The 115343-nt window shown below is 39.9% G+C and carries 118 protein-coding genes (1 of these 118 running past the window's edge); 50 read left to right on the top strand and 68 right to left on the bottom strand.

Going from position 1 to position 115343, the window contains the following annotated elements:
• The 5 genes from ureC to ABJK37_RS20225 all read left to right on the top strand — a co-directional run.
• Positions 1-1065, top strand: partial view of an urease subunit alpha gene (ureC, locus tag ABJK37_RS20245; protein ID WP_348357648.1) — the 3' portion only. 639 nt of this gene lie to the left of the window's left edge; 1065 of the gene's 1704 nt are visible here — the last part of the coding sequence; its start codon lies off the left edge, out of view; it ends in the stop codon at positions 1063-1065.
• 15 nt (positions 1066-1080) lie between these two features.
• Positions 1081-1542, top strand: coding sequence for an urease accessory protein UreE (gene ureE / locus ABJK37_RS20240; protein WP_348357646.1), 462 nt, complete (start codon positions 1081-1083; stop codon positions 1540-1542).
• On the top strand, positions 1496-2236 hold the full coding sequence (locus ABJK37_RS20235; RefSeq protein WP_348357644.1) for an urease accessory protein UreF: 741 nt from the start codon (positions 1496-1498) through the stop codon (positions 2234-2236). The genes ureE and ABJK37_RS20235 overlap by 47 nt, the downstream gene beginning before the upstream one ends.
• Before the next feature lie 62 nt (positions 2237-2298).
• Positions 2299-2916 (top strand): urease accessory protein UreG, encoded by a 618-nt coding sequence (gene ureG, locus ABJK37_RS20230; RefSeq protein WP_348357642.1) that lies wholly within the window; start codon positions 2299-2301, stop codon positions 2914-2916.
• Positions 2917-2966: 50 nt separating this feature from the next.
• Positions 2967-3149 carry a hypothetical protein gene (locus tag ABJK37_RS20225; RefSeq protein ID WP_348357640.1) on the top strand — a complete coding sequence of 61 codons (183 nt, stop codon included), beginning with the start codon at positions 2967-2969 and terminating at the stop codon, positions 3147-3149.
• Positions 3150-3285: 136 nt separating this feature from the next.
• Here the strand turns inward: ABJK37_RS20225 and ABJK37_RS20220 are convergent, their stop codons facing one another.
• The 3 genes from ABJK37_RS20220 to ABJK37_RS20210 all read right to left on the bottom strand — a co-directional run bounded on the left by ABJK37_RS20220 (position 3286) and on the right by ABJK37_RS20210 (position 5415).
• Complete coding sequence (locus ABJK37_RS20220; protein WP_348357638.1) at positions 3286-3873, bottom strand: hypothetical protein; 588 nt, start codon at positions 3871-3873, stop codon at positions 3286-3288.
• Between the two features lies 1 nt (position 3874).
• Positions 3875-4363 (bottom strand): sigma-70 family RNA polymerase sigma factor, encoded by a 489-nt coding sequence (locus ABJK37_RS20215; protein ID WP_348357637.1) that lies wholly within the window; start codon positions 4361-4363, stop codon positions 3875-3877.
• Positions 4364-4509: 146 nt separating this feature from the next.
• Positions 4510-5415, bottom strand: coding sequence for a DMT family transporter (locus tag ABJK37_RS20210; protein WP_348357635.1), 906 nt, complete (start codon positions 5413-5415; stop codon positions 4510-4512).
• A 73-nt stretch (positions 5416-5488) separates the two neighbouring features.
• Here ABJK37_RS20210 and ABJK37_RS20205 point away from each other — a divergent pair, with 73 nt between their 5' ends.
• The gene (locus tag ABJK37_RS20205; RefSeq protein WP_348357633.1) at positions 5489-6964 is read left to right on the top strand and encodes a M20 family peptidase; all 1476 of its coding nucleotides are present in this window, start codon (positions 5489-5491) and stop codon (positions 6962-6964) included.
• A gap of 7 nt (positions 6965-6971) precedes the next feature.
• On the opposite strand, the gene ABJK37_RS20200 is transcribed toward ABJK37_RS20205, so the two are convergent.
• The 3 genes from ABJK37_RS20200 to proB all read right to left on the bottom strand — a co-directional run bounded on the left by ABJK37_RS20200 (position 6972) and on the right by proB (position 10043).
• A complete protein-coding gene (locus ABJK37_RS20200; RefSeq protein ID WP_348357631.1) occupies positions 6972-7391 on the bottom strand; it encodes a GFA family protein in 420 nt (139 codons plus the stop codon).
• A gap of 263 nt (positions 7392-7654) precedes the next feature.
• Complete coding sequence (locus ABJK37_RS20195) at positions 7655-8905, bottom strand: glutamate-5-semialdehyde dehydrogenase (protein WP_348357629.1); 1251 nt, start codon at positions 8903-8905, stop codon at positions 7655-7657.
• 40 nt (positions 8906-8945) lie between these two features.
• A complete protein-coding gene (gene proB, locus ABJK37_RS20190) occupies positions 8946-10043 on the bottom strand; it encodes a glutamate 5-kinase (protein WP_348357627.1) in 1098 nt (365 codons plus the stop codon).
• A gap of 284 nt (positions 10044-10327) precedes the next feature.
• Between proB and ABJK37_RS20185 the strand changes: the two genes are divergently transcribed.
• The 4 genes from ABJK37_RS20185 to ABJK37_RS20170 all read left to right on the top strand — a co-directional run bounded on the left by ABJK37_RS20185 (position 10328) and on the right by ABJK37_RS20170 (position 14559).
• On the top strand, positions 10328-12787 hold the full coding sequence (locus ABJK37_RS20185; protein ID WP_348357625.1) for a M1 family metallopeptidase: 2460 nt from the start codon (positions 10328-10330) through the stop codon (positions 12785-12787).
• Positions 12780-13280 carry a DUF6702 family protein gene (locus ABJK37_RS20180; RefSeq protein ID WP_348358232.1) on the top strand — a complete coding sequence of 167 codons (501 nt, stop codon included), beginning with the start codon at positions 12780-12782 and terminating at the stop codon, positions 13278-13280. Before ABJK37_RS20185 ends, ABJK37_RS20180 begins: the two co-directional genes overlap by 8 nt.
• Positions 13281-13377: 97 nt before the next feature.
• On the top strand, positions 13378-13500 hold the full coding sequence (locus ABJK37_RS20175) for a DUF3149 domain-containing protein (protein WP_348357623.1): 123 nt from the start codon (positions 13378-13380) through the stop codon (positions 13498-13500).
• 327 nt (positions 13501-13827) lie between these two features.
• On the top strand, positions 13828-14559 hold the full coding sequence (locus ABJK37_RS20170) for a transporter substrate-binding domain-containing protein (protein ID WP_348357622.1): 732 nt from the start codon (positions 13828-13830) through the stop codon (positions 14557-14559).
• 47 nt (positions 14560-14606) lie between these two features.
• On the opposite strand, the gene ABJK37_RS20165 is transcribed toward ABJK37_RS20170, so the two are convergent.
• Positions 14607-15860, bottom strand: a complete 1254-nt coding sequence (locus ABJK37_RS20165) for a sterol desaturase family protein (protein WP_348357620.1) — start codon at positions 15858-15860, stop codon at positions 14607-14609.
• 178 nt (positions 15861-16038) lie between these two features.
• Here ABJK37_RS20165 and ABJK37_RS20160 point away from each other — a divergent pair, with 178 nt between their 5' ends.
• From ABJK37_RS20160 to ABJK37_RS20150, 3 genes are all read left to right on the top strand, one after another.
• On the top strand, positions 16039-16854 hold the full coding sequence (locus ABJK37_RS20160; protein ID WP_348357618.1) for a DUF3014 domain-containing protein: 816 nt from the start codon (positions 16039-16041) through the stop codon (positions 16852-16854).
• The gene (locus ABJK37_RS20155) at positions 16855-17400 is read left to right on the top strand and encodes a DUF1285 domain-containing protein (protein ID WP_348357616.1); all 546 of its coding nucleotides are present in this window, start codon (positions 16855-16857) and stop codon (positions 17398-17400) included.
• A 136-nt stretch (positions 17401-17536) separates the two neighbouring features.
• Positions 17537-18289, top strand: coding sequence for a methyltransferase (locus ABJK37_RS20150; RefSeq protein WP_348357614.1), 753 nt, complete (start codon positions 17537-17539; stop codon positions 18287-18289).
• Positions 18290-18335: 46 nt separating this feature from the next.
• Here ABJK37_RS20150 and tusA read toward each other — a convergent pair whose 3' ends face one another.
• From tusA to rph, 3 genes are read right to left on the bottom strand one after another with little or no spacing between them, the layout of a single operon-like run.
• The gene (gene tusA / locus ABJK37_RS20145; protein ID WP_348357612.1) at positions 18336-18599 is read right to left on the bottom strand and encodes a sulfurtransferase TusA; all 264 of its coding nucleotides are present in this window, start codon (positions 18597-18599) and stop codon (positions 18336-18338) included.
• Positions 18589-19230: an orotate phosphoribosyltransferase gene (gene pyrE, locus ABJK37_RS20140; protein WP_348357610.1), complete on the bottom strand. Its 642-nt coding sequence runs from the start codon at positions 19228-19230 to the stop codon at positions 18589-18591. The genes tusA and pyrE overlap by 11 nt, the downstream gene beginning before the upstream one ends.
• A gap of 9 nt (positions 19231-19239) precedes the next feature.
• The gene (rph, locus tag ABJK37_RS20135) at positions 19240-19953 is read right to left on the bottom strand and encodes a ribonuclease PH (RefSeq protein WP_348357608.1); all 714 of its coding nucleotides are present in this window, start codon (positions 19951-19953) and stop codon (positions 19240-19242) included.
• Positions 19954-20120: 167 nt separating this feature from the next.
• Between rph and ABJK37_RS20130 the strand changes: the two genes are divergently transcribed.
• Positions 20121-20984 (top strand): YicC/YloC family endoribonuclease, encoded by an 864-nt coding sequence (locus ABJK37_RS20130; RefSeq protein WP_348357606.1) that lies wholly within the window; start codon positions 20121-20123, stop codon positions 20982-20984.
• A 235-nt stretch (positions 20985-21219) separates the two neighbouring features.
• The gene (locus ABJK37_RS20125) at positions 21220-21402 is read left to right on the top strand and encodes a hypothetical protein (RefSeq protein WP_215929276.1); all 183 of its coding nucleotides are present in this window, start codon (positions 21220-21222) and stop codon (positions 21400-21402) included.
• Between the two features lie 24 nt (positions 21403-21426).
• On the opposite strand, the gene ABJK37_RS20120 is transcribed toward ABJK37_RS20125, so the two are convergent.
• The 3 genes from ABJK37_RS20120 to ABJK37_RS20110 all read right to left on the bottom strand — a co-directional run bounded on the left by ABJK37_RS20120 (position 21427) and on the right by ABJK37_RS20110 (position 25043).
• Positions 21427-22605 (bottom strand): HD-GYP domain-containing protein, encoded by a 1179-nt coding sequence (locus ABJK37_RS20120; protein WP_348357604.1) that lies wholly within the window; start codon positions 22603-22605, stop codon positions 21427-21429.
• Between the two features lie 92 nt (positions 22606-22697).
• Positions 22698-23042 (bottom strand): MGMT family protein, encoded by a 345-nt coding sequence (locus ABJK37_RS20115; protein WP_348357603.1) that lies wholly within the window; start codon positions 23040-23042, stop codon positions 22698-22700.
• A 9-nt stretch (positions 23043-23051) separates the two neighbouring features.
• Positions 23052-25043 carry a hypothetical protein gene (locus ABJK37_RS20110; RefSeq protein WP_348357601.1) on the bottom strand — a complete coding sequence of 664 codons (1992 nt, stop codon included), beginning with the start codon at positions 25041-25043 and terminating at the stop codon, positions 23052-23054.
• A 189-nt stretch (positions 25044-25232) separates the two neighbouring features.
• Between ABJK37_RS20110 and ABJK37_RS20105 the strand changes: the two genes are divergently transcribed.
• The 3 genes from ABJK37_RS20105 to ABJK37_RS20095 all read left to right on the top strand — a co-directional run bounded on the left by ABJK37_RS20105 (position 25233) and on the right by ABJK37_RS20095 (position 30565).
• The gene (locus ABJK37_RS20105) at positions 25233-25835 is read left to right on the top strand and encodes a tRNA-uridine aminocarboxypropyltransferase (protein WP_348357599.1); all 603 of its coding nucleotides are present in this window, start codon (positions 25233-25235) and stop codon (positions 25833-25835) included.
• A gap of 175 nt (positions 25836-26010) precedes the next feature.
• On the top strand, positions 26011-29064 hold the full coding sequence (locus ABJK37_RS20100) for a 7TM diverse intracellular signaling domain-containing protein (protein ID WP_348357598.1): 3054 nt from the start codon (positions 26011-26013) through the stop codon (positions 29062-29064).
• A gap of 178 nt (positions 29065-29242) precedes the next feature.
• A complete protein-coding gene (locus ABJK37_RS20095; protein ID WP_348357596.1) occupies positions 29243-30565 on the top strand; it encodes a dienelactone hydrolase in 1323 nt (440 codons plus the stop codon).
• Positions 30566-30604: 39 nt separating this feature from the next.
• Here the strand turns inward: ABJK37_RS20095 and msrA are convergent, their stop codons facing one another.
• The 24 genes from msrA to rpmH form a co-directional block, all read right to left on the bottom strand.
• Positions 30605-31165: a peptide-methionine (S)-S-oxide reductase MsrA gene (msrA, locus tag ABJK37_RS20090; RefSeq protein ID WP_348358229.1), complete on the bottom strand. Its 561-nt coding sequence runs from the start codon at positions 31163-31165 to the stop codon at positions 30605-30607.
• Positions 31166-31420: 255 nt separating this feature from the next.
• Positions 31421-31834: a F0F1 ATP synthase subunit epsilon gene (locus tag ABJK37_RS20085; RefSeq protein ID WP_215929283.1), complete on the bottom strand. Its 414-nt coding sequence runs from the start codon at positions 31832-31834 to the stop codon at positions 31421-31423.
• 75 nt (positions 31835-31909) lie between these two features.
• Complete coding sequence (gene atpD, locus ABJK37_RS20080; RefSeq protein WP_348357594.1) at positions 31910-33295, bottom strand: F0F1 ATP synthase subunit beta; 1386 nt, start codon at positions 33293-33295, stop codon at positions 31910-31912.
• Between the two features lie 31 nt (positions 33296-33326).
• Positions 33327-34187, bottom strand: a complete 861-nt coding sequence (gene atpG, locus ABJK37_RS20075) for a F0F1 ATP synthase subunit gamma (protein ID WP_215929285.1) — start codon at positions 34185-34187, stop codon at positions 33327-33329.
• 65 nt (positions 34188-34252) lie between these two features.
• The gene (gene atpA / locus ABJK37_RS20070; RefSeq protein ID WP_215929286.1) at positions 34253-35794 is read right to left on the bottom strand and encodes a F0F1 ATP synthase subunit alpha; all 1542 of its coding nucleotides are present in this window, start codon (positions 35792-35794) and stop codon (positions 34253-34255) included.
• A gap of 13 nt (positions 35795-35807) precedes the next feature.
• Positions 35808-36341, bottom strand: coding sequence for a F0F1 ATP synthase subunit delta (atpH, locus tag ABJK37_RS20065; RefSeq protein ID WP_348357592.1), 534 nt, complete (start codon positions 36339-36341; stop codon positions 35808-35810).
• Positions 36342-36354: 13 nt separating this feature from the next.
• A complete protein-coding gene (gene atpF, locus ABJK37_RS20060; RefSeq protein WP_348357590.1) occupies positions 36355-36825 on the bottom strand; it encodes a F0F1 ATP synthase subunit B in 471 nt (156 codons plus the stop codon).
• Between the two features lie 46 nt (positions 36826-36871).
• Entirely contained in the window at positions 36872-37111 is a 240-nt protein-coding gene (atpE, locus tag ABJK37_RS20055) for a F0F1 ATP synthase subunit C (RefSeq protein WP_215929289.1), read from the bottom strand.
• 159 nt (positions 37112-37270) lie between these two features.
• A complete protein-coding gene (gene atpB, locus ABJK37_RS20050) occupies positions 37271-38074 on the bottom strand; it encodes a F0F1 ATP synthase subunit A (protein WP_215929290.1) in 804 nt (267 codons plus the stop codon).
• A 51-nt stretch (positions 38075-38125) separates the two neighbouring features.
• Positions 38126-38515 carry an ATP synthase subunit I gene (locus tag ABJK37_RS20045; protein WP_348357588.1) on the bottom strand — a complete coding sequence of 130 codons (390 nt, stop codon included), beginning with the start codon at positions 38513-38515 and terminating at the stop codon, positions 38126-38128.
• 254 nt (positions 38516-38769) lie between these two features.
• On the bottom strand, positions 38770-39639 hold the full coding sequence (locus ABJK37_RS20040; protein WP_348357586.1) for a ParB/RepB/Spo0J family partition protein: 870 nt from the start codon (positions 39637-39639) through the stop codon (positions 38770-38772).
• Between the two features lie 43 nt (positions 39640-39682).
• Positions 39683-40465: a ParA family protein gene (locus ABJK37_RS20035; protein WP_348357584.1), complete on the bottom strand. Its 783-nt coding sequence runs from the start codon at positions 40463-40465 to the stop codon at positions 39683-39685.
• A gap of 77 nt (positions 40466-40542) precedes the next feature.
• The gene (gene rsmG / locus ABJK37_RS20030; protein ID WP_348357582.1) at positions 40543-41199 is read right to left on the bottom strand and encodes a 16S rRNA (guanine(527)-N(7))-methyltransferase RsmG; all 657 of its coding nucleotides are present in this window, start codon (positions 41197-41199) and stop codon (positions 40543-40545) included.
• The gene (mnmG, locus tag ABJK37_RS20025) at positions 41199-43112 is read right to left on the bottom strand and encodes a tRNA uridine-5-carboxymethylaminomethyl(34) synthesis enzyme MnmG (protein WP_348357580.1); all 1914 of its coding nucleotides are present in this window, start codon (positions 43110-43112) and stop codon (positions 41199-41201) included. Before mnmG ends, rsmG begins: the two co-directional genes overlap by 1 nt.
• Before the next feature lie 466 nt (positions 43113-43578).
• Entirely contained in the window at positions 43579-44367 is a 789-nt protein-coding gene (locus ABJK37_RS20020) for a DUF4097 family beta strand repeat-containing protein (RefSeq protein WP_348357578.1), read from the bottom strand.
• 103 nt (positions 44368-44470) lie between these two features.
• Positions 44471-45295: an ATP-binding protein gene (locus ABJK37_RS20015; protein ID WP_348357576.1), complete on the bottom strand. Its 825-nt coding sequence runs from the start codon at positions 45293-45295 to the stop codon at positions 44471-44473.
• Positions 45296-45332: 37 nt separating this feature from the next.
• A complete protein-coding gene (locus ABJK37_RS20010) occupies positions 45333-45986 on the bottom strand; it encodes a DnaT-like ssDNA-binding domain-containing protein (protein WP_348357573.1) in 654 nt (217 codons plus the stop codon).
• 17 nt (positions 45987-46003) lie between these two features.
• The gene (mioC, locus tag ABJK37_RS20005; protein WP_348357571.1) at positions 46004-46450 is read right to left on the bottom strand and encodes an FMN-binding protein MioC; all 447 of its coding nucleotides are present in this window, start codon (positions 46448-46450) and stop codon (positions 46004-46006) included.
• Positions 46451-46544: 94 nt separating this feature from the next.
• Positions 46545-47927 carry a tRNA uridine-5-carboxymethylaminomethyl(34) synthesis GTPase MnmE gene (gene mnmE, locus ABJK37_RS20000; protein ID WP_348357569.1) on the bottom strand — a complete coding sequence of 461 codons (1383 nt, stop codon included), beginning with the start codon at positions 47925-47927 and terminating at the stop codon, positions 46545-46547.
• Between the two features lie 8 nt (positions 47928-47935).
• Entirely contained in the window at positions 47936-48418 is a 483-nt protein-coding gene (locus tag ABJK37_RS19995; protein WP_348357567.1) for a YajQ family cyclic di-GMP-binding protein, read from the bottom strand.
• Positions 48419-48523: 105 nt separating this feature from the next.
• Positions 48524-50164: a membrane protein insertase YidC gene (gene yidC / locus ABJK37_RS19990; protein WP_348357565.1), complete on the bottom strand. Its 1641-nt coding sequence runs from the start codon at positions 50162-50164 to the stop codon at positions 48524-48526.
• 118 nt (positions 50165-50282) lie between these two features.
• Positions 50283-50534, bottom strand: a complete 252-nt coding sequence (gene yidD, locus ABJK37_RS19985; protein WP_348357563.1) for a membrane protein insertion efficiency factor YidD — start codon at positions 50532-50534, stop codon at positions 50283-50285.
• On the bottom strand, positions 50489-50857 hold the full coding sequence (rnpA, locus tag ABJK37_RS19980; RefSeq protein ID WP_348357561.1) for a ribonuclease P protein component: 369 nt from the start codon (positions 50855-50857) through the stop codon (positions 50489-50491). The genes yidD and rnpA overlap by 46 nt, the downstream gene beginning before the upstream one ends.
• Before the next feature lie 9 nt (positions 50858-50866).
• The gene (gene rpmH / locus ABJK37_RS19975) at positions 50867-51001 is read right to left on the bottom strand and encodes a 50S ribosomal protein L34 (protein ID WP_007615483.1); all 135 of its coding nucleotides are present in this window, start codon (positions 50999-51001) and stop codon (positions 50867-50869) included.
• 555 nt (positions 51002-51556) lie between these two features.
• Between rpmH and dnaA the strand changes: the two genes are divergently transcribed.
• Genes dnaA through gyrB form a run of 4 tightly spaced genes read left to right on the top strand, consistent with a single transcriptional unit; the run spans position 51557 to position 57657 of the window.
• Entirely contained in the window at positions 51557-52969 is a 1413-nt protein-coding gene (dnaA, locus tag ABJK37_RS19970; protein ID WP_348357559.1) for a chromosomal replication initiator protein DnaA, read from the top strand.
• An 18-nt stretch (positions 52970-52987) separates the two neighbouring features.
• Positions 52988-54091, top strand: a complete 1104-nt coding sequence (gene dnaN / locus ABJK37_RS19965; RefSeq protein ID WP_348357556.1) for a DNA polymerase III subunit beta — start codon at positions 52988-52990, stop codon at positions 54089-54091.
• Positions 54092-54119: 28 nt separating this feature from the next.
• The gene (gene recF / locus ABJK37_RS19960) at positions 54120-55208 is read left to right on the top strand and encodes a DNA replication/repair protein RecF (protein WP_348357554.1); all 1089 of its coding nucleotides are present in this window, start codon (positions 54120-54122) and stop codon (positions 55206-55208) included.
• A gap of 4 nt (positions 55209-55212) precedes the next feature.
• A complete protein-coding gene (gene gyrB, locus ABJK37_RS19955) occupies positions 55213-57657 on the top strand; it encodes a DNA topoisomerase (ATP-hydrolyzing) subunit B (protein ID WP_348357552.1) in 2445 nt (814 codons plus the stop codon).
• Between the two features lie 53 nt (positions 57658-57710).
• On the opposite strand, the gene ABJK37_RS19950 is transcribed toward gyrB, so the two are convergent.
• The 6 genes from ABJK37_RS19950 to ABJK37_RS19925 form a co-directional block, all read right to left on the bottom strand.
• Entirely contained in the window at positions 57711-58154 is a 444-nt protein-coding gene (locus tag ABJK37_RS19950; RefSeq protein ID WP_348357550.1) for a hypothetical protein, read from the bottom strand.
• A 38-nt stretch (positions 58155-58192) separates the two neighbouring features.
• The gene (gene glyS, locus ABJK37_RS19945; protein WP_348357548.1) at positions 58193-60259 is read right to left on the bottom strand and encodes a glycine--tRNA ligase subunit beta; all 2067 of its coding nucleotides are present in this window, start codon (positions 60257-60259) and stop codon (positions 58193-58195) included.
• Positions 60260-60261: 2 nt separating this feature from the next.
• Positions 60262-61167 (bottom strand): glycine--tRNA ligase subunit alpha, encoded by a 906-nt coding sequence (glyQ, locus tag ABJK37_RS19940; protein ID WP_348357546.1) that lies wholly within the window; start codon positions 61165-61167, stop codon positions 60262-60264.
• A gap of 716 nt (positions 61168-61883) precedes the next feature.
• Positions 61884-62342, bottom strand: coding sequence for a DUF2489 domain-containing protein (locus ABJK37_RS19935; protein WP_348357544.1), 459 nt, complete (start codon positions 62340-62342; stop codon positions 61884-61886).
• A gap of 16 nt (positions 62343-62358) precedes the next feature.
• Positions 62359-62868, bottom strand: a complete 510-nt coding sequence (yihI, locus tag ABJK37_RS19930; RefSeq protein ID WP_348357542.1) for a Der GTPase-activating protein YihI — start codon at positions 62866-62868, stop codon at positions 62359-62361.
• A gap of 477 nt (positions 62869-63345) precedes the next feature.
• Complete coding sequence (locus tag ABJK37_RS19925; RefSeq protein WP_348357540.1) at positions 63346-63969, bottom strand: c-type cytochrome; 624 nt, start codon at positions 63967-63969, stop codon at positions 63346-63348.
• A gap of 206 nt (positions 63970-64175) precedes the next feature.
• On the opposite strand from ABJK37_RS19925, the gene yihA reads away from it, so the two are divergent.
• Complete coding sequence (gene yihA, locus ABJK37_RS19920; RefSeq protein WP_348357538.1) at positions 64176-64784, top strand: ribosome biogenesis GTP-binding protein YihA/YsxC; 609 nt, start codon at positions 64176-64178, stop codon at positions 64782-64784.
• Positions 64785-65229: 445 nt separating this feature from the next.
• On the opposite strand, the gene polA is transcribed toward yihA, so the two are convergent.
• The gene (gene polA / locus ABJK37_RS19915) at positions 65230-67980 is read right to left on the bottom strand and encodes a DNA polymerase I (RefSeq protein WP_348357536.1); all 2751 of its coding nucleotides are present in this window, start codon (positions 67978-67980) and stop codon (positions 65230-65232) included.
• A 740-nt stretch (positions 67981-68720) separates the two neighbouring features.
• Between polA and ABJK37_RS19910 the strand changes: the two genes are divergently transcribed.
• On the top strand, positions 68721-70172 hold the full coding sequence (locus tag ABJK37_RS19910; RefSeq protein WP_348357534.1) for a TrkH family potassium uptake protein: 1452 nt from the start codon (positions 68721-68723) through the stop codon (positions 70170-70172).
• Between the two features lie 107 nt (positions 70173-70279).
• On the opposite strand, the gene ABJK37_RS19905 is transcribed toward ABJK37_RS19910, so the two are convergent.
• The 8 genes from ABJK37_RS19905 to ABJK37_RS19870 all read right to left on the bottom strand — a co-directional run bounded on the left by ABJK37_RS19905 (position 70280) and on the right by ABJK37_RS19870 (position 78128).
• The gene (locus ABJK37_RS19905; protein WP_348357532.1) at positions 70280-70714 is read right to left on the bottom strand and encodes an excinuclease ABC subunit A; all 435 of its coding nucleotides are present in this window, start codon (positions 70712-70714) and stop codon (positions 70280-70282) included.
• Between the two features lie 233 nt (positions 70715-70947).
• Positions 70948-71511 carry a DUF3261 domain-containing protein gene (locus ABJK37_RS19900; protein ID WP_348357530.1) on the bottom strand — a complete coding sequence of 188 codons (564 nt, stop codon included), beginning with the start codon at positions 71509-71511 and terminating at the stop codon, positions 70948-70950.
• Positions 71508-73781, bottom strand: a complete 2274-nt coding sequence (locus tag ABJK37_RS19895) for a hypothetical protein (protein WP_348357528.1) — start codon at positions 73779-73781, stop codon at positions 71508-71510. The genes ABJK37_RS19900 and ABJK37_RS19895 overlap by 4 nt, the downstream gene beginning before the upstream one ends.
• A gap of 10 nt (positions 73782-73791) precedes the next feature.
• Positions 73792-74337, bottom strand: a complete 546-nt coding sequence (locus ABJK37_RS19890; protein WP_348357526.1) for an outer membrane lipoprotein carrier protein LolA — start codon at positions 74335-74337, stop codon at positions 73792-73794.
• Positions 74338-74365: 28 nt separating this feature from the next.
• Positions 74366-74920 (bottom strand): hypothetical protein, encoded by a 555-nt coding sequence (locus ABJK37_RS19885; RefSeq protein WP_348357524.1) that lies wholly within the window; start codon positions 74918-74920, stop codon positions 74366-74368.
• A gap of 3 nt (positions 74921-74923) precedes the next feature.
• A complete protein-coding gene (locus ABJK37_RS19880) occupies positions 74924-75166 on the bottom strand; it encodes an acyl carrier protein (RefSeq protein WP_348357522.1) in 243 nt (80 codons plus the stop codon).
• Positions 75167-75254: 88 nt separating this feature from the next.
• The gene (locus ABJK37_RS19875) at positions 75255-76031 is read right to left on the bottom strand and encodes a lysophospholipid acyltransferase family protein (protein WP_348357520.1); all 777 of its coding nucleotides are present in this window, start codon (positions 76029-76031) and stop codon (positions 75255-75257) included.
• Between the two features lie 78 nt (positions 76032-76109).
• Positions 76110-78128 (bottom strand): NADPH-dependent 2,4-dienoyl-CoA reductase, encoded by a 2019-nt coding sequence (locus ABJK37_RS19870; RefSeq protein WP_348357518.1) that lies wholly within the window; start codon positions 78126-78128, stop codon positions 76110-76112.
• Here ABJK37_RS19870 and ABJK37_RS19865 point away from each other — a divergent pair.
• The 15 genes from ABJK37_RS19865 to ABJK37_RS19795 all read left to right on the top strand — a co-directional run bounded on the left by ABJK37_RS19865 (position 78064) and on the right by ABJK37_RS19795 (position 90917).
• Positions 78064-78906, top strand: coding sequence for a 4'-phosphopantetheinyl transferase superfamily protein (locus ABJK37_RS19865; protein WP_348357516.1), 843 nt, complete (start codon positions 78064-78066; stop codon positions 78904-78906). The genes ABJK37_RS19870 and ABJK37_RS19865 overlap by 65 nt on opposite strands.
• 76 nt (positions 78907-78982) lie before the next feature.
• Positions 78983-79714, top strand: coding sequence for a beta-ketoacyl synthase chain length factor (locus tag ABJK37_RS19860; RefSeq protein ID WP_348357515.1), 732 nt, complete (start codon positions 78983-78985; stop codon positions 79712-79714).
• A gap of 247 nt (positions 79715-79961) precedes the next feature.
• Positions 79962-80216: a phosphopantetheine-binding protein gene (locus ABJK37_RS19855; protein ID WP_348357513.1), complete on the top strand. Its 255-nt coding sequence runs from the start codon at positions 79962-79964 to the stop codon at positions 80214-80216.
• 17 nt (positions 80217-80233) lie between these two features.
• Complete coding sequence (locus ABJK37_RS19850; protein WP_348357511.1) at positions 80234-80479, top strand: acyl carrier protein; 246 nt, start codon at positions 80234-80236, stop codon at positions 80477-80479.
• Between the two features lie 96 nt (positions 80480-80575).
• Positions 80576-81916: an AMP-binding protein gene (locus tag ABJK37_RS19845; protein ID WP_348357510.1), complete on the top strand. Its 1341-nt coding sequence runs from the start codon at positions 80576-80578 to the stop codon at positions 81914-81916.
• Positions 81909-82259, top strand: a complete 351-nt coding sequence (locus ABJK37_RS19840; protein ID WP_348357508.1) for an acyl-CoA synthetase — start codon at positions 81909-81911, stop codon at positions 82257-82259. The genes ABJK37_RS19845 and ABJK37_RS19840 overlap by 8 nt, the downstream gene beginning before the upstream one ends.
• On the top strand, positions 82256-83002 hold the full coding sequence (locus ABJK37_RS19835; protein WP_348357506.1) for a glycosyltransferase family 2 protein: 747 nt from the start codon (positions 82256-82258) through the stop codon (positions 83000-83002). The genes ABJK37_RS19840 and ABJK37_RS19835 overlap by 4 nt, the downstream gene beginning before the upstream one ends.
• A complete protein-coding gene (locus tag ABJK37_RS19830; RefSeq protein ID WP_348357504.1) occupies positions 82999-83979 on the top strand; it encodes a family 2 glycosyl transferase in 981 nt (326 codons plus the stop codon). Before ABJK37_RS19835 ends, ABJK37_RS19830 begins: the two co-directional genes overlap by 4 nt.
• Before the next feature lie 109 nt (positions 83980-84088).
• Positions 84089-85639, top strand: coding sequence for an aromatic amino acid ammonia-lyase (locus tag ABJK37_RS19825; protein WP_348357502.1), 1551 nt, complete (start codon positions 84089-84091; stop codon positions 85637-85639).
• Positions 85629-86060, top strand: a complete 432-nt coding sequence (locus ABJK37_RS19820) for an acyl-CoA thioesterase (RefSeq protein WP_348357500.1) — start codon at positions 85629-85631, stop codon at positions 86058-86060. The genes ABJK37_RS19825 and ABJK37_RS19820 overlap by 11 nt, the downstream gene beginning before the upstream one ends.
• Before the next feature lie 2 nt (positions 86061-86062).
• Positions 86063-87307, top strand: a complete 1245-nt coding sequence (locus ABJK37_RS19815; RefSeq protein WP_348357498.1) for an NAD(P)/FAD-dependent oxidoreductase — start codon at positions 86063-86065, stop codon at positions 87305-87307.
• Positions 87308-87311: 4 nt separating this feature from the next.
• Positions 87312-88511: a beta-ketoacyl-[acyl-carrier-protein] synthase family protein gene (locus ABJK37_RS19810; protein ID WP_348357496.1), complete on the top strand. Its 1200-nt coding sequence runs from the start codon at positions 87312-87314 to the stop codon at positions 88509-88511.
• A complete protein-coding gene (locus ABJK37_RS19805) occupies positions 88508-88969 on the top strand; it encodes a 3-hydroxylacyl-ACP dehydratase (RefSeq protein ID WP_348357493.1) in 462 nt (153 codons plus the stop codon). The genes ABJK37_RS19810 and ABJK37_RS19805 overlap by 4 nt, the downstream gene beginning before the upstream one ends.
• The gene (locus tag ABJK37_RS19800; protein ID WP_348357491.1) at positions 88966-89691 is read left to right on the top strand and encodes a 3-ketoacyl-ACP reductase FabG2; all 726 of its coding nucleotides are present in this window, start codon (positions 88966-88968) and stop codon (positions 89689-89691) included. Before ABJK37_RS19805 ends, ABJK37_RS19800 begins: the two co-directional genes overlap by 4 nt.
• Complete coding sequence (locus ABJK37_RS19795) at positions 89691-90917, top strand: beta-ketoacyl-ACP synthase (protein WP_348357489.1); 1227 nt, start codon at positions 89691-89693, stop codon at positions 90915-90917. Before ABJK37_RS19800 ends, ABJK37_RS19795 begins: the two co-directional genes overlap by 1 nt.
• 67 nt (positions 90918-90984) lie before the next feature.
• On the opposite strand, the gene bamE is transcribed toward ABJK37_RS19795, so the two are convergent.
• From bamE to ABJK37_RS19770, 5 genes are read right to left on the bottom strand one after another with little or no spacing between them, the layout of a single operon-like run.
• Entirely contained in the window at positions 90985-91569 is a 585-nt protein-coding gene (bamE, locus tag ABJK37_RS19790) for an outer membrane protein assembly factor BamE (RefSeq protein WP_348357487.1), read from the bottom strand.
• Between the two features lie 46 nt (positions 91570-91615).
• Positions 91616-92635 carry a BtrH N-terminal domain-containing protein gene (locus tag ABJK37_RS19785; protein ID WP_348357485.1) on the bottom strand — a complete coding sequence of 340 codons (1020 nt, stop codon included), beginning with the start codon at positions 92633-92635 and terminating at the stop codon, positions 91616-91618.
• Positions 92632-93036 carry a hypothetical protein gene (locus tag ABJK37_RS19780; protein ID WP_348357483.1) on the bottom strand — a complete coding sequence of 135 codons (405 nt, stop codon included), beginning with the start codon at positions 93034-93036 and terminating at the stop codon, positions 92632-92634. Before ABJK37_RS19780 ends, ABJK37_RS19785 begins: the two co-directional genes overlap by 4 nt.
• Positions 93037-93040: 4 nt before the next feature.
• Positions 93041-94186: a beta-ketoacyl-ACP synthase III gene (locus ABJK37_RS19775; RefSeq protein ID WP_348357481.1), complete on the bottom strand. Its 1146-nt coding sequence runs from the start codon at positions 94184-94186 to the stop codon at positions 93041-93043.
• 7 nt (positions 94187-94193) lie between these two features.
• Complete coding sequence (locus tag ABJK37_RS19770) at positions 94194-95108, bottom strand: dialkylrecorsinol condensing enzyme (protein ID WP_348357479.1); 915 nt, start codon at positions 95106-95108, stop codon at positions 94194-94196.
• Positions 95109-95189: 81 nt separating this feature from the next.
• Here ABJK37_RS19770 and ABJK37_RS19765 point away from each other — a divergent pair, with 81 nt between their 5' ends.
• On the top strand, positions 95190-95666 hold the full coding sequence (locus tag ABJK37_RS19765; protein ID WP_348357478.1) for a DUF2141 domain-containing protein: 477 nt from the start codon (positions 95190-95192) through the stop codon (positions 95664-95666).
• Positions 95667-95685: 19 nt separating this feature from the next.
• Here the strand turns inward: ABJK37_RS19765 and ABJK37_RS19760 are convergent, their stop codons facing one another.
• The 5 genes from ABJK37_RS19760 to ABJK37_RS19740 form a co-directional block, all read right to left on the bottom strand.
• Entirely contained in the window at positions 95686-96282 is a 597-nt protein-coding gene (locus tag ABJK37_RS19760; protein ID WP_348357476.1) for a hypothetical protein, read from the bottom strand.
• 2 nt (positions 96283-96284) lie between these two features.
• Positions 96285-97304 (bottom strand): beta-ketoacyl synthase N-terminal-like domain-containing protein, encoded by a 1020-nt coding sequence (locus ABJK37_RS19755; protein ID WP_348357474.1) that lies wholly within the window; start codon positions 97302-97304, stop codon positions 96285-96287.
• Between the two features lie 103 nt (positions 97305-97407).
• Entirely contained in the window at positions 97408-97683 is a 276-nt protein-coding gene (locus ABJK37_RS19750) for a phosphopantetheine-binding protein (protein ID WP_215929350.1), read from the bottom strand.
• Positions 97674-98828 carry an ABC transporter permease gene (locus ABJK37_RS19745; RefSeq protein ID WP_348357471.1) on the bottom strand — a complete coding sequence of 385 codons (1155 nt, stop codon included), beginning with the start codon at positions 98826-98828 and terminating at the stop codon, positions 97674-97676. The genes ABJK37_RS19750 and ABJK37_RS19745 overlap by 10 nt, the downstream gene beginning before the upstream one ends.
• The gene (locus ABJK37_RS19740; RefSeq protein WP_348357468.1) at positions 98809-99729 is read right to left on the bottom strand and encodes an ABC transporter ATP-binding protein; all 921 of its coding nucleotides are present in this window, start codon (positions 99727-99729) and stop codon (positions 98809-98811) included. Before ABJK37_RS19740 ends, ABJK37_RS19745 begins: the two co-directional genes overlap by 20 nt.
• 232 nt (positions 99730-99961) lie before the next feature.
• Between ABJK37_RS19740 and ABJK37_RS19735 the strand changes: the two genes are divergently transcribed.
• Positions 99962-100801, top strand: a complete 840-nt coding sequence (locus ABJK37_RS19735) for a hypothetical protein (RefSeq protein WP_348357466.1) — start codon at positions 99962-99964, stop codon at positions 100799-100801.
• Between the two features lie 86 nt (positions 100802-100887).
• On the opposite strand, the gene ABJK37_RS19730 is transcribed toward ABJK37_RS19735, so the two are convergent.
• The 5 genes from ABJK37_RS19730 to def all read right to left on the bottom strand — a co-directional run bounded on the left by ABJK37_RS19730 (position 100888) and on the right by def (position 105952).
• Positions 100888-101607 (bottom strand): class I SAM-dependent methyltransferase, encoded by a 720-nt coding sequence (locus ABJK37_RS19730; RefSeq protein ID WP_348357464.1) that lies wholly within the window; start codon positions 101605-101607, stop codon positions 100888-100890.
• A gap of 166 nt (positions 101608-101773) precedes the next feature.
• Positions 101774-103153 (bottom strand): Trk system potassium transporter TrkA, encoded by a 1380-nt coding sequence (trkA, locus tag ABJK37_RS19725; RefSeq protein WP_348357462.1) that lies wholly within the window; start codon positions 103151-103153, stop codon positions 101774-101776.
• 22 nt (positions 103154-103175) lie between these two features.
• Complete coding sequence (rsmB, locus tag ABJK37_RS19720) at positions 103176-104480, bottom strand: 16S rRNA (cytosine(967)-C(5))-methyltransferase RsmB (protein ID WP_348357460.1); 1305 nt, start codon at positions 104478-104480, stop codon at positions 103176-103178.
• Between the two features lie 10 nt (positions 104481-104490).
• A complete protein-coding gene (gene fmt / locus ABJK37_RS19715; protein WP_348357458.1) occupies positions 104491-105435 on the bottom strand; it encodes a methionyl-tRNA formyltransferase in 945 nt (314 codons plus the stop codon).
• A gap of 7 nt (positions 105436-105442) precedes the next feature.
• Positions 105443-105952, bottom strand: coding sequence for a peptide deformylase (gene def / locus ABJK37_RS19710; protein ID WP_348357456.1), 510 nt, complete (start codon positions 105950-105952; stop codon positions 105443-105445).
• A gap of 207 nt (positions 105953-106159) precedes the next feature.
• Between def and ABJK37_RS19705 the strand changes: the two genes are divergently transcribed.
• The 9 genes from ABJK37_RS19705 to ABJK37_RS19665 are packed head-to-tail and all read left to right on the top strand — an operon-like array spanning position 106160 to position 114555.
• Positions 106160-107236 (top strand): LysM domain-containing protein, encoded by a 1077-nt coding sequence (locus ABJK37_RS19705; RefSeq protein ID WP_348357454.1) that lies wholly within the window; start codon positions 106160-106162, stop codon positions 107234-107236.
• Between the two features lie 37 nt (positions 107237-107273).
• A complete protein-coding gene (gene dprA / locus ABJK37_RS19700) occupies positions 107274-108410 on the top strand; it encodes a DNA-processing protein DprA (protein WP_348357452.1) in 1137 nt (378 codons plus the stop codon).
• 1 nt (position 108411) lies between these two features.
• The gene (locus ABJK37_RS19695; RefSeq protein ID WP_348357450.1) at positions 108412-108888 is read left to right on the top strand and encodes a DUF494 family protein; all 477 of its coding nucleotides are present in this window, start codon (positions 108412-108414) and stop codon (positions 108886-108888) included.
• A gap of 38 nt (positions 108889-108926) precedes the next feature.
• Positions 108927-109487, top strand: a complete 561-nt coding sequence (locus ABJK37_RS19690) for a topoisomerase DNA-binding C4 zinc finger domain-containing protein (RefSeq protein WP_348357448.1) — start codon at positions 108927-108929, stop codon at positions 109485-109487.
• A 60-nt stretch (positions 109488-109547) separates the two neighbouring features.
• Positions 109548-111989 carry a DUF748 domain-containing protein gene (locus ABJK37_RS19685; protein WP_348357446.1) on the top strand — a complete coding sequence of 814 codons (2442 nt, stop codon included), beginning with the start codon at positions 109548-109550 and terminating at the stop codon, positions 111987-111989.
• A 2-nt stretch (positions 111990-111991) separates the two neighbouring features.
• Positions 111992-112564 carry a Sua5/YciO/YrdC/YwlC family protein gene (locus tag ABJK37_RS19680; RefSeq protein WP_348357444.1) on the top strand — a complete coding sequence of 191 codons (573 nt, stop codon included), beginning with the start codon at positions 111992-111994 and terminating at the stop codon, positions 112562-112564.
• Positions 112565-112568: 4 nt separating this feature from the next.
• Positions 112569-113489, top strand: coding sequence for an oxygen-dependent coproporphyrinogen oxidase (hemF, locus tag ABJK37_RS19675; RefSeq protein WP_348357443.1), 921 nt, complete (start codon positions 112569-112571; stop codon positions 113487-113489).
• A complete protein-coding gene (gene aroE, locus ABJK37_RS19670) occupies positions 113486-114307 on the top strand; it encodes a shikimate dehydrogenase (protein WP_348357441.1) in 822 nt (273 codons plus the stop codon). The genes hemF and aroE overlap by 4 nt, the downstream gene beginning before the upstream one ends.
• Positions 114304-114555: a hypothetical protein gene (locus ABJK37_RS19665; RefSeq protein ID WP_348357439.1), complete on the top strand. Its 252-nt coding sequence runs from the start codon at positions 114304-114306 to the stop codon at positions 114553-114555. The genes aroE and ABJK37_RS19665 overlap by 4 nt, the downstream gene beginning before the upstream one ends.
• Positions 114556-114563: 8 nt before the next feature.
• Here ABJK37_RS19665 and ABJK37_RS19660 read toward each other — a convergent pair whose 3' ends face one another.
• Positions 114564-115100, bottom strand: coding sequence for a gamma carbonic anhydrase family protein (locus ABJK37_RS19660; protein WP_348357437.1), 537 nt, complete (start codon positions 115098-115100; stop codon positions 114564-114566).
• Positions 115101-115343: the final 243 nt, after the last annotated feature.

The raw sequence follows: 115343 nt of genomic DNA, 5'->3' as shown, positions 1-115343 counted from the left end.
TGTGGTCTAAAACTTCATGAAGACTGGGGCACCACACCCGCCGCCATAGACAACTGCTTATCGGTCGCTGAAAAGTACGATGTACAAATCGCGATTCACACCGACACCCTAAATGAATCAGGGTTTGTTGAAGACACTATAGGTGCATTTAAAGGCCGCACCATTCACACTTACCATACAGAAGGTGCTGGTGGGGGGCATTCGCCAGACATTATTCGCGCCTGTGGCGAGTCTAATGTATTACCATCGTCTACTAATCCAACTCGCCCATACACCATCAATACTATTGATGAACACTTAGATATGTTGATGGTATGCCACCATTTAGATCCATCTATTCCTGAAGACATTGCCTTTGCAGACTCACGTATTCGTAAAGAGAGTATTGCCGCCGAAGATATCATGCATGACTTAGGCGCCATTAGTATGATTGCTTCTGACTCACAAGCCATGGGCCGAGTAGGCGAAATGATTACTCGAACCTGGCAAACTGCTCACAAAATGAAGCAACAACGTGGGCCATTAGCACCCGATACTGAGCGAAATGATAACTTTAGGATAAAACGCTATATCGCCAAATACACTATCAACCCAGCTATCAGCCATGGTATTAGCCATGAAGTGGGTTCAATTGAAGTCGGTAAGTTAGCCGATTTGGTTTTATGGAAACCTGCGTTTTTTGGCATTAAGCCCTCGATGATCATTAAATCAGGTTTTATTGCAGCTGCGCCTATGGGTGATGCCAATGCCTCCATTCCTACACCACAACCGGTTTATTACCGCCCAATGTTCGGATCTTTTGGTTCGGCATCAGCCAAAACATCAATGACCTTTATGTCAAAGGCTTCAATTGAATTAGGTGTGCCTGAAAAAGTGGGTATGACACGTATGGTAGGTGAATGTAAAAATACCCGAAATATTGGCAAAGACGACATGATCCACAACAACTGGCAACCAGAGATTGAAGTCGATGCACAAACCTATGAAGTACGGGCCAACGGTGAACTACTCACCTGTGAGCCTGCCACCGAGTTACCCTTAGCACAGCGTTATTGTTTATTTTAGGAAACCCAATTAGATATGTTGCAAGCATTTGAACGCCTTTCCCATAGTCACGATCCCATTGACGATTCAGTGACTTTGGATCACGACACCCGGAAAAAGGCACGCATCAAAATCACCACTGATCAAGGGCAAGAGTTAGGCATTTTTATGCAACGTGGTCACCCTTTATTAGTGGGTGAAGTACTCGAAACCGAGTGTGGTTTACTCATTGAAGTTAAAGGCAAAGCAGAACCCGTTTCTACCGCTGTCACTAGCGATTGGATGGACTTTAGCCGCGTTTGTTATCATTTAGGTAATCGCCATACAACTCTGCAAATTGGCGAATTATGGGTGCGTTTTAAGCCTGACCATGTGTTGGAAGAGTTAGCAGAAAACTACGGCTTAACAATTGACCGAACTCCAGCAATATTTGAACCGGAGAACGGCGCATATGGAAACCAAGGTCATGGGCACAGTCATTCCCATTCACATGACTAAAAACCAAATGAGTCAAAATCCATTGGGGCTTAACAGATTGCTGCAACTGTGCAGTGCTAACCTACCTGTAGGCGGTTTTTCATTTTCTCAAGGTTTGGAGTATGCGGTGGAAATGGGTTGGGTTAACGACGCTGTATCAACCAAGGAATGGATCGGTTTTAATTTAGCGCATTCCATAACAAATACTGACTTAGCGCTGTTAAATCGCTTACAAAAAACGTTAACTGAGAATAACTTTGCTAGTTTCATTAAATGGAACCAACACGCCTTAGCTTGTCGTGAAAGTAACGAATTATACCTAGCCGATGTCGCAATGGGCAAAGCGTTAATGCGCTTACTCAACGATATTCAAGGTATAGATAGTCAGCACTACAGTACATTAATCAAAGAAAAACAAATCAGCTTTGTCAGCGCCTTTACTTTAGCAGGGTATTTATTTGGCCTTGAACTGACGAGCATACAAAGTGGGTTTTGTTGGGCTTTTATTGATAACCAAGTAGCAGCAGCAACAAAATTGGTGCCATTAGGGCAAACCCAAGGACAAAACTTACTGTTTGAACTAAGCGAACAAGTTGAACAGGCTATTGAACAGGCCAATCAGATAAATGATGATAATATTGGTTCTAGCTTACCGCGCCTAGCCATGGCTAGCGCTTGGCACGAAACCCAGTACACACGTTTATTTCGGTCCTAAACAACAAGCCAAGCATAACTAAGAGATTTAACGTAAAAATTTAATTAACAAAGAAGTGAGTAATGAGCAAAAATAAACAAATTTTACGCATAGGCGTTGGCGGTCCAGTAGGATCAGGAAAAACCGCGTTATTACGCATGTTATGCCTTGAATTACGTGAAAAATATGACATGGCAGTAGTCACCAACGACATATATACCCGCGAAGACGCGGAGTTTTTAACTCGCAATGATGCGTTATCAGCTGACCGAATTTTAGGGGTGGAAACCGGTGGCTGCCCGCACACTGCTATTCGCGAAGATGCCTCTATGAATTTAGCGGCCATCGATGATTTACAAGAACGTCACCCTAACTTGGATTTTGTATTGGTTGAAAGTGGAGGGGATAACCTCAGCGCTACTTTTAGCCCAGAATTATCGGACTTGACCCTATATGTAATAGATGTGTCTGCCGGTGATAAAATCCCTCGAAAAGGCGGCCCAGGTATTACCAAGTCTGATTTATTAATCATCAATAAAATCGATGTGGCAGACTTAGTCGGTGCTTCGTTAGAAGTCATGGACAGAGACACCAAAAAAATGCGCGGTGACAAACCTTTTGTTTTTAGTAATATGAAAACCAAGCAAGGTTTAGACGAGATTATTCAATTTATTGAAAAAGAAGGCATGTTACAGCTGTAACACTTGGCTTCATTAACCGAATTATCAATTAACTATTTTAAGGAATCACCATGAAATACCTACTCACACTGCTATGTTTATTGGTAACTAGTAGTGCCTTTGCACACCAAGATCATGCCCTTGGCGAAAGCCTTCACTTTGCCTATCACGTCGCTTTTTGGAGCTTATGTGCGTTAGTGGCTTATAAAGGTTTTGTGTGGTTTAAAGCAAGAAAGAACCGCAAACAACAATAAACCTAATCAAAACTAGCGAGTTTGAGAATAGAATTCGCTAGTTTAGAAGGGAGTAGAGCAAGGTCGATTATCAGCCCTATTCTTTGGATCTATTTTTTTCACTGACTCGAGCCACCTCGGAATTCCAGTATGGGGGTTAGCTCTTGGAATTTTCGCCATGGAGCAATTGATCAAGTTCTGCCAATTCTCTGCTAAATCTCGATTTACGTCTTGCCGCCCACACCCATAGACAAGGCAAAACAATGGCATCAAAAATGACCGTAAACACTATTTTGTCCTTTAACTTTTCAGGAGGATAAACCTGAAAATAATATAAACAGACATATAAAAGTACACTTAAGATCACCACAAGCCACACGGACTGCAAACTAAAATGAGCGATTTTAATGTTGTTTTGAATTTGCTTTTGTAGCTGTTGAATGTGCTGCTCTGTAGAGGAGTTTGACCAACCTAAAGAAAAACGTCGCAACCATGTGATATAAACCACCATTGCCACTCCAACAAGCGCCAAAACAATTAACATTGAGGTAGTAAAACTATCTAATTTTTCTGCCTTAAACCATATGATGCCAAAAGGAATCGCTAAACTTAAAAAATCCAACAATACATAAAAGCGCTGCTTTAATTTAACCTTGCGCCATTTTTTGGTGACCTTTAGCAAATCAGCTTGTTCAACCTTTTGCTTTTGCCACAATTGGCTCAATGCGTCTTGACCCTCAGACATACTAAATGCTCTCCATTAACACTTTTCTCGCACGGTTAAGTATTACCCCGGCGTTTGAGTTACTGATCCCGCAGGCATCAGCAATTTCATGGTAGCTAAGCCCTTCCATCGACATTGTAATGACTTGTCTGGTTTGAATTGGCATGTTGCGAATGATTTTCAGCATACTTTGTATTTGTTGCTGCTGCCCTAATTGTTCGTCTGTTGTAGTTTGAAGATTAGGCTCAGGAGCCTCCACCTCACAATAACTGTCGTTTCGCGGCAGCTTTGCGTGATAGGCAACATGAGTAATGGCTTTATTGTGTGCAACGCGCAGCACATAGGTTTTCACACTACTGTCACCTTTAAATTTTTGCAGCGCTTGCCACACCGCCAAGGTAATTTCTTGCAGTAATTCTTGACGTAAATGAAAGTTAGCTTCATAAGTCGCCGCCACCCGGCCCAATAAGGCACTATGCGCTTGTAAAATTTGACTAAAGTCTGTGCTCAAGTGGCTCAGTCTTCCTTAAAAAACGAATAAAATATTAGGTTTAATGACTTAGTCTTTAAATAAATAAAGTTATTACAACTATCCGAAAATAAATCCTAAATGCACTGAGGTTTAAACGCTGGACTATGAATTTAATCAAAATTCACTCAACGCTGATTGGATTCAGGTTTAAGAAATGGTACGGGCAATTTCCCCATAGCGATTGCGTTACCTATCAAGACAATACCCACCCCAATAAAAGCTTCTAAATGCCACTGGTAGCCTTCGAACCAAGTCGATAGTAGCAGCGCAATAATTGGATAAACCAATACCACATACGCAGCTTTGTCCGAGCCCATTTGTTTAACCAATTGCATATAACTACCAAAGGCTAAAACCGATCCAAATACAGACAAATAAAACATCGAATAGTAGTAGTTGGGATTAGTTGGCAAATTAAACTCAGCACCATTGAACATAGCGGCACTGAAAATAAATATCACCCCGTAACTCATCGCCCAAAAGTTCATTTGAATAACCGGTGTACCATGATCAAGGATACGTTCTGAAATCACGTTTCCAAGAGAGGCAAAAAAGAAGGAACTAAGAGCGAGACCAATACCTAACAACAAATATTGATTAGCGCTGACTTTGGCGAATTCAGGTAAAAAGATAAGTCCAATGCCAAACATACCGAGCGTCGCCCCAAACATAACTTCTTTACGGATTGGCTTTTTTAACAACACCCGTCGCAATAACACGTTGATATACACCATTCCGGAGCTCATTAAGGCCACAATCGCGCTGATAATATACTGTTGGCTTTGATACAAAAGTGTGTAATCAAGGGTATAAAGGCATAAACCCACACCGGCCATTTTGAAGTGGATATGCCTAGGTAGGCTCAGTGATAACTTTTTAACTTTACAGTAGCCAAACAGAATCGCCGCAGCGATAAAAAAACGATAAGCCACAGAAAGAGTAGGGTCGACTTCACCAAACTGATAAGTAATAGCCAGCCAAGTCGATCCCCAAATAAGTACGACGACCGAAAATAGAACAGGGTTAGACAATATTTTATTGCTCTTATTGAAAGGATATACTGGGGCTTAGTTTACCCAGTAAATAACAATAAGTGACTGTCTAATGAAAAAAATATTGCTGTCTGTTGTCATTCTCATACTAGTCTTAGTGGCTATTTTAGTTTATCGCGCCAATAGTGTGTTTGAAAATAACCAATACCAAGTCAGTGAATCGTTAACTCCTATCACGTTAAATGAAAGCGCTGCGCTAGACAGGTTTAGTAAAGCATTACAAATTCCTACTATATCTTATGATGATAAAAGCAGGTTGGACATAGCCGCTTTTGAGGCATTTCACCAACATTTAAAGCAATCTTTCCCTTTGGTGCATCAGAAAACTAAGCTTATTGAGTTTAAAGATTTCAGTATGGTTTTTCACCTGAAAGGCCAAAATTCACAACTTAAACCCGCACTATTTATGGGACATATGGATGTAGTGCCGGTTGATGAACAAACCAAAGACCAATGGCAACAACCGCCTTTTAGCGGAAATATAGTAGACGGGGTGATTTGGGGTAGAGGAGCAATTGACGACAAGGTCAGTGTGCTGGCATTGATGGAATCCCTTGAGTGGTACCTAAGACAAAACAATATTCCACAAAGAGATATCTATTTTTCCTTTGGACACGATGAAGAAACGGGAGGTGAAGGCGCAATCGCCATAGCAAAATATTTTGCAGAGCAAAACATCCAGTTTGAATTTATTTTGGATGAAGGTGGTGTCATTACCGATGGTGTTATTCCTGGACCCACTCAACCCGTAGCCCTTGTCGGGGTCGCAGAAAAAGGCTTTGTCAACTTTAGACTTACAGTTAAAGGTGAAGGTGGACATTCGTCTCAACCACCGGCCCATACTGCAGCAGGTATATTAGCCAGCGCCATAGTTAATGTTGAAAACAATCCTTTTGATGCTCGAACAGAATTTTTTAATTTGATGTTCGATAACATAGGTTATTCAATGCCGATTTCACAAAGATTACCTTTAGCTAACCTTTGGTTACTTGAACCCGTTGTTCTTAGCACATTGCTTGAAAGTCCTACTTCAGCAGCCAGTGTTCGTACCACAACAGCTGTGACCATGTTACAAGGCAGCACTAAATCCAACGTATTGCCGACTATTGCTAGTGCGGTAGTAAATTTCAGAATTTTACCCGGTGATACTATCGCTGGTGTTCAAACACATCTTGAACGAGTTATTGACGACCCCAGAGTCACGCTTTCTGCAGAGTTGGCTAATGAAGCCTCTGCAGTATCCCCTACAGATAACATTGGATTTAAGCTAATCGAGAGCTCAATCAGGCGTTTGGATGACAATGTACTAGTCACGCCCTATTTAGTTTTAGGTGCAACAGATTCACGACACTTTCAAGACTTATCTACGAATATTTATCGATTTATGATGGTTTCACTGAATCCAGAAACTTTAAAACAATTTCACGGACTCAACGAACAAATAGCAGTTAAGGACTATCTCAACGCAATACAATTCTATTATGCAATGTTAGAACAAACAGCCAGTGGTGAAAGCACCGTGAATTAACCGTGAATTAACCGGGAAAACCGGCACATTTATGCGCTTGTTTACCTGTATCATACCAAGTCGCTCGTTCAGCCCAAAAGATATTGTCGTTGGGTTGAATGTTCGGCTCCGCGTCTAAACTTCCTGCTGGTACAATTAAGGTTTTGCCATTCTTAGTCACAAATGGCAGCCCAGAGCCGCACTCAGTGCAAAACACTACGCTAAAATCACGCTCTGGATAACTAAATTGTTTTTTATGGCTTTCTCCACCGGTCCACTTTATAGCGTCGGGACAAGTAAATAAATTAGCTGCATGAGCGGATCCAGTAATTTTTCGACATTGTTCGCAATGACAAAAATAAAAGCGCTTAAAGTCATTGGTAACTTCATAGGTGACTGCGCCACACAAACAGCCCCCAGTTAGTTTTTGAGTACCTACACTAGCCATAAAAATACCTTTTGTAACCTGATGACATCAAGACACTATGTTAATACCAATCCGTATTGATAACTACCCACTCAGAATGCCGCAGCAGTGTGCGCAAAACCTATAAATTTGAATAACAAAACTTAGTCTCTATAAAAACCTGAAATGTGTCCTCAAGATTTTAACCTCACCAATTGGTGAGGTTTTTTTGGCTGATATATTTTTATTTAATGAGCTGTCGAACAACGGATTATCGGTCGATGTAACGTCTATCAAAAAGAAACTTAAATTCGCACTTCGCCGTCACCCATCACAATAAATTTTTCAGTTGTAAGTGATTCGGCTCCCATAGGGCCATAAGCGTGCAACTTACTAGTAGAAATACCAATTTCAGCACCTAAACCTAATTGGCCACCATCTGAAAAACGTGATGATGCGTTAGCCATCACTACCGCAGAATTAATACGGCGAATAAAAGCTTGGGTTTTAGAATAGTCTTGGCTAACAATCACTTCTGTATGCCCAGAACTGTATTCTTCGATATGTGCTATTGCTTGTTCGAAGTCATCAACAACTCTTACTGCAATTTCCATCGCCAAATATTCAGCATGCCAATCATCTTCAGTGGCAGGCTGCGCACCACTAAAATAACCGATACTATTTTCGCAAGCATGTACTAGTGTATTGTGCTCTGCCAACATTGCCGCCGCCTTGGGTAAAAACGATGCGGCAATGTCTTTATGTACCACTAAGGTTTCGAGTGAATTACACACACCAGTGCGTTGCGTTTTGCCGTTCTTGAGAATGTCTAAGCCTTTATCCTGATCTGCAGCACTGTCAACATACAAATGGCACACACCTTTATAATGTTGAATAACAGGAATACGGCTGTTTTGTGACACAAAACGAATTAAACCTTCGCCACCTCGCGGGATAATCAGGTCGATTGATTCATTAAGTGTCATTAACTCGTTCATCACGGCGCGGTCTGGATCAGGCACAACGACCACAGCTGCTGGATCTAATTGTTGTTTCGCCAAAGCGCTTTTTATACATTCGGCCAAGGCTAAATTCGAGTGAATCGCTTCCTTGCCGCCACGCAATACTACTGCATTTCCCGCCTTTAAACATAAGGCAGCAGCATCAATAGTCACATTAGGTCGAGACTCATAAATCATCGCAATCACGCCTAAAGGAATGCGCATTTTTCCTACTTGGATACCGCTAGGCATACGTTCAATTTTAGAAATTGACCCTACAGGGTCAGCCTGACCTGCAATTTCAATTACAGCCTTAGCAATATCTTGAATACGTTTAGGATCTAAACCTAAACGATCTAACATGGCAGCATCTAAGCCGTTTTCTTGGCCAGCCATTAGGTCTTTTTTGTTGGCGGCTAAAATAGCCGGGGTGTTATCCACCAATGCTTCAGCAATATTGCTTAATAATTGATTTTTTTGTCCAGCGGTTAAACTAGCAATTTGACGCGCTGCTTTTTTTGCTTGCTGGGCAGCACTGCTAATAGAGAAACTCATATTGGTATGTCCCTTGTCTAAAAAATTGATTCATTGCGGCTCAAAGCAACACTAAGTCATCACGATGTATCGCGACTTCGCCAAGAGTGTAACCTAAAGTGGTTTCGATCTTTTGGCTCTTCAAACCCTTTATTATGTTTAAATCTGTGCCGCTATACAGTGCAATACCTTTAGCGATGATGTGGGTTTTGTAGCTAATGTTAACCGCTTCACCAGACATGAATTGACCACTCACCTTAATAATACCAGAGGGCAACAATGACGCGCCGTTTTCTAATAAAGCCTGTTGCGCACCTAGGTCAATTTCAATGGAACCTTTGGTTTTTAGGGTGTGCCTTAACCAAGTATCACGGGCGTTATCCAGAGTTTGATTTGGCTTGAACAAGGTGCCGGGTGAATGTCCCTTTGCCAAGTCTTCAAATACGGCTGGATCGCGGCCATTGACAATCAATGTTTGAATACCAGAATCCACACATTTTTGCGCTGCTTGTAATTTGGTTTGCATGCCCCCGGTGCCCACATCGCTACCCGCTCCACCTGCTAACTGGTAGATACTTTCGTCAATAGTGTTCACTTCTGGGATTAACTTTGCGTCTGGATTTTTTCTTGGATCTGCATTGTATAAACCATTAATATCAGAGCATATTATTAGCGTATCGGCTTCTGCAACCAGTGCCGTGTATGCCGCCAAATTATCATTGTCTCCTACCTTTAGTTCATTGATGGCTACAGTGTCGTTTTCGTTTACTATAGGTAACGCATTATTTTTCAATAATTCTCGCAGGGTATTTTTGATATTGACGTAACGAGTACGATTATGTAAATCATCTGATGTAAGTAATATTTGCGCACAATCAAAATCAAATAGGCTAGCCCAATTGGCCATCATTTGTGTTTGTCCAATTGCTGCCATTGCTTGCTTTTCTACGATAGAAGGATGGTGTTTAAACGCAATTTTTCCCTTACCTGCCGCTACGCTGCCAGAAGAAACCAAAATCACTTCTTTACCTCGTTTGCGACTGTCATTAATAAATTCGGCGATCGGCCTAAGGTATTCCTGACTACACTGATTATTATTAGGTGCAATCAAACTACTACCGACTTTAATTACTGCTCGTTTCCAATTGACCTTGAACATATTTTACCTCGCGCACTTATGCGATTAGAGTACGATAAAAACCAGCAGAAACAAGCCATTGTAGTTATAAGCTATGATCTAAAAATTGTCGGCTCACGAACTAATTATTCTAAAAAAGGTCACAATAAATGCAAAAAATAAATGGATTGCAGCTGTTAGGGCTTACTTATAGAAAGAATTCTCTAAAAATTTGTAATAAAATGGGGAGCGGTAAAAAAATGCTCATATCAAAGAAAGCTAAAAATTGCCGCGCAGATCACCTTTAACGACCACCAGGGAATAAAATGTTTAATAAACTCATCACCATAGCAGTGCTGTCGTTTACGACTATTGGCGCTGCAAATGCATCAATTAACCAAACTAAAGGCGACTTTGAAGATAAATTTCGTCAATTAGAAGAGTCACTTCCTACCCCTAACGTCTACCGCAACGCAGCAGGTGAACCAGGGCATGAATATTGGCAACAACAAGTTGATTACAAAATAAAAGCGAAGTTAGACGAAAAGAAACGTCGAATTACTGCTAGCCAAGACATTACTTACCACAATAATTCTCCAGATACTCTTAAATATCTATGGGTACAGTTGGATCAGAATAAGTTTCGCAATGATTCAATGTCTGCAATGACAACCACCTTTGGTGGTATAGGTAACCGAGGCCCGGCAACATCAACAGCGTCTGCTAGCAAACCTGCACAACTTAGTTTAGGCGCGTTACGTCGCCAACAATTTACTGACGACAATGTTTTAGGTTATGACATTCAAGCAGTAAAAGACAGTAAAGGTAAGACGCTTAAACACACTATTGTGGGTACCAATATGCGTGTCGATTTGCCGGTACACCTTAAGCCAGGCAAAAAAGTTGAATTCTCAATCAACTTTGCTTTCAATATTGTGGAAGAAGATGCGGTTTCGGCTCGTTCGGGCTACGAACACTTCCCCGATGATGAGCGCGAAGGCGGTAATGATATATTTTTGCTTGCGCAGTGGTTCCCACGTTTACATGCCTACACAGATTATGAAGCTTGGACTAACAAAGAGTTTATTGGTCGTGGCGAGTTTACTTTGGAGTTCGGTAACTACGATGTTGAATTAACAGTACCTGCTGATCATATTGTTAGCTCCACAGGTGCATTGCAAAACCCTAAGAGTGTTTTGACATCTACACAACGTAAACGCCTAAAAGAAGCTGAAAAAGCCGATCGTACTGTGTTTATTGTGACTGAAGAAGAGGCACTTGAAAACGAAAAAGAAGGGACTAACAAGTCTAAAACGTGGAAATTTAGAGCTGAAAACGTGCGTGATTTCGCATGGGCTTCTTCACGTAAATTTATGTGGGATGCACGTGGTCATCAGCAAGGTGGTAACGACCAACCTTTGGTTATGGCCATGTCTTTTTACCCTAAAGAAGGTGGCGATTTATGGAAGAAATATTCCACTGAAGCTGTCATTCAAACTTTAGAAGTGTATAGCCGCTTTTCTTTTGATTACCCATATCCAGTAGCCCAGTCAGTCAATGGTCCTGTAGGTGGTATGGAATATCCGATGATCACTTTCAATGGTCCTCGTACAGAATTACAAGACGATGGCAGTCGTACTTATTCTCAAGCCGAAAAACGCTTTTTGATTGGCGTGGTGATTCACGAAGTTGGACATATTTATTTTCCAATGGTGGTTAACTCTGATGAGCGCCAATGGACCTGGATGGATGAAGGTCTCAATAGCTTCTTAGATGGAGTGGCTGGTCGCGAATGGGATCCAACTATTCCTTGGGGTGTCGAGCCTCGCGATATCGTGAGCTATATGAAGTCATCTACCCAAGTACCTATTATGACTCAATCTGATAGCGTTTTACGTTTAGGACCCAATGCCTACGGTAAACCTGCTGTAGCATTAAATATTCTTCGTGAGACAATTTTAGGCCGTGAGTTATTTGACTTTGCGTTCAAGGAATATGCTTTACGCTGGAAATATAAGCGTCCTACTCCAGCCGATTTTTTCCGTACTATGGAAGAAGCTTCAGGTGTGGATTTAGATTGGTTTTGGCGCGGCTGGTTCTACAGTACAGATCATGTAGATATCTCAATCGATAGAATTTCTAAGTTGCGCTTGGATACTAAAGATCCTGATATTGACTTTGACCGTTTACGCCAAGAAGAATTAGACAAACCACTGTCTTTAACCGACGAGCGTAATAAAGCCGAAGGCAAAAAATTATGGGTTGAACGTTTCCCTGATATCACTGATTTCTATGACGAAAACGATCGCTTTACTGTTACCAATAAAGAACGTAACGCATATAAGAAGTTTTTGGATAAATTAGAGCCGTGGGAAAAAACAGTCTTTGAACGCGCGGTAAAAGAAGACAAAAACTATTATGTATTGGAATTTTCTAATAAAGGCGGCTTAGTCATGCCAATCATTTTAGAACTTACCTTTGCTGACGGCACCACAGAAAATCAGTACATACCTGCAGAAATATGGCGTCGTACTCCTAAAGCAGTTAACAAGATGATCATCACAGACAAAGACAAAGAGCTAGTCAGCGTGACTGTTGATCCTCGCTGGGAAACTGCTGATGTAAACGTTGATAACAACCACTATCCTCGTAAAATTGTCCCTTCTCGTATCGAAGCATACAAGTCGAAAAAGAGCACCAGAAAAGTATCTAGAGACATTATGCAAGATATTAAAACTGAGCTAAAAACAGACAAAGAAGAAGATGACAAAGACAACGATGAATAAGGTTGTCATTTGGGCACTAGGGACGCTGCTTCTTGCAGCGTTCTCTATTTCAGCCCATCAGCAAAAAACCTCGTTTAGCACAGTATTGTTTAACCCTCGCACCGAAAATATTGAAATCATGCATCGATTTAGAGTACATGATGCTGAACACGCGGTAAAAGAAATTTTCGGAAAGGATGCGGATATTCTTGACTCAACAGAGACGCAAGAACAGTTTGGTGATTACGTTAACAAACGCTTTAGTTTGTATGATAGTAGTGAGCAATTACTACCGCTAAAAATGGTCGGGGTTGAAATAGACGGCAAGTTTTTGTGGGTATATCAAGAAACCACACAACCAACTAAAATGGAAAATATGTCGATACGCCATAACGCCTTACGGGACCTTTGGCCGAAACAAGTCAACACCATTAATATCGAAGGAAAAGGTAAATTACAAACTCTGACGTTTGCTGATTCAGTCGAGTTGCTTACGCTCTCTTTCGACCATTAATGCCCGCTACATCAAAGCTGATCTAGATCAATATGAAGTATTAATAACGACCTAAACTAACCTCTGTTACCAAACTATCTAACAGAGGTTAATTTTTATGTGGGATCTAATTTTGCACGACCCAGTAGCATGGGGCTCTTTACTTGGTATTGGCATAATAGTGGTAATGGGTGCTTTTTATACCTATCTGTTTATCCATAATACTAAGGAAAACCGCTAGGTTTTGCGGTTATTATTTGCTAGCAATCTAAACTTACAGTTAGTTCATTAAAGCTAACGAGCCCTCCTTTATGCTAGAAATGTATCCAGATATAGTCGTCTGGATAAATGGACCTTGCCGCTTCATACCAATATCAAATCAATAATAACCTTTTAAAAAACCTAGCTTTATGGAATGCTGTAAAAAACTTACCATGTTAGCTAGGTCAGTATGTCCCACTTTTATTTTCCAGAGTGGTACCGATAAAGGTGAATACAACTAACCTAACGACAACAAAAATAACACGAGCGTAATACCGTTGTGAGATATTTAGTTTTCGTATTATTAATGAGCCTGGCTAAGATCACTCAAGCAAAATCTAATGAAATTTTGTTTGTTGGGTCAAACTTTCCAGCTATTTTGCAACAAAGTAACCAAGGAGAAGTTTCTGGCTTAGCTGCAGATATTATTGACCACATCATGTCCTCATTGAATATGCCTTATAAAATTATCATCGTACCGTGGAAGCGTGCACAAACAATGATTGAACATGGCCAAGCTGATGTCATCATTGGCCCTTATAAAACCGCAAAAAGGGAAGCGTTATTTGATTTTAGTACCCATCCATTTTATAAGGACAAGATGGTGCTGTATGCCCATAGGTCCAATACTATTCAATGGACGGGCAACTTATCCACGTTGCAAGGTAAAACTTTAGGCGTACCACTAGGTTGGACTGGTGGTGAGAACTACGAATCTTCGAAACATTTAATCAATATATACCATGTACCTGGCCTCAAAAATGGCATTCAAATGCTTATCAAAAAGCGGGTTGATTTTGTTCTAGGCAATCTTAGAAACGCCGAGTTTATTATTTCACAACATAAAATAGGCGAGGATTTACGGTTATTACTGCCCGAAATCCAGTCGACTAACGGTTATTTCGGATTCTCAAAAAACGCCACTAACCCATCGTTTAAAACCCAATTTTCCGAAGAATTAAGCAAACTTTTAAGTCAGGGTGAAATTAAACGTATGAATCATAAATACGGATTGAGCTTTGATGAATCGAGCTTTTAGCGATGAGCTGAATAACTTTACCCAGCTCTCTAGTCTCTAGAAACATTCTAACCCGTTTTCTTTAGATGTCCGTTTTCAATCTCTCGCATAGGTTCTGCGAGTTTAAAAATCTCTGCTTTTTTATAGAATAGCAACATAGTATTGATTGCAACCCATACTCCAAGTGTCCATTCAAGCCATTGTGGCAAGATATACAATACTAAAGCGCCAATGACTAAGATATGTTTGAGACACTCCAAATATATTGCCTTAGTATTATTTTCCAGAACTAAGCCAGCCGAAACACTGCAATAAAAAACAAATAACACAACCAAAATTTGCTCAACAACACTGAAGCTTGAAATATTCATCATTAACAACAAACCAATAAACACAATCAATGAATATTGTAATAGGCTGTAAAATTTATTGAACAACGATAGCGAGATATCGAATTTTTTAAATTTAGTCAGATCAACCCGACTTAGTGGGTAATTTTGTTCAACATCAGCAGGACGCCACCCGGTGCGTTTAAACCAAATGAGTAGTTTGTCTTGCCAACGTTTTGCATGCCAACTGTCTTTAAATAGTTGGCTGTAAACGTGGACATTAGCCCAAAGCGGATTCCAACTTTTAAGCGCCTTTCGGATACCATAGATAGGAGGCTCTTCATCCAACTCATCTTGAAATGTGCCAAATATTCGATCCCACAGAATAAACACACCTCCATAATTTCGATCGATATAGATTTGGTTTTGTGCGTGATGCACTCTATGGTTGGAAGGAGTAACAAACACCCACTCATACCAACCTAGCTTTGGAATATGCCGAGTGTGCACCCAAAATTGGTAGATAAGATTTAAAGAGCCAACTGCGATAAGTACTGCAGGCTCAAAACCCAAGATCGCCATAGGAAGGTAAAAAATCCAGCTGAAAAAACTACTACTACTTTGCCGCAATGCCGTTGTTAAATTATATTCTTCACTGGAGTGATGGACTACATGGGCGGCCCACAATATATTCATCTCGTGACCCAGGCGATGATTCCAATAATAACAAAAATCATATATTACAAACGCACTTAGCCACACCCACCAGCTTGATGATAATTGAAACAATGCTATGTGCTCGTAAACCAGCACATAAATAGTCAAAGGCAATAATAACTTGATGATACCGGTCATTCTGCTTAACACACCTGCAGTTAAACTATTAATGCTGTCGTTAACACGGTAATAATCGGTACCTTTAATTTTTTCTAACAGCAATTCGATAAATATCAGCAGGAAAAAAAACGGCACTGCATATAAAATAATATTCAAAAGGCTTCCACTTGTCTTAAAATAAGTTGGCGACACAATCAGTGTAAATGTCAAACAATGGTCAGTCCAGTTAAGAATACAATTACAATATTTTACGGTATGCACGTATCATTTAGGCGGTTATTTAAGTAGGCTGAAGTGAACGTGTTAAGAAAGGCATTTAGTTAATAGGAAAATCATGAGCGAAGAATCTAAAAAATCGTTAATTCCACATTTCACTATAGGTGCAATTGTTTTGGCTGTAATTTTAGCGGTAGTGTTTTGGCCCAGCGAACCAGAGCCCAAGCCTGAACCGGTCGTTGTGGCACCTGTCTCTCCTGTGATTGAACCTCAAATTAAACCTGTTATCGAAGAGCAACCAACCGAAGTCATTCCAGAGCCAGTGATAGAGGAACCTGAACCCGAAGTGATCCCGGAGCCTGAACCTTTAGATACCAGCGATGGTACTGTTAAAACCAAATTATTAAGCTTATCTGACTATGATGCTTTTGCGCGTTTACTGATTGACGACGCACTACTGCAGCGCTTTGTAATCATGACCAATACTTTAGCCGATGAAGGATTAGCTACTAACAATAGGGTATTAGCTAAGCCAGACAAACCATTTCGCACCTACAGACAAGCCGATAAAGAATGGATTGACCCTGCTAGTTTCAAACGTTATGCACCTTATGTAGAAGTGCTTGAATCACTTGAGACTGCATCTTTATTGCAGCTGTATCAGGAATACAAACCAGCAATTGAACAAATATTTTCTGAAATTGCGAGCCCTTATGACAGCTTCGACGAAAAGCTTGAAGAAGCCATAGATGTATTGTTAGACACACCAGAGGTGCCTTTTCCACTCGAAGTCTACACCGACAGCGTAATGTACAAGTTTAAAGATAGCCGACTAGAATCTTTGACCGCTCCACAAAAGCAATTATTACGCACAGGACCTGAAAATATGCGGCGTATTAAAGCAAAATTACGCGAGATTAAAGAATCCCTTTAAATGGCAACTTTCGACTTAGGTGCCTTTCAAAATCAAATCAGCGCACAAAATGCAGCGTTGCCACCTGTTGATAAGTGGAACCCCGACTTTTGTGGTGACATTGATATACAAATAAAACACGATGGCACTTGGTTTTATATGGGTACCCCCATCGGCCGAAAGCCACTAGTTAAACTTTTTGCCAGTGTTTTAAAACGCGAAGACCAAAATTATTTTTTAGTTACACCAGTAGAAAAGGTAGGGATTCAAGTTGAAGACGTGCCTTTTATCATTACCCAGTGGCAAAAAGAAGAGGATAAATTGTTACTAACCACCAACACGGGTGATGATTTAATCGTTAGCTCCGAAAACCCCATAAAAATATTTGCGGACAAAAAAACGGCAGCCTTCCTACCTTATGCTTTGGTCCGCAGAAATTTATGGGCACGCCTACATCAAAATGTGTTCTATCAACTCGCAGAGTTAGGTACTGAACAACAGTTAAACGGTAAGAATCATTTAATGCTCAATAGTGGAGATTACAGCTTTAGTCTAGGTGAGCTGTAACCACAGCAAGTACAGGCATCGTTTGATTTACACGCATCAATAAAATAACGACTTGTTAGTTTATTTGAAACAAATGAGTCGATACAACGGTCTGTTTCGGCGTTGTAATAAATTTACTATTAATGGAGAAAAATCAGTGAAGAAACTTCTACCTATATTACTACTTGCAGTAAGCGCTAATTCAATAGCCGCTAACAACTTTGACACAACCGCCGAAAAAATCAAAACAGCATTAAAATCAGAGATTAGAACCCAAGCCGAAAGCGACCGTGACAGGAATCGCAAAGCGTTGCAAACCCTAGAATTTTTTGGTTTGCGAGACGATATGAAAATCCTTGAACTCATTCCCGGAGGCGGCTGGTACACAAAAATTTTGGCGCCTGTTGTCAGTGATGATGGAGAATATTATGCAGCAGTTGGTACCGGTAGAATTAGCGATTTAAGCGAACAGCCTGGATTCGAAAAAGTAAAAATTGTTGCCGAAGATGCCAAACTTTATCGAAAGCAAGGTGAACGTTTTTATTCTTTAGAAGCTAGCTCTTTTGGTGTTAAAGATCTTGATATGGTACTTACGTTTCGCAACTACCATAACTTCGGAGAAGAAGGCCGCCGTACTATGAATAGGTTAGCCTTTGAGGCACTCAAACCGGGTGGCGTTTATGCTGTTGTTGACCATACGGCTCGTCATATGGAGCAGCCAAATTCTGCCAATCGTCGCCGAGTTGACCCAGTTCTAGCAATTAAAGAAATTCAAGAAGCTGGCTTTGAATTTGTCGATTATTCCGACCTCCATTACCGCGCTGACGACGAGTTACGATACGAAGTAGGGGTTAAGTCGGTTACAGGCAATACCGACCGCTGGACCATGAAATTCCGTAAGCCTAAGTAACAAACATTGGGTAGATTGAAGTTCAGTTGAATAAAAGGTCGCTATTTTAGCGACCTTTTTTGATCAGGTATTGGTAAGGAGAAGTATTACTTTGAGATCCCAGTAACTCATGCTCCATAAAACGGCAAAAGCTAGGAACATCCCGAGTAGTCGAATGATCATCGGCTGTTACAGTTACAGTTTCACCCACTTGCATCTCGCGAATTTTTAATCGCACCATCATAACAGGCTCAGGGCAACGCAATCCAATTGCGTCCAATTGATAGTCCGCGGACTCGAAAGAAACAGGCACACTCACCTTAGATCCCATAGTCGCTTTGATATTGTTTAATATTAGTTAAGTGCTCAGCCATATCAGCTTTATCACTTAAGTATTCAACTAAATCGCTCAAACTCACAATCGAAACCACTTGAGTACCAAAGTCACGTTCCACTTCTTGAATAGCTGATAGTTCACCTTGACCTTTTTCTTGCCTATCTAAGGCAATCAACACCCCTGCAAGTAGCGCATTATTGGCAGCAATTAATTGCATTGATTCACGAATAGCCGTACCTGCGGTAATCACGTCGTCCACCAGCATGATCTTACCAGCTAAAGGACTACCTACCAGATTGCCACCTTCACCATGGGTTTTGGCTTCTTTGCGGTTAAAACAATAGGGCTTATCAACATTATGTTTATCAGCTAATGCTACAGCTGTAGTGGTGGCTATAGGAATGCCTTTATAGGCAGGACCAAATAACACATCGTATTCGATACCTGAAACCTGCAAAGTTTGTGCGTAAAACTGCCCAAGCTTGGCTAAATCACCACCGGTATTGAATAAACCCGCATTAAAAAAGTACGGGCTCACTCGACCAGATTTAAGCGTAAACTGACCAAATTTTAAGACATTACGAGCGAGTGCAAATTCGATAAAATCGCGTTGGTAATCTTGCATGATATTGCCCTAGTTCAAAGCCAATTTTTGCTCATCGAACAACTCACGAATGCCATTTTTAGCTAATTCCAACATTTCGTTTAGCTCGTCCATCTCAAAAGGTTCACCTTCTGCTGTACCTTGTACTTCAATGAATTTACCGGTGTCGGTCATGACAACATTCATATCGGTCTCGGCATCAGAATCTTCAAGATATTCTAGATCAGCAATAGCGACGCCTTTGTACACTCCAACAGATAAAGCAGCAATCATGTGTTTGATTGGATTAGCTTTTAAAATACCTTTAGCACGCATCCAAGTTAATGCGTCAGCCAATGCAACACAAGCCCCTGTAATAGACGCGGTACGTGTACCACCGTCAGCCTGAATCACATCACAATCAACTACTATAGTATTTTCACCCAGCAATTTTAAATCCACTGCAGCTCGTAACGAACGAGCAATTAGACGCTGAATCTCTAAAGTACGTCCACCTTGTTTACCGCGAGCGGCTTCGCGATCAGAACGAGTATGAGTTGCCCGTGGCAACATGCTATATTCTGCGGTGACCCAGCCTTTACCCTGACCTTTCATAAAACGCGGCACACCTTCGGTGACCGAGGCGTTGCATAACACCTTAGTATTGCCAAACTCGATCAAAACAGACCCTTCAGCATGACAGGTAAAATTACGGGTAATAGTAACGGGGCGAATTTGATTGGCAGTTCTTCCACTTGGACGCATGTTGCTCTCCTAAATATTCACATACTAATTAATGGGCGGAATTATAAAGGCTTCCAAGTAAATTTTCTTGAGTTTTAAGCCCTTCTAAAACAAATAATCACTTTAGCCACTCGCCCCAAGGCACAACAGGGGTATAATACCCACAACCAAGACATAGGAAGAACTCAATGATTTACAGTATGACTGCTTTTGCCCGCCGTGAACTTAAAGCCAATTGGGGCACAGCTGTGTGGGAAGTACGTTCCGTTAACCAACGATTTCTAGAAACCTATTTTCGCCTTCCTGAGCAATTTAAAAGTATGGAGCCCGTGTTGCGAGAACGTTTTCGCAAACAGCTACAACGGGGCAAAGTAGAATGTTCATTACGTTTTGTCGCCAACGATGCAGCAGTAGGTAAACTTAACCTAAACGAAGATCTCGCCAAACAAGTCATGCATGCCGCCGATTGGGTGCAATCACACGGTCAATCAGCCGGCGTTAATCCCTTAGACGTATTACGCTGGCCTGGCGTTATTTCGGCCGAAGAAGCTGACATGGACGGAATTCAAGCAGATATATTGGCTGAGTTTGACCTTACACTAAAAGACTTTATCGCCGCCCGAGCAACCGAAGGCAACAATCTCAAAGCGATGATTGAACAACGTTTAGACGGAATTGACGCAGAAGTCGAAAAAGTTACTGCACACATGCCAGACGTAATCAAATGGCAACGAGAAAAAATTCAAGCCCGCTTCGAAGAAGCCAAAATTGAACTCGATGCAACCCGCGTAGAACAAGAAATGGTGATGCTGGCACAAAAAGTAGACGTAGCCGAGGAACTAGATCGCCTAGTATCTCACATTGGCGAAACCCACAAAATTCTAAAAAAGGGTGGGGCAGTAGGCCGCAGACTCGATTTTATGATGCAAGAATTTAACCGCGAGTCCAACACCCTAGGCTCAAAATCAATCAACACCGACATCACCCAATCAGCGGTTGAGTTAAAAGTGCTAATTGAGCAAATGAGAGAGCAGATAGCGAATATTGAATAGAACAAGCCGTAAGGTGAATCAATTTTGTAATAACATTGACTGTCAGCTTTTTTTACAGAATCTATCATAGTCAAAATGCTAAATAATCTATCTTATTGAATTATATTGTTAAAATTATGTTGGCTTGGTTTTTGATTATATTTTAGAGTATGAAAATTAAGATGATTTATGTGAATGTCTTATCTCTATGGCTTTCTCGTAATTTTGATTCACTTTAACTGGTTAAGATGTACAGATGTCTTGTTTAACTCGAAAATTGCAGCAAAAATTAACGCGTTATGTCCAGAAAAACAGCGCTCGTTTTTCGTCTAATGACCCCGAATGTATTCATGAAGAATTGGTTAATAAGGGGGTATGCCCCTCTGATGTAACTACCGATCAGATCATCGTAATCTTAAAAGAAGCCAAAGTCACTTAGACGCTTTAACGCTAGAAAGAGCTTTTAGACAGCTATTGATTCATTAAAATACTTGTTGAAATCAAGCTTGAAATCGCTTGCGATGACAGCATCAACAATTTTAACGCCGTTACTAGCGGTGGCTAAATTTAGCTCTTTAGGTTCCACATAGTGGTTGCCTCGTATTGAATAGAATACCTTCACAACGGGTTTGGTGCCGTGAACGGGATGTTGCTTTAATACCATGGCAATTTTTTCGTTGTTGAGTTTAACCAAACTACCCACTGGAAAAATACCTATACATTGAACAAATTGTTTTACTAACTCACCATCGTATTTTTCTGGTGAATCGTGTATCAAAATTTGTAACGCTTTTTTAGACGACATCCCAACTTTATAACAACGGTCTGCGGTGATGGCATCGTAGGTGTCTACAATGGCAATCATACGACCAAACTGGGTAATTTCATCGCCGCGCAACCCATCAGGATACCCGTAACCATCAAGCCTCTCATGGTGCTGCCCAATAGTTTCAACAATTGAATCAGGGATCCCCATTTCAATCAGTACTTTTGTACCGTAATACACATGGTCTTTCATAATGGTCATTTCTTGATCATTTAGTCGCCCAGGCTTGTGTAAAATATGGTCAGGGATTTTAATTTTACCAATATCATGTAAAAAGCCAGACAGCGCTAACTCTTGCACTTGTTCTTCAGCTAAACCTACATGAGAGCCAAAATTGGCGAGTAAAATAGCTACATTCAGCGAATGCTCTAACAAGTATGTATCTTTCTCGCGAATTTTTGTCATGCACATCAAAGCATTGGGATTGCGATCAATAGAGGAGACAAGATTGTTGGTGAACGCTTCAGGTATCGCAATGTCTATCGGTAATTTTTTACCGATACTTTCTAACATTGTCTTTTGTATCTGTTTGCCTTTGGAATGAAGTTTGGTGGCTACTTCAAGTTCTTCTTCAAAAGAGATTTCGACGGGAATTTCAGGCTCTTGTTCAGGTGTTTCGGGTTCAACAACATCAGGCTGTAGTTGTTTGCTCATATCCACAACAACAGACAAAATCCCTTTCTTTTTGAGCTGATTGATCGCCTCTTTAGAATTGACCCTACCTCTACTGGTAATCTTAAAGGTACCCTGTTGCTTTGCTATAGAGTCGACGAACATCCCTTCTTCTAGCTCGTCTATATCAAAGGTTTTTAACACTGATAAAATCTCGAATAAATAAAGTCAAAATATAGTTTATAAAGTATCCGATTTACTTATTAAGAGCAACAATAACGATCATCTGAATAATGCTAATACTCTAATTTCCAAAGCATTTCTTCTAGGTTTGGATGCCATTGAAAAAGTCGTAGTTTGACGCGATTATTAAAAACGGCAACATCTTCTTGCTGTAATAATCCTGTTTGTTTTTGTGATTGCTCAGACCCTTTAGGGAAAGCGATTTGCCCATTAGAGCGCAGCACTCTATACCAAGGCACATTTAAATCCTTGGGCACGTATCCTAACGACTTACCCACTAACCGTGCACGCCCCGGTAACCCTGCTAAGTCAGCAATTTGACCGTAACTTGCCACTTTCCCTGCAGGAATAAGCTGCACGGTCCGCCAAATTTTGCTGTAGTGAGGGTGTCTAGACATAACCACTATTTAACTTGTTGCTACAAAAGGGTAGTGTGTTTGTAGCTGTTCTAAATCAAATAATTGACCTTGTTGGTTAACATTACGATAAAGCGCTAAGTCACTTGGTGAGGTATATCCAGCAAGCTGCTCAATATCATTGAGTCTTGCCCCTAAACTCGCCAAATAAGTCAAATAAGTATGTCGAAGCACATTCAGAGATAACTGCTGTGGAAAAGCGATTTGTGCATCGTGCCCTATATTTACTAACAATTGTGTTAATTCTTCTAAACTTTTTATATTTGACCAAATAGTTTGCTTATCTAAGAGGTTTTTACACAATGCTTGTAAGGCTTCGGACAATTCTTTTTGTAAGTTAATGGTTCGTGAAAACTGGTTATTTATTTGTAACTTTGAAAAATCTTGCTCGAAGTTAGATTTTTGAAGTACCAATAGTTCTTCAATATTTACACCACTTAAAATCAAACCTACCAAGGCTTTACCTTGGCTATTAGCAACAGAGTAAAGACGCTGGCACTCATCAATGCTCAATAATCGCAATACCTGTGGACTAGGTGCTAACTTAGCGGGTTGTTGTGCAATTTGCGGGTCGGGGGCAACAATCTGCCCTTGTTGTCCATAACCTAAGCTTGCGTAGTCAGCTGGCCCTGCCTGACCTGGAATCACCATAAAGTGATTAGAAGCACTCGGAGTTTTTTGTTTAAAAATAAAGCTAAATAAAAGTAACGCTAAAATCGCTACAATTGTCGCCACTATCAAACTGATTAAGCTATTCGTTGTATAGTTTGGCCCTATGGCATAGTCAGGATAAAACGCCTCTTCAAGTAATGATATTTTAGCATCAAAAGGTTTGGATACCTCTTGCGCAACTTGCTGACTTTTTAACTGTTGCGCTTGGTTTTGTAGTGCTTTTAGTTCATCGTCAATGCGTTTATATTGTTCTAGATTTTGGTTAAACTCTTGAGCTAATTTATTTTGTTCGGCAAGCTGTGTGCTCATCTGCTGCACTTTGCCTTTAGCAGCGCTTAAATCGCGCTCTACATCCGATAAGTATTCCGATTGACTGATTTTGATTTGTTGCTCTAACAAAGTTTGCAATTGCTGAGCTTTTTTCTGTTTAGCCACAATAGCGGGATCTCGCTCTAAATAGGCTTGAGTATACTTTTCTGACAACTCTGATAAGTTTGTACTAATTTCTCGCAGAGTTTTTCTTGTAGCGTCTATTTTGGCTTTGTCTGCTGGCTTAACAATAGTTTGCCCATTGCCAGTGGCTTCAAGCAAACTGTTTAATAAAGCTTGCGCTTGTGCCTCGTCAGCCAAGGCTTTATCAAGGTTTGCGCCTAAGTTTTTAGTCCTACTTAATACTCTGTTTTCATCTCGTTCTAGCGATGTAATGCTATTTTCATTCGCAAAATATTGAAGCCTCTGTTGTTGTTCAGCTATTTTTACTTGTAATATTTGTAAACGCTCGTCTGCAACCAATAAATCATCAGCGTTGTTCTCTTGAGTTTCGGACTCAACTAATTTCAGATACGCATTGACCCACGCATCCAACATAGGTTTAAGAATTTGTGGGTCGGTGCCACTAGCCTTTAGGGTAATAATTCGGCCTGTTAAACTGGCTTCTGCTGACAATGCTTCAAAAAGAGTCTGTTGATTAATAGCTAACATTTGAGTTCGTTCAAGCTCGTCAGAAACCAAACTCAAAACACTGTTACTTTTTAACCTTTGTTGATGCAAGGTAATTTGCCTATGGGCTAATTCAGAAAGCGCTGTTTCGGTTTGTGAAGTATATGAAAAATGCAAGATAGCTTGGCTTTGATAAACAGGCGCTTGGCTCCAAATAACTGCATTGGCAATAATCACAATCAATAAGAATGTGCCAATTAAAACTTGCCATTTGTGCTTTTGGAAATTTTTATGTTGAGTGTCTGATGAACCTAAAGTGGCATTAGAAAAGGACTGATTTGGTATATAGTCAACTTTGTTATTAAATGACATGAGAAAAACCTAAGATAGTTATACTGCTAACTAATCTGATAGCGCTGTTGTTGTAGAACATAATAAATCCATTTTGCTTTATATTATTGATTTACAATCAGTCCACAAAGAGCCGATATGAGCTTACCAAGTAAATTTAACAAGCCTAATCACAAACACCAAGATAAGTTTTAGAGAAATCAAAATAAAATGGCTGATTTGAAATGCACTAAGAGATCGATATGTACTGATTGTGGTTATCCGCAAGTTACCTGTCTATGTTCATGGGTAAAACCTATCGACTCTCCAATGAATATTGTTATTCTTCAACATCCTACAGAGGCTAAGCATGCTAAAAACACTGTCAGACTATTGGCCTTAGGTTTAAATAATGTAAAGATTTTACAAGGGGAATCAGCTGCTGATTTTAAAGAATTCTCCAAGTCGGTGCTGCGCTCTCAACAGCACTATCAGTTGTGTTATCCCCACGCCAAAAGCATGGCAATTGAAACATTCGAAACCCAAACTAAACCTCTTGAACTCGGACATACATTAATACTAATTGACGCGTCTTGGCGTAAAGCACTAAAAATGTGGCATCTTAACCCTTGGTTACACTCACTGAATAGTTGGCATTTTGCAAATCCCCCGAATAATCAGTATCAAATCAGGCACACCTCACAAAAAAATAGCTTATCTACTTTAGAGTCTGTCAGCTATGTGCTGGAATTTATTTATGGATTGGATTGTTCACCTTTGTATATGTTATTTAAACAAATGCAAATTCGATGTTTCATCAATCAAAAGAATTAGGTGGATTAGAGTTTAAGTTCCTAATTAAAACCAACAAATGAATGAATATTCCATCTAAAGTTTGACTTAATTAATCTATGTGGCATGTTGAAATACTTACGCGTAATACATCACAAGTTGTGATAACCGTAGATTACACATTTTAGTGTCCCGTATTTTAAAAAATGGTATTTGTTTGAAACAGATTAAGTTACTAGTTTGCTTTGTATTCTTTTGTTTATGTTTGACTGCAACTGCAAATGGAACAGCGGCTAAGAAAATTGTTAGTTTTGATTTAAGTAAGATTAGTAATAGTAATATTAGTAACCAAGTCAGCTATTTTTCTCTTAATAACAATACTAACCCTGCTCCCAATGAATTGCCTCAGTTAGCCGAGTGGTTAGGTACTTTACCGATACAACATGGCACTAACCTATTAGGTGATAAATACGCCGTGTCTTTTGAAATTTATAATGACACGCAGCAAACAGAATGGTTTATTTATCCTAACGGATCTCTCGTCCAGCATATCGAAATTCGCTATTATAGCGACATGCAACCAGCCATGTCTTTTGACACAGGGCATGGGTTAGACAACCAACAAGACTTCCACTACGGAAGTTCGATAGAAATATTACCAGGTCAACGAAAGACATTATTGTTGTTATTTGAAAGTGACTTTTTCTCGTCCCCAATTAGAATATTAGTCAAACCTCAGGCCGATGCTGAGCGGTTATTCCAAATAGAAAGTGTTATTTTATTGCTCTGCCTAGGAATATGTTTTGCGTTAGGTATATATAACTTATTTATATTTATAACGACCCGTGACCCAAAGTATATTTATTATGCTGTTGCCACTTCATGCTACGCGTTAGGTTGGGCCATTGGTTTTGGCGTTCCAGAATTTGTAGGCATAAACCATGCAGAATATTGGTTAATACCAACATTTTTAGTTGGTGGCTTTTTCTCCATTTTTTTCAACATTCGATTTTTACGACTCGAAGAGTTTTCGCCAAAAATATGCAAGGTTTTAAAGTTAACCGCTACTGCTAGCCTGATAGCATTGCCTATTGCGTTTTACAGCCCAGGTATCGGCCTATATTTGGCTTTTATAATTAGTTCAGTGATTCTTATTACAGGAGTTTATGCTGGTATTCACTGCTGGATTAAGGGATATTCTCCGGCCAAATATTTTGTGTTTGCATTATTATCGGTAGCATTACCCAATATAATAGGTAATTTGGTCAGTTTGGGAGTTTTGCCCGGATTTAATGCCAATATTTATTTGTTATCTTTAGTTGGAGTGAGTCTAGACAGCTTATTGTTAGCTTTTGCTTTAGCGGCCCAAGTTCGTTTATTGTCCATTCACAACAAAGAGCTCACTGCTACCCTTGAAAAAACCGTTGAAAAACGTACTGCTGAATTACGTCACGCAAATATCCAACTTGAGCAAAGTAATGCTGAATTGATCGAAGCCAGTAATGCAAAAGGTCGATTTTTGGCAACTATGAGTCATGAGATCCGTACTCCACTGACTTCTATTATTGGTTATGCAGACGGTATTTTGCACGGTGATATAGACAAATCTGAACAAGCTCGTGTAACAAAAATCATTGCAGAAAACGGCAACCATTTATTAAGTGTCATTAACGATATTTTGGATATCAGCAAAATAGAAGCCAACAAACTAGATTTTGAATCAATTGCGACGCCTTTATTTTCAGTGTTGGCTCAAATTGAGTCAATTGCGGGTAAACGAGTCAGAGACAAAGGTTTGGCGTTTCATTTGGAATACGAGTTTCCGTTGCCAGCACAAATTAATACCGACCCTACGCGTTTAAAGCAGATTTTATTTAACCTTACCAATAATGCAATTAAGTTTACTGAGCAGGGTTATATTGGATTATCTGTACGTATACTCAACAATCGCTTGCAAATCCAAGTAAAAGACTCTGGCGAAGGCATTTCTGCTCAGCAGCAAGAACAGCTATTCCAACCTTTCACTCAAGCTGACAGCTCTACTAACAGGCGTTTTGGAGGTACAGGTTTAGGCCTAAGCATTGCGCGTCGTTTAGCTAAAGGTTTAGGTGGCGATATTAACGTAATAAGTGCACCTCGAAAGGGCTCAACGTTTATATTGGATTTTAACTTAGATGTGGTTCAAGACTCACCTTGGATCAATAATGTGGCTGAAATATGGCAGTCAACCACTACAAAATCGGTACTATCGACTCCTTTGCCAAACTTTGTAGGTAATAAAGTATTACTTGCTGATGATCATCCTAATAATCGCGAATTGATAGCCATATTATTAAAACGTATGAATATCACTGTCACTGAAGTAGAAGATGGTAAGCAAGTGCTGGAAACCATTTTTTACCAAACATTTGACTTGATTTTGCTAGATATCCATATGCCACAAATGGATGGCACTGACGCACTTAAACAAATTAGAGCCGCTGGTAATTACACTCCTGTGATAGCGCTAACGGCGAATAATATGAAACATGAAGTCGATCATTATATGCGTCTGGGATTTTCTGATCATTTAGCCAAGCCCATTTCACGTGATAACTTTATTAGTAAACTGTCACTTTACTTGAATAAACAAGGTGATATAGATAGCCCTCTCCATCAAGGTGATATGTTGAAGCTGATAAAAGATTATCAACTGGATTTGCGTGAGCAAATAGCAAATCTACAAAAAGCGTTAGATCAAGGTGATTTGACTATCATCAGCGAAATAGCTCATAGAATTAGAGGCTCTGCTGGCTCTTTTGGGTTTGATATTATTGGTCAAAAGTTTGCTGATATTGAACATTGTGCCCTGCAAGATGACGAAATTGCTGTGACCTATGAATTACCTAAAGTCATTGCCTTAACAGAGCAATGTATTGACTTGCCAGGGGTAGATATCGCTACAGGCATAATTAAACATCACAATAGTGCTGAGAAGTTTCTATTGGCCATTTTTGAATTAATCGAGCACTCACAACAAACGCTTGAAGATTTACGTGCTGCGCTTGAAAATAATGAAATCGACGATGCCTTAGAACATTTCAGTAAGTTTTTTCCTAACTGCTACGAATGTGCATTGGTTCGTTCAGAAGTAGCATTTAAGACATTGGAAAATTTGCTCAAACAAGGTCAAGTGGAACCTCAGCAATATTCTACCCAGCTAGAGATTATTGCTGCACATTTAACAGAGCTGAGAGCGGCGACGCAGGGGAATTTAATGAAGGAAATTTAGTAGATAACCTGTTCATTTATTAGTATTAGACTAGGCCGCAATACCATCCTTTAACAATAGATCAGTCAATTTTGCATTCATTTTCAATTTACACAGGCGAGCTATTTCATCTAGTAAATTTTTAGCAAACATCATATCGTATGACCTAACATTTTTATTTGAATTTAAGTATTTTTATATGTTTTATAGTGAAATAAAGAAAGCTTTTTTGTTGGTGTTGTTTTGCGGACTAAGTTTCAGCGCTGTTGCAGCAAACCGAATTGATACTCAGCGACCCGATGCGCCAGAGTTAGCTGCGTATGGTCATTACCCGATAGGAGTGAGAACACTTCAGATAACTCACTCGAAGCAAGTTGATATCGCAAGCTTCGATCCTGCTACACCGGACAAGGTACCGCATTATGATCGCCCTTTAGTTCTGGAAGTGTGGTACCCAGCAGAGAAAGGTAGCAAAGGAAACACTTCTTTAGAAGTGTACTTACGAGACGGTAAGACGAAAGTCACTTTGCAAGGCAAAGCAATACGAGATGCGAATCCTAGTAATACGTCCCGGCACTTACCCCTTGTTATAATTTCACATGGTTATCCAGGCAATCGGTTTTTGATGTCTCATCTGGCTGAAAATATTGCCTCTAAAGGTTTTGTAGTTGTTTCAATCGACCACACCGATTCTACTTACCGAACTCAAGCTGCATTTGGATCCACTTTGGTTAATCGACCACTCGATCAATTATTTACCCTTGACCAAATTGAACTCATGGCGAAAGACAACGATTCATTTTTGTTTGAATTAGTTAACACCGAAAATACTGCATTGATTGGATATTCCATGGGTGGCTATGGTGCGGTAATTTCCGCAGGTGGGGGAGTGACTCAACAGGCAGTAGAGTACCCTTGGGGTTTACCAAATAGCGCTTTATCAATTCATCAAAACCTCGGCAAAGTAGTAAAATACCCTGATCCAAGACTCAGAACGGTTATTGCTTTTGCACCTTGGGGAATGAATTATGGTGTATGGAACCCAACAACGCTAAAAGGGGTGAAAGTACCCATGTTATTTGTTGCAGGTTCAGTTGATGATGTATCAGGCTACAAAAACGGGATCCGTAGTATCTGGCAGGCCACTACTAATGTTGATAGAGCATTATTGACCTTTGATAATGCTAATCATGGCGCAGGAGCGCCTATGCCAGCTCCAGAGGAATCTTTTGTCTATGACGAAGCTCTCGGTTTTTACATCAGCGATCACTACACAGATGCCGTTTGGGATACAGTACGCATGAATAACATATCCCAACACTTTGTTACTGCCTGGCTAGAAAAATATTTAAAAGGCAATACCAATATGGAGCCTTACTTCGATCTAACTCCTAATTCAAATCAAGGGCTTTGGAGCATGGATGAAAAAGGTCAAGCTAAAACCGATCACAATCACTGGAAAGGCTTTAAAAAAGGAACAGCTAAAGGTCTAAGGTTTGAAAAATTAAGTAAAGGTGAATAGCTAAAGATTACTGCATTATAACTGTAATCAGTGGCTTTCTTAATTTTCCCAAATTTCTTTTAGCCTTTGATCACGGCCGCAGTTCCAGCGGTATAACTTGTATCTAACGGGATTGTTTTTGTAGTAGTCCTGGTGGTAACTTTCGTCGCCTTTGATGGGGTAAAAAGTACTTTGGTCTAGAATAGGCGTCACTACCTTTTGGTTTGGAAATTGGGCTGTCACTTTTTGCTTGGATAATTGTGCTTTTTGCTTTTGTTCGTCATTTGCGACAAAGATAGCACTTAAGTAACTAAAACCCTTATCACAGAATTGCCCTCTGTTATCGAATGGATCTATATTCACCCAGAAATGTTCTAGCAAACCCTGATAAGTCACTTTGGTAGGATCGTAAGTGACTTCAACCGCTTCATAATGCCCAGTATGATTACCGTTATAGGTAGGATTTTTTAATTTACCTCCGGTAAATCCAGAAACGACATTGGTCACCCCTTCAAGTTTTTCAAAATCAGACTCCATACACCAGAAACACCCTCCGGCGAAAATAGCCTTATCGGCTGAAGCCTGGGGTAAATACAAACAAAGTAGCGATATAAATAGCAGTAAATATCTAGGTTTCACTTAGGTTTCCTCAATTATCCAACAAATTTAATACACGTTTACTTGAAGATAAGACCAAAGTTTTTCAACAAACTTTCAAATTTGGCTCTCTGAGCTAAACCACATATTTAGAATTTCCGACTATTTTCCGATTATTTAGTGTTAAGCAAATTTATTTATGCTGAAAAACAAAAAACCCAGGCAATACCTGGGTTTTTAAAAGGTTTCACATGAAACATGTTAATATTTTTATTTCAATTACTTACGCAGTTTTTGAATTAATCTTAACTGGGCAATCGCTTCAGCTAACTCTACTGCGGCTTCGGCATAATCAAAATCGGCACTTGGATTAGCGATATGCTCTTCAGCGCGTTTTTTCGCGTCTAAGGCAGCTTGTTCGTCTAGATCTTCTGCACGAATAGCGGTATCAGCCAATACAGTCACAGTACCAGGTTGTATTTCTAGTACGCCACCATTGATGTAGATATCTTCTGCTTCACCAAATTGTTTAACTAGATGTACCATGCCAGGTAACAAAGTAGTTAATAAAGGCGCGTGACCAGGTACGATACCTAGTTCACCTTCACTACCTGTTATCTGAATAGTTTCGACCAAACCAGAAAAGATGCTAGTTTCGGCGCTTACTACGTCTAGATGTACGGTCATAGCCATAAAAATCTCCAATTAAAAACAGTTTTTCGATTCCATTTAGTTCCGAATAATAAACGGAACTAAATGAGTCGAAAATTACATGTTTTTGGCTTTCTCGCTTGCTTCTTCGATAGAACCAACCATGTAGAAAGCTTGCTCAGGTAGGTGATCAAACTCACCTTCCAAGATACCTTTAAAGCCGCTAATGGTGTCTTTCAAAGATACATACTTACCAGGTGAACCGGTAAATACTTCTGCTACGAAGAAAGGCTGTGACAAGAAACGCTGTATTTTACGAGCACGAGATACTGATAACTTATCTTCTTCAGAAAGTTCGTCCATACCCAAAATAGCGATGATGTCTTTCAATTCTTTATAACGTTGCAATACTGATTGCACACCACGAGCTGTTTCGTAGTGCTCTTGACCAATTACAAGTGGGTCAAGTTGACGTGAAGTAGAATCAAGTGGATCAACCGCTGGGTAAATACCCAAAGACGCGATATCACGTGACAATACAACTGTTGCATCTAAGTGAGCAAAGGTTGTTGCAGGTGATGGATCGGTCAAATCATCCGCAGGTACGTATACCGCTTGGATTGAAGTGATTGAGCCTGTCTTAGTTGAAGCGATACGCTCTTGTAGTACACCCATTTCTTCAGCAAGTGTAGGCTGATAACCAACCGCTGATGGCATACGACCAAGAAGTGCCGATACTTCAGTACCAGCAAGTGTGTAACGATAGATATTATCAACGAAGAATAATACGTCACGACCTTCGTCACGGAATTTTTCTGCCATTGTCAAACCAGTCAAGGCAACTCGTAAACGGTTTCCTGGTGGCTCGTTCATCTGACCGTAAACTAGTGATACTTTATCTAGTACGTTAGATTCGTTCATTTCGTGATAGAAATCGTTACCCTCACGAGTACGCTCACCAACACCTGCGAATACTGAGTAGCCGCTGTGCTCGATCGCGATGTTACGAATTAATTCCATCATGTTTACGGTTTTACCAACACCGGCACCACCGAACAATCCAACTTTACCACCTTTAGCAAACGGACAAACTAAGTCGATAACTTTGATGCCGGTTTCTAGTAGTTCAACTGAACTTGATTGATCTTCGTAGCTAGGCGCTTCGCGGTGAATAGACATACGCTCTTCTTCACCAATAGGACCTGCTTCATCGATTGGGTTACCCAATACATCCATGATACGGCCTAGTGTAGCTGTACCGACTGGAACTTGGATTGCTGCACCCGTGTTTTCAACAGCTAGGCCACGACGTAAACCGTCAGTGGTACCCATAGCGATAGAGCGTACTACTCCGCCACCTAATTGCTGTTGTACTTCAAGGGTCAAACCTTGCAAATCACCTTCGGTAACTCGCAATGCGTCATATATTTTTGGAACCGAATCTTGTGGAAATTCAATATCCACTACGGCGCCAATGATTTGGACGACCTTACCTTGACTCATGTTAATTCCTCTTAAATTCTAAAACCATTGCCTACACCGCCGCTGCACCAGCTACTATCTCACTGATTTCTTGCGTAATCGCTGCTTGACGTGCTTTGTTATATATCAATTGCAAGTCATCAATGATGTCACCCGCATTATCGGTTGCCGCTTTCATGGCTACCATACGTGCTGCTTGCTCAGAGGCGCCATTTTCAACTACGCCTTGATATACTTGAGACTCAATAAAACGCACCAACAACATATCTAGGATAGGTTTTGGATCTGGTTCGTATATGTAGTCCCAACGGTGTTGTAATTCTTTTTCTTCAGATTTAGGCAAAGGCAACAATTGATCGATCTGCGGCTCTTGCGCCATGGTATTTACAAATTTATTAAATACCAGATACAAACGGTCTATTTTACCCTCGTTAAATGCATCCAACATGATACGCACTAAGCCAATGATTTCATTGACGGTAGGCGCATCACCTAAACCAGATTCAGCAGCGAGTACATTGCCACCAAAACGGTTAAAGAATGCTACAGACTTAGCACCTAACGCTGCAAAATCCGTTTCGACACCTTTTTCTTGCCATTGTTGTGCTTCTTTGGCGACCAATTTGAATTCGTTGGTGTTTAAACCACCACATAATCCACGGTCGGTAGAAATCACAATATAACCAACGCGTTTTACTTCGCGTTCTTCCAAATAAGGATGGCGATATTCAAGGTTAGCGTTTGCCAGGTGACCGATCACGTTTCGAATACTCTCAGCATATGGACGGCTAGAAGCCATACGGTCTTGCGCCTTTTTCATTTTAGACGCTGCAACCATTTCCATAGCGCTGGTGATCTTCTGCGTATTTTTAATACTGCCGATCTTACCTTTTATCTCTTTACCGCTAGCCATAAACTCTATCTCCGATTATTCAACATACTGACCACCTTGCGTGTAACGCTCGGTGGTCAAATTGATTACCACGTTTGTGTCGCTTTAAATTTATCTAAAGCTTCATTTAGTGTGGCTTCAATTTCTTTGTCAAAATTACCTGTTGCGTTGATAGAGCTCATTAGCTCGCTATATTCACTGTTCATGTAAGAGTGTAAAGAAGCTTCGAAATCTAGAATTTTATCTAGTTCAACACCTTCCAAGTGGCCCTTTTCTACAGCAAACAATGAAACACCCATATCTGCAACCGAAAGCGGTGCATACTGGTTTTGTTTCATCAATTCCATAACGCGTTCACCATGCTCTAATTGAGCACGAGTCGCATCATCAAGGTCAGAAGCAAACTGCGAAAACGCTGCTAATTCACGATACTGAGCTAGGGCTAGACGAATACCGCCACCTAGTTTCTTGATGATTTTAGTTTGAGCTGCACCACCAACACGAGATACCGAAATACCAGCGTTTACCGCTGGACGAATACCTGCGTTAAACAAATCTGTCTCAAGGAATATTTGACCATCTGTAATTGAAATTACGTTGGTAGGTACGAAAGCAGATACGTCACCAGCTTGAGTTTCGATAATAGGTAACGCAGTTAATGAACCTGTTTTACCCGTTACTTCTCCATTGGTGTACTTTTCAACATATTTATCATTTACGCGAGCAGCACGTTCTAGAAGACGTGAGTGAAGATAGAAAACATCTCCAGGATACGCTTCACGACCTGGCGGACGACGTAACAATAGTGAAATTTGACGATAGGCAACAGCTTGTTTAGACAAGTCATCATATACGATCAAAGCATCTTCACCGCGGTCACGGAAATACTCACCCATGGTACAGCCAGAGTAAGGAGCCAAATATTGTAATGCAGCAGATTCTGAAGCAGAAGCAGCAACAACAATAGTGTGACCCATCGCGCCATGCTCTTCTAGTTTGCGTACCACGTTAGCGATAGTAGAGGCTTTTTGCCCTACAGCCACGTATACACATTTAACACCAGAATCTTTTTGATTAATGATGGCATCAATTGCTAGCGCTGTTTTACCGGTTTGACGGTCACCGATTACCAATTCACGTTGACCACGACCTACTGGGATCATGGCATCCACTGATTTATAACCAGTTTGAATAGGTTGGTCTACCGATTGACGTTCGATAACGCCCGGTGCGATTTTTTCGACTGGTTCAAAACCATCCGCATCGATAGCGCCTTTGCCATCGATAGGTGCACCTAGTGTGTTAACAACACGACCAAGTAGGTTACGACCTACCGGTACTTCTAAAATGCGGCCAGAAGATTTTACTTTAACGCCTTCTTGTAAGTCAGCGTAAGGTCCCATTACAACCGCACCAACAGAGTCACGCTCTAGGTTCAATGCGATAGCGTAACGACTACCAGGAAGCTCGATCATTTCACCTTGCATTACATCAGCAAGGCCATGGATACGGATAATACCGTCGGTTACACCAACAATAGTCCCTTCATTACGAGCTTCACTTACTACTTCGAACTTCTCAATACGTTGTTTGATTAGTTCTGCAATTTCAGTGGAATTCAGTTGCATGCTCTTTTCCCCGTTATGCTTGTAACGCGTCTGATAGACGGTTTAATTTACTACGAAGTGAACCGTCAATAACTGTGTCGCCGGCTTTGATTAGTACGCCAGCTATTAAGTCAGGATCCACGCTACAATTTAGCTTAACTTTTCGTGCAAGACGTGTTTCAAGAGACTTGCTCAGACTAGTTTGTTGTTTTTTATTCAATTTGACTGCTGATGTAATATCAACATCAATTTCTTTTTCAAATTCAGCCTTAAGCTGATTAAACAACAAAGATATATCTGGAAGTGCTTGTAAACGTCTATTTTCAGCCAAAATCATCACTAGATTTTGACCCTCTTGGTCGAGTTGTTCGCCGCACACGCCATTAAATATTTCAGCAAGTTTTTCTGCTGCTAGCGAACCAGTGAGTAAAGCCTCAATGGTATCATTGCTTGCTACCTCAGCAGCAAACACCAGCATTTCTTGCCAATGTGCGACGGATTTATTTTCGACCGCGTAATCGAACGCAGCTTGAGCGTAAGGGCGAGCGATAGTAGTCCATTCAGACATAGCTCAATCTCCCTTAAAGTTCAGCGACAAGTTTTTCAACTATGTCACTTTGTGCCGCAGCATCAATTTCACGTGCAAGGATCTTTTCAGCACCAGCAATAGCAAGAGCAGCCACTTGTTGGCGTAACTCTTCTTTAGTGCGGTTTCGTTCTGCTTCGATCTCTGAGTATCCCTGCGCGATGATTTTTTCACGCTCGGAATGACCACGTTGCGTTTCTTCGTCAACAATAGTTGAACCACGCTTTTTGGCTTGCTCGATTATGTCTGCTGCTTGCGCTTTTGCTTCTTTCAGCTGATCTGTGACTTTAGCTTGAGCTAGTTCAAGGTCTTTTTCACCTCGTTCTGACGCAGCTAAACCATCAGCAATTTTTTGTTGGCGTTCTTCAATAGCACCGATAATAGGCGGCCATACAAACTTCATGCAGAACCACACAAAGAATATAAATGCTATTAATTCACCAAGTAGAGTGGCATTGATGTTCAAGACCGCTACTCCTCTTTAATAGTTCGTTGAAAGAAATGGATAACTACTATTGAGCACCAAGTACGAACAACATATAAAGAGCGATCGCAACACCGATCATCGCGATTGCATCGATAAGACCCGCTACAATAAACATTTTTACTTGAAGGGTGGGTGCAAGCTCAGGTTGGCGTGCAGCCGACTCAAGAAATTTACCACCTAAAAGACCGAAGCCAATCGCTGGCCCCAATGCACATAGACCAATCAAAATACCAACTGCGATATATAGATTACCTAAGATTTCCATAGATTTTCACCTTTGTGTTTAAGTTAAAATTAAAAAAAAAATTGTTCAAAATTGTATTTAAGGTTTTTGGTTTATCCATTGAGGATAACCAATAACTGTAAATGTGTTACATAACTAGGGCATCCTACCCTTGGTTTTTTAGCCGATTAAAGCTAATAACTAGTGCTCTTCACTCGCTAAACTTAGATATACAATAGTTAGCATCATAAATATGAAAGCTTGCAATGGGATAACCAATAAGTGGAAAGCAGCCCATAAGAAGTGAATAGGCAATTGCCATAACCCTATGGTACCTGCGATCAGAATAAAGATAAGCTCACCAGCGTATAAGTTACCGAATAAACGTAAAGACAGCGAAAGTGGCTTAGCCAACAATGCTACGACTTCAAGAATAAAGTTGAACCAGTACAACCAAGGTGTATTAAACGGGTGTGCATAGAGTTCTTTCATAAAACCGCCCACGCCTTTGATTTTTATTGAATAAAAAATCATTAATACAAATACACCAATAGACAAAGCAAAGGTCATATTTACGTCGGTTGTAGGAACAACTTTCATGTATACGTCGTGTGGATCTACACCAAAACCGTAGTAACCTATTTGACCTGCCAACCAAGGCAAGAAATCAACTGGGATAAGATCCATTAAGTTCATCAATAACACCCATACAAAGATGGTCAGTGCCAATGGTGCAATTAAAGGGCTTTTCCCATGGTAGGTACTTTTAACCGTATCATTTACAAATTCGACTATCAGTTCGACGCAAGCTTGCCATTTACCTGGCACACCTGTAGTTGCTTTTTTCGCAACCGCTCGAAAGCTTAATATAAAAACAAAACCCAACACTATAGACCAAGCTAATGTATCAATGTGGAAGGTCCAAAAACCTTCACCTACTGTAGCATTAGTTAAGTGGTGCTGAATGTAACTGCTAATGGTTTGTTCGCCACCAGTATCTGCCATTTTATCATCCACAATTTTAAAGTTAAAAAGCTGTATTCAGACTCGTTGTTTTTATGACTCAACGCGACTGCAAAAAATAATTATGGGCCATTGGGCCATTAAGGTTACGACATAGCTGACTAACAGCGGAAAAGGTTGTAAATTAGGCCACTTATAAACCAATACAAACAACACTATCGTAAACAAAAATTTTAATTTGCTTCCTTTGTTAAAACTCCGCACTACTAGCTTGTTTTGACTAGCACCGGTATATTTAAACGCTAAGAATGCAAATACCATTGCTGGTAACACGCTAGCTAAACCACCATAAAATGCTGATATACCTGCATATTTACCAGAAAAAAAAGTAAAAACTAAGGTTAAAACAACGGCTATTATGCTTTGATAAAAAAGCACTTTTTTAGCCAACTGTCGACCTTCTTGGGCCAAGCTAGATGCCAATTGAACCCTCGATATGTTTAAACCCTAACAAAAAGCGCCAAAAGTATACTTTAATGGCGCTGATTTACAATACTAAAGTCTAGTTTGGTGCATAAAAGCACTAATATGGACATTCCTACAAACCCTTTGTTTTTATAGGGATAATAGATTCAATGAGTCTTAAAATATGACTCATTGCACCTAAGTTCACCACAGAATGCAAAAATCACAAAATAGGAAGTCGTTATACTTAACATTTCTTACTGTTATTAATTCTATTTAATATGTCCTAGGATCCCATCTAGTTGATCCAGACTGGAAAAATTTATCACTAATTTTCCTTTTCCTTTAGCGTTATGGGCAATGCTAACTGGAGCACCAAGATTTTCCGATAATTCGGTTTGTAATCGTTGCACATCAGGGTCTTCTTTGGCCGCGGGTTTTTCTTTTTTAGGCTCTAAGAGTCGGCGCACAAGGTTTTCTGTATCTCGCACTGTTAAACCTTTTCCTGATACAGTTTGCGCAGCTTCATTTTGTACCTCTCCCTCGAGAGATAACAAAGCCCTTGCATGCCCCATTTCAATATCACCGTGTTCTAACAATAATTTCACATCGTCATTTAGATTATTAAGACGTAGCAAATTCGTCACTGTTGTTCGCGATTTACCTACCGCAGACGCGACTTCTTGATGGGTGAGTTCAAACTCAACCATTAGGCGATCAAGGGCCTGGGCTTCTTCCATAGCATTTAGATCTTCACGCTGAATATTCTCTATCAAAGCAATAGCTACAGCAGATTCATCAGGGACATCTTTAATTAGACAAGGGATCTCTTCTAACTGAGCTATTTGAGAAGCCCGCCAACGTCTTTCACCAGCGATTATTTCGTATTTATCATCAGATAATCGACGAACTACTATAGGTTGAATAATCCCTTGGGAGCGAATTGATGAGGCTAAATCTTCTAGGGCTTCAGAGGACATATCATTTCTAGGTTGATATTTGCCAGGCTGCAAAAACTCTACTGGTAGTTTCTGTAATTCACTCTCCTGCTCAGGTACTTGTGAACCAGTGCTTTTCCCTGTTTGGCTGGTTGCCAATAACGCATCTAGTCCTCTACCCAAACCTCTTTTTTTAGCCGACATGTTATCCTCAGTTTTTTCTTTTCAATTTTACTATTTACGCAAATTATTTAGGTGATTGGTTTACTTTAGCGCGTCTTAATATCTCACCTGCCAATGCTAAATAAGCTTTAGCTCCTGTAGACGATTTATCATAATACATGGCTGGTGTACCAAAACTAGGCGCCTCTGCCAGTCTAACATTTCGGGGAATTACGGTGCGATACACCTGATCACCAAAATGCCGTTTAAGCTGTTCTGATACGTCGTTAGCTAGCCTATTTCGAGGATCGTACATAGTACGTAACACACCTTCAATTTTTAATTGTGGATTCACGACTGAGGCAAGTTTTTTGATAGTGTCCATTAACGCGGTAAGTCCCTCAAGGGCATAATATTCACATTGCATCGGCACTAATACTGAATCAGCCGCGGCCATTGCATTTACTGTTAACTGATTTAATGAAGGCGGGCAGTCAATAAAAATAAAATCGTAATAGTTTTTCACTGGTGCCAATGCATTGCGTAAGCGGATTTCTCGAGCAAAAACTTCCATTAATTTTATTTCTGCAGCAGTAATATCACTATTGCCCGCTATCAAATCATATTTACCAGAAGTTTCTTTAATCAATACTTCATCAATAGGTTTTTCTTCTATCAACAATTCATAACAGGTATTGTCTACGTTGTATTTGTCAACGCCACTGCCCATAGTCGCATTGCCTTGAGGATCGAGATCAATCAACAAAACTTTACGCTTAGTGGCCGCCATTGACGCTGCTACATTAACAGCAGTTGTAGTTTTACCCACACCACCTTTTTGATTAGCAATTGCAATGATTTTGCCCAAAATAATCGTCCACTTAATTTATTTAGAAGACCAGTGTAGAAAAACATTTAATTTTCTAAATGTCAGGAAAATAACTTCTAACCAACTGATTTTTTTGTAATTTTGACAATATGACGTTCACCTTCAAGTCCTGGCACGTCTAACTTAACAGTTTCTTGCAGTTTAAATTCCAAAGGTAGCTGTTGCAATTCATCTATTGAAAGCTGCCCTTTTAATGCAAGAAAAACTCCGTGAGAATCTACCAGATGTTGGCACCAGTGCAACATATCTTTTAGTGAAGCAAAAGCCCTGCTCAATACTCCATCAATTTTTGCCTTGGGAACAAAATCTTCAACCCTTGATTGTACTGGTTGAATATTGTCTATTTTTAATTCGTATGCCACTTGCTTCATAAAGCGTACTCGTTTACCTAAGCTATCAAGTAAAATAAACTGTTTAGTTGGACACATAATAGCAAGTGGAATTCCAGGCAGTCCCGGCCCTGTGCCTACGTCAATATATTGAGTTTTATTTAAATAAGGAGCGACCACAATAGAATCAACAATATGTTTAAGCACCATTTGTTGAGGGTCTCGCACAGATGTCAAATTATATGCTTTATTCCATTTGTGCATCATCAGAACATAACGAATAAGTTGCAGCTGTTGTTGCTCTGTGACCACAAAATCACAGTTTTTCAGGCTATTTTTTAAGACTAATAGTAAGTCATTTTGTAAAGACTGCTGTTCAGACATTAAGCTGGCACTTTAGTTTGATTGCTATTGGTGCCTACAAGCAATCCATGTTTTTTCAAATAAACTAATAATAACGATACAGCAGCTGGAGTAATCCCAGATATTCTGCCAGCCTTACCAATAGTTTCTGGTCGAGCATCAGTTAATTTGGCAACCACCTCGTTACTCAACCCTGAAATTTGACTGAAATCAAAATCCATTGGTATTAAGGTATTTTCATTACGCAATGTTTTAGCGATTTCATCTTTTTGACGCTCGATATAACCCGCATACTTAATTTGTATTTCAACTTGTTCTGCAGCTTGTTGATTTTCCAGTTCTGGACCAAAGGCATCAATTTGCATCAGTGTTTTGTACGTCATTTCTGGACGACGGATAAGGTCTTCCAAGTTATTTTCTTTCGTTACTGGATTTTTCAACAGAACATTCAACGCTTCGGTAGACTCGTGACTCGGATAAACCCAAGTTGACTTGAGTCGTTGCCTTTCTAATTCAATAGCTTCGAGTTTTTGGTTGAATGCTTTCCATCTTTTTTCGTCCACCAGCCCAATTTCATAACCTTTTTCGGTTAAACGGATATCGGCATTATCTTCGCGTAGTAATAGTCGATACTCCGCTCGGCTAGTAAACATTCTATAGGGCTCTTTAGTACCCATAGTGGCTAGATCGTCAATTAATACACCCATATATGCTTGATCACGACGTAAAATAAATTCGTCTTTTTGCTGTACTTGAAGGGCTGCATTGGTTCCTGCGATTAAACCTTGAGCACCCGCTTCTTCATAACCAGTTGTGCCATTAATTTGTCCAGCGAAAAACAAACCGTCGATAAACTTAGTTTCTAAGGTTTGTTTAAGATCCCTAGGATCAAAGAAATCATATTCGATCGCATAACCTGGACGCACAATATGGGCATTTTCAAATCCAACAATAGAACGCACAAAATTCATTTGAACGTCAAAAGGTAGACTTGTAGATATTCCATTGGGATAAACTTCTATACTATTGAGTCCTTCAGGCTCAACAAAAATTTGATGAGAATTTTTACCTGCAAAACGATGGATTTTATCTTCAATTGAAGGACAGTATCTCGGGCCAATACCTTCAATTACACCAGTGTACATAGGTGATCTATCTAATCCACCACGAATAATTTCATGGGTTTTTTCATTGGTGTGAGTGATATAACAAGGGATCTGCTGTGGGTGATCGCTGGCTTGTCCCATAAATGAAAAAACCGGTACTGGTGTGTCACCTTGCTGTTTTTGCATGACATCAAAATTAAGTGAACGTGCATCAAGTCTCGCTGGTGTACCGGTTTTTAAACGATCTACTCTAAAAGGTAATGCGCGCAGTCTATCGGCTAAAGCGATCGAAGGAGGATCGCCAGCACGGCCTCCTTTATAGTTTTCCATACCAATGTGTATAGTGCCGCCTAAAAACGTGCCTACAGTGATAACAACGCTCTTAGCATGGAATTTCAGACCCATTTGTGTCACCACGCCCACCACGCGATCATGTTCAACGATCAGATCATCACAAGATTGTTGAAATAACGTAAGATTTTTTTGGTTTTCAATAAGTTTACGGATCTCATTTCGATACAGGGATCTGTCTGCTTGTGCTCGAGTAGCTCGAACTGCTGGACCTTTGCTTGAATTTAACGTTCTAAATTGAATTCCAGCTTTATCAGTAGCCATAGCCATGGCACCTCCTAAAGCGTCAATTTCTTTCACTAAATGACCTTTACCAATACCGCCAATAGCGGGGTTACAAGACATTTGGCCTAAGGTTTCGATATTGTGAGTCAATAAAAGCGTATTCACACCCATGCGAGCAGACGCTAAAGCTGCTTCTGTTCCTGCGTGGCCACCACCTACTATGATGACGTCAAAATGTTGCTGATAAAACATGGGTTTCCTCTAAAACGTATTGATCAATTTTACCCAAAGAAAATGGGCCGCATATTCTATATGGATCTGAGCGTAAGTAAAATGTTTAAAAACTATTCAATTAATGTTTTTTGATCGCCTTAATATTTATATGATCTTTTAGATCTTTGTTTATTACTACTACTATTAGTAAAGCCGATCTCTGTTAATAAGTATGTTTTTTCTTTTTATTTCAATTATTTAGAGGTTGATTGATCATGTGAATAAGGATTGATCAAACGGGTATAAGGTGGGCACAAGTCTGTGTTTTATCCACAAGGATATACTGTTGGAATTATATTAAGTGGGTATAAAGTAGTTTTACAGTAGTTATACATATATTTACCCACATGGAATAATATCTTTTGATCTAACTGTGTATAACTTGTGATCAAAAATTAGCAATTTCACAGTTAGATCCTGATCTATAAAGGAAAGATCTATTAATTTAGATTTTTTTGATCTTTATGCTTCCGCCACTGGTTTTTAAAGTTAAATTTGGGCCTCCACCATTTATAGATCCCCGTACATGCATTTTTTTGAGCATGCCATTAATTTTAAAGTCACTTTTTACTCGTCCACCACTGGTTTTTGCATCAATATTGACTTGTATATCAGAATCTAGATAGGCGGAAATTGAGCCGCCAGACGTAGTGAGTTTAGCGTCTTTAGTTAGTTGTTTATCGATACTTACATTGATACTTCCGCCGGAAGTATGTGCTTTGATATTACCGCTAATATTTCCGGTTTTTATAGAACCACCAGAGGTATGTAGCTTAACGTCGCCTTGAATATTTTGGACATTGATTGAGCCACCAGAGGTGTTAGCTTGTAATTGGCCAATGAGATCTTCGATAGATAACGATCCACCTGAAGTATCTAATTCGACATTATAGGTTTTTGGGATCACCAGAATAAACTTTACGTTATTATTTTTTAGCCAGTTTCGATTTTCATTAATTTCGCCGATGATAGTTAGGTCACCGCCTGACTGTTCGAAGCGGTAGCTAAATTCATCATCTTTGGTGTTTTTGGTTTTAATTTGCAGTTCTACTACGGGCTCGTCATGTGTTGCAATTTCGATTGAGCCTGTATCGGTACTTAGCCTTAATTGGCCGCCGAACTCTACATCAAAGGATTTGTTAAAAGTTGTGGCGAAAATAGACGTTGAGTAAAATAGAACAAAATATAGCAATATCGCGTTTAGATAAGTTGTTAGCTTGATTACGTTTTTCATGATAGTGGTCCTTTGCGGTTAGGACCTGAAGGTCCAGTTTAAGTTACAAAGGATGGGTCGCGTAAAACTAGTGAAAAGTTTAAAGTGTGTTTAGTAAGCGTTATTATTTAACCTGATTAGGACGATAACCTGATGTGTTTTGGGGTTGTTGTGGTTCTGGCTGCGTTGGGATGATTTCTTTACGCCTACTGGGACCCGAAAACTTCACTTTATATGTATCGTATTCTTTAATTGATTCAAAACAATATCGACCTAAAGCGTTTTCTAATTCTGCTAAGTTGTGGTTAGTTATCATGATGCAATTTTTGTTATTGGCTAGTCTCTGTCTTAACACATTACCCAACCAACTTTGAGCATTCTTCTTTAAGACACTTTCGTTCACGCACACTTCGTCGAGTATTAATAAATCTACATCAAGTAATTCTTGGTTTATTTCACGAAATTTTTGTCCGACGTTGTCCTGGGCGTTGTAATCATATGAAAAGAAACGCATCTCTAATATGGTAGATAATTGTCTGTATAAAACTGAAATTTCATATTTTTCTATCAATTCATGAGCAATGGCCCCGGCTGTATGAGATTTACCACGGCCATAGTCACCATAAAAAATCATCATATGCGCGCCGCTTTTTCTCCAGTTCATATCTTCATGAGCGGCAATAAAAGATTTGGCGATACTGACTGCTTCAATGACATCATGGCTATCTTCAATAAGATTAGTAAAGGTCCATTTGGGGTTTAATTCTGAACGACCTTGAATATCTTGGATCCGTTGTTTTTTACCTTCTCGTTGCAGCTGTTTGACGTCACGGTTAGCTAAGGTTTCATATTCAGAGCGTAAATCAGAATATTGGGTATATTTTTCAGGAACATATTGGCGACCTAGTGCTTTGCCTAGTCTTTGAATTTTATCTTTAATACTGTCCACGAGTTATTTTATTCCGATTGATAATGATGAAAATCTACTATGCGTCTTTTTTACTATATTTTGCCACTAAATTCTTAGCGTTGTCGTCAGCTTGTATACCTGCTTTGGTTTGCACAATTTGTTGACCCACTTTTTGCACACTTTTAAACCCATGTGCTAAACGTTTTTTCTTTAAACCAAATACAAACTTTTGGGTCCATTGATACTCGCTAAATTGTGACTCCGGTCTACCTAACCAATAAGCAATAAAATCGCCCAACTCACTTGAATTATAATCATAATCGATAATGCCGAGCAGTTTTGCTAAATCGGCAATCAATTTTTCGTTAGGTAACCAATCAATATGCATTTTATGCCAATTCAAGTGTAACCTTGAATAGTCATCAATTTGCATTGTAGTTAGTGGAAGAACAAGGGTTTTACCGTTAAAACTGTGATTAAGTTCAACTTCGTTTTGGAAAGTGACTAAGCCTACACTGAGGAGTTCTTTTATTAAGCTGTTTACTTGTCGACCTAAAGTGAATTTTTCATCCTTGGTATTTAAAATGGATAATAATGATTTGTAGTTTAACGGTGACGTTATACCAGTTGAGTCATTCGCTGTTGGCTTTATTCCAAGCATATACAATATTCGAGCATCATTACTCAAACTTTGTAATAGGGCGGTTTGTTCTGCTTTATTGAAGTGCATGAAGATACATTAAGAGGTTATACCAATTGTTGGTTGGTATTTAGCCAAGTTAAAATCCACTCAACAGCAATATCTTCAGGAATAGGATGATTAAGTACATCAATATGTAGGCTAGGGCAGATTAATTCAGCGTCAGCTTTTATCATCGTTTTTTCTAATTGTACTGAACCAAAGCAGAAAGTGTCGTAACTACTATCACCTAAACCAATAACCAAAAACTTTGTGTTGGCTAAATTTGCAGTTTGTAATTGCTCAGCAAAAGGTTGGATATTATCTGGTAATTCACCTGCACCATGGGTAGATGAACATATTAGCCATATAGCATTGTAATCTAAGTCGGATAACTGTGGCGTCAAATGCACTGCTGAACTATGAGAGTGAGCTATTAAGGTTTCTTGTAATGCATCTGCAACATATTCACTTGCACCTAAAACACTACCTACGATAATTTCAAACTTAGCCATTAATTTACTATTTTATTTGTTATTTATTGGTATTGTACATTGTGATCAATATATCACCATGCCTAATTCTAACGTTACATGCTATCTAGATTTATTATTTGCCAATACAAAAAGACGAGAATATTTTGGTAAGCAGGTCGTCCGAAGTAAATTCACCGGTGATTTCACTTAGGTGTTGTTGAGTTATCCGTAATTCCTCAGCCAGTAGTTCTCCAGCTAGATTATCTTCTAATTGGTACTTGCCTAAGTATAAATGTTCTGCTGCTCTATCTATGGCATCTAGGTGGCGTCTACGGGCAATGAATTGTCCCTCTGAGCTGGCATTAAAACCCATACAATCTTTTAAGTGTTCAGTTAAAAAATTTAGACCTAGTTGATTACTTGCAGACAATGAAATTACTGGATACTTGCCGCTTTCATCCATACCAATAGTTTCATTGGACAGGTCTATCTTATTGCGGATTACGCTAAGACCTATATTTTTGGGTAGTTGCTGATAAAATTCGGGCCAAATTTTTTCAGGTTGGGTTTCTTGTGATTCAGTACTGTCTAACATAAATAACACCCGATCGGCTTGGCGAATTTCTTGCCAAGCTCGTTCAATACCTATTTTTTCAACTTTATCTGGGCTGTCTCTTAAACCGGCTGTATCGATTATGTGTAGTGGCATACCGTCAATATGGATATGTTCTTTAAGCACATCCCGTGTAGTGCCGGCTATATCCGTCACTATCGCTGCATCTTTTCCTGCCAAGGCATTGAGTAAACTCGATTTCCCGGCATTGGGTTTGCCGGCTATCACGACTCTCATACCTTCTCTTAGAAGTGCACCTTGTTTGGTTTGTTGCCGCAAAGCTTCAAAAGATTGGATAATATTTTCGAGATCTCTTTGAATTTTACCATCGCTTAGAAAATCGATTTCTTCGTCAGGAAAATCGATGGCTGCTTCGACATACATTCGTAAGTGGATGACTTGCTCTACTAAAGCATGAATTTGTTGGGAAAAAACACCTTGTAAGGAGCGTAACGCGCCTTTTGCCGCTTGTTCAGAACTGGCGTCAATGAGATCTGCTATAGCTTCAGCTTGAGCTAAGTCCAATTTATCATTCAGGAAAGCGCGTTCACTAAATTCCCCTGGGCGTGCAATGCGAAGTTTAGGAATTTTTAGAATGGTATTAAGCAACATATCCAGTACTACTTGGCCACCATGCCCCTGTAATTCCAATACATCTTCACCGGTAAATGAATTTGGGGCCTTAAAAAATATTGCTATCCCTTGATCGATAAGGTTTCTGTTGTTATCAGAAAAAGCCAAGTATTCTGCCTTACGCACTTCAGGTATTTTACCTAATATCGATTCTGCCACCCTACTTGCTAGATTGCCAGATATACGGATTATCCCAACACCACCGCGACCTGGTGCTGTAGCTTGTGCCACAATAGTGTCTTGTTGTGATGATAAACCTGAATCGAGCATGTAGTTTATTAATCTCTAAAGTTAGTAAATTGTAGAGGTTGTTCTAAATCTGCGGCTTTAGCCAATGCCATAACTTGTTGTAAATCATCACGTTTTTTACCGGTAACTCGCACTTGTTCACCTTGAATTTGCGCTTGTACCTTTAATTTTTCATCTTTAATTAATTTAATCAGTTTTTTTGCAACTGGTTGCTCAATACCTTGCTTAAAGGCTATGGCTTGTTTGTAAATTTTACCTATGTGTTGTACGTCCTTTTCTTCAAAGGCCGCAGTATCAACGTTACGTTTTACGCAGGTACCTCTGAGAATATCCAGCATTTGCTTGAGTTGAAAATCGTTATCAGCAGTCATGGTAACTATTGTTTCTTTTAACTCGAAACTTGCTTCGACACCTCTAAAATCAAAACGCGTACTAAGTTCTCTATTGGCATTGTCGACAGCATTACGTAATTCGGGTAAGTCAATTTCTGAAACTATATCTAATGATGGCATTGGGATTCCTAAATTTTGCAGATGATGTTTATTAATTGTATGTACAAAAAAGCCCGTTTTATATGCTGATTAAGTATAAAACGGGCTTTATTTAAAATTAATTGTTTACTTGGTACTCAAGCCGCGTTTTTCCATTGATGCGTAGATTATCTTAGCTTGAATCAAAGTAATAATATTACTTATGAGCCAGTAAAGTACCAAACCAGCTGGGAATATAAAGAAGAATAGACTCATAGCAACAGGCATAAACTGCATTATTTTTTGCTGCATAGGATCTGTCATTGTCATAGGTTGTAATTTTTGTAGTAAATACATGCTTAGACCAGTTAGCACAGGTAATACAAAAAATGGGTCTTTTGCACTTAAATCTGTGATCCAGAATATAAAATCTGCGTGTCTCAATTCGACACTTTCTAGTAGGACCCAATATAATGCTAAGAAGATTGGCATTTGTAATAGTAGAGGGAAACAACCACCCATAGGGTTAACTTTGTCCTTCTTATACATTTCCATCATGGCTTTCTGCATTTTTTGTTTGTCTTCCCCATAACGCTCTTTCAGCGCATCCATTTTGGGTTTTAATGCTCGCATTTTCGCCATGGATTCGTATTGCTTTTTAGTAAGGGGATACATTGCACCTTTAACAACTATAGTGATCAATATTATCGAGAACCCCCAGTTTCCAACTAAACTATGAATAAACTGCAAAAAGAAAAATAAGTATTTCGATATCACCCATAGGAAGCCGTAATCAACAGTAAGATCTAATCCTCTGGCTATTTCAGCTAAAGTATCTTGGTCTTTAGGCCCAAGATATAAAGCACTACTTATTGTGGCGGTTTCTCCAGGTTGGATAATGATTGATTGACCTGTAAAACCAATTACGCCATTGGTGTTTTGTAATACTCGACTATATAAATTATTGGTTTCGTTTTGAGGTGGAACCCATGCCGATACAAAATAATGCTCTATCATGGCTGCCCAGCCAGCAGGAGTAGATTTTTTAAGATTTTTGTCGATCATGTCATCAAAATCAAACTTCTCATATTTATCTTCTTCTGTTGAATATGCTGCGCCTCTATATGTTGGCATAAACATACTGCCATCTTCTTTGAGCATACTTTGCTTAAGTTGACCAAATTGTTGTAGTTGTTTTGTATCACTAGTGTTGTTTTCTATAATATAACTAATGTCGATTTTGTGACTGTCTTTAGTAAATACAAAGTTCTTAGTAATTTTTACGCCTTCAGGAGTAACTAACGTAAGGGGAACTGTTAATGTTTCGCCAATAAGGGTATAGCTGTTTTCAGTTGCAGTATAAGTAGGGCGCCCTTTACTATCTGGACCATCTTTACCAACTAAACCACTTTGAGCAATAAACAGGTCTTCGCCGTTAGGTCTCAATAAGCTGTATGAATCTTTTGAATTTTGTTCGACAGGAAATTTAACTAGATTAGCTGATATAACGTCACCACCAACAGTATCTATTGTTAAATCAAGGGTATCGGTTTTAACCAAAATGGTTTTCCCAGATTGGACACTACTTGTTACGTAATTTTGTCCATTTGAAGACGCAACTGGAACATCTTCTGAGCCTGTAGGCATGTCGGAAGTGATATTTTGTTGTTGAGTAACAGTTTGAGCTGCTTCAACTGGTTGAGGTCCATAATCTAACTGCCATTGTTGCCATAATAAAAAGCCGACCATAGCAAGGCCAATCAATAAAAAACTGCGTTGGGATTCCATAAAATACTCTAATTAACTACTTATTATGTGTGTGACTTATTCATGTCAAAACATTAAACCACGGCGATGTTACTGTTTTACTTATGACCTGCTATTTATGAGGGCATAATTATAAAAATCATTGTTTATTTCGTTTTTTTTCTGGTACGGGATCATATCCACCATCATTGAGTGGATGGCATTTTAGTATGCGTTGCAAAGATAACCAACACCCTTTTACGATTCCGTGTTTAACAATAGCGTCAATTGCATAATGAGAACAACTTGGATGAAATCTACAAGTTGGTCCCAACATTGGTGATAGTACCATTTGATAGAGCTTAATTATCCCAATTGGGATTTTTCGCAGCGCGACGCTAATTTTTTCCATAATTTACTCAGCAAAGAAAATAATTCCTGATTCGAGAGTTTATCTAATCCACTTTTACCCACTACTACTATATCAATATTTGGAAACGAATGACGTTGTAGACGAAAGCTTTCACGTATGACACGTTTAAGTCTGTTTCTATCGTGTGCATATTTGACTCGTTTTTTAGCTAAAGTGATGCCTAAACGAGGATTATTTGAAGTATTAATTCTTGCTAATAAGGTAATTTGAGGTGAAACAGATGGAATTGCATTACTGAAGACATATTCAAAGTGGGTGGGAGTAAGTAGCCTTAGCTCCCGAGAAAAGTTATTTTCACCCACCTTGGATAATTAAGCTGATAAACGCGCACGGCCTTTAGCACGACGATTAGCAATAACCTTGCGGCCATTTTTAGTCGCCATACGGGCACGAAAACCGTGTGAACGCTTACGCTTTAAGTTGCTTGGTTGAAAAGTTCTTTTCATGACCTAGTCCCGCTATACATAAGGTTTAAACAAAATGAGCATTTATATGATAATCGCTTAGAGATAATCACCGTGCTCAAAAATGACGCTGAATAATAGAGATCAGTTGGCTAGTTGTCAATATAATACTCCAAGTAATAACATTCTATTTTGCATAGGGTATGAGGTGGGACCCTATGCAAATTATAATAACTATTTAAAATGTTCATTTTATCCACAGCCTATTCAAATATTTACAGCTTAATTTTTGATTAAACAGATATTTGGCATCAAAAATGCGTATAAACGGAAGATAATGTTGGCGAATACTATTATTCTAAATTATCAAAAAATATAATTAAAACAAAAAGATATAAGTGTTTTTGCTGTTATTTCAAATTAATTTAAAATGTATGTTGCGTTATCTAGGTGATTAGCGAGATAATTCACAATCAGTTTTAGATTTGATTTCTAGCTGCTTAATAATAACTCAACTATTACTTTTCGCTTTTGTTTTGTAATTCCTTTTTTTCTTGTTTTGGCCCTTTGTTTATAAGGATGGAGCGGTTTTTTTTGATGTCTATATGGAATCAGTGTCTTGATAGGTTACAACAGGATTTACCTATTCAGCAGTTTAGTATGTGGATAAGACCACTTCAGGCAGAACATGGCGATGCTTACTTAACGCTTTTTGCACCTAATCGCTTTGTATTAGATTGGGTTAGAGATAAGTACTTTTCGCAAATTAATAATTTATTGGCTGAGTTTTGTGGTGATAAAGCACCGCAATTGCGTTTCGAAGTAAAAGTAGCGAATATTGAAACTAATAAGAAGTTTGGAGCTACTAATTACTCGTCAATGGTCGTTGAGCAAGGTGGTCAACCTAAAGAGAGTCCACCACCAGTTTCGGCTAGTCCATCGGTTGCAACTTCAAATATTAGTAATGCAGTACCAATAGCGGCGACCCATAAAAGCAATATTAACTTAACCTACAAGTTCGATAACTTTGTCGAAGGTAAGTCAAACCAACTTGCACGGGCTGCTTCACAGCAAGTCGCTGATAACCCGGGTGGTGCTTATAATCCTTTATTTATATACGGTGGTACGGGTTTAGGTAAAACCCATTTATTACATGCTGTTGGTAACGGGATAATGGATAAGAAAAAGAATGCAACCGTCGTATATATGCATTCTGAGAGATTCGTGCAAGACATGGTAAAAGCATTACAAAATAATGCGATAGAGGAGTTTAAGCGATACTACCGCTCTGTTGACGCGCTACTCATAGATGACATTCAGTTTTTTGCCAATAAAGAACGTTCGCAAGAAGAGTTTTTCCATACATTTAATGCATTGTTAGAAGGTAATCAGCAAATCATCCTAACTTCTGACCGTTACCCAAAGGAGATAGTCGGAGTCGAGGACCGGTTAAAATCAAGATTTGGTTGGGGCCTAACTATTGCTATTGAACCCCCGGAATTAGAAACGCGGGTAGCTATTTTGATGAGAAAAGCTGTAGAAAACAAAATTTTCTTGCCAGATGAAGTGGCGTTTTTTATTGCTAAAAGGCTTAGGTCAAATGTTCGCGAACTTGAAGGGGCGCTTAATCGAGTTATCGCTAATGCCAATTTTACGGGACGCCCAATTACCATCGATTTTGTACGTGAGGCGCTTCGAGACCTATTGGCGTTGCAAGAGAAGTTAGTCACTATAGATAATATTCAAAAAACAGTGGCTGAGTATTATAAGATTAAGATGGCTGATATTTTGTCTAAACGTCGTAGTCGCAGTGTTGCTAGACCTAGGCAGATGGCTATGGCTTTGTCCAAGGAACTTACTAATCATAGTTTACCTGAGATTGGTGATGCGTTCGGTGGACGTGATCATACAACTGTATTACACGCTTGCAGAAAAATAGTGCAGCTAAGGGAAGAAAGTCATGATATAAAAGAAGACTATCAGAACTTAATTCGCACATTGTCTTCATAAAAATTCACGAGTAAAAAGATGAAATTTAGCATCAGTAGGGAAAATTTCTTACAACCTCTTCAGTTGGTTTCAGGCGCAGTCGAGCGTCGCCATACGCTGCCTATATTATCGAATGTTTTGATTAAAGTTAGTGATAACTCACTGTGGTTAACAGGTACAGATTTAGAGGTTGAGCTGATTTCAAATGTGACATTGAGTGGTGAGTTCATTGAAGGTGAAATTACTGTTCCAGCTAAAAAGTTGCTAGATATTTGTAGAGGGTTAAACGAAGGTAGCAACATAGATTTTAGTGTCGAATCCAATAAAGCACTACTTAAATCTGGTCGTAGTAAATACAGTTTGTCTACACTTGCAGCCGACGACTATCCAAATTTAGAAGACTGGCAAGGGGAGTTGGAGTTTGAGATACCGCAATCAGATCTTAAGCGACTTATTGACAGCACACATTTCTGCATGGCCCAACAGGATGTGCGTTACTACCTTAACGGTATGTCTCTTGAAACGGAAGATAATCTTATCCGTACAGTCGCCACAGATGGCCATAGGTTAGCATTATGTCGACTCAGTTATACTAATGCCACTTTACCTAACCGTCAGGTAATTATTCCACGTAAAGGTGTGCTGGAAATACTTAGGCTGATTGAAGATAACGATAAGTTAGTGAAGGTACAGGTCGGTTCCAATCATATTAGAATTTTTTCTACCGATTTTATTTTCACTAGTAAATTGGTGGATGGACGTTTTCCTGATTATAGACGAGTACTTCCAAAAGACGGCGATAAAAAAATTGAGTCGAGTAAAGATGTATTAAAGCATGCTTTTTCTAGGGCCTCTATATTATCAAATGAGAAGTTTAGAGGAGTGCGCTTAAATCTATCGAATAGTGAACTCAAGATTACGGCAAACAACCCTGAACAAGAAGAGGCCGAGGAAATAGTAGACGTCGATTATCAAGGCGACAGTTTGGAAATTGGTTTTAATGTAGCGTATTTGATAGATGTTATGAATGGACTCAGTTGTGATGAAGTTCGTATTACATTGGCTGATTCCAATAGCAGTGCATTAATCGAAGATGCTAAGGATGACTCCGCGCTTTACGTTATAATGCCCATGAGGTTGTAATTAGTTTTTATACGAAGTTGCAATTTTCATGAAACTGGAAAAGCTCCAGATTAAGCATTTTCGGAATATTGATGATTTGTCACTGGCAGTTCATGGAAATATGAATATATTTCTTGGCGAGAATGGAAGTGGTAAGTCGTCGATTTTAGAAGCTTTACACTATTTAGGGTATGCTCGGTCTTTCCGTACCCATAAACATAAAAATGTGATTAGTCATCACAAGTCCGGTTTTACGGTATTTTGCTCTACGATCGAAAACAAGGATAAATATCAAAAATTCGGTATTAGCAGGCAAACAGATGATAGTTGCGTTGTTAACATCAACGGCCAAAAGTCTAAACGTGCTACAGATTTAGCAAGTTATCTTCCTATTCAAATATTTACACCACAAAGTTCTGATTTGTTGTTGGGAGCGCCTAAGCTTAGAAGGCGCTACTTAGATTGGGTGTTGTTTCACGTGGAACAGTCTTTTAACGTTGATTATCAAGTTTTCAATAGAGCGCTACGACAACTAAATGCGCTTTATAAAAGTAAATCAAATAACCCTGATTTCGATTATTGGCAGGCATTACTTTGTGAAAGAGGCGAGTTAATAACTGATAATCGAGAAAAGTTGCTAAATGACCATCTTAAGCAGTTTATTTATGCCAATTTAGAGGTTTTTTTACCTGAGTTTTCCTTCGAAATTTCGTATTATAGGGGGTGGGATAAAGGCCATACATTGGCAGAATCAGTTACTAAACATCGCTCGCGTGATCTTAAATACGGTTTTCTTAGTGTTGGTCCACACAAGGCTGATTTAAGAATTAAAACCCAAGGTTTGAGTGCTCATGAGGTTTTGTCGAGAGGGCAGTTACGAATGTTAGTTGCAGGTATGCAACTTGCGCAAACACAATATTTGCATCAACAGACTTCAAAGAGTTCAATTTTTCTATTGGATGATGTTGGTGCTGAGTTAGATGAAGAAAAGAGAAAGGTGTTTATTACAAGCTTAAACACTATTGACACACAGTTGTTTGTTACTGCTATTGATATCAAACAACTCGATTTTTTAAAGCACTATAACGATAAGAAAGTGTTTCACGTGGAACATGGCCAGGTGAAAGAGGAGACTTAGTCAAATGTCAGAAGAAAATGTTTATGATTCGTCGAGTATCAAGGTTCTAAAAGGACTTGATGCTGTAAGAAAGAGACCGGGAATGTATATCGGTGATACAGATGACGGATCTGGATTACATCACATGGTTTTTGAAATTCTAGATAACTCTATTGATGAAGCATTGGCGGGACATTGTAGTGAGATTATTGTAAAAATTCACTTAGATGGCTCTGTGTCAGTAAGGGATAATGGTCGCGGAATACCAACGGCTATTCACCCTGAAGAAGGAGTATCCGCCGCAGAAGTTATCATGACTGTATTACATGCAGGTGGTAAATTCGGAGGTGAAGATTCTGGATATAAAGTTTCTGGTGGATTACATGGTGTTGGGGTATCAGTTGTAAATGCCTTGAGTGACAAATTAGTATTAACAGTGAGACGTGAAGGAAAACTACACGAACAGGAATACCATCTAGGTGAACCAACCGCTCCTTTAGCCGTAATAGGTGATGCAACAGAGACCGGAACAGAAGTTAGGTTTTGGCCAAGCTCTACTATTTTTTCTGATATTACCTTTCACTTCGACATATTGGTTAAGCGAATCAGAGAACTATCATTTCTGAATTCAGGTGTTTCAATCCGCATTCTTGACGAACGTGATGAAGATAAACAAGAGCACTTCTTTTTTGAAGGTGGCATTCGTGCTTTCGTTGATTACTTAAACTTAAATAAAACACCAGTTAATGCAGAAGTGTTCTATTTTTCACTAGAAAAAGATGATGGAATAATAGTAGAAGTCGCAATGCAATGGAACGACTCCTATAAAGAACAGATACTTTGTTTTACCAACAATATTCCTCAAAGAGATGGTGGCGCCCACTTAAGTGGTTTTAGAGGAGCACTAACTCGCACACTTAATAATTATATGAGCTCAGAAGGTCTAAACAAAGGAAAAGGCAAAAACGCTGTAGACGTCTCTGCGAGTGGAGATGATGCTCGAGAAGGTCTTACCGCCGTTATATCTGTAAAAGTTCCCGATCCAAAATTCTCTTCACAAACCAAAGATAAACTTGTTTCCTCAGAAGTTAAATCGGCTGTTGAACAAGCCATGGGCGAGAAATTAGCTGAATACCTCATCGAAAATCCAACCGTAGCTAAAAACATCATAATGAAAATTGTAGATGCGGCACGAGCAAGAGAAGCGGCGCGAAAAGCCCGAGAAATGACTCGTCGAAAAGGTGCACTAGACATCGCAGGGTTACCTGGTAAATTAGCAGACTGCCAAGAAAAAGATCCGGCACTTTCAGAATTGTATATAGTGGAAGGGGACTCAGCTGGCGGTTCTGCTAAGCAGGGAAGAAATCGTAAAAACCAAGCTATATTGCCGCTCAAAGGTAAAATTTTGAACGTTGAGAAAGCTCGATTCGACAAAATGCTTTCATCTCAGGAAGTAGCAACTTTAATTACCGCACTAGGCTGTGGAATTGGTAGGGACGAATACGACCCAGAAAAGCTGCGTTATCACAGTATCATTATCATGACTGATGCTGACGTCGATGGTTCACATATTCGAACCTTGCTACTTACGTTTTTCTATAGACAAATGCCTGAAATTATTGAGCGCGGCTATGTCTACATTGCGCAACCACCGCTTTATAAAACTAAAAAAGGAAAACAAGAACAATATCTGAAGGATGATGATTCATTGACTAAATATTTAACGTCAATTGCGTTAGATAATGCTTCGCTTCATGTAAATGAAAACGCCCCGGCAATCTCAGGAGTGGCATTAGAAAATTTAGTCAAACAGTATCAAGAGACAGTGGCTATGATTGCCCGTATCAGCCGATTGATGCCAGAAGTGATACTCAATAAACTAGTCTACAGTGTTACTTTAGAGCCTGAAGATGTAAATGATGAACAGAAACTTACACATTTCGCTGAAGAATTTACCAAAGGGCTTACCGATGATGAAATCGACGGAGCCACCTATTCGTTTAAAGTAAGTCATAACTCAGAGAGAAATAACTGGTTTGTGGTCATTATTATAAGACTTCATGGTATAGATACTGAATACAGAATCGACCATGAGTTCGTTAATTCAAATGAATATTTACGCATCAAATCTCTTAATCAGGCAATAAATGGCATGATTGAAGCAGGTGGATACGTTAAGCGTAATGATAAAACCAAATCCATTTCAACATTTGTAGATGCACTGGATTGGTTAATGGCTGAATCTAAACGTGGCCAATACATTCAGCGATACAAAGGACTAGGGGAAATGAACCCAAGTCAATTATGGGAAACAACAATGGATCCCGCGTCTCGTAGAATGCTTCAGGTAACAATAGAAGATGCCGTAGGAGCAGACCAACTCTTCACCACACTAATGGGCGACCAAGTTGAGCCAAGACGAGCATTTATTGAAGATAATGCACTAAAAGTGGCAAATCTAGACGTGTAAAACTTGATAGACAAAAAAAGGCCGCTTTAAAGCGGCCTTTTTTTATTTTAAAATCAAGGGGTTAAGTTGATTATTGATACTTTCGGCGCTCCGAATCCACTGAAATCAATAGTGAATTCAAACACCCCAGTTTCCTTAGGTGTAAATTGAAAGTTCTCATCTGTGGTATTACAGTTAGACGAGACTGAATCCCCAACTACAATAATTCTATCTGACTCATTAGCAAAACCACAGTTCATCCCCGGAGTCCAACTAGCGTCTGCGAATTTAAAATCATAGGGTTGGCCATCGGCGATCAATTCTATCGACGTGGAATAGACTTCATCTGACACTTCTACTAACTTATATTTTTCGTCGGCCTCCCACCAAGAAAAAACTCCTCTTAGGTAGAGACCATCGTAACTTCGTTCAGTATTAAATGTATCAATAACATTAGTCGCACAACCACTGAGCAAACTTGCAAGAATGGCTATAGATACAAAACCCTTTTTCTTCATATTGGTTTAACGTCCTAAAATCATCGAGTTCGCGAAACTTAATTTAATACCGAGATATCTGCACAGCACAAAAACAACCCTCTAAGGCGAGATAATAGTGACAATCTATTTCGCCTAATTGACTCATCTTCGGCCATAACCATAACATTCTCAAAAAATGCATCAATTGGCTGTCTAAGTTCTGCCAACACAGTTAAAGCGCTAGCATAATCAGACTGTTCAATCATTGGTTGAATACGTGCTTCTACGAGCTCCAATGAGTCTGCCAAGGCCTTTTCAGCAGATTCTTGAATTAGAGTAGGGTCGAAACTGATTTCTTCACTAATGGCATTTTTAGCTAATATATTGGCAACGCGTTTATTCGCAGCAGCAAGGGCATCCGCCGATTCCAACGTGTTGAAGGATTTTACGGCTTCAACTCTAGCTGCAAAATTAGCAGGACGAGTAGGGCGGTTAGCTGCCACTGCTTGTACAACCCCAGCAGCGACACCTTGTTCGGCGTACCAGGCTCTAAATCGTGCTAACACAAAATCGACTACCTTAGTTTGGAGTTCTTGTGTTTTTACCTTGTCTTCAAACGTCACTATTGATGCATCTACCAAATCGACTAAATCTAAAGGCAGATTTTTCTCAACAATTATTCGTAACACTCCTATTGAAGCTCGACGCAACGCGAAGGGATCTTTGTCGCCTTTGGGCGTTTGACCAATCCCAAAAATACCCACTAAGGTATCAATCTTATCCGCTAATGCTACACACAGACTTACATCGTTTGTAGGCAATATATCACCCGCAAAACGCGGCATATATTGTTCATTTAACGCTACGGCTACAGCTTCTGCTTCACCGTCAACACGCGCATAATGCATGCCCATAACACCTTGAACATCTGGGAACTCCATAACCATATTGGTCATTAGATCTGTTTTACACAACAATCCTGCTCGATATGAGGCGTCTTGATCGGCACCAACCATTGACGCAATATTTTTTGCCATAGACGCTATACGCTGAGACTTTTCGTAAACTGTACCCAACTGCTTTTGAAACAATACAGTTTTCAAACTTTCAAGGCGGGATTCTAAGGTTTGTTTTTTATCTGTGTTAAAGAAAAACTCCGCATCAGCTAACCTTGGCCGAATAACCTTTTCGTTACCACTAACAATAGTTTGCGGGTCTTTACTTTCTATATTAGTGATAAAAATAAACTTAGACTTTAACTGGCCATTACCATCTAACAACGGAAAGTACTTTTGGTCGTCTTTCATGGTGTAAATAAGCGCTTCTTTTGGCACGGCTAAGAAAGACTCATCAAAATTTGCCACTAATGCTACAGGCCATTCTACTAACGCAGTCACTTCATCCAAAAGTTCATCGTTAACATCAGCGACAGCGTTTTCTTGCTTAGCTAAGTCTTGAATTTGCGCCAGAATTTTTGCCTTGCGCTGACCATGATCTGCAATGACATAGTGTCGTTTTAGCTGCTCTAGGTAGCTGTCTGCATGATCTAACTCAAATGGGGCGTCAGAATGAAATCTATGACCACAAATAATACGCCCTGAAGCTACATCTAATACTTCTCCTTCAATAAGATCCGCACCGTAAAGCATGGTAACGGTATGAACTGGACGAATAAACTGTGTAGATTTTGAACCCCAACGCATCGGTTTAGGAATAGGTAGACCCTTTAATGCATCTTCAACTATAACAGCTAACACTTGGCCAATAGCCCTTCCTTTTACCTGCGCTTGATATAATAACCATTCGCCCTTATCAGTCTTTAGACGTTCAGCTTGGTCTACATCTATTCCATTAGAACGCGCCCAACCTTGCGCTGCCTTTGTCGGCTCTCCATTTTCGTCAAAAGCCGCGGAAACTGCGGGTCCACGCTTCTCTACCTGCTTATCCGCTTGAAACTCAGATAAATTTTCAACGATCACCGCTAAGCGACGTGGTGATGCATACCAGTTAATCTGACTAAATGAGAAATCACTCTGAGTAAATGCAGACTCAATATTATCTTTGAATGCTAGGGCTAATTTCACCAACGATTTTGGTGGAAGTTCTTCTGTTCCAATCTCAATTAATAAATTATCAGTTCGCATGGCTACTTCTCCTTCTTACACATTGGAAAGCCAAGTGCTTCTCGCGCTTCGTAATAAACCTTTGCGCAGGCCTTAGAAAGGGTTCTGACCCTTAAAATGTAGCGTTGCCGCTCTGTAACCGAAATCGCATGTCTGGCATCCAACAAGTTAAATGCATGCGATGCCTTCATCACTTGCTCATATGCAGGTAACGGGAGATTAGCTTCAATCAACCTTTCGCTGTCTTTTTCGCACTGATCAAATGTTGCGAACAAGGCGTCAACATCAGCATGTTCGAAGTTATAGGCTGATTGCTCTACTTCGTTTTGATGGAATACATCCCCGTATGTGACTGTACCCATTGGTCCATCGGTCCATACTAAATCATAGATGCTATCAACACCCTGTATATACATCGCCAAACGTTCGAGCCCATAAGTTATCTCGCCTGTTACCGGAGAACATTCTAGGCCGCCAACTTGTTGAAAATAAGTAAATTGCGTGACTTCCATACCGTTTAACCAAACTTCCCAACCCAGGCCCCACGCCCCAAGAGTCGGCGATTCCCAATTGTCCTCTACAAACCTAATATCATGTACAAGTGGATCAAAACCAAGCTCACGTAAAGAGCCCAAGTACAGTTCTTGAATATTGTCTGGTGAGGGTTTAAGCATTACTTGAAACTGGTAGTAATGTTGGAGTCTATTAGGGTTTTCGCCATAACGACCATCCGTAGGTCGTCTACAAGGTTGCACATAGGCACTGCTAATAGGTTCTGGGCCTATTGACCTTAGGAATGTCATTGGATGGAATGTACCCGCACCCACTTCCATATCTAGTGGTTGGATTATTACACAACCCTGTCGCGCCCAATAATCTTGAAGCGCCAAAATGAGTCCTTGAAATGTCTTACAATCAAACTTTTGCATATTCTCTAGCGTTTCCTCAGCCTACTTAGGCCTTTCCAATAATTAATTTAAAAAAACGCCGGCAAGTATACCTTTTGTCGTGGACTCTATGTAGGCTTAAAGGCGATTAAAACAGCATTTTGACGTAACTAGTGGGCTCCAAATGGCAAAAAATACCTTTAGTTGGGTAACTGATGATAAAACCTATCTAAATTACCATCACACTACATGGGCAACGGCGGTGCTAACCAGTCAGGAATTGTTTGCAAAATTTTGCCATTGAAGGTCAACAAGCGGGAGTTGGTTTGGATTACCATATTAAAAAAAAATCATTATGAAGCGGCATTTTTCAATATCGACCCTAAAAAAGATAAATACTTACACATAAAGATATCGGGCGTTTAATGACAATTTCAGGAATAGCCGAAGTCGTTTAAGAATTCAATCAATTATTAAAAACGCTAAAGCATATTTAGCTATCGAAGCGTCTGGATTGGATTATCATGAAGATATTTGGCAGTTTGTCGACGGCAATACTATGGTCAATAGATAGTCCACCAAAAGCGATGTGCCTACTTCTACCCGACAGTCAGATTGTATGGCAAAGGCTCTTAAGAAACCGGGATTTTGTCGGTAGCAACAACGATATGTCGTACCCTTGTGTAAGCTGTAAGCATGGTAAACGATAATACAATAGATTGTTTTTGTAATTAAAGTCGTTTTCTGGACGGCAAGCGCTAAGATTGCGAGGTTGTAAACAACTTCAAGGTTTTTAAAATTGAAACCTCATTTAATATTTGTGTTTCTAGCTTAGCTTCCAATTCTTCCCTATGTGTATCTTGGCGTTTTATTTCAATGCTACTTTGCGCTTTTCTATCTTCATGGGTCGGCAGCGCTTTTACTTGGTCGTAAAGTGAATATAAAATTGGAAACTGTTGTTCAAAATTCGGTTTATCTTTTATAGGTAAGGCTTCTAAAAGGTGATACAGCCTTATACTTCCTTCTGACAAGTTACATTGCTGTTGTTCCATGGCTTTGGCAATAGTTTGAATGCTTTGGCATATATTTTCGATTCGTTTCTGAGTTTTTTGCTCTCGTATCTGCTGCTGTAATTTTAATTTAAACAGCAAAGAACCGGCATAAAACGCCAAAATTGCAATAATAATTAATGCGACAAGCAACAACAGCATTTTCATATAGGGCTACTTCTGCTTAATCTTTAAAGTCATTAATATCGATGGATTCAAACTGTGAGAATAGGTCAACTTCTTGCTTTGTAGACACGTCATGATTCTCATCGTCATTGCTAATACCAAGTAAATCACAAAGTACTTTATGCCTAGCTAAGGTGTGATCTACATATTGCTGATCTTCTCTGGCAATCTTTTTACCTTGTTCAATTTTATTCAAAAGTGAGGCTAACCGTGGATCTTGTTCAATTGCGGCAAGCTCTTGAGAAGGAGAAAAGTACTTTATTTTTTTGGATACAGTTCTATGTTCGCTTGATTCTACAATCAAACTAACCGGCTTTTTACTGCCATGTCTTGGATCCTTAACAACCTTTTTAGGACCTTGGCTGTCAGTTAGTGCTTCACTGTTGCGACTTCCAGCTGGTTTTCCCAGATGTTTCTTTACACGTTTTTCTGTTGGTTTACGTACATTTGAAGATGTTTTGGCGACGCCAATTTTACCAACTTTACGAGATTTTTTCTGCCTAGCCATAGCTCACCTGTGTAGGGCTTTAATATGGGCGTGATTCTACCTTAGTACAAGCGCGATAACAGCGAATTTTTGACAGAAAAAAAGCGATAGTTAGACTATCGCTTTTTCATAGATAAGAGTGTCGTTTGACACTTCTCCCAATATTTGTTCATCCTAAACAGCACAAATCCGTTCTATCTTCACTTATTATTATTCTTAACAAAGATACTTTATTGTTATAGATCTTCCTGACACTTTATTTTTCGTCCGTGTTTTCCCGTAAGGCTTTTAAGTGCAAAACAACTATCGTTGTTTTGCTACTTCCGTGACAAGCTAATAGCTTGTAATTCCATTTTGTTTTTATTTGCACGAGAGAATACAGGATAAATAAAAATTTACAACTTATTTACAATTGAGATACAAAATAATGAACTTTTTCTGAAGAGTAATGCCGACTAACCAATAATTGAGTCATTGGTTAGTCGCGAAATGTTACGATTAATGAAGTCCAGCAACGTAGCTTGAGATAACTTCAATATCTTTGTCAGTCATTCTTTTGGCAATATCAGCCATCATACCGTTAAGCGAGTTAGCTCTCTCACCAGAACGAAAAGCTTTCAGCTGTGCCGCTATATATTCTGAGTGTTGCCCGCTAATATCCGGAAATCCAGATAGACTGGTACCATTTCCTTTTGGCCCATGACAAGCAATACATGCTGTGATACCGCGCTGTAAGTCGCCACCAACATAGAGTTTATTGCCTTGCGTGACGGCGTCTTCTGAAGCCTCACCCTTTGTGGCTTCTTGACTAGAAAAATAAGCAGATAAATCAAGTATGTCCTGTTCTGATAGTGCTGCTGCCATACCATTCATCACAGCATTATTTCTGCCTTCTTTACCACCAGTTTGACTGGCCAATTTGAATTCTTGTAGCTGCTTAACTAAATAGTTTTTATGTTGACCAGCTAGTTTTGGGTTGATAGCGATTAAACTATTCCCATCCGCACCATGGCAAGCAGCACAGGTACCGGATATCGCTTTACCATTTTCGGCATCACCTGATTCAACCGCACTTACATTAAAACCTATAAACAAACAGACTAGCAGAACTATATTTTTCATCTTTATCTCATTAAGCATTTGATTAGCTGGCTATTCTTAAAAATCTTAACTGGGTATTTTACACATTTACGACGACAGTAAAATGAATTCATTACATAAGTTGTATTTTTATCTATTTTTAAGTGCGCAGCCATTACCGTTTTCCCTGATATAATCACAAAAATTAGTATAATAACAATAGTTTTGCAGAGATTTCAGGAGAACAAGTGAGTCATTATAGTCAAGCAAAGTTTAGTATCAGTGCTCCTGATATTACGCACTTAGGACCAGATGAGGGAGTTGAAATAGCTTTTGCTGGTCGCTCTAACGCTGGGAAGTCCAGCGCCTTAAATAAATTAACTCGACAGAAAGGCTTGGCTAGGACCAGTAAAACTCCTGGTCGGACACAATTAATCAATGTATTTCAATTAGACGAAAATCGTAGATTAATAGATTTGCCAGGTTACGGTTATGCAAAAGTGCCAATTGCCATAAAGAAAAAATGGCAAAAATCTCTGGGGGAGTACCTGCAAAAAAGAGAAAGTATTAAAGGGTTGGTGGTATTGATGGATATCCGTCATCCTTTCAAAGATCTCGATCAAGAACTTATACATTGGGCAGTTGCCGCTGACTTACCTGTACTTGCCCTTCTTACTAAGGCTGATAAGTTAAAAGCAGGGAAGCGCAAAAATCAGTTGATGATGGTCAGAGAAGCGGCGCTGGCTTTTTGTGGCGACGTTTCAGTGGATGTGTTTTCTTCTCTTAGTGGTATTGGACTAGAAAATTTAGAACAAAAATTGGATAGTTGGTATGGATATGAAAGGAAAACTGTTTAGCGCATAAAAAAAGCCCTACACACATTAAGTAGGGCCAAAAAATTGAGAACACATAACACTGTTAATACAGACCGGCTGAATTAAAGTATATTTCCACCTTTCGTAATTAAACTACATTTTTCTAATTCCGTTCGAAATTTACTCTGCTATTTATTAACTGAATTACATAAAAATCCTGAATTTTAGGCAAAAAAAACCCCATTAAACAATGGGGTTAAAACACATAGAGACACACATAAACTGTACATAAGAGGTTTCTTAAATCATAAAGTTCAAAATTAATTAAAAATATTTTCAGATAAAAAAAACCTCGGCACATGGCCGAGGTTCAAGCAAAGGTTAGATAATATCTGACCTCTGTACCCTACGGCTCGAAGTCTAGTTAAAAAGTAGTAATAAGCCAAGAGCGTTTTGGTATTAAACCACCTTTCTAAAATATAAGGCGCTAGTGTGCTTCGTCCCAATTGTCGCCAACCCCTGCAGCAACAATAAGCGGAACATCTAGTTGCACGGCCTGTTCCATTAGCGAAATTATTTTGTTTTGATACTCAGCTAATTTTTGTTGTTTAATTTCAAAAATTAATTCGTCATGTACTTGCATGATCATGCGAACCTCATCATAAGGTAAGGTTTCAATCCACTGATCGACCACCAACATGGCTTTCTTGATGATATCAGCCGCGGTGCCTTGCATGGGCGCGTTTATCGCTGCTCGCTCCGCTCCTTTGCGACGCATGCCATTACTGGCATTGATTTCAGGAAGGTATAAGCGCCGTCCAAATACGGTAGAGACATAGCCTTTTTCTTTCGCAATTTGTCTGGTGTCTTCCATATAGGTTAATACCATTGGGTAGCGTTCGAAATATAGATCCATATATTTCTGGGCATCGTGTCTTGGAATATTAAGCTGTTTGGATAAACCAAACGCTGACATACCATAAATTAGACCAAAGTTAATCGCCTTCGCATTTCTTCTTTGTTCAGTAGTGACGTCTTCAATAGGAGTGTCGAATACCTCAGATGCAGTGGCGGTATGGATATCTTGCCCTGTCGCAAATGCGTTCAAAAGACCTTTATCACCGGACAGGTGTGCCATTATGCGCAACTCAATTTGTGAATAATCGGCGGCAACGATCGTATACCCATCTCTAGCAATAAAAGCTTGTCTAACTCTGCGACCTTCTTCTGTTCTGATAGGGATATTCTGTAGATTCGGATCGGTAGAAGATAATCGGCCTGTCGCCGCAATAGCTTGATGATAAGAGGTGTGTACTCTACCGGTTCGAGCATTAATCATTTTTGGTAATTTATCTGTATAGGTATTCTTTAACTTACTTAAGCCACGATATTCCATCAATAATTTAGGCAAAGGATAATTGATGGCCAATTCCTGAAGCACTTCTTCAGCTGTGGAAGGCGCGCCCTTAGGTGTTTTCTTCAAAACAGGCAAATCCATCTTCTTATACAAAATTTCCTGCAATTGTTTCGGGGATCCTAAATTAAACTCTTCACCAGCAAGTTCATGTACTTCTTTCTCTAGCTCCAAGATACGCGAAGCTAAGTCTTGGCTCTGTTGTGCAAGTTTTTGACTATCTATGAGCACGCCAAATTGTTCCATTTTGGCCAAAACTGGAGACAACGGCAGTTCAATTTCCTCGAAGACACTTACTAAGTCTTCTTCCGAACTCAGTTTTTGCCAAAGAACATTGTGAAGCTGTAATGTGATATCTGCGTCTTCAGCTGCGTAGGGCGCCGCTTTTTTTACTTCGATTTGATTAAAAGTAAGCTGTTTAGCACCTTTACCAGCAATGTCTTCAAAATGAATTGTGGATTTACCCAGATAGAATTCTGCCAAACTATCCATATCATGCCGGGTGGCGACACTATTCAATACATATGACTCGAGCATAGTATCGTAAGCTATACCTTGTAAATTGATATTGTAATTGGCGAGTACGTTCTTGTCATACTTAAGATGTTGCCCAACTTTTTTAATCGCAGGGTTTTCTAAAAGAGGTCTAAGAGCATTCAATACCTGATTGCGGTCAAGTTGTTCAGGGGCATCCAAATAATCATGGGCAACGGGAACATAGGCCGCTTCACCAACCGATACCGAAAATGATACTCCTACCAGTTCAGCATCCATATAGTTTAGACTTGTGGTTTCTGTATCAAATGCAAACATTTCAGCTGACTTGAGTTTTTCTAACCAAAGATCAAAATCGCTTTGGGTTAAAATAGTTACGTAGTTAGTGGCATCAGAGTTTTGGTCTTTTTGTTCATTTGCTTCAGAACTTTGAGAACCAGAAGATTGTCCCATTCTTTGTTGAGTTTCGGTTACCAATCTTTTCAACTCAAATTGACTGCTCAGCGCAAGCAACTTATCTAAATCGGCTGTTGTCGCTTTTATGTCTTGTACTTTTTCAGGTAAATCTACATCAACTTTAATTGTTGCTAATTCGTAGGATAGTGGCAAATGACTCAGGGCATTACGCAAATGTTCGCCAACTTTGCCTTTTACATTGTCAGCATTGGCCATGACTTCTTTAAGCGAACCATGCTCATTTAGCCATTTTGCAGCTGTTTTAGGGCCACACTTGTCGACTCCTGGGATATTGTCGACCTTGTCACCCATCAAAGCAAGGTAGTCAATAATTTGGTCTGGTCTTACTGCAAATTTTTCTACTACACCCGCTTCGTCCATCTCCACTTTGGTCATGGTATTGATCAATCGCACATGAGGTGTAACTAACTGGGCCATATCTTTGTCACCAGTAGAAATAACTGTTTCCATACCGAGATTGGTTGCTTGATTAGCAAGAGTGCCAATCACATCATCTGCTTCGACTCCCTCTATTACTAGCAGTGGCAAACCCATTGCTTGAATGATTTCGTGTAATGGAGCAATTTGGGTTCTAAGATCATCCGGCATAGGAGGGCGATTGGCTTTGTACTCTGGATACATATCATTACGAAAGGTTTTTCCTTTAGCATCAAACACCACCACAATATTTCCACCTGGATAATCTTTCTGTAGGCTTTTTATCATATTCAACACACCGGTTATTGCGCCAGTGGGCTGTCCGTAAGAAGTGGATAGCGCTTGTAAATAAGGGACATGATATGCCCTAAATAAATAAGATGAGCCGTCTACTAGTACTAGCGGGTTGGAGAGTGTTTCTGCTTCAGATGCCATAATTAGAGCCCATATATAAAATTTAGAAAGTTGTGAATCTAAGTGAAAGTAATAAGAGAAGGAATTTATCATAAACCCACATAATATTTTGTGGATAACTATGTAGATAACGTATTAGATAATTAATATATTGAAGAGTGCATTTATAATAAAAAAGCAAAATTGTCTTAATAAACATATGTTTATCGAAAGAGTTTTATTTCAACAATGAAAAACTTAACGACTCTTGTTATGTGGATAAAATCTTGAAGCTAGCTGACACGTATTCAAAATCAACGTAGAAGATACACTCATGTTAAGCACTAGAAAAGAACATTTTTAAATTATTTTAAGTCTCTTTTAGGGGGAATAGTTAAAAAAAAATTATAAGCCTTGATTGGCGTATTCTACAGCCCTATTGATGCACTAGAAACGCCATCATCTAACAATGTAGTTTTGTTTGTAAGTGCTTGCAAACAAAATTGCTCATCATTGTATTAATTAAAGTAGAAAACAAAATTTATTATTCCCGTTTACCTTGATACATTCCTTGAACAGCACCTTTCTGTTATTTTTTTAATCGAAATCACGAACATTAATTACATAAGTTTATTTTTTGAATTAGACTTTGGCTCTATACGTAGCAAATGATAATTATAAGAAAAATAATAAAACCAATGATTTACCCAAGTTCGAACTTCATTCCACTTATTTTGCCAAGTGTGTTGTGTGGCGCACATATTTTGAGTCAAAACTAAGCTATGCAATACCGTACTATTATTAGAATTTTAGGACTTTTAGTGGCTTTGTTTAGCGTGACAATGATCCCGCCAGCGATAGTATCCGTCATATATGAAGACGGAAGTGGCTTGCCATTCTTATTGGCATTTGTTTTATGTTTAACTACAGGGCTAACTATTTGGTATCCAAATCGAAGTTTTAGGTACGACTTAAGAGCAAAGGAAGGGTTCTTAATTGTGGTGCTTTTTTGGACCGTTCTAGCTAGCTTTGCAGCCCTCCCGTTTTTGTTGTTAGAGCAGCCTCAAATGTCGACAACTGATGCTTTTTTTGAGTCATTTTCTGGGCTGACTACAACTGGTGCAACAGTAATCGAAGGAATCGACTATTTGCCAAAAGCGATTCAATATTATCGTCAGCAACTTCAGTGGTTAGGAGGGATGGGGATCATTGTACTTGCTGTGGCAATCTTACCAATCTTAGGGGTTGGTGGAATGCAGCTATACCGCGCAGAAACTCCTGGTCCTGTAAAAGATTCGAAGATGACTCCTCGAATTGCTGATACTGCGAAGCACCTTTGGTACATCTATTTATCATTAACGACTGTTTGTGCCTTAGCTTTTTGGGTTGTGGGTATGAATTGGTTTGATGCCATTTGTCATGCGTTTTCGACTATTGCTATAGGTGGATTCAGTAACTATGACGCCAGTATAGGTCATTTCAATAGTGTCGGTGTTAACATAGTTTGTGTTGTATTTTTATGGATTGCGGCACTGAACTTTGCATTACATTACGCGGCAGCAAGTGGACGCTCTTTAAAAGGTTACTTTTATGATCCTGAATTGAGAGCGTTCTTTGTGATTCAAATTAGTTTGGTTTTGATTTGTTTTATTGTACTCATCCAATTTAGTTGGTTTGAGGATTCAAGCGTCGCATTTGATCAAGCCTTATTTCAATCTGTTTCGATGAGTACCACTGCTGGATTCACCACAACTGGCTTTTCAGACTGGCCAGTGTTTCTCCCCATAATGCTAATTTTTTCAAGTTTCATTGGTGGTTGCGCAGGATCAACAGGAGGAGGGCTTAAAGTTATCCGAGTGTTGCTACTATATTTACAAGGAAAGCGTGAAGTCGATCGTTTAATCCATCCAAAGGCCGTGTACTCGGTTAAACTAGGTGACAGAGCACTACCAGATAGAGTTGTGGAAGCAGTGTGGGGATTTTTTTCAGCCTATGCCATGATTTTCGTGATCATCATGGTGGCCCTTATTGCCACAGGTATGGATGATGTAACAGCCTTTAGCGCTACGGCGGCAACACTCAATAATTTAGGACCTGGTCTAGGTGAAGTCGCGGCTACTTATGCAGGAGTGTCTGATGGTGGTAAGTGGTTGTTAATTATTGCAATGCTGTTTGGAAGGTTAGAGGTGTTCTCTTTATTGGTGTTATTTTCTCCTACTTTTTGGCGTAGCTAAGGTTTTTAGTTGCGCTACCTTAGGTTTAAATACATAAAAATCAATAATTTAGAAGTAAGACTCAAAGTGTTTCATCAAATAGAAACACTTTAAATCAATTCAATTTTTTAAGGTAATTTAACGATATCTGCCTTAAGCGCAACGCCAGCCATGATATTTCCTGCTCCACATTCAAATTCCGTTCTACTGGCAAAACTTTGATGCTTGTAGTTAGAAGTAATGTTAACGACCGCATTCATACCGTCTCTTTGTGCCCTTTCTTGTAGAGCCTTTATAGCCGACAAAAAGGCCCACTCACAAGCTTCTTGATCTGATTTAGCGAAACCACTGGTTTTTTTGTTGGTAGTGATCCCTGATTGTTTACTAAGTGGTTTTGGATGAGCTTGATCAGCAAAGTATAACGGCACATCATATAAAGCATTTTTTGCTTTGTCGGTTTTCAGTAAGTCAGGGATTGAAAATTTGAGTCTATCATCTCTTGCAATCGCGGGTGATGCTAGAAATATGCAGCTTGTAACACAGGCTATTAATATTTTCTTCATAAAATTTACTCCGAATTTTAAAATATTCTTATACTAAGACAAGCGTAGCCTGTCAGTTATTTTCCCTATAAACCTAGGTTTTGCTGATCACTGTCTTTCTTAGTGATAACTAACCCAACTGCGATCCAGAGGACACAGGTTATGATAAATTCATTTAACAAAAATTACCATTACAGCATGGTTAAGTCTGTCCTAATGTACTTAAAGGGTGTCTGTAAGTAACTAAAATAAGGTTAGTACTGAATTTTACCTTGTTTGATGGTTTCAATTTTTATTTGATAACCGTCTAAATAATGATTCATTAGGCTGCTGTTAGTGTTGTGTTCCATGCTAAAAATTAGTGCATTTCCACGCATAAAGTCACGTCTGTGTTGGTGGTTCGTAGAAAGGTTAATGTGTAAATTTTGAAGACCTAATTGGATCTCTTGTATTGGCCAATTGGCCAATTGGTAATAGGCCAACATCACCCGCGCATCAATATCTTTTGCCAAAATGTTGGACTTGAGTTGTATACCTTGTTCTTGGGACCAAGATAACTTAAACAAAACTAAACCCGCTGCAGACAAACCCACCATGTTAATTTGATTGGGGAGTAATTCTGTTTGTAGTAAAAGTTCATGTTTGTCTTGGGGAGTAGTGATCATTAGCTTTTGCAAACTAGCGTGTCCCCAAAGTGTTTTTGGTACCGGTTGTAAATTAAATTGACTGTGTTTGTCTAAGAAAATAGGCGTGTTTGGATTGTGCAAATTAGAACAAGCATTAAGCAACATCGCAGCTATCAATAGTAAAAGTTTCAAACTTGATTCTTACCTTGATTGAGAATAGTTGAGGGCAACAAATTGCACAACAACCAGCCTAATGAAACACCCAATAAAACAGTCAGTCCGAACTGCCAAATAGCAGGAGTCTTACTGAAAATCATAATGCCAAAGGCCAATGCCGAGGTTGTTGCAGAGAGAAAAATCGATTTTAAAACGTAGTTGAGTCGTCCATGTTCTCGCAGGAAAAACACATAATCAACATTTAAGGCTAAGATTAAAATACAGCCTAACAAGTTAAATATAGTGACCGAACCAATAATAAGCTGAGTGATTGCCAAAGAGCTAAAAGCCACCAAAATTGGTAGACTAGCAAGTTTCAATGCAACTTGAACCGGGTAACGAATTAACATGATTAAAATTAAGGAAACTACAGCCATACCCAAAAAGTACGACACATAATGTCGCAATTTTTTTAAGGCTGCGCTGTATTGCGCGGGTTGGTCATAATAATGAATTGCAAAGTCTAAGTGCTGCTGAATTTTCGCCACCAAATCTGCGTCTAATGGACCCATGTAGCTTAAAACCCCTACAATTTGATTGTCTTGCTGAATAAATGATGGATACAGTCGCTCAATAAAGTCAGGTAATTTATCTTTGGTTAGCCACTGCTCAGAGTTTGAAATGAGCTTTTCTTTGGTGCCAGGAGCAATCATGTTAACAATAGGATCTAGTTGTTGCTGTTCTATCCCCGTCTTAAGCCATTGAGCATTGTTTTCTTGCGTGGCAATAGAAGGTAGCCAAAGATCAATTCCCTTGAGTTCATGGGCCGAAGAGGTTAAATCTTTTATGACTTTTCGAGTTTTTTCAAAACGTTCCAAAACTTGCTGCTGGTTTTCACCATAAACACTGATAAATCTTGGATATTGGTGATTTCCCACCAGCTGACTGACCCTGACTTCACTATCCAATAAATGTTGAGGGGTGCTATTGAACATATTGATGTTATCTTCAAATTTCCATTGAGATACAGCCACCACACCTCCCAAAACCAACAAACCTAAGAGTAATTTGAAGCTTTTCGGTGACCTAACTTGCGGGGTTAAAACATCAGTATTAGCAGACACTTTAAGTGGCCATCTTGTGATAACACTAAGCCCAGTAAAAATAGCGAAAAATATTCCGAACCCTACAAAAACAGCCACTTGTTGTAGTAGTAAAATAGGCAGCAATAGCAATAATAAATAACTAAGTAAGGTGGTACCAGCCCCCATTAACAGTGCTGGGGCAAGGTGATTAATTAAGGCTTTTCCTTTTAACCCCGTATACTTAGCGGCAAACATTATGTGGTAGCCATAATCGACAGCTATGCCAATTAAACTGATGGCGAATACCAGAGATAACAAATGTATTTGATCAAACAGCAATACCAGCGCCGTCATGCCGGCTAACATTGAAGCTGCGACTAGTGCCAATATACATAATAGCGGTCGTATATTTCTAAAGCTCACTAACGTCAGTAGCAGCACTCCTATTAATGATAAAACACTAAATAACTGCATTTCGAAACGAATGCGTTGAGTGACAGCCGCGCTATGAAAAGCTAAACCACTTTTGAAAACAGTGACTGGCTTAGATAAATTGTTTAAGGAAAGTGCCTGATCAAGTTGTTCTATTGTCGCAACTACCTGATCTATCTGTATGGACTGAGGAGTGAACTCAATAAATAAGGGATAGTAGCGCTGGCCTTCATTTTCAATAAATAGAAATTCATCGTCTTGTTCCCATAGGGGTTGTTTGAGTCGAGCTGAAAACCAATCGGCGATATTCAGTAACGGAGCTTCAGCGATGCTTAGGGTAACTAGCGGGTTAGTAGGCTGACTCAAAAGTAACATGTATCTTTGAATAATAAATTTATAGTCATTGTTATCCTTTGCTAGCTGGGCTTCGTCGCTTAGAAATGCCAAAGGATGTTCGCTATAGGTAGAGATGAGTTGTTTTATTTCTATATTGTCGCTGGGGTTAAAACTGGCAGAGTGGATAGCAGTTTGTCTGGCCAAATTAGCTTTTAACTCGCGAAGGTATAGTTTGTTGTCTGAAGTAGAGTTAAGTTCGAATAATAACAGAGCCTTGTTTTCGTAGGGCTCTCTAGCCGCTTTTGTGAGTGCGCCGCTGTTATCTTGCATATCTAAGATATTCAAAATATTGGCGTCAAACTTAATTGATTGATTAATAACGTTATACAGCAAAACACCACCGCAAATAAGCGTAATGACAATCCAGCTATATAACAAACGTGATTGGGTCATTTGCGTAAACCTATTGGCCCTGTTCACTTGAGTCTAATTGACTTAAAAGAATATTGGTGTAGTTGCCTTCGGGTTCTTGTAACACAATTTTATGTATCTGATTGTCTTGTATTTGCACTGATATTTCCAAAATAATACGGGCTATTTGTGGCGACTTAGGAGTCAGCGTAAGGGTATTATCCCGTTGCTGAATTGAAAATTGCTGCTGTAAACTTTGTTGCTCACCGCTAAACAAAGCCAGTAACAATTCACTAAATTGTGAGTTTGTAGTGAGAGATTTGAAGTGACCCTCTGCTTGACGTTCACTTACACCTTCAGTGGTGATCTTCAACAGACTTTCTATAGGATGCTGAGTGTGCCAAATTAATCCCGCCTCGCTTTGATAATGATAGGTGCCTTTTGTGATAAAGGGTTGGGTCAATACCGCCAGATGTTTCTCTTGCACAAATTGACCTTGTTGCTCAGAGGATGTTTGCAGAGAAAAAGATTCTGCTTGTGCCTTTGCAAAAAGCACGAATAGTAGCAATATTAGAGGGGTAAATTTGATACTGCGCATAAAAAATCTGTTCCTTGCATCTGGCATTTCAACTAGCGGGAAGCTTATATTTGTATTTCTTACGAACTAGCCACTCAACTGCCGTCAATAAAGCCATGATACAGTATGAGATAAAGCCATTATAAAGTGTCCAAATTGCGATATCGCTATAGACAGCTGTGTAAAACGCGATCATTCCATTTATTAAGAAAAAAACGCACCAGCTTATTGTCACTTTACGGGTGTAGGATATCGCACTTTCCGGTAAGTCAGGCTCTCTAATTCGCGCTATACGTTCAATTATGCTTTGTTCAGACCATAGAGAAATAGCAAAAATGCCCAAAAACAACAAACTAGTCACTACAGGGTAAAAGCGGATCCCATAGCTTGAATCGGTAATAAGAGAATATCCTAACACCACTATAACAGTAACAATAAAGAGCCTGACATAGGTGGTATTTAACAGCAGTGAGTGTCCGAATTTATAGCGTAGTAATAGTATTACAATCAACCCTAAGGCCACCAAACTCGGCGAACCATATGATAAACCTACGTAGGCAATAACGGGATATAATATCGCCAATATGCCTATCACCCATGACATCTGTTAGGCGCTCTGAATTTGTTGTAATTCGTTTACTACATCACCCACAGTGCGTATTTTCTTAAAAGCATCAGGTTCAATATCCAAATCAGTGAGTTCCCGCAATTTAACTAGAAGATCTATGGCATCGATGCTATCTAGTTCAAGTTCCTCATACAGATCTGTTTCTTGGGTGATCATATTTTCTGGTAGTTCAAAATAATTCACCAAGAGTTCTTTTAATTGTTGATACAGTTGATTCTTCATATGTTCTTTTTCCGTAAAATCTCGCCTGGCACCTTGCTCACCAAGCTCATTCTGGTCAGTCCAGTGGCTATTGATCAGAGTTTAACATTTAAAGTGTCGAATCAAAACGCGCTAATTCGTTACTGAACTCTTTTTGGATATCACGAGTCAATTTACGAACTGACAAACTAATATTGTCATGCAAATAAGGACTGACATCGAACTCTTCTAATACTGTTAAATGTAAATGGATTTGCCGAGGTGGAATTCTGTACCACGGCCAACCTTTAGTTAATGCTGGTGGTGATACTTGAATGAGGACTTTCTGGAAATTGGCGCCAGTGCGCAGTGCTAAATTAGCTGCACCTCTTTGAAACGATAGGGGACTGCCGGGTTTGGTTCGAGTGCCTTCTGGAAAAATAATTAAATTGCTACCTTGACCTAAAGACTCCCCGCAGTCAGTAATTAAGTCTTGAGGTTCAGCATTATTGAGGTAACCAGTATTTCTCAAAATTCCTCTAGTAAAAATGTTTTTCCAAAGGGATTGTTTCACCACACAGTTTGCATTGGGGATCAGTGAAATTAATACCACAACGTCGATAAGAGAAGGGTGATTAGCAATCACAATTTTACCCTTAAGATTACTGAGTTTTTCTATTCGGTCGGTAGTCACTTTAGTTACGCCGACACAATACATTAACCAAATAAAAGATTTGAAGGCGAGATGCACCGCATAACGGCAAGCCTTCTTACGAGATTCTTCATTGCGATATTTAATGCGGTATAAAGGTAGCCATAGAAGGGCCATTAATATGCCGCATACGCCAAAAACCGCGAAACAAAATGCTGTTGCAAAAAAACGCCATACTTTACTTATTTGCGCCATTGCCAGCACTCCATTACTCGTTTTACCGATCCGAAAAAGACCTTTAACCGAAATTCAATTGAATCAGTTAGTGGGTATTTATATCTTTGCCGCCAGCCAAGCGGACGACTCAATTGCTGATTTTGCATCTAATCCTACTACATTATTGGCACCACCGATGACATGAACGGGTTGAGAGAACTTAGTTAAGTCGTACTCTTGATGGCTTTGTTGTCCCGCGCACACTATTATTGAATCTGCTTCTAATTCAGTGTGCTTGCCCCGTATATTCAGTTGTAAGCCTTGCTCAGAAATACCTTGGTATTTCACAAGAGATAACGTTCTTACACCACGATTTTTGAATTCCTTTCTATGGATCCAAACAGTGGTTTTTCCGAGTCCAGCTCCGGGTTTGCGGACTTTTCGTTGTAACATAGTGATTCGTTTTTCGTTATCTAACTTTTCTACCGGAGAAACCAACCCTCCGTTTATTTTATTACTATAATCAATGCCCCAGTGGGCTGCAAAATCCTGCTGTTTCTCCAATAATGACCAGCTTTTGGTATTGTTGCTAGTGAGTTTGGCGACAACGTCAAATGCGATTCCTCCAGTGCCAATTACCGCGACGTTCTCACCTACCTCGACTTTTTCTTCGATTACATCCTGATAGCTCATTACGTTTTTATGGTTTATTCCTGGGATATCTAAATGGCGAGCTTGGGTACCTGTGGCAAGGATCACTTCATCAAATTCACTCAATTGATCATAGCTAGGAGATTGTTCTAATTTTATGTCAACTCTAGACTGCTTTAAGGTTTGCTTGATATAACGTAAAAATTCTCTGAATTCTTCTTTTCCAGGTATTTTTGCAGCGAGGTTTAATTGCCCTCCAATTAAAGTGTTTTGTTCAAATAAGGTTACTTTGTGGCCACGTTGCGCTGCATAAATGGCAAACATTGATCCTGCAGGACCTGAACCAACAACCGCCAGTGTTTTTGAGCTAACGGCTGGGTGGAAATTAAGCAAAGTTTCATAACCCGCTCTTGGATTAACTAAACAACTTGCTACCTTGTTGACAAAAATATGGTCTAAACAAGCTTGGTTACAGGCGATACAAGTATTAATCGTTTCGGCTTGGTCGATGGCAGCCTTGTTTACAAATTGGCTATCTGCCAAAAAGGGCCGAGCCATGGACACCATGTCGGCCATATCATTTTTTAAAATATCCTCAGCCACTTCAGGGGTGTTGATACGATTACAAGCGACTATGGGTATATTAGTTAATTTCTTAACTTTGGCTGTAATAATACTGAATGAGGCTCTAGGCACTACACTGGCGATAGTGGGGACTCGAGTTTCATGCCAACCTATGCCACTGTTAATAATGTTAACACCGACTTTTTCCAATGCTAATGCAAGTTCAATGACTTCTTGTAAATCACTGCCATTTTCTACTAAATCCAAAATAGAAAGGCGAAAAATGACTATGAAGTTTTCTCCAAAACGCTGCCTTATGCGGCGCACTATCTCTAGGGGAAAGCGTATTCTGTTTATGAAACTACCGCCCCATTGGTCACTGCGTTTGTTAGTATGGCGGCAAACAAACTGATTAATTAGGTATCCTTCAGAGCCCATAATTTCGATGCCATCGTATCCCGCTTCTAGAGCTAAGCCGGCACAATTGACGAAATCTTCTAGCTGTTGTTCTATCTCATCGTGGCTAAGCGCATGGGGAATAAAAGGCACAATGGGCGCTTGAATAGCACTTGGAGCGACTATTTGACTGTGATAACCATAACGACCAGCATGGAGTATTTGCATGCATATTTTGGTAGGGTATTGATGCACTGCACTGGTAATCAATTGGTGGTCAGCTACATGTTGCTGACGGCTGAGAATGACTCTTTTGGGTGCCAAAATACCAGATTCATTAGGGGATACTCCTCCTGTAATGATTAAGCCTACACCACCGGCTGCTCTTTCTGCATAAAAAGCGGCTAAACGCGAAAAACCATTGATTTGTTCTTCGAGATTGGTATGCATAGAGCCCATAATGACCCGATTGTTCAATGTAGTGAAACCCAAATTTAGTGGGGCCAGTAAATGGGGGTATGGCATAAATCTTCAAGGTAACGGAGAATCTCCTAAGTTTAACATGATTTTGACAAATGATAAGCCAGCCAACCCTTCAAAAGGTAGACAACAGAAATTGAGGAAAGAGAATTTGACCCCGAATAAAATTCATCTGTATTACCTGGATATGCGGCAAATTACCTTGGCACAACATGAGTTATATGGGATTTTGAATCGAAGCGAACAACGTCGCTACAATGATTTCAAGAATACTAAGAGGCAATCTCAATTTATTATGTCGAGATGGCTAATCAAACAGTGCCTGAAACAGTTGTTTGCGCAGCCTCTTTCACACGACTATCAATTAATTGACTATTGTTGCTGGAAGGTTACTGAACAAGATAAAAGTTACTCCATTTCTATTAGTCATAGCGGTCATTTTATTGGGGTTGCTATCGCGGCTTTTCCTTGTGCTATTGGGCTGGATATCGAACAGCATAAACCGCGAAATTTTAGCGAATTAGTACAAATCATCGGTACCAAAAAAGAGCAGAATTTAGTGTGTAATCATGCAGATCCTCAGTCCACATTTTATCATTTATGGACTGCCAAAGAAGCCTTGTTAAAAGCCTCAAAGAAAAGTGTTGAGCGAGTGTGCAAAGAGAGTTTACTTAGTTGTTTGCGACATCCCTTTGGGCTAGTCGCAGGTTACCATTATCTATCAGGGAGCTTGGCAGAGGATACATATAGTTATTGTGTAATGAGTAACTCCAAAGCGAGGGTGATAGTTGAAGATTTTGCTGTAAGCTACCGGCATACCTAAGCATCGGCTAAGTTAACTCAATGTTGAACCCTAAGACTGGCTTTAGTAGACTGCGCTTTTTAACTGGGGTAGTCCAATGTCCTTGAAATTTGAAATTAGCAAATGTGTTGCATGGGCTCCCGGCTTGGAATCAGAGCAAGACTGGCAATCATGGCAACAAGGGGAGAAAGCACTCACAAATGAGTTGGCTTTACCTCAATTATCAAGCATTCCAGCAATGCAAAGACGACGTTTAAGTCCGTTTGCAAAAGTGGCAATACATTGCGCTTTAGAAGCAAGTGGGGAATATCAGACAGATATACCTTGTGTTTTTTCTTCTCGCCATGGAGATCTGCAACGTACCACTAAGCTAATCGAAAATATTGCACTCAATCAAGATTTATCACCTACTCAATTTGGGTTGTCAGTACACAATGCCGCTGCTGGATTGTTTAGTATTTTTACCGGAAATCGAGCGCCCTTATCAGCTATTTCTGGTGGCCAGAGTAGTTTTATGCAGGGACTATTGGACAGTGTGTCAAAACTGCAGGCAAATAATCTCTCTAGAATTTTATATGTTTATTGTGACCTAAATGTACCACAGTGTTACCGTCCTTATGTGACCGACGATACACCACTAGGTATTGGATTGCTTATTGAAGTGCCAAAAGGTGATAAAAATACCTTTAGTTTTTCTTTTGATACTCAAGAAATCAGTCCACAAAGAGATAACCAAGCATTAGATTTTATGGCGTTTATATTAAGCAATCGCACCGAGTTATTCACACGAGTTCATCAACAAACTTGGCTTCTACATCGAAACTGTTAACCTGATTAACAATCTCGCAATTTATTTTTTACGGCATCTATGGCTAGATGTTGCGTATAAGCTACAGAATGATATTATTATCGAATAAAAGAGTCATAAGCACTCGGTTACTACTGAATCATCTAACATGCCTTTCATTCCCCACTGTATTGAACTCCAGATTAATCATTGCAAAGGATTGAAGTCATCGATTGTCGGGTATAACAACGATGCGATGCTCCCAATATAATTTTAAAAAGGAAAATAGATGAGCGACCTGAATCATGAAATTAAGCTGTTAATTATAGATGCTTTGGATTTGGAAGATATTTCTGTAGATGATATCGAGGACGATGCGCCTTTATTTGTGGATGGTTTAGGCCTAGATTCTATTGATGCTTTGGAACTCGGTGTTGCAATTAAAAATGCCTACAACATTAAGATTGACGGTAGTACCGAAGACAGTAAAAAGTATTTTTATTCTGTTAAAACCTTGAGTGATTTTATTCAGATTAGCAAGTAAAGAAGGTTTGTAAAAAGATGAATAAAGAACAAATTTTATCAATGGTGACAACTATATTGGTCAATGAGTTTGAGATTGATGAAGCTCAAATAACACCAGAAACCAACATATATGAAGAGCTCGATATTGATAGTATTGATGTGGTAGACCTTGTTGTGCGCCTTAGAGCCGAAACAGGACGCTCGATTGAGCCTGATAATTTTAAACAAGTTAGAACCATTGAAGATCTGTTAGTGGTGTTAGATAAAGTAATAAACAATTGATCCCCGCAACCTTCTCCATGAGTCAAGTACGCTCAGTGTTCAAATTCTGTACAAAGTGATTTAGGTCACAGTACAAGCCTAAGAAAGCAACAGTAAATGCAAATGGACTTAACAAGTTACCTTATCGATCCCAATGACATTCAGTTTGTTGACGGGGTACATGACTCTGAAGAATGGTTCAATATTGTTGCGGGTTATCGTACTCAATTAATGCAGTCATCTTCTCACTCCTGGTTGTTGTTTGAGTCAGATACGTTTATGTTTTCAGCGATGTTTTGTGCCTTGTTAGCAGCGGGTAAATCTATAGTGTTGCCTCAAAATGCGCAGCCAGAACATATACGTGACATAAAAAATCGGGTGCAGGCTAGTATTGGCTCTGCAGATATTGACCCTGATATTGTCACCAAAACTTCTTGGCCAAAACTGCCTGCGACAATTGTGAACATTAGTGGCAACGCGAACGTCACGTTTTTTACTTCAGGCTCTACAGGGCAAGCCAAAGTTATTGAAAAAAAGTTTTGGCAGTTGCAAACCGAAGTCAACAGCTTAGAGGTTAACTTTGGGGCGATCATTAAAGGTAGTACTTTGTTGTCAACTGTTTCTCATCAGCATATTTATGGTTTGTTATTTAAGGTTTTGTGGCCCATTTCAAAGGGGCACAGGTTTGTATGCCAAGCGCTTGAATATCCAGAACATATTGTTAATAAAATCACCACCCAAAAATTGGGTGCCGTCGCATTAGTTGCCAGTCCGGCTCATCTACATCGCTTATTTTTAGATAACCCGTTAATACCCTGCAAACAACATATCAACAATATTTTTTCATCGGGAGGTCCTTTAGACGCTGACAAAAATATTAGCTTACAACAACAGTTACAGTGTCGCTTAATTGAAGTTTATGGCAGCACTGAAACCGGCGGAATTGGTTGGCGCCATCGTGATTCTATTGACGATGATATTTGGCAAACCTTTGAAGAGGTCAGTGTTGCACTGCAACCAGGCACCGAACTGTTATTATTGTCGTCACCTTACATTATCAATAATCCATTTTATGGAGATGACAAAATAGAGTTACTTAGCTCACAGAAATTTCGGTTGTTGGGAAGAGCAGACGATATAGTCAAAATTGAAGAAAAGCGCATCTCGCTACAAGAGGTACAATTGCGTTGTAAACAACATGAATATGTACAAGACGTTTGTGTGATTGTGATAGGAGAAAACCGTAAACAATTGGCTGCTGTAATTGAGCTAAATGATTTGGGAAAACAGGCTAAAGAGACCATGCCTCTACATTTATTTAATCGATTATTTAGGGGGTTTCTAGCACAATGGTTTGAAGCAGTAACCTTACCAAAAAAATTTAGATATCCTTTACAAATTCCTTATAATGCCCAAGGGAAGTTAAACCGACAGGCCATGGAGTCCTATTTTGAGTAATTATGTACATCATGGCGAGTTGTTGTCAGTTGAAAAAGAACATAACTCAGTTTTTTTAGAGTTAAAAATCCCCGCAAATTTATACTATTTCCAAGGTCATTTCCCTAGCGCTCCAGTTTTACCTGGAGTGGTATTGACTCACTGGGTTGTAGAATACGCAAGTCAATATTTTAACGCTGATCCCAGTAAATTTGAGTCTTTTAGCGGACTGAAGTTTCAAATTATTGTTGGCCCAGAACAGATTATTAAGCTTAAGTTAAGTCAAATTAATGACAACAAATACACTTTTAGTTATCACTCAGATCATGGAAAACATGCTTCAGGTAAGGTGATGTTTGTGTGAGCCAAGATTACTGTTTTGTTATTCCCAATTACAACCACACCCAGGCTGTAGCTAATACCATTGATGCATTGCAATATTATGCTTTTCCAATTATTTTGGTCGATGATGGCAGTGATGCAGCTACCCAAACCCTGCTAGAACAGCTGGCAGAACAATATGTTAATGTGACTCTTTTCAGACGACCGGTTAACGGCGGTAAAGGGGCGGCAGTAAAAACTGGTTTGAACATAGCTCATGAAATGGGAATGAGCCATGCCGTACAAATTGATGCTGATGGTCAACACAACTTGGCTGATATAGATGTTTTATTAAACGAATCTAAAAGTCATCCAAATGCGATGATAAGTGGTCAACCTGTATACGATGACAGTATTTCTAAAGGGCGATATTATGGACGTTATATCACCCACTTTTGGGTGTATATTGAAACATTGTCCCTAGCAATTAAAGATTCAATGTGTGGTTTTCGGGTGTATCCTTTATCCGCCTGTATGACACTTATGGGCAAACAGCCGTTGGGAAACAGAATGGACTTTGATATTGAAATCATGGTGCGTCTGTATTGGCAAAATGTACCGATTCGGTTTATCTCAACTAAGGTTCTCTACCCCCCAGATGGCGTCTCTCATTTTAACGTTTGTAAAGACAATTGGCTCATTTCAAAAATGCATACTAGGTTGTTTTTCGGCATGTTAATTCGCTCTCCTGTTTTATTAGCCGCAAAACTCAGGAGTTCACAGTGAGCCAGCAAGCACATTGGTCAACTATTAAAGAACGCGGTAGTCTTTTGGGAATACGCTTTCTAGTTGCTGTTTATAAGTTATTTGGAAAAGGTTTCTTCCGAGTCTGTTTCTTTCCAGTGATGTTGTATTTTTACCTGACAGGGGGACAAGCTCGTAACGGCGTAGTGAAATATTGGCGCCAAATTGAAAAAGCGCGGCACGAGCAGCCTAGCAATGCAGTTAAAGTCCATTATCAAGGGTTTAAGGTTTTTTTGACATTTGGTTGGGCGATTGTTGATAAGTTCGACGCATGGCTGGGTAAGATTCACCTCAAAGATCTCGACATTGTTGATCAGCAAGCCTACGGAAAACTTACTGCTGGTGGCGGTTGTGTGATCCTCAGTACCCATCTTGGTAATATGGAAATATGTCGGGCTATTTTCGGGGCGGGTGAAAACAAAAAAAAGCTTAATGTCATTACCTACAATGAACATGCCCCTTCGTTTAATAACTTCTTAAAGCGTATTAACCCTGAAGCTGCGATTAACTTTGTGCATATCGATAATTTTGGGCCCGACGATACAATCAAACTTAAACAAAAAATTGAAGACGGCGAAGCCGTGGTGATTTTTGCGGACCGTACCTCGGTTACCAATCCTAATAGTGTCCATTTTGTTCCCTTCTTAGCTGAACCTGCGCCTATTGCGATTGGCCCATTTGCTTTAGCCACTATTATGGATTGTCCGGTTTATTTCATGACCTGTCTCAAAAATACAGATACCAATAGATACCAAGTACATATCGAAAATTTCGCTGAACCGGTCAAAGTAAGACGCAAAGAACGACAAGCATATTTCCAGCAATTAATGAGTAAATATGCAGACAGGCTGAGTTATTACTGTTTGAAGGCTCCCTATCAGTGGGGCAACTTTTTTGACTTTTGGCGTGGTAATGAAACGCAGGAAGAGACAAGCTCTAAAACAGGTAACAGTCAGTAAACTTCAACCGTCCCGAGAACTTAAAAAATCTTGGTGGGTTTTGGTGTTAATGTAAAAATAATTGGGAGCAACAGCTCCCGAAAACTAGAGAGAAATTGGAGTAAGCTAGATGGGGTCAGGGTCGAATAAGCTGAGCTTTGGAGCTCAAAAAATAAGTATTGAAGATATAGTTCGCGTTGCCCATCAAGGTACTCCTGTTGAACTATCTACTGACACCTTATTTACCAAAAAAGTTGACGAAGGGGTGCGCTTTTTAGACCAATTGCTTAAGGAAGAAGGGCATATATATGGCGTCACTACTGGTTATGGAGACTCATGCACAGTTGAAGTACCGCTATCCCTTGTAGATGAATTACCAATGCACTTAACCCGTTTTCATGGTTGTGGTTTAGGTAATTACTTTTCTTTGGAACAGGGGCGTGCCATCTTGGCAGCGCGAATAGTGTCTTTGTCACAGGGCTATTCTGGCGTCAGTTGGGAGCTACTAAATTTACTAGTGGATATGCTCAACAATCAAATAATACCAGTGATACCTGAAGAAGGTTCAGTTGGCGCAAGCGGCGATTTAACTCCCCTGTCCTATGTTGCGGGGGCGCTAATCGGTGAGCGCGATGTGTATTATAACGATGCTATAATGCCAAGTGCAGAAGCTTTCAAACAAGCAAGTTTACAACCGATTAAATTGCGTCCTAAAGAGGGCTTGGCAATAATGAATGGTACGGCTGTTATGACCGCCCTTGCATGCTTAGCTTTTGACAGGGCTGAATATTTAACTAAGTTAATGGCGAGGGTCACTGCACTATCTAGCCTTGCTTTAAAAGGCAACAGTAATCATTTTGATGACATTTTGTTTAGTGTGAAACCTCATCCAGGGCAAAACCAAATTGCTGCTTGGATCCAAAATGACTTGAATCATCACTCTCATCCGCGTAACTCTCAGCGATTGCAGGATCGTTATTCAATACGCTGTGCCCCGCACATAATTGGTGTTTTACAAGACAGTTTACCTTGGTTTAGAACCTTCATTGAGAATGAATTGAACAGTGCTAACGATAACCCGATCGTTGATGGCATAGGCGAACATGTATTACACGGAGGACACTTTTACGGCGGTCATATTGCCATGGCAATGGACTCAATGAAAAATTGCGTGGCTAATTTAGCTGACTTAGCTGACCGTCAAATCGCCACTATGGTCGACGTAAAAATGAATCATGGCTTACCCTCTAACTTGTCTGGCGCAAAGGGTGAACGTCGTTATATCAACCATGGTTTTAAAGCGATACAAATTGGGTGTTCAGCTTGGACTGCTGAGGCATTGAAACTCACTATGCCAGCGAGTGTTTTTTCTCGTTCTACTGAATGCCACAATCAAGACAAAGTGAGTATGGGGACAATCGCGGCGAGAGATTGTTTAAGAGTGTTACAGTTAACTGAGCAAGTAGTTGCTGCCACTTTGCTTGCATCAGTTCAAGGCATAGGGTTGCGAATTGAAATGGGGGAGTTGGATAAACACTCATTGACTAAAGATGTCAGTACTATGTTGGATGACATCGGCAGCTTCTTTACCTTAATCGAAGAAGACAGGCCAACTGACGGGTTGTTGCGAGAAACCATAGAGTATATCCAACAAAAAAGATGGAACTTATATGAAAGCTAAAGCGTTGCTTAGTACTACTACTGAGTTAGAAGTACAGTTTTTTGATGTAGATTCGATGCGTGTTGTTTGGCACGGTAATTACGTTAAGTATCTTGAAGTTGCTCGATGTGAATTATTGAAATTATTTGATTACAATTATTTGCAAATGGAAGCTTCAGGTTATATGTGGCCCATAGTTGATATGCGCCTTAAGTATGTTGCTTCTGCTAGGTTGAGTGAATGGATAACTATTGAAGCCCGTTTAGTCGAATATCAAACACGAATAAAAATAGACTATATAGTGCGTGACAAGGCGACGGGAGCTGTATTGACCAAAGCCCATACTATACAGGTCGCAGTGGAGATGAGTACCGGGGAGATGTCTTTCAACACTCCCCAATGTTTGCTTGATAAATTGGCCCCGTTTCTAGAAAAGGAATAAATATGAGCGAGTGTGAAGTTTGTGATGTTGTTATCATTGGTGCAGGACCCGCCGGCGCAATAGCGGCTTCAATGCTGGTTCAAGATGGTTGGAACACTGTTGTAGTAGAGCGTGAAAGTTTTCCACGATTTTCAATTGGTGAAAGTTTACTGCCTCATTGCATGGAATTTGTTAAACAAGCTGGTATGTTAGAGGCGCTTAACGCCAATGCCGAAGATTTAGCCTTTCAATTTAAAAATGGGGCCGCTTTTTATCGTAAAGGTGAACGTTCTGAATTTAATTTTGAAGAGAAATTCTCCACCGGCCCTGGCACGACTTTTCAAGTTAAGCGTGCTGCCTTTGATAAGTTACTAGCTGACGAAGCTGCTCGTATTGGTGCCGATATTCGTTATCAGCAAAGTGTCGAAGAAGTGGTAACCCATGAAGAAGGTGTTACCTTAAAAATAGCATCTTTAGAACATAGCTATCAATTAAAAGCCCGCTTTGTGCTTGATGCAAGTGGTTTTGGGAGAGTACTACCGCGCTTGTTAGACCTGCATGTACCTAGCGATTTGCCCCCACGAAATGCGGTTTTCACCCATTTCAAAGACAATATTAAAGCCGACGCAAATTTTGACCGAAATAAAATTTTGATTACGGTTCATCCTGAAATTGAAGACTTATGGTACTGGTTGATCCCCTTTTCAGATGGCACTTCTAGCTTGGGAGTGGTGGCTCGACCGGAATTATTTGACGCCGAAAAATCATTAGAAGAGCAGTTGTGGGCCTTTATCAATCAAGATGACAATTTAACTGAATTATTTGAAAACGCCGAAATTATACAACCAGCGAAAATGATCGGCGGGTACGCATCTAATGTTAAATCTCTATATGGTCCTGGATTTGCCTTACTTGGTAATGCTGGTGAATTTCTCGATCCGGTGTTTTCTTCTGGCGTGACCATTGCGATGCGTTCCGCGGTGAGCGCCGCACAATTAGTCACTCGAGAACTCAATGGCGAACAAGTAGACTGGCAAGTTGAATACGCTAATAACCTTAAAAAAGGCATAGAAGTATTTAAGACTTTTGTGACCTCTTGGTATGATACCAGCTTCCAAAATGTGGTTTTTTTCCAGTCCCAAGATACTGAAATTAAACCCATGATCACTTCCATTCTTGCGGGTTATGCATGGGACGAGAATAATCCTTTCGTAAAAAGTTCGAAACGTGGCATGCGTATGTTATCCAAATTATGTGAGGCGGATTAACTCCATGGCCAAGCAACACTATGGTCAGTTGGATAAAATCTACATTAATGACTTTGGTTTAATCAACGCGCTAGGGGGGACCCTAGAGGAAATCAGTCTGAATTTATTCGCCGGCTCACAACAGGGATTTGTAGAGCGCAATGATATTTTGCCAGATGCAACTGTATTTGTGGCCGAAGTAGCCAGTCAATTACCAGACATAAAAACCTATCCTAAACATTTCCACAGCCGCAATAATCAACTGGCATTGCAGGCCTATAACCAAATAGCAGCCACAGTAGAATCACTCAAAAATAAATATTCTGAACAAAGGATAGGGGTGATATTAGGCACCAGTACCTCAGGGATCGCCCAAGGCGAATCGGCTATGGAAGTTAGGCAACAAACAGGTGAGTTTCCTGCGGAATATGATTATCGAGTCCAAGAAATTTCTAATGTGGCCGAGTTTATCAGTTTAGTTGCGGGCCTTTCGGGCGTTTCTATGGCAATTTCAACCGCCTGTTCTTCTAGTGCCAAAACCTTCATTACGGCCAGCGAATTAATTCGCGCAGGTGTGATTGACGCAGCCATAGTGGGAGGTGTTGATTCTTTATGCTCGATGACGGTCAATGGGTTTAGTGCTTTGGAGTCTACATCATCTGGAATTTGTAAACCTTCGAGTGTTAATCGCGATGGTATTAATATAGGAGAAGGTGCGGCTTTGGCTGTCATTAGTAAAGATAAATCCGACTTGCGGCTACTAGCTGGCGGGGAATCGAGTGATGCTCATCATATGTCAGCTCCCCATCCTCAAGGGCGAGGAGCGATTGATGCTATGCAGCAAGCCCTTAATAACGCTCAGATAACTAGTCAACAAATCGACTATATTAACCTGCATGGTACCGCGACGCCCAAGAATGATTCTATGGAGGCGATAGCTGTAGCGGAACTTTTTCCTCATCAACCTTTTGTGAGTTCAAGTAAAGGCAGTATTGGGCATACATTAGGGGCCGCGGGCGCCACAGAGATCGGTTTTTGTTGCTTAGTGTTACGTCATCAAAAATTAGCACCCCATGTGTGGGATCATGAGGTTGACCCTGAGTTACCCAAGCTTAATTGGGTTGCAAACTGTAACAACAATACCAGCAACCTGCGTTGTTGTTTGAGTAACTCTTTTGCTTTTGGTGGCAACAACGTAAGCCTAATTGTAGGACGTGAAATATGAATGAATACCCAATAGAGCTGGTTTTGCCCCACGCCCATCCTATGATTTTGGTGGATAGATTAGTGCATTACACAGATACGTCTTCAACCTGTACGGTTAAAATCACCCCGTGCAGCAATTTTTACAACCCTGAACGCAACAGTGTACCTTCCTATGTAGGTATTGAATATATGGCGCAAACCATAGCGGCCTATGCCAACGTCTTAAAACTCGATAGCGGTGGTACGGTTAGTTTAGGTTTTCTAGTAAGTGCTCGAAATTATATGACTCAGGTTAGGGAGTTTGCCCTAGACACTGAATTATTAATTCAGGTGGAATTGTTATTTAAAGAGGCGAATGGCTTAAGCGTATTTGATTGTCGAATTAAACAAGATGAAAAAATAGTCGTTGAAGCAAAAATCAATGTTTTTGAGCCAGATGAGCCCGAACTGTATTTGCAGGAGCAAGCACAAAAATGAATAGAAGAGTATTAGTTACAGGTTCCAGTAAAGGTATCGGTAAAGCCATTGCGTTGCGATTGGCTCAAGATGGTTTTGATATTGTTGTGCATTGCCGAAATGATGCCGCTGGAGCCCAAGAAACCGTCGCAGCCATTAAAGAATTAAATGTAGAAGCGTATTTTTTACAATGTGATGTAGCGAACCGAGCACAGTGTAAAGCAGTGTTTGATGCAGATATTGCCGAGCACGGTGCCTATTACGGTATTGTTTGCAATGCAGGTGTAACACATGACACCGCTTTTCCGGCCATGACAGGAGACGAATGGGATAGCGTGATCCACACTAATTTAGACGGTATCTATAATGTATTACACCCATTGGTGATGCCTATGGTCAGTAAACGCAAAGGCGGTCGTATAGTTACCATGGCATCGGTATCAGGGGTAATAGGCAATCGTGGTCAAGTAAACTATAGTGCTTCTAAGGGGGGCGTTATAGCTGCGACTAAGGCTCTATCTTTAGAGCTAGCCAAACGCAAGATAACAGTTAATTGTGTGGCGCCGGGCTTAATTGATACGGGTATGACAGATGAACTGCCCATAGATGAAATTGTTAAAATGATTCCTTTAAAACGTGTTGGACAAGTAAATGAGGTCGCGGCAACCGTTGCGTTCTTAATGTCAGATGATGCGTCGTATATTACTAGGCAAGTCATCTCAGTAAATGGTGGGATGGCCTAATGAAACGTGTGGTAGTAACAGGTATGGGGGTGGTGTCAGCTTTTGGCGACAATTGGACTGACTTTGAAAAACACCTACGAAGTAACAACAATGCCGTCAAGCATATGCCGCAGTGGGAAGATGTGAAAGGTTTGCACTGTAAACTCGCTGCGCCAGTTACCGATTTTGTCAAACCCAGCCACTATACCCGTAAAATGACGCGCTCCATGGGGCGAGTGTCTGTAATGGCGACCAAAGCTACCGAGTCAGCTTTGGAACAAAGTCAATTGCTTAATAGCGAGGTGATAACTAACGGCGATACGGGCATTTCTTATGGTTCTTCTATTGGTTCCACTCCACCCATAGTAGCCTTTGGTGATTTACTGAAAGATCACGATATGTCGGGCATTACGGCAACCAGTTATATTCAAATGATGAATCATACTAGTGCGGTAAATCTAGGCGTCTTTTTTGGCGTAAAGGGCCGAATTCATACTACCAGTTCAGCATGTACATCAAGTTCACAAGGGATAGGATATGCCTACGAAGCCATAAAGTTCGGTAAACAAAAAGTCATGATTGCTGGTGGCGCTGAAGAATTATGTCTTTCTGCGGTGGCGGTTTTTGATACTTTGTTTGCGACTAGTACCCGAAATAATGACCCTCAATCAACACCTCGTCCATTTGATGTTGACCGAGATGGCCTAGTAATAGGAGAGGGGGCCGCCACCCTGATTTTAGAAGAGTATGATCATGCAGTATCGAGAGGCGCACCAATACTCGCTGAAATTGTTGGTTTTGCTACCAACTCAGATGGTGTACATGTGACTCAACCTGAGTCTGACACTATGGCGACGGCTATGAAATTGGCCTTAGAAGATGCCAAGCTACCCGCTTCTGAGATTGGTTATGTGAGTGCCCATGGCACAGCAACAGATAAAGGAGATGTTGCCGAAACGTCGGCAACCGCTTTAGTGCTTGGCAAAAACAAACCTATTAGTTCATTGAAGAGTTATCTTGGCCATACTTTAGGTGCGTGTGGAGCGTTAGAGGCGTGGGCTAGCATTGAAATGATGGATCGCAAATGGTTTGCGCCCACATTGCAGTTGCAGAATCTCGATCCTCGATGTGGTGAGTTAGATTACATCACGGGGCAGGGGATGCAGATAGATACCGAGTATGTGATGTCTAATAATTTCGCATTTGGAGGCATCAATACTTCACTTATCTTTAAGAAATGGGCCTAATTTGCTGGATTTTGTTCCACAAGACAAATAAATAGACACTACCTAAGGCAGTGTCTATTTAATAGATTCAGCGAATTTGAGTAACTACACCTTTGTCATCAAAGTCGATCGCTTGGCGAGTCCATTTGTTAGACCAGTACATCCAAGTGTTGCCATCTAATGTTGGATTGGCATGTATAGGTGGTCTACCCATAGTAAAGAGAATTGCATCCTTAGTCATACCGACTCTGGGTTTTCCCGATTTAATGCCGTCCTGATCTGCCTGACTTAAACTTGCGACTTTAGCTTCATCACAACTTGTGCCAAAGTATTGTTTAAAGTTTTGCTCTAAGGATTGACCTGCTTTTTTGGTGTGTTTATCCCACACATAACGGTAAGTCATCCCTTGATAGACAAATTCAATTTCCTTTTTACCAATATCCTCTATTTTTACTTCCGAGCACATAGGGATCAAACTAGGTAATTGGTAATTAAGCGCATAAAGCACTCTGCGTTTTGGGTCGGGATGTAAATTAACCTTGGTGACCATAGTTGCATTTTCTTTAAATCCGCTTTTTGCTTCAGCGTTTACTACTAAAGAATGACTCATAGCTACTGTACCAATAGCTAGTACTATAGTTCGTAACGAGTTTGCTTTGATTTTTAACTTCATATTGTAGTCCTTTTAAAGTTAGAGTAGAGACTGGAACTCGGTAACATCATTTAAATGCACTTAAAGATAATAATCTACTTTGAAGTTGTTTTTCCATTTCAGCACATTTAACTAACACTTCACTGATATCTTGTAGCGAAATCGACTTCCTATCTTTACAAAATAACACCGCTTGCACTGCGAAACTACGCCATTGATCGCCAATTTCAGTGACAAATTGTGATAATTCAAATAGCTCAGAGTCACCAGTTAATTTTGACGATTCATCCAAAAAACTAGCAAATATAAACCTAAAGCCAGCGCCACCTGTACCAATTTCTTCTTGCATACGCACTATATGCCCTAAGTATAAACGCGCGTATTTACTGGGCTTGTTTTGAAGCTCTACTATTTTTTTAGCTAAATAATGAATGCCTTTAACCCCAAAGAAGGGGATGCCAGGAATAGGGATGCCATTCATCATTTTTGCCGTTTTTTTGATGGCCTTATAAATTTGCGGTGCCAAGTCTATGTTGTCGGGGATTTCTCCAAGAATATACATCAGACCCTTAGGTGCTAATGCGCCCTTCGCAAATCGAGCGCGCTGAAGATCCTCGGGAGAGCAGGTCACGACCTCTTCAAAAACGGGATCACTGATGAGGTAGTCGCCCTGTTGATTTTTTCCATACACAGTAAGGTTGTGCGCATTGAAATGAAAGCGCATATCTTCAGGAAAATAAGGTAACCAATAGACCGAAGTTTGCAAACCAACAATATGCCCCTCTGCTAGTGCATTATCTAATGCTTGCATACCTTTTTTGGGGCTAGAAAATCTTTGACTCATAAGTTCAATATTGAGCTTTTTCGCCACCGATTTGATAATGCTTTTAGGGGGCATACGGTAAGCGATTAACGGTAAACCGGCCATTTTAACAAAAGGCAGATACGCAAAAGTTAGCGCTGATGCCAAGCCGAAAGCCATAGGTTCACTCATGGCAAAACCTTTACTACTCAACATATTCGATACTACGCCTGTTTCACAATGAGAAGATTGCTGGTGTCGCAGATGATTAACTATTTCACTCATGGTTTTTCAGGGACTCTGGTTAATTGTTCTGTAGTAATAGAAAATGTGGCAGCATAAATTTTGAGTTTTCGTTGGCTTAAACGGTTAAACGTCTGTGGTATAAGGTGACGACGAATTTGCCATTGAAAAAAACCAGTAGCTTGGGACAAGGAAGTAATATCTAGGCGATGTTTACACATGTGATATGCCAGCGCTGAAGCTTTACCAGAATGGTAATCTTCGATGGCGTCAATTGTTTGTTGTTTAAGCTCATCCACGGCCATTTGGGTTGCAAAGTTTTCAATTTCCCAACCACTAGATTGAATACCCGTATAGTGGCCATTGTCTTCTACCGCATAAAGTAGCTTCTTATGACCGCTGTAACTCGGGCTATTGTCTTGTGGAACCTGTTTGGCTTTCATGTATTTATACTACCGTTAGTTGCATAAACGCGCTGGAAAACCTACCACTTTCAGGGATATAACAGAGTATCTTTTGTCCAACTTGTATTGACTGTGTTTTAAACAATTCTTCTAGCATAATCAATATTGATGCTGATCCAGTATTGCCTTTCTCGCTTAAATTGGTAAACCATTTTCCATAGGGCAATTCAAAGTCAATGTTGACTAGTGATTGGTACACTTTTTCACGAAAATACGCTGATGAGTAATGGGGCAGAAAATAATCGTAGTCGTCTGCATCTAACTGGCGTTTAGCCACTATACGTTTAAGGGTTTCTTCTACAGTGATGCGGACTACGTTGTCGTTTAACAGTCGAACATCTTGTTTGACTGAAAAAACAGCTTGTTGCCCTCTTTCTTCGCTGTTGTATGAGGTCCAACTTTTCAGTTCACCCTCTACTTTTTCAGCTCCTGCATACATACAGGCTTCTAGTTCATTGGCAAAAGAAAAGCTATCAATCCAATCTAATCGTAAAGACAGTCCATCAGGATTAGGTTGGTTAGTTACCAAGGCTGCTCCCGCTCCGTCTGATAACATCCATCTCAAAAAGTCTTTCTCAAAGGCCATTTCTGGGTGTTGTGCCAATGAGTCGATTTTATGCTGGCGTTCGGCTTCAAAGTTTCGAGCATGCATCACCGCTGAGGCTAACTCGCTGGCAACTACTACACTTTTACTGCTTTCACCGGATTTAATATTAAGATAGGCGTATTTAAGAGCTGTGACGCCACACAAACACACCCCTGAAGTCGACACAATTTCACAAGGAGGATTATTAAGTTCACCGTGCACCATAGCCCCGTGGTTAGGCATTAGTTGATCAGGAATCGATGAAGAAGCGACTAATGTATCGATGTCTTGCATTTCACTGTCTTCGTTAAACAAGCCTCGCACAGCTTGCGCGGCTAAAGCTGCATTAGTGTAATTTTGCTCTCCAGTTTCTGGGTCGATGGCGTAGTAACGTTGCTTAATGCCATTACTTCTCAAGATTACGGCACGGGCACGTGATTTTACCCCTCCAACTTTACCCAAAATGTCTTCCATTTGATTATTGTTGACTACAGCATTAGGCAGAGCAACAGACAAATTGTTGATGTAAACGTGTTTTGTCATTGATTAATTATTCTCCTGAAGGCTCTGCATAATACTTCTTTTGTTCCGTAATTTTGGTTCGTGTTAATGGTGAGATAAGTTTCTTAATCAGAGCGCTTATAGGTACAACTGTTAGAATTAGAGTCAGTAAAAACACCACGTAAACTGTTAATCCAAGGGCTCTTCGGGTGCTTTGCTGCGGGCCAATTTTGCGCAGTATTTTGGACCAGATACCAAAGCTATGATTAGCCATTGTTTCACTAGCGATTAACTTTTCGTTGATAGTAACAGCTGATAATCCCTTAAACATGCTTTGAGTTAAAGGTGTGGCATCATTTTCAAGTCGACTTTTAATTGCTACTCCGAAACGTTCGGCATCAGCGATGTCTTGGTCTGATACTCCGGCTGCTGGCACCCAAGAAAGGGGCTTTTTGTTGCCTGTTAACATCCATAAAGGTGTGGCCAAAAAGCTAAAAAATGCGCCGCAATCATCACTCAAAACAACGTTATCCAACAACTTAGCTTGTAATTTCGATAACTGTGCTTTGACTTTTTCCTGCGCCATCAGCCACATGCCTCTACAACCTATAACTGTGATAACTGGGGTGTCAGCCAACAATGATTTTGCCTGTGAACTTTGTAGAAAGGACGCAATTGGCAACGAGGGTGATAGAAACCACACCTGATAGGGCAAAATGACTAAATCATATTGTTGGTATTTGGGCGTAATAGGTTTTAATTCCACTGGTTCCATAGCCACTGTTTCAGGAAAAATCCTAAAAAACTGCAGAAACGGCCAAGGGAACGGAAAGGGTTTAGCCGGCTCTATGTTAATGACTTCGAATTCTATTTGTTCACTTTGGATAATTGGCTGACTAATAGATTGTAATATTCGAGAGAGTTGACCGGTTTGAGAGTAGTTAATTGCAAGCACTTTACGCATAAATAGAGGGCCAGTTTGTCCTTCAACAAGTTAGCCGTTAGTATACCTGTTAACGATTATTTGTGAACCCTGAGACAAAGTGTGTTGAAGAATAAATATTTTTTAGTGGGTTTTTTATGGGCGTTTTTGAATACGTCCTGTGCATTTGCAGCATCATTGACGCTAGACATCGAAGGCCATGACAAAAAAACTGGGCAACTTCACATAGCGGTTTATCAAGTAAAAGGAGCATTGACTGACAAATTAAAATGGGATGACCTGGAGTTAGTGCATAAACTGACTGAACTCGTGGATGCAGACCAAGCTCAGCAGCCAAAAGTTAAATTGGCAATTAATGACTTGCCTATTGGTTTCACTTGTATACGTTTGTATTTGGACTTAAACAATAATCAATTGTTGGAGCGTTCTTCTATGGGTATCCCTCTCGAACCAGTAGGTTTTAGTAATAATCCTTCATTATTCAAGGGAGAACCTATCCCCCTAGATAGTTGTTTTTTGTTGCAACAAAGCAGCAATATTCAAAACATTAAACTCAAACATCATAAAAAGCGAAAATGAAAATTTAAGCAATATTCAGTTATAAATTAACATCAACGACCGCTGGCAAATCAATAGTGGCAAGAGAACTGAGCTGACTTAAGTGTTGCAGTTTGGGATAGATGTTATGTTGTGCTTGGGGAGCACCTAATAATAAGGCGTGGCAAACTCGTTCAAGTTCGGTTTCTTGCCAGATTAATAAAATCACTGCCGCTTTCTTGTCTGCATTGGTTTCAAGAGCACTAAGCAATAAACTTTTCTTTAAGGCATCTGTATCAGCGCCAATGAATAAATTGCTACCAGTAATGGAAAACTCTTTGGCAATATAAAAATTTGCAGCATTGCCTACCGTAGCCACAAAGTCTAAAGGGCGAATGGCACGATTTTGCTTTAAGTCGAGTAACATTTGTTGAATCAATTCGATAGAAAAATACTGAGCACAACTTATGAGTGAGTATTTTTTAAAGTCGAAATTATCCGCTCTTAGTTCTGCGACTGCAGCTAATGCACACAAAGTGAAATTATCTAAGCGCCTTACCGCCACCGCGTATTTTTGTTTGACTTGCTGGCGTAAACTTTTATTGTCAAGGGCGCGGCTATGACTAAAACAGGCATAGTTATATAAAGTAATTTGCATGATTAAACCGTCTCCAATACTAGAGCTGCATTATTGCCACCAAACCCACAGTGATTAATCAATATATGCTTAAAACTCTTGATTGCCTTATCTGCACCAGCAAAAGGTAACAGGATACTGTGCGGATGTTCTATTACGTAACTAGGTACGGGAAGTGTTTCTTGAGTCAGTAAATAATCCAACAGCGCCAACTCAATCACTCCACATGCCCCTAAAGTGTGGCCGATAAAGGGTTTTAGGGCGAAAACAGGGGGAAGGTCGTCAAAGTAACTGTTGAATGCGTTAAATTCAGCGAGGTCATTGTTGTACGTGGCCGTACCATGTATTTTAATTAAGTCTATGTCTTTTGCCCTTAATCCAGATTTTGTAATGGCTTGGTTGATCACAGAGTTTATATGGCTACCATCTTCAACTGTCATGGTAAGACTTGATGTATCACAAGTAGAGTCACCTTCTAGTATTTGATAACATTGTTTTTTCGAAGGTTTGTTTTCGGACAATAATATTGCCCCTATTCCCTCACCTAATATTAGGCCTTGACGTTTTTCATGGAAGGCTAAAAGCTGCTCAGAACTAAGTAAGTCTAAAGAATGAAAGCCTGCGGTAGTTAACTCGTTATAAAACTCGCAACCAATCACAATGACTTGTTTGATCGCCGTTTTTTCAAGCAGTTTTTTGCCGTAAGAAACAGCATTAATACTGGCAGTACAGGCGGTATTGATAACCAGATGAAAAGGGTGCAATCTGAAATGTTGCTGCAGATACTGACTAAGTCTGTCGATCTTAGGTAACCCTAACGCTTTGTCCTCAGATGGAGTCAACGTACCTATATCCAAAGATGTAGAACCCAAAAGTAACGCTGTTTGGGCAAGGTCATCGGGAGTTAATGCACTGATTTCAATTAACTGTTGTACAACGTTTGCCAAACTATTAAATAATCTCGTTTCGCTGCTATCTATTGGCACCATATCCATCGCAAAAAATTGTATCTGTTGCAGTTCATCCTCAATGTTTGCTGTCATTTCTAGGCTGGTATTTGGTTCTGTGGAAAACCTAAGACAGTCATTTAAGTAACTGTTTCCACAAGCGCTATGGCTTACACTGGAATGAATATACACAGCCACGTTATTTAGCGGGCCCAACAGTTTGAATATATTCAACAATACTATTGATAGATTGTAAGTGTTTGCGAGACTCTTTCGAACCCTCTACTTTTATTCCAAAGTGTTCTTTTAATACTAAGGCAAGTTGTAGTGCGTCGAGGGAGTCTAAACCTACTTTAGACTTGTTACCAAACAAGGGCTCATCGTCTTCGATATCTTCCCAGGTCATATCGTCTTCTTTGTCACATTCGACTACTATCAATTGTTTTAGTTGTGTTTTTAGTTCTTCTAATTCCATGAAAGCTCCCTTAATCGGCGACTAAATAATAGTGCTGAGGTTGTAAGTGAAATTGCCGCAAATACTGCCAGATAGATAAAACTCATCCAATGTTCATCACCAAATTGACCATACATAGTGCCTTTCACTAGTTGGGCTGACCAATACATAGGTGAAAACTGGGCAATTTGCTGCAAGGTTATAGGCATGATATCCAGTGGTACCATAAAACCACTCAATGCTGCCATGATGATATTCACTCCACCACCAAGCACAATCGCTTGTTCAAAACTGCGCACCAATGAAGCAATAATTGAGGCAAAACTGACTGCAGCCAAGCATACAATTAACGCTGTACTTAATAGTTCCCACAAATGGTTGTAAGGCACTGGAGGCTGCTCAATTAACAGCGGTATTAAGCGCCAGCCAATTAAACTTAGTAGTAAGAATTGTCCCACGCTAAATAGGTAAAAGGCCAACAATTTGACTAAAAAGTAGTGATGCAAATTGAGGGGAAAGGTTTTTAATCTGATTAAGGTGCCATTTTGTACTTCATTCAACAGGGTGACAGAAATAGGTAATACAATAAAATATATTCCAAAAATTAACCAAGATGGCACACTATAACTGATCACTGGAAGTGATGTGTTGTTGTCAGCAACGCTAATATACTGGGAAGTATCGGTTTGCTGGTTAATCTGTGACATTTGTTTATCTAAAGGTAATTCTTCATCCATTTCACCAGTATCAAGCATGTACATATGCAGCTTCAATCGCGCGAATGAAAGTTGTACATGTTGGCTCAGCAGCGCTTGAATTGCAGGGGAGGTTTTAGCGCTATATTCTATTTGAATCAATGGATGTTGTTGATTAGAAAACAGCTGCTGTTTTAAGTTTGACTCAAGAACCAAACTGGCGTTTGCCTTGGACATTACGGGGTTCAATTGGTAACCAAAATTAGCAAGATATTGTCCAAACAAAATTTGTTCGAATTCATTATTTGTTTTAAATTCGACCTGAAGATTTTGGATCATATCTTCTTGACGTTCACTCATGGCAAAGGTCATTATCAACATAAAAATAACAGGCATCAGCAATAAAACCGCGACACTATGCAGATCGCTAAACACCAATATAAATTCCTTTTTAATACTCTGTACTATCATTTTCTTCCATATGATTTAAGTAATATTGGGTCAATGAGGTTTGGTCATAATGAATGTTGAGAATCGCTAGTTGACTGTTACCAAGCAACGTAAGCATCGTCAATAATTCTTCAGGTGATTCAATAAAGGCTGTAACTTGTGCCTCTTTACACTCGACTTTTATGGGCAAGGCGTGTAATTGCTTAGTCAAATTCGCAGATAGTGATTTAGCAAATGTGATAGTGATAAATTTTTGCTGAGTGTTTAAGCTTAGATAGCTGGCTTTTCCTTGAGTTAGCATGACAATTTGGTCACATATATCTTGCACTTCTGTCAACATATGTGACGTATAAACAATGGTCTTGCCTTGGTTCTTTAGTGTTTTAAGTAGTGCTAGGATGGCGGTTCTTGAAATAGGATCAACACCCACAGTTGGTTCGTCTAAATAGAGTATTTGTGGATCTTTTAAAAGCGCAATCGCCAAGTTTAACCTACGCTTGTATCCCCCTGAAAGACGCTTCGCCTTTTTAGTACTGACTTGTTGAAGTTGACATTGCTGCATAACACTGTGCACTTTTGTTTTACCATCAATGCTACTTAACCCACACAAACTAACGAAATATTGTAAATTCTGTACAACACTCAATTGCGGATAGAAAGCATATTCTTGAGGCACTAGAGCCACGTTTTTTTGTACAAATTTAGACAAGGTTGCTTGGGTGTTCTGGTCAAAGTGCAGCGTACCGGAAGTGGGTATCAATAAACCCGACAATATCGACAAAAGAGTAGATTTTCCTGCGCCATTTGGGCCTATCAAACCTAGGCATTGTCCAGCGTCTAGATTAATATTAACGTCGTGAAGTGCGGGGACCGAAGAATTTGCATAACGATATTCGAGATCCGTTATTTTAAATACTGACATCATGCCTCAGTTAGACATTTAAACTCTGTGGTTGTAATAGAGCTTGATAGTTTCATTTCAGATTGTGGCATAGTGGTTTCATCTACAACTTAAGATAATTGCTAATCAAAGTTATATTACGTTAAATTTTGCGGCACTGTAAGTGTTTAAAGTAATTGTACAATTCAGCATTAGTCTGCTTTTTGGCTAGGGAAATATTTTAATTGGAGTTTTTAGATGACTAAGGGTTTGGATGTTTAGATTACGACAATTATACCGAAAGTATTGGATAGTGCCTTGGTTGTGGTGGCTGGTTGTCGTTTTGCCTGGAGTGTGCTTTATTGTTATCTCCGTTGGCTTTTTGCTTGCGATGCATTGGCCTAAAAACTATCAGAATGTCGTTAACATCAGTCTCGATTCTGATGTCAATTATCTAACTTTATCGGTACATGGTGTAAAAGATTCGCCAGCAAGTTGGAGTGATGAATTACAACACAAATATTCGCAACTTCAACAGATGCCGTTTAGTAAGTTACATAGTCAACATATCAGTTTTGGCTGGCAACCCTATTCGGATAATGTCCTTAGTTGTTCTGTTGATGGTAAAAAAATTGGCGAGAAGTTAGGTGTGAAACTCGCGCTTTTACCAAATCTTCAAGGCGTTCATTTAGTGGCACACAGTTGTGGTTCGTTCGTTATATTAGGGGTATGTGAAGCACTAAGGGAACGAAACGAGGCGGTGAGTATTCAGACTACCTACTTAGATCCTGTATCTGTCTATTCAGGTATTTTTTGGGACTACGGTATTCAATATTTTGGTAGCTGCGCCAACTTCAGTGATGCCTATATTGATACCCAAGACACTGTTCCTGGTAGCAATCAAGCCCTTGTCAATGCTGTGACTTTTGATGTGACACAAATTAGAGTGGAGAATAAATTGAACCATGCACCGCATGCTTGGCCAACGCTGTTTTATATCGACGCTTTAGGAGAAAAACAGGTGCCGATTTACTTTAACTCGGTAAACAAACCCAGCTCAGAATATTCAAACAACACCCTGATTACTTGGCCATTTGCATACAAGTCAAAGTAATTGCTAATGAATTCTTAGCGTTGAGAGGTAAACCGTAGGCAAACATTTCAACTTTTGTAATCAAATCACAAAATAGCGCATTCATATTATTGAGGTGATTTATACAACACCCCATTTATAAGGGTTTCTTCCCTTGAATCTGGATCTTCTACTCTGCCTGTGAGGGTTTCCCAAAGGCCTAAATCCTCTCGAGACCACCATAAAAAAGGACGAGATAATTGTTGTTCTACTACATCAAATCCAGCCTTTTCTATGAGTTGCAAATATTCCATATCGGTTTTCTGTACATGCATTGGATGCCGGAATAACACACGAATAACCATCGAATGGATATAACGACGACAAGACTCAGCAAACAACAAACAACCTTCTGGCTTAAGTACACGATAGAATTCTTTAATAGCGGAATCTTGATCCACTATGTGATGGAAGGTTTGATGACAAAAAATCATGTCAACGGAGTTGTCAGGTAAGTCAATTTCTGCGGCATTGTTAATGAGAAATTCGACGTTGGCCTGACATTTTTGGGCATTGCTGCCCGCCTTATCTACTACTTCTGGATCCACATCCAATCCAATAATAGTCTCAGGCGAGAAACGTTTGTCTAGTTCAATTAGTGAGTGCCCAAAGCCGGAACCAATATCCAATATGGTGTGAAATTGCTTTGGTTTATTCTCTGGAATTAACCTTTCAAGATCATCAAGTGCTCTTCTTAATACATGTATTAACCATGTATCAGTATTTAAAAACCAATCTCCAAATTTGCTTTCTCTTACCCAGGCTTTTTTAATGTCTACTTTGCTCAATTGCTTGCCTCTTCCTTTTTACCTTTCAGATTATGTGTAATGCCAAAGACGTTTAACAATGTAAAATGACCTTCTGAACAGGGCAGCGTACTGCATCGAATAATTAGTCTCATCTATAAAAATTCTCGAGTCATAGAAAAAAACGGCTGGCTTAATTTGATAATCATTACCCGAAAAAGAATGCACTGGGTTGGAATAGTTTCTCTACATGACTGATAAACTTTTTATCAACTAGAAACAGAATAACGTGGTCGTTAGCTTCAATTTTGGTATCACCGTGAGCAATAATCACCTCATCACTGCGAACAATTGCGCCTATAGTGGTCCCTGGAGGTAGTTTAATTTCACGGATTTCGCGACCTACTACTTTTGAGGTATTTTGATCGCCATGGGCTATTGCTTCGATGGCTTCTGCCGCGCCTCTTCTAAGTGAGTAAACGTTTACTATGTCTCCTCGTCTTATATGGGTGAGGAGAGCTGAGATAGTGGCTTGTTGAGGAGAGAACGCAATATCGATTTCGCCACCTTGTACTAAATCAACATAGGCGCCGCGTTGAATGAGCACCATCGCTTTTGCCGCACCTAGTCGTTTAGCTAACATGGCCGACATGATATTCGCTTCGTCATCGTTAGTGACAGCTATAAAAGCGTCTACTTGTTCGACGTTTTCTTCGGTTAACAATTCATGATCTGAAGCATCACCGGCAAAAACAATGGTTTTGTCTAAATGGGCCGACAGGTATTTGGCTCGATCAGGACTAAACTCTATTAGCTTCACATTGTGGTTATGTTCTAGCATCTTGGCTAAACCAGCACCAATGAGTCCTCCACCAGCAATCATAATTCGTTTGTAACTTGATTCTAACTTTTGTAGTTCACTCATCACCGCACGAATATGTTTAGTTGCTGCAATAAAAAACACCTCGTCATCCGCTTCGATGATGGTGGTGCCTAGCGGGCGAATAGGTTTTCCTCGGCGGTAAATAGCGGCCACTCGTGTCTCGACGTTAGGTATATGTTCTTTAAGTGTAGAAAGTGCGTGGCCTACTAACAGTCCGCCGTAATAGGCTTTAACTGCCACTAAACTGGCTTTGCCTTCTGCAAATTCCACCACTTGTAACGCACCGGGATAATCTATCAGGCGTTTTATTGCTTTGGTCACTAATTGTTCTGGGGCAATGAGATGATCCACAGGTACGTCTTGATGTTTGAATAACTGCTCTTGATAAATGATGTATTGTTCAGAGCGTACACGGGCGATTTTTGTGGGAGTCTTAAATAGGCTATAGGCAACTTGGCAGGCCATCATATTGCTTTCATCGCTATTAGTCACAGCAATCAGCATGTCGGCGTCTTCTGCCCCTGCTTTTTTCAGAATATCTGGATGGGATCCCATCCCAGCGACAACCTGCAAATCTAACCTGTCTTGCAAATGCCTCAGGGTATTGGGATCTGAATCAATAACGGTGATTTCATTTTTCTCACCGACTAAATTTTCAGCTAGAGTAGCGCCGACTTGACCTGCACCAAGGATAATTATCTTCATTTTTGGTCTGTAAACCTTATTATTATTTAGACTTTAGCAGTCTGGCATAATAGAAACCATCCATTTGTTGATCTCCTGGCAAAATCTGTTTGCCGGGTCTATCTACTGAATCGTTGCAGAACCTATTATCTAACGAAGCGTTAGGTGTTCGTGATAAAAAATCACTTATTTGTAAATGATTTTCTTCGGGCAGAATAGAACAAGTTGCATACAGCATCGTTCCTCCCGGTTTGATTAGTGCCCATATGGCATCCAATATTTGTTTTTGAAGAGTGACCAAAACTTCAATATCTTTGGCTTTACGTAACCATTTTATATCTGGATGGCGGCGAATAATACCTGTCGCTGAGCAAGGAGCATCAAGCAACACTTGGTCGAATAGTTGTCCATCCCACCATTGTTCGGGCAACGTTGCGTCACCTATTACGATTTCGGCGTTGTGTCCCAGCCTGCTTAAATTTTCTTCAATTTTAAGGGCTCGTTGTTGATTTACCTCTAGCGCAACAATTTTAGTTATATTGGGTTGCGTTTCGACTATATGACATGTTTTCCCCCCTGGTGCTGCACAACAATCTAAGATTGTTTGATTTTCAGCGGGTTCAAGATAATGAGCTGCAAGTTGTGCCGCACCGTCTTGCACGGCAAACCACCCCTTATCAAATCCCGGTAAACTTGTAACATCATAACCCTTTGATAATATTATGGCCTCTGGATGCTCAGTCGACAGAGTAAAATCGATGCTGGCATTTCCCAGTGTCTCTACGAAATCAGCATGGGAAATTTGTTGAGTATTGACCCTGAGCCAAATAGGGGCCTTTTGCTGCATATTGCCAATTAAATCGATAAAACCATCTTGATATTCAGCTTCTAGCTTCTTGAATAACCACTTTGGTAAACCTGACGCTATTTGTTGATTAGGGGCTTGTTGTTGAGATATTTCTTCTCTAATAAATGTACGCAAGATAGCATTAACCAATCCTTTCATAGCTTGGGTATTAAGAGGTTGGCAAGCTGCGACTGTTTCCGACACAGCCGCGTGTTGACTAACCCGACTAAAAGCTAATTGGTAAAACCCTAACATAATCAACTGTTCTACAATCTTGTAGCGATTTTTTAAGGGCTTATCGAGCAGTTTTCTGAGCCAAAACTGCAAAATAGGTAAATTGCGCAAAACACCGTAGACCATTTCTTGAAGCCAAGCTTTATCTTGTTCTTTATGGGGTAATTGCGCTAATGGGAGGCACTCTCTTGCAGATTGTCCCTCTTCTAAAATTTGATGAAGTACTTTGGCGGCATCAGCGCGTAAATTTAAAAATTTAGACTTCATGAAAAATATTTCATCTTAGTGAGCTACCAATAGTAAACCAATCGGCTCTGCCGTTTAATACATCAGCAGCTAACATTGGCTTTTTACCAGGAAGTTGCAATTTTGTGATTAACAAGCTGTTATTACCTGTAGTCACTAAAATGCCCTGCTTATCTGATTTAATAATTTCGCCTGGCGGGGTATCAGCACTGTTGCTCTTAACAACCTCAGAAGCATACACTTTAATATTCGCGTCGTTTAGCGTGAAAAAAGCCACCGGCCACGGATTAAAAGCACGGATATTTCTTTCAATTTGTTCAGCCGATAAATGCCAATCTATTTGGGCTTCTTCTTTTGACAGTTTTTTTGCATAACTGGCAAGTTTATCATCTTGGATTTGCGGCCGAATTTCATTTAAAGAGTCTAATGTTTCCAACAGTGCTTTAGGGCCCATTTCGGCGAGCTTTTGATACAAAGTAGCGCTGGTATCATCTCTGGAGATGGTAAGTGAATGCTTTAGTAACATTGCCCCTGTATCCAAACCCTCGTCCATTTGCATAACGGTTACACCGGTTTCGCTGTCTCCAGCCCATAACGATCTCTGGATGGGGGCTGCCCCTCGCCATTTAGGCAGCAATGAACCATGTACGTTAAGGCAACCTAATCTAGGAGCCTCTAGAACGGCATTAGGGAGAATCAAGCCATAAGCCACCACTACCATGATATCTGCATCAAGCTCAACGAGCGCTTGTTGTGACTCATGAGTTTTCAGTGACTCTGGCTGGAAAATCGGAATGTCATGTTGCAACGCCAAATTTTTTACAGCACTGGCTTGTAATTTCTTACCCCTACCGGCTGGTCGGTCTGGTTGACTGTATACAGCAATGATGTCATGTTCGGAATCAATTAGCGCTTGTAAGTGCAATGCTGCAAACTCAGGAGTTCCAGCAAATATTATTTTTAAGGGCTTTTTCAATTGTGTTTTAGCCTCTTGCCGCGAGTCGGGCTTCTTTTTCTAACTTGGTCTTTATTCTTTGGCGTTTAAGAGGAGATAGATAATCTACAAATAACTTGCCTTTTAAATGGTCTAATTCGTGTTGAATACAGATTGCTAACAGACCGTCTGCTTCTAAGGAAAAAGGTTTGCCCATTTTATCAAGTGCCTCAACTGTAATTTTTTCAGATCTTTCGACTTGTGCATAATTGTTGGGTACTGACAAACAACCTTCTTCGCTAATGGTTTTGCCTTCCCTCTGGGTAATTTCAGGATTAATGAATACTAAAGGTTCATCTTGATTTTCAGAGACGTCCATCACCACCAATCGTTTATGAACGTTGACCTGTGTTGCCGCTAAACCAATACCGTTTTCGTCACGCATAGTTTCAAACATATCGCTGATTAAAGCGGTAATCGATTTATCAACATCTTCAATTTTTTTTGCTACTGTGCGCAATCTCTCATCGGGAAAGCGCAACACATCTAATATTGCCATTGTATTATTCAACTATAATGAGTCTCAGACTCAGGAACTAATGTAACCAATAGAAACTTTACGCTACAGTGATAGAGTGAGTATTGGTCTGTGTATTATTTACTATACGATCAAATAGAATTGACTATTTAATACGTTTCTAGCTGCGCTATTCTAGCGTAAATCGATCCAAAACATAATAGTCACTGCATCAAGGTGTATATAAGAATGACGAGCAATAAATTAATTAGGTCGCTGTTACTGTTGGTGCTTTTGCCGATCTATAGTATCGCACAGAATATTTCAGTAAAAGATACCGCTCCTGAAGTGTATATAGTGCAAAAGGGCGATACTCTGTGGGGCATATCCAATATGTATTTGGACAAGCCTTGGCAATGGCCAGAATTGTGGCGGACTAATACATATATTACTAATCCGCACCTTATTTATCCAGGCGACGAATTACGTTTAGTTAAAAACGAAAAAGGTGAAACTGTACTCGAAGTAAAAAGAGAGGCAGCAAAACCTGAAATAAAACTTTCTCCCGAAGGCGTTAAATCACTTAAAGCAGCCAATCCTATACCGGCACTGCCATGGTCTGTCATTAAACCTTATATTGAAAACGAAATGATCATGACGAAACAGGTTTACGACCGTTATCCCTATGTTCTAGGTAACGAAGAAGGGGCTGTGCGTTATGCTACCGATAATCTAATACTCGGGAAAGCTGCGCGTCGCAGTAAAGAAAATTTAAGTATTGTAAGAAAACAAAATGAATTGCTCGACATGGAAGGCAACTTTATCGGCTTACAGGTACGCTATTTAGCGAAAGCTAAGTTAGTGGACACTGAGCTAAATAATCAGGCATTAATCAGAATATTAGAAGCTAATCTTGAAGTTAAACGTGGTGACAAAATAATTCCAGCAGTTTCGGCTGAGCCAAATGAGGTTATGTTGGTAGCGGCGCAAAATCAAACGGGTTTCATTATTGACGACTTAGAACAGCATAATTTGCTGGGTAAATTCAATGTTGTGGTGTTAGATCTTGGCTCTGATCAAGTTTCTGCCGGAACGGTAATGGGTATATATAGTCAAGGACCCAGAATAGTGGACGGAAAACAACCTAAGTATGAAGGAGAGTCTGACACCATCCGCAGTGCCTTCAGCCAAGGGGATGAAATTAGTCAACCTGCCTTAAAGGTAGGCGAAGTGCTTGTGTTTAAATCATTTGATACTGCAAGTTATGCACTTATTACCAAATCAGCTAAAGTCATTAAAAGGGGGATGATAGTCGCTAAACCCTAAATAAGTTAAATTTTATGGGGTGTCTAAGGAGCAATAAATGCAACAGGATGTTGAGGATGGCGGCAGTGATAGCGGTGAGCTGGAAAATTGGCTGAAGTTGACTCAGATCCCTAATTTTTCAGTTGCTAGCTTAATAAAATTGCAGAAAAAGTATGCTATTGAGCTATCTGAAGTTTTTGCTGCTTCGAAGGCTACTTTGCAAGAAGTAGGTTTTAGGCAGCAACAAATAGAAGCCATATTGCATCCCGACCAAAGATTGCTCAACGTTAGTTTGGAGTGGCTTAATTCCAAAAAAAATCGTTTTCTAGTTTACTACGATCACCTCCATTACCCTCCTTTACTTAAGCAAATCGCTAGTTCACCGCCACTTTTATACGGATATGGTGACCCTCAATCTCTAAGTAACTATCAACTTGCCATGGTAGGAAGCCGAGCCCCAAGTCCACAGGGAAGAGAAAATGCCCATTTTTTTGCAAACAGTTTAAGTGAGTGTGGTTGGACCATTACCAGTGGCTTAGCCCTTGGTATTGACGGCTTATCTCATCAAGGCGCGGTATCAGGCGGTTATACAACTATAGCTGTTTTGGGCACTGCCATTGATAAAATGTATCCTCGCCGCCATATCAAATTAGCAGAAGATATTTTGCAAAGTAACGGCGTGATTATTTCTGAATTTGCACCTACTACAAAAGGGCGACCAGAGTACTTTCCGAGACGCAACCGCATTATTAGCGGGCTGTCTGTGGGTACGTTAATTGTTGAAGCAGCGATAAAGAGTGGTTCATTAATTACTGCAAGATACGCTTTAGAGCAAAACAGAGAAGTATTTGCGCTGCCAGGAAATATTCACAACCCTATGTCAGCGGGCTGTCATCATTTGATTCAACAAGGAGCAAAGTTAGTAACATGTGTAGGAGATATTAATGAGGAGTTTCAACATCTCATTTCGCCAGAATCGAGTGAAAAAGTTGATAAATTGCAAAAAAATACGACACAAAGCTTGGCTTCAGACAAATTGTTAGATAGTGTAGATTTTGAAGTCACCCCACTAGATATAGTGGCTCAGCGCAGCGGCATAGAAGTAACAGAAGTAATGTCACAATTATTAGAATATGAATTGCGTGGTTTAGTGATTGCTGTTTCCGGCGGTTACATTAAATTGGGGGAAAAATAGTATGTTCGATATCCTCATGTATCTATTTGAAAACTTTATTCACAGTGAAACTGAAATTCGCGTTGATCAAGACGAGCTTACAGATGAGTTAATTCGAGCTGGCTTTCATCACGATGAAATTTATAAAGCACTGTCTTGGTTAGAAAAGCTTGCTGCACTGCAAGAAACCGATATCAAACCTTATTTGGCCAAAGGGCCTAATTCTTTTGTAACTCGAGTCTATACTCAAGATGAAGAAATGCGTTTGGATGTGGAATGCCGTGGTTTTCTAATGTTCCTAGAGCAAATTAATGTATTGGATTCGTCTATTCGAGAAATGGTGATCGATAGAGTGATGGAAATCGATTCTAAAGAGTTTTGTTTAGAGGATCTGAAATGGGTAGTGCTGATGGTGCTATTTAACGTGCCAGGAAAAGAAAATGCATACGCTCAGATGGAAGATTTGTTGTTTGAAGAGCCGGAAGGTCCGCTGCACTGATTGTGTTTTATCGATGAATACTAAAAGTGGTCTGCTACATGTCTAAGATTGATCACTCATTGTTTTCTGCCAGTGCTACCGAGCAAGCCTTCGGACCTTGCCCTCAATGCAATGCTAAATTAACTATCAGACGAGGAAAGTCAGGAGCCTTCATTGGTTGTAGTCATTATCCTGAATGCGACTTTTCAAAACCCCTTCACGAATATGAAAGCCCCGAGGTTAAAACTATAGAGGGCTCTTCTTGTCCTAAATGCCAATCCTTGTTGGTTATTAAAAAAGGGCGTTTTGGGTTGTTCATTGGTTGCAGTGATTTCCCTGATTGTGATTATATTCAGTCAAACTCCAACAGCGAAGATACAAAACTAACTTGCCCTGCCTGTAAAAACGGGCATATAACTAAGCGCACAAATAAGTTTGGCAAGTCATTTTTTGCATGTGATAATTACCCAAAATGCAAATACTTACTGAATTTTCCTCCTGTTGCTCATCCTTGTCCAAAATGCAATTGGCCGATAATGCAACAAAAAAAAGGAGCGTCTGAAGTTGAATTGATATGCCCACAGAAGCAGTGCCAATGTAAGATCCCTAAACCACAATAATTCCACAAGCCTCTCCCTCTACCCAGGCAGAGTTTTTAACTATTTTATTAGATATTGACCATGACCTCCCAGAACAAAAAAAACAAACCACACTTGCTTATCCGTAGCTTAAAGTATCTTTTGTGCCTGCTGGTGGCCTTGTATTTACTGATTTGGATGTTATCTCCATTTGCCGCGCGCCATTTTGCTACAGATCCGTTACAGGAAATGGGAGTGTCTCTGGGTGAAGCGAGCACCGTGAGATTTAACCCTTTTACTAGCACTCTAACCGTTGATGATTTTCAGCTATACGATCAAAACAAAAAACAAGTATTGGCAATCGAGTATGCTGAAGTGAGTGTCCATCTGCATCGACTGTTACTCAAGCAACTTTATGTCTCGGAATTTTTGATTGAAGGTACTGAAGTCGAAATAGTCAAAACGCAACAACAAATGGTAGTTGCAGGAGTGGATGTTTCAGCAAGCTCAGACGATGAACAAAACGTCGCTTTGGAAGAGTCGCCAAAAGAGCAGTCTTCATTGGACTTTACTTTGGTCATCCCAGAGTTACAGCTAAAGCGGCTATTGTTCAATTCAAGTATTGATGGCAATCCACAAACATTATTATTAAAAGATTTACTGATTAATAACGCGTCACTTAGTCAAATGCAGCAACAACTCTCACTTACTCTTGACGCATTAGTAAACGGCGCCCCATTGAGACTTGAGTCAGAGATCTCTTTGCATTCTGGGTCAGGTAGCATTGATAGTGATTTTTCTTTGGAGCAATTAGAACTGTCGACCTTAAGTCCAATGTTGATTGATTTAGGTATAGGGATATCAGGCGAATTTTCCTTCAAAGGAAACCCTAAAGTTAAGTTGGCTCCCGAAAACATTCAAGTAGAAAGTGAGCAAATCGTGTTGTCCTTGACGGAACTTGATCTTAACTATGCCCCTTGGGTTGTTGAAGGGGCAAGTGATGTGATTACTATTGATAATTTAAGTGTCAGTGTATTGCCAAGTGGCGTGGTTCAAAAGTTAACGACTGCAGTGACCACTCAGTTTAGTCAGGGTAATGTTGGTTTGCAGACTGCTAGCAATAGCGTGGTTAATTGGGACCAGATTAAGATGACTACAGATGTGCAGTTATTGGAAATGCAACCCAGTGTAGTTATCGAGAAATTAGACATCGACTCACTTAATCTTTCTGAAGATAAAACATTGAGTGAGCCTGCACCGATTCTAAGTGTTGCGCAATTATCTGTCTCTGATATCCAGTTTAGTGATAATCATATGAATATAGATACTGTTTCCATAGCTGGACTTAAAACCGATATTAAAGTTAACCCCGATAAAAGTATCGTGAGTATGGTAGATACATCAGCACTCACTCCAGAGGTACAAAATAATACCGAGGCTTCTGCTAGTGAACCGCAACAAATTCCCCCTGCAGAGACGGCGGAACAAGTTGAATCTACCTCAGAAGACCCAACTGCGTTGACTATTGCTGTGGCAAAATTGTTGCTTAGCGATACCGCTCATATCCAAATCAACGACCAAAGCGTTTCTCCAGCCTTCGAGCAAAATATTAGCATTGAAACCCTACAAGCAGGGCCTTTTGATAGCAGAGACAACTCCTTAGAAAGCCGATTTGAACTGGTTGCTAAAGATGATAACTATTTAAAAATTGAAGCGAAAGGACACGCAAGGCCATTTGCCGATAAGCTTAACGCATTGATTTCTGCCAATATAAACGAACTAGATTTACCTTCTGTGTCTCCCTATGTGAAAGACGGTTTGGGTTTCGAGATGAAAACTGGACAGTTAGATGTGGGCGTTGAGATGGCTATTGAAGACGGAGAAATTGACGGAGAGACTAAGTTGTTTTTGCGTGGTGTTGATATGTCTAGCGCTGACGAAGTCGAACAAGGTACCCTTAAAGAAGGTAAAGCGATGCCGTTAAACTATGCCTTAGGTTTATTAAAAGATGATCAAGGTAATATTAATTTGGGAGTACCTCTGCGAGGAAATGTCGCGGAACCTTCATTTGGTGTCGAGAGTTTTCTAGGCTTAGTATTAAAAAAGGCCGCAATGTCTCAAGCTAAAAGTTATCTGATGACCACTTTTGTACCTTATGCTTCAGTAGTCTCTGTGGCTATCTCAGGTGCTGAGTATTTACTTAAAGTGAAGTTTGAACCATTAATGTTCCAAAACGGGATAGTGGAACTCACTGAAGAAAATCAGCAATATTTATCTGAACTCGTATTGTTGATGCAAGACAAACCAGAGTTGCAATTAAAAACCTGTGCTATTGGTACTTTTTCTGATTTGGGTTTAGCCACACCAACTACTTTGAATACTGAGCAACAAGCCACACTTAAATCCATGGGAACACAACGGCAGAATAATTTGAAACGGTATTTGATTGAGCAAGATATTATTTCATCACGTATTTTGTTTTGTGCTCCCGAGCTAGATACTGCTGCAGATGCACAAGCTCGCATTGAATTGAAAACAGACTAGATATGAAACCACTATCAATCATTGAAGATGCAGACCTAATTGTTGAGAAATTAAAACTAGGGGAATTGTTGGCATATCCAACTGAAGCTGTGTTTGGGCTTGGATGTGATCCTGATAACGAAATTGCCGTGCATAAGTTATTGGCTTTGAAAAAACGTCCTATTGAAAAAGGGATGATTTTGGTGGCTAACACTTATTCACAGTTGTTGCCTTACGTAGACGACGGGAAGATCCCCATGAACATGCGTAATGAGATATTTTCCAGTTGGCCGGGGCCAGTCACTTGGTTGCTACCTGCCTCGAAACAATGCCCAAAGTGGGTGACGGGCAATAGTGAACTGGTTGCGGTACGAGTAAGCCAACACCTTGTTGTAAGTCAATTATGTGAGCTATTCGGCAAGCCTTTGATATCCACTAGTGCTAATGTGTCTGGGGCGAAACCTGCCACAACACCAGCACATTTATTTCATCAATTTGATAAGACCCTATTGTTGGTGGATGGCGAATTAGGCGGGGCAAATAAACCCAGTCAAATCCGGCATGGAATTTCAGGGCAAACTATAAGAGATAATTAGTCAGATGACAGCAGAATCAGTACCAGATTTACAAAAAGTAAAAGAGTATTTACTTAAGTTGCAGGATAATATTTGCCAGACCTTAGAGTTGGTAGATGGCAAAGGAAGTTTTGTTGAGGATAACTGGCAAAGAGAACTAGGTGGCGGTGGTCGAACTCGCGTATTAACTGGTGGTAACGTAATAGAGCAAGGTGGAGTCAATTTTTCTCATGTATATGGTGGACAGTTACCTGCGTCAGCCACAGCTGCTCGACCTGAACTAGCAGGCCGGAGCTTTCAAGCGGTTGGTGTTTCTTTAGTTCTTCATCCCCATAATCCTTATGTGCCTACCACTCATGCTAACGTACGTTTTTTTATAGCTGAAAAGCCTGGAGAAAAAGCGGTTTGGTGGTTTGGTGGTGGGTTTGATCTGACGCCATTTTATCCATTCCATGAAGATGTAGTGCATTGGCATAGTGTCGCTAAAAAACTTTGCGTACCTTTTGGTGATGAGGTCTACCCGGAATATAAAAAATGGTGCGATGATTATTTTTATTTGAAACACCGAAACGAAACTCGTGGGGTTGGAGGTTTATTTTTTGATGACCTTAATAAACAAGGGTTTGAAAAGAGCTTTAAGTTTATGCAGGCAGTAGGTAACGGGTTTTTAGATGCCTATGTACCTATTGTAGAAAAGCGCAAAGATATAAGTTTTGGCGAAACAGAGCGCGACTTTCAACTGTACCGACGTGGCCGCTACGTTGAATTTAATTTAGTATACGACAGAGGCACATTATTTGGATTGCAAACGGGTGGCCGCACTGAATCTATATTGATGTCTATGCCTCCTCTAGCTCGTTGGGAATATTGCTTCGAGCCTGAACCAGAAAGTAAAGAAGCGGATTTATATGCAAATTATTTACATCCAAGAGATTGGTTGTCGTGAATAAATATACTGTATTCGGAAACCCAATTGCCCAAAGTAAATCACCTAGTATTCACCAGATGTTTGCCGAACAAGCTGGGCTTAACATTGAGTACGGTCGTAACCTTGCTACCAAAGAAGATTTTATTCCAACCTTGATAGATTTTTTCCAAGACCCTAAAGCAATGGGGTGTAATGTAACTGCACCCTTTAAAGAACAAGTCGCAAAGTGGGTAGGTGAATTGTCAGCTGCGGCTAAAATTGCTGGTGCAGTGAATACAGTCATTAAGAGAGAAGATGGTAGTTTTTTAGGTGACACTACAGATGGCTGTGGTTTAGTACAAGATTTACTGCGATTGGGGGTGCAAATCAAGGATACCCACATTTTGTTGTTAGGTGCTGGTGGTGCAGCTCGGGGGGTCTTACAATCAATCTTGGCTTTAGAGCCTGCATCTTTAAGCATTGCTAACCGAACACAAGAAAAGGCTGAGCAGTTAGCCGCATTAATACCGCAAGACAATTTTATTGGTATTGGCTTTAACCAGCTAAATAAGGCGCTGCAAGCTTTCGATTTAATCATTAATTCAACTTCCGCCAGTTTGACAGGGGAGTTACCCGCGATCTCTGACTCTGTCATTAGCAGTTGTACTTGTGTTTATGATATGAGTTACGCTGATAAACCAACGGTATTTATGCAGCATGCGCAAAACCTAGGTGTGGTAAATACCTTTGACGGATTAGGCATGTTAGTCGGGCAAGCGGCGGAAAGTTTTTATTTGTGGACTGGATATCGGCCAAATGTTGCTCCTGTAATTCAATCCTTAAGAAGTACTTTATGAATCAGGCCATCCAGGTGTTAGATGGTTGTACTTATATAGAATCAAAAAGCGCACTTAAAGTAGATATCATGTCGTCAGGGCAAATGCTGATCTGTTATATCGTTGGTTCAGGCAAACCAGACTTAATCAGACTTTATGAAACTAAGCAATTTGAACTAGAAGAACTAATCGAATATCAACTCCAACAAGATAAGCTCAATTCTGACGGTGAGTTATGGCTCACCGCCACTGAAGTGTATGGGTATTGAAATCAAAGTTACTTTGAGTTCGCAATGTATTCATCTTTAAGTTTTACGTAGTTTAGAGCTGACTGTTTTAAAAAGGCTAGTTCGCTGTCTTTTAGAACGCGAGCTTGTTGCATTGGGTTGCCTTTATATAGATAACCACTCTTTAGTGTTTTATTTGGTGGTACTAATGTACCGGCACCTATCAATACATCGTCTTCCACAATCGCGCCATCCATAATAATGGCTCCCATGCCAACTAGTATACGATCTCCTAATGTACATCCGTGCAACATACATTTATGACCCACTGTCACATCAGCACCTATTACAAGTGGAAAACCTAGGGGATTAGCATCACTTACTCTACTGACATGTAATACGGTCCCGTCTTGGATATTAGTTCGAGCACCTATCTTTATATAGTTGACATCACCTCTAGCAGCAACAAGAGGCCAAATACTGGCATGCTCGGCACATGTAACGTCCCCAACTAATACTGCTGAACTGTCTATATAACAATGCTCTTTAATATTCGGGAATTTATCTTTATAACTTCGAATGGCCATGGTTATTCCTGTTTTAAAATTAACAAATGCATCATATCAAATTAAAACAGCCATTTTTCAGCATAAATCGCCAAATAAATGCACAGGTCGATGGCTTTTTAGCCACTTAAACATTTATTTTAAATAAGTGCTTGCATGGATATCTGTTATCTCTATAATGCGCCCTCGCTTCAAGGGAGACCACTTAGGACTCTGGCAACGAGTTAGAATTTCTAAGTAGTTGCTAATTAGCCAAGGCTATGT

The organism is Paraglaciecola sp. (genome assembly GCF_039964565.1).
In the GTDB taxonomy this organism is placed as follows: Bacteria; Pseudomonadota; Gammaproteobacteria; order Enterobacterales; family Alteromonadaceae; genus Paraglaciecola.
The sequence above is the reverse complement of the archived record's forward strand: the minus strand, read 5'-3'. Positions and strand labels throughout refer to the sequence as shown.

Excerpts from the sequence above, each read along its gene's own strand:
- ABJK37_RS19805 (WP_348357493.1), top strand. The coding sequence starts at position 88,508 with ATGAATGAATACCCAATAGAGCTGGTTTTGCCCCACGCCCATCCTATG.
- atpH (WP_348357592.1), bottom strand. The coding sequence starts at position 36,341 with ATGTCTGAATGGACTACTATCGCTCGCCCTTACGCTCAAGCTGCGTTC.
- mnmE (WP_348357569.1), bottom strand. The coding sequence starts at position 47,927 with ATGCTCGATTCAGGTTTATCATCACAACAAGACACTATTGTGGCACAA.
- ABJK37_RS20170 (WP_348357622.1), top strand. The coding sequence starts at position 13,828 with ATGAGCCTGGCTAAGATCACTCAAGCAAAATCTAATGAAATTTTGTTT.
- ABJK37_RS19780 (WP_348357483.1), bottom strand. The coding sequence starts at position 93,036 with ATGAAAGCCAAACAGGTTCCACAAGACAATAGCCCGAGTTACAGCGGT.
- ABJK37_RS19755 (WP_348357474.1), bottom strand. The coding sequence starts at position 97,304 with ATGACAGCAAACATTGAGGATGAACTGCAACAGATACAATTTTTTGCG.
- polA (WP_348357536.1), bottom strand. The coding sequence starts at position 67,980 with ATGGCATCTGAAGCAGAAACACTCTCCAACCCGCTAGTACTAGTAGAC.
- ABJK37_RS19815 (WP_348357498.1), top strand. The coding sequence starts at position 86,063 with ATGAGCGAGTGTGAAGTTTGTGATGTTGTTATCATTGGTGCAGGACCC.
- ABJK37_RS19925 (WP_348357540.1), bottom strand. The coding sequence starts at position 63,969 with ATGAAAAATATAGTTCTGCTAGTCTGTTTGTTTATAGGTTTTAATGTA.
- ABJK37_RS19860 (WP_348357515.1), top strand. The coding sequence starts at position 78,983 with ATGTCCTTGAAATTTGAAATTAGCAAATGTGTTGCATGGGCTCCCGGC.
- ABJK37_RS19750 (WP_215929350.1), bottom strand. The coding sequence starts at position 97,683 with ATGGAATTAGAAGAACTAAAAACACAACTAAAACAATTGATAGTAGTC.
- atpB (WP_215929290.1), bottom strand. The coding sequence starts at position 38,074 with ATGGCAGATACTGGTGGCGAACAAACCATTAGCAGTTACATTCAGCAC.
- ABJK37_RS19870 (WP_348357518.1), bottom strand. The coding sequence starts at position 78,128 with ATGCCATACCCCCATTTACTGGCCCCACTAAATTTGGGTTTCACTACA.
- ABJK37_RS20125 (WP_215929276.1), top strand. The coding sequence starts at position 21,220 with ATGTCTTGTTTAACTCGAAAATTGCAGCAAAAATTAACGCGTTATGTC.
- gyrB (WP_348357552.1), top strand. The coding sequence starts at position 55,213 with ATGTCAGAAGAAAATGTTTATGATTCGTCGAGTATCAAGGTTCTAAAA.
- glyQ (WP_348357546.1), bottom strand. The coding sequence starts at position 61,167 with ATGCAAAAGTTTGATTGTAAGACATTTCAAGGACTCATTTTGGCGCTT.
- ABJK37_RS19740 (WP_348357468.1), bottom strand. The coding sequence starts at position 99,729 with ATGTCAGTATTTAAAATAACGGATCTCGAATATCGTTATGCAAATTCT.
- trkA (WP_348357462.1), bottom strand. The coding sequence starts at position 103,153 with ATGAAGATAATTATCCTTGGTGCAGGTCAAGTCGGCGCTACTCTAGCT.
- mioC (WP_348357571.1), bottom strand. The coding sequence starts at position 46,450 with ATGGCTAAGTTTGAAATTATCGTAGGTAGTGTTTTAGGTGCAAGTGAA.
- ABJK37_RS19695 (WP_348357450.1), top strand. The coding sequence starts at position 108,412 with ATGTTCGATATCCTCATGTATCTATTTGAAAACTTTATTCACAGTGAA.
- pyrE (WP_348357610.1), bottom strand. The coding sequence starts at position 19,230 with ATGCAAGATTACCAACGCGATTTTATCGAATTTGCACTCGCTCGTAAT.
- ABJK37_RS20155 (WP_348357616.1), top strand. The coding sequence starts at position 16,855 with ATGGCAACTTTCGACTTAGGTGCCTTTCAAAATCAAATCAGCGCACAA.
- dprA (WP_348357452.1), top strand. The coding sequence starts at position 107,274 with ATGCAACAGGATGTTGAGGATGGCGGCAGTGATAGCGGTGAGCTGGAA.
- ABJK37_RS19850 (WP_348357511.1), top strand. The coding sequence starts at position 80,234 with ATGAATAAAGAACAAATTTTATCAATGGTGACAACTATATTGGTCAAT.
- ABJK37_RS20235 (WP_348357644.1), top strand. The coding sequence starts at position 1,496 with ATGGAAACCAAGGTCATGGGCACAGTCATTCCCATTCACATGACTAAA.
- ABJK37_RS19735 (WP_348357466.1), top strand. The coding sequence starts at position 99,962 with ATGTTTAGATTACGACAATTATACCGAAAGTATTGGATAGTGCCTTGG.
- ABJK37_RS20115 (WP_348357603.1), bottom strand. The coding sequence starts at position 23,042 with ATGTCTAGACACCCTCACTACAGCAAAATTTGGCGGACCGTGCAGCTT.
- ureE (WP_348357646.1), top strand. The coding sequence starts at position 1,081 with ATGTTGCAAGCATTTGAACGCCTTTCCCATAGTCACGATCCCATTGAC.
- ABJK37_RS20200 (WP_348357631.1), bottom strand. The coding sequence starts at position 7,391 with ATGGCTAGTGTAGGTACTCAAAAACTAACTGGGGGCTGTTTGTGTGGC.
- ABJK37_RS19895 (WP_348357528.1), bottom strand. The coding sequence starts at position 73,781 with ATGACCCAATCACGTTTGTTATATAGCTGGATTGTCATTACGCTTATT.
- ABJK37_RS19785 (WP_348357485.1), bottom strand. The coding sequence starts at position 92,635 with ATGAGTGAAATAGTTAATCATCTGCGACACCAGCAATCTTCTCATTGT.
- atpE (WP_215929289.1), bottom strand. The coding sequence starts at position 37,111 with ATGGAAATCTTAGGTAATCTATATATCGCAGTTGGTATTTTGATTGGT.
- ABJK37_RS20225 (WP_348357640.1), top strand. The coding sequence starts at position 2,967 with ATGAAATACCTACTCACACTGCTATGTTTATTGGTAACTAGTAGTGCC.
- ABJK37_RS19935 (WP_348357544.1), bottom strand. The coding sequence starts at position 62,342 with ATGAAAATGCTGTTGTTGCTTGTCGCATTAATTATTATTGCAATTTTG.
- ABJK37_RS19680 (WP_348357444.1), top strand. The coding sequence starts at position 111,992 with ATGAAACCACTATCAATCATTGAAGATGCAGACCTAATTGTTGAGAAA.
- rsmG (WP_348357582.1), bottom strand. The coding sequence starts at position 41,199 with ATGTCTGAACAGCAGTCTTTACAAAATGACTTACTATTAGTCTTAAAA.
- ABJK37_RS19885 (WP_348357524.1), bottom strand. The coding sequence starts at position 74,920 with ATGTCATGGGTGATAGGCATATTGGCGATATTATATCCCGTTATTGCC.
- ABJK37_RS20095 (WP_348357596.1), top strand. The coding sequence starts at position 29,243 with ATGTTTTATAGTGAAATAAAGAAAGCTTTTTTGTTGGTGTTGTTTTGC.
- tusA (WP_348357612.1), bottom strand. The coding sequence starts at position 18,599 with ATGGGATCTAAGGTGAGTGTGCCTGTTTCTTTCGAGTCCGCGGACTAT.
- ABJK37_RS19950 (WP_348357550.1), bottom strand. The coding sequence starts at position 58,154 with ATGAAGAAAAAGGGTTTTGTATCTATAGCCATTCTTGCAAGTTTGCTC.
- atpG (WP_215929285.1), bottom strand. The coding sequence starts at position 34,187 with ATGGCTAGCGGTAAAGAGATAAAAGGTAAGATCGGCAGTATTAAAAAT.
- rph (WP_348357608.1), bottom strand. The coding sequence starts at position 19,953 with ATGCGTCCAAGTGGAAGAACTGCCAATCAAATTCGCCCCGTTACTATT.
- ABJK37_RS19875 (WP_348357520.1), bottom strand. The coding sequence starts at position 76,031 with ATGGCGCAAATAAGTAAAGTATGGCGTTTTTTTGCAACAGCATTTTGT.
- ABJK37_RS19760 (WP_348357476.1), bottom strand. The coding sequence starts at position 96,282 with ATGCAAATTACTTTATATAACTATGCCTGTTTTAGTCATAGCCGCGCC.
- rsmB (WP_348357460.1), bottom strand. The coding sequence starts at position 104,480 with ATGAAGTCTAAATTTTTAAATTTACGCGCTGATGCCGCCAAAGTACTT.
- yihI (WP_348357542.1), bottom strand. The coding sequence starts at position 62,868 with ATGGCTAGGCAGAAAAAATCTCGTAAAGTTGGTAAAATTGGCGTCGCC.
- ABJK37_RS20020 (WP_348357578.1), bottom strand. The coding sequence starts at position 44,367 with ATGAAAAACGTAATCAAGCTAACAACTTATCTAAACGCGATATTGCTA.
- ABJK37_RS19845 (WP_348357510.1), top strand. The coding sequence starts at position 80,576 with ATGCAAATGGACTTAACAAGTTACCTTATCGATCCCAATGACATTCAG.
- ABJK37_RS20195 (WP_348357629.1), bottom strand. The coding sequence starts at position 8,905 with ATGAGTTTCTCTATTAGCAGTGCTGCCCAGCAAGCAAAAAAAGCAGCG.
- ABJK37_RS19745 (WP_348357471.1), bottom strand. The coding sequence starts at position 98,828 with ATGATAGTACAGAGTATTAAAAAGGAATTTATATTGGTGTTTAGCGAT.
- ABJK37_RS19685 (WP_348357446.1), top strand. The coding sequence starts at position 109,548 with ATGACCTCCCAGAACAAAAAAAACAAACCACACTTGCTTATCCGTAGC.
- ABJK37_RS20085 (WP_215929283.1), bottom strand. The coding sequence starts at position 31,834 with ATGGCTATGACCGTACATCTAGACGTAGTAAGCGCCGAAACTAGCATC.
- bamE (WP_348357487.1), bottom strand. The coding sequence starts at position 91,569 with ATGAAGTTAAAAATCAAAGCAAACTCGTTACGAACTATAGTACTAGCT.
- hemF (WP_348357443.1), top strand. The coding sequence starts at position 112,569 with ATGACAGCAGAATCAGTACCAGATTTACAAAAAGTAAAAGAGTATTTA.
- atpD (WP_348357594.1), bottom strand. The coding sequence starts at position 33,295 with ATGAGTCAAGGTAAGGTCGTCCAAATCATTGGCGCCGTAGTGGATATT.
- ABJK37_RS19910 (WP_348357534.1), top strand. The coding sequence starts at position 68,721 with ATGCAATACCGTACTATTATTAGAATTTTAGGACTTTTAGTGGCTTTG.
- ABJK37_RS20160 (WP_348357618.1), top strand. The coding sequence starts at position 16,039 with ATGAGCGAAGAATCTAAAAAATCGTTAATTCCACATTTCACTATAGGT.
- glyS (WP_348357548.1), bottom strand. The coding sequence starts at position 60,259 with ATGCGAACTGATAATTTATTAATTGAGATTGGAACAGAAGAACTTCCA.
- ureG (WP_348357642.1), top strand. The coding sequence starts at position 2,299 with ATGAGCAAAAATAAACAAATTTTACGCATAGGCGTTGGCGGTCCAGTA.
- ABJK37_RS19665 (WP_348357439.1), top strand. The coding sequence starts at position 114,304 with ATGAATCAGGCCATCCAGGTGTTAGATGGTTGTACTTATATAGAATCA.
- ABJK37_RS19705 (WP_348357454.1), top strand. The coding sequence starts at position 106,160 with ATGACGAGCAATAAATTAATTAGGTCGCTGTTACTGTTGGTGCTTTTG.
- ABJK37_RS19795 (WP_348357489.1), top strand. The coding sequence starts at position 89,691 with ATGAAACGTGTGGTAGTAACAGGTATGGGGGTGGTGTCAGCTTTTGGC.
- ABJK37_RS20185 (WP_348357625.1), top strand. The coding sequence starts at position 10,328 with ATGTTTAATAAACTCATCACCATAGCAGTGCTGTCGTTTACGACTATT.
- atpA (WP_215929286.1), bottom strand. The coding sequence starts at position 35,794 with ATGCAACTGAATTCCACTGAAATTGCAGAACTAATCAAACAACGTATT.
- rpmH (WP_007615483.1), bottom strand. The coding sequence starts at position 51,001 with ATGAAAAGAACTTTTCAACCAAGCAACTTAAAGCGTAAGCGTTCACAC.
- ABJK37_RS20010 (WP_348357573.1), bottom strand. The coding sequence starts at position 45,986 with ATGCACTTCAATAAAGCAGAACAAACCGCCCTATTACAAAGTTTGAGT.
- dnaN (WP_348357556.1), top strand. The coding sequence starts at position 52,988 with ATGAAATTTAGCATCAGTAGGGAAAATTTCTTACAACCTCTTCAGTTG.
- ABJK37_RS19865 (WP_348357516.1), top strand. The coding sequence starts at position 78,064 with ATGACCCGATTGTTCAATGTAGTGAAACCCAAATTTAGTGGGGCCAGT.
- def (WP_348357456.1), bottom strand. The coding sequence starts at position 105,952 with ATGGCAATATTAGATGTGTTGCGCTTTCCCGATGAGAGATTGCGCACA.
- ABJK37_RS20180 (WP_348358232.1), top strand. The coding sequence starts at position 12,780 with ATGAATAAGGTTGTCATTTGGGCACTAGGGACGCTGCTTCTTGCAGCG.
- yidC (WP_348357565.1), bottom strand. The coding sequence starts at position 50,164 with ATGGAATCCCAACGCAGTTTTTTATTGATTGGCCTTGCTATGGTCGGC.
- mnmG (WP_348357580.1), bottom strand. The coding sequence starts at position 43,112 with ATGTTTTATCAGCAACATTTTGACGTCATCATAGTAGGTGGTGGCCAC.
- ABJK37_RS19825 (WP_348357502.1), top strand. The coding sequence starts at position 84,089 with ATGGGGTCAGGGTCGAATAAGCTGAGCTTTGGAGCTCAAAAAATAAGT.
- ABJK37_RS20105 (WP_348357599.1), top strand. The coding sequence starts at position 25,233 with ATGGCTGATTTGAAATGCACTAAGAGATCGATATGTACTGATTGTGGT.
- ABJK37_RS19880 (WP_348357522.1), bottom strand. The coding sequence starts at position 75,166 with ATGAAGAATCAACTGTATCAACAATTAAAAGAACTCTTGGTGAATTAT.
- ABJK37_RS20175 (WP_348357623.1), top strand. The coding sequence starts at position 13,378 with ATGTGGGATCTAATTTTGCACGACCCAGTAGCATGGGGCTCTTTACTT.
- ABJK37_RS19775 (WP_348357481.1), bottom strand. The coding sequence starts at position 94,186 with ATGACAAAACACGTTTACATCAACAATTTGTCTGTTGCTCTGCCTAAT.
- recF (WP_348357554.1), top strand. The coding sequence starts at position 54,120 with ATGAAACTGGAAAAGCTCCAGATTAAGCATTTTCGGAATATTGATGAT.
- dnaA (WP_348357559.1), top strand. The coding sequence starts at position 51,557 with ATGTCTATATGGAATCAGTGTCTTGATAGGTTACAACAGGATTTACCT.
- ABJK37_RS20220 (WP_348357638.1), bottom strand. The coding sequence starts at position 3,873 with ATGTCTGAGGGTCAAGACGCATTGAGCCAATTGTGGCAAAAGCAAAAG.
- ABJK37_RS19690 (WP_348357448.1), top strand. The coding sequence starts at position 108,927 with ATGTCTAAGATTGATCACTCATTGTTTTCTGCCAGTGCTACCGAGCAA.
- ABJK37_RS19890 (WP_348357526.1), bottom strand. The coding sequence starts at position 74,337 with ATGCGCAGTATCAAATTTACCCCTCTAATATTGCTACTATTCGTGCTT.
- ABJK37_RS19660 (WP_348357437.1), bottom strand. The coding sequence starts at position 115,100 with ATGGCCATTCGAAGTTATAAAGATAAATTCCCGAATATTAAAGAGCAT.
- ABJK37_RS19810 (WP_348357496.1), top strand. The coding sequence starts at position 87,312 with ATGGCCAAGCAACACTATGGTCAGTTGGATAAAATCTACATTAATGAC.
- ABJK37_RS19820 (WP_348357500.1), top strand. The coding sequence starts at position 85,629 with ATGAAAGCTAAAGCGTTGCTTAGTACTACTACTGAGTTAGAAGTACAG.
- proB (WP_348357627.1), bottom strand. The coding sequence starts at position 10,043 with ATGTTCAAGGTCAATTGGAAACGAGCAGTAATTAAAGTCGGTAGTAGT.
- ABJK37_RS20110 (WP_348357601.1), bottom strand. The coding sequence starts at position 25,043 with ATGTCATTTAATAACAAAGTTGACTATATACCAAATCAGTCCTTTTCT.
- ABJK37_RS20040 (WP_348357586.1), bottom strand. The coding sequence starts at position 39,639 with ATGTCGGCTAAAAAAAGAGGTTTGGGTAGAGGACTAGATGCGTTATTG.
- yidD (WP_348357563.1), bottom strand. The coding sequence starts at position 50,534 with ATGGAAAAAATTAGCGTCGCGCTGCGAAAAATCCCAATTGGGATAATT.
- ABJK37_RS19855 (WP_348357513.1), top strand. The coding sequence starts at position 79,962 with ATGAGCGACCTGAATCATGAAATTAAGCTGTTAATTATAGATGCTTTG.
- ABJK37_RS19995 (WP_348357567.1), bottom strand. The coding sequence starts at position 48,418 with ATGCCATCATTAGATATAGTTTCAGAAATTGACTTACCCGAATTACGT.
- ABJK37_RS19800 (WP_348357491.1), top strand. The coding sequence starts at position 88,966 with ATGAATAGAAGAGTATTAGTTACAGGTTCCAGTAAAGGTATCGGTAAA.
- ABJK37_RS19905 (WP_348357532.1), bottom strand. The coding sequence starts at position 70,714 with ATGAAGAAAATATTAATAGCCTGTGTTACAAGCTGCATATTTCTAGCA.
- ABJK37_RS20205 (WP_348357633.1), top strand. The coding sequence starts at position 5,489 with ATGAAAAAAATATTGCTGTCTGTTGTCATTCTCATACTAGTCTTAGTG.
- ABJK37_RS19770 (WP_348357479.1), bottom strand. The coding sequence starts at position 95,108 with ATGCGTAAAGTGCTTGCAATTAACTACTCTCAAACCGGTCAACTCTCT.
- ABJK37_RS20130 (WP_348357606.1), top strand. The coding sequence starts at position 20,121 with ATGATTTACAGTATGACTGCTTTTGCCCGCCGTGAACTTAAAGCCAAT.